Origin of the sequence: Bacillus cereus group sp. Bc031 (assembly GCF_027716265.1) — a bacterium.
In the GTDB taxonomy this organism is placed as follows: Bacteria; Bacillota; Bacilli; order Bacillales; family Bacillaceae_G; genus Bacillus_A; species Bacillus_A paranthracis.
This window is the reverse complement of the sequence record NZ_JAQFUL010000014.1, coordinates 1-88,065: the sequence shown is the minus strand read 5'-3', so window position 1 is coordinate 88,065 and position 88,065 is coordinate 1. Positions and strand designations below refer to the sequence as shown.

The following is an 88,065-nucleotide window of genomic DNA, read 5'->3' as shown; positions in this document are numbered from 1 at the left end:
ATATGCAAAGATAAATATAAGTAGTTGTTTTGAAACATGTTTTGATGAAGTTGATTTTTCATATGGAGAATTAGTTGGAACGATATTAAATCATGCTACTTTTCGACGAGCAAATTTATATAAAATAGATGCAAAACAGGCCGACTGTACGGGAACAAATTTCAGCAACGCGAATCTTACAGAAGGTAACTTTGAAAAAGCATATTTAGAAGATGCTAATTTATCAGAAGTAAACGCTAGAAACGCAGATTTTACTGACGCAGATTTAACGGGAGCGACCCTTTTAAATGGTGATTTTACTGACGCGAATTTTACCGGTGCTAAACTTGACAATGTAGTTTGGACAGGAGCAAAGGTAGAAGGAGCCAAATTTGACGAAAATGTGAAGGAACAAATCTTAAAAATGATTTAAATATGATGGGGATTATATACATTTGAGCACTCGAAAACCTATGATTGGTAGCGAGTGCTTTTTTCTTAGAGATATTAGAGATTGATAAATAAGTGAAAATCAATATAGATTATTTTTAAGGATTGTTAGATAGATTAAGTTGGGAATATTATATAATTGAAAATACATTAGCAAAAGGTGTGGACTCCGTAACCCCATTCGTTAAAGGTGTAGAAATACTGCCAGATGGAAGTGTCGCTAGATCTGGAACGAACTATAGCGGGAAGTTCCAAGAAGCCCATGATGCCTCTAAGGCGAGTATTCAGAGTAGGATCTCGAATTTGGAGAGTAGTGGGGTTAAGGGTACGGGTAAAGCTCTATTGACTAATGAAGGAAAAGTTGGAACCTATAAACAACTTGTGAAACAAGGAACTGCTTTTGATAATATTACTCCACATCATATGCCTTCTGCAGAGAAAATGAAACAAGCTGGTATAAAAAGGAATGATGGTGTGAGTATGAATATGGAACAACCTCATCCTGGAACCGGTGGGAGACATCGTGAAACATATACATATGGTCTATCAGGAGAAAAATCGAAGGCGTATTTAAACCTTAGCTTTCGTGATGCCTTAGCTCATGATATTTTGGATGCTCGAAGAATTTATATAAAAGATGGTTTATATACTGCTGAGATAAGAGAAGGTTTAAGAGAAGTTATTAAAAGAAACAAAGAGCTGTATCCGCATTTATTTGATAAATAAAACATGGAAAGGATGATTACCTTTGGATATTAAGAGTCATCTAAAAAGACTATACGATAATCGTTTATTAGAAAATGAAAATGAGATACGAGATTTTAATGAGTCATTAATGGAAGTAATAGAGTACAACGACGTCTCTGTTATTACAGATTTATGTTTAGTTTTGGATGATGAGACTGAGCAATTTGAGGTTATGTTTGGTTTGATTCATGGAATAGAGAGCTTATATAAAAATAATATAGAAGAAGGACTTGTATGTATTGCTAAAGCTGTTCCGAAGATGATTAACTCAGCAAAAGAATGGGTAGAAATTTTACATTATAGAATTCTTAATCACCCTCAAGTAAGATTAGCATATGGAAAAGTACTTTCGGGATTTGATCCATCAATTACGATTAGTATTAAAGAATTATTGATTGATATAAAAAATGAAGACCCTGATATGTTTAGTGAATCTGTTAATGAGGTAATTAAGAGCATCTAATGTTTAAAGTTAAAAGATATAAAAGCACATAAGGCAAGTCAACAACAAAAGAACTTATTATTGTAGTGGAAAGAAAAAGAATAGGTTGTTTAAAAGTGCATACTCCATGATGGTTGTACCATCATAGAGTATTATGTGCAATGGTAGAATAGAAAACGAAGTACGAGCTTAGGCGAGATGACATTTTACATGGCGATAAATATAAACACATGGAATGTATATTAAACTAACGAACTCGTACAAACTCGTAAGTTTTAATGTAGTAGTTGTCATGATATACAAAAGGTGTCATACTGTTACTACAAAACTTACAAATTTATGCTACTTAAAAACATATGAACTTAAAGCACTTGATTGTTATTTTGGACAACAAGTGCTTTTTTCATAGATGTATGTAAACTTAATGAATAATGCGCGGTATATATTAATAAAAGAAAATAGATTGTTAATATTGTATAATTGAAATTAGAAGAGCAAAAGGTGTGGATTAGTAGTGGTTCAAAGTATCATTTGAAAGATCATGTGTGGATTATACCAAAGAGTATTCTTTGAGAAATGATTTATTAAATCTTATTGAGGAGTATGAATATGAAAGTTAATAATTCTGACTATGGAGGTTTTATTGTTTCTAAGAATGTTGTAGCAGGAAAACCAATACGTTATACATTTAGAGAAAAATCAGAAGTTCCTCAATTAAATGGGTGGACTATTTACTCTTCAGAAGATAATGATGAATATGTAAATGATTCTAGTAACTTTCAAGTTTTAGGAGCAAACTCTATATTAGAAATAGCACCAGTTATGTTAGAAATTTTTGATGCTCCCTATGGAACAGACCTATGTTGGTTGTATAAAGAAGGTGTTCATGTAGGATTTTATGATTTGATAAGTGAAGATGAGAAAGATATTGGTCAAATTGTAAAAGGAAATTGATGCTATTTTGTGAGTTCTTTGGGCACTGCCAAAAATACATTTCCAATAAGAAAAGTCAACAGCTACGTTAGGAGAACGTAGCTGTTGACTTTTTTAAGTGTCATTTCATGACAAGAGTTATTTATCATCTTTGTTTAAGTTAATGGTTTCTTTGTTTTTACGAACTTCAAGGATAGCTTTTCTCATGTCTCGTTCGATTCGTTGCTTGTAAAGAAGTTCTGTAAATGCTCTGAAGCATTCATTACCACTTCCAACATACACTCGAATCAATCAGTTTAAATAAAAAAGCTCGTCTTTTTCATCACTGTTTTCTCAACAAAAATAGAAAGTTAAAATTAAAATGAACATAATACATAATATCAGTGCTATGTATACTGTTGATACAAAAGAACCTCCTTCGAAAGAAAAAGAAATTAAAGCGCTTCAGCATTTCTCAGTAATAGATGTACCTACAGAATATATAGAAATGATTCAGCTAGCTTCAAATGTTGAAATTAATGTTAATGACCAAATGTATATTAGGATATGGGGAGCTTCGGATTGCATAGAAATGAATGAAGCTTATAAAGTGCAGAATTACCTTCTTTATTCACTCGCAATTGGTGATGATGAAGGTGGGGGTGCATTAATTTATCTACAAGGTAAAGATGGTTTTGGTATATACTATAACAGTTTTGGAAATTTAGACATGGAGGATGCAGTTAAAATTGCACCATCTTTAACCGAGTTATTAGTAAATAATGTAGGTGTGAATATCTTATTAGACATTTGAGAACATGTAGAGAATTTGGTGTTATAGTTTCATTGTAATTTGTTTTCTAATAACTATAGGGAATACAGCAAAGAAAAAATAACAATATCTATTATTAATATTCTTGGCTTAGTTTGTTAGTAAACAACCAGATACAAAAGAATACATATAAAGTATGAATAGGGATGTAGTAAAAATGACAATGATACAATTTAATTCTTATCATCAAAAAGTAGAGATAAAGAGAAATTTAGAACTTATGAACTTAGAACATAAAAAAATTAGAGAGTATGTAAATTTTGATGTATGTTCTTTTGAGCAATTAGATGAATTTCAAGTAGGATACAGCATTGACACCGATGGAAACTCCCTTGTAACCGATGAGGAAGATACTTGGGATGCAAATTGGATTGTTATTGCATATGAAACTATGTGTGGAGATCCAATTATTATTGACTTAAGTGAAGAAGGATACCCTATATCTTCCCTCATGCACGGAATGGATAGTTGGAGTGGTGGCGATTTTCTTGCAGATTCCATGGAATCATTTATTAATTTTATGAAAGATATAGGTGATTTTCTTACTGAGAAACAAGTGTTAGAAGGTAAAAGAATGATACAAACTAAAGAATTGGAAATATTGCTAAATGAGTTTTTGAAAAGAAATAAATTTACTGATTTTGAAATATGGCACTCTTTATTAAGTCCATTATTTGATATTGCAGAAAAATATGAGCAAACAATGGAGAGAAAAGTAAAAAAGATGAAGGAAGAAGGAAAGAAAATAACGGAAATTGCCCACATGCTTAATATAAAACCTAAAGAAGTGTATGAGTATATTAAGAAAGTTTAATAATGCCTCTTTACTTTAGCGAGAACAATCAGGAACGATGATAGAGCGATACAGGCAGAAAATGCTTGGATTTTTTATAAAGTCCAAACAAAAATCTGCTGAAGAAGAATCCATTTTGATCAATCTTTTTTCAAGATGGATGTTTTTTATTTATCGTAAAACTTAGGATTGAGAGTTGTTTTTGATTAGAATTTATTTCGAAGCGAGGGCAATGGGGTTTCGAGGTAGCTCTGCATGAGTAAAGATACTTACAAAAAATCAATGAAATTCAAAAGAATATCCATAAGTGAATACAGTATGGAGAATGGGAACGAAGGACGATGGACGCGGAAGGTGGCTACAGGGATGAAGTATGGTGAAAATACTAAGTTAGTTGAGGAAAGGCCATTGTTGGAGTGGTGAAAAATAGAAATAAAATTTATGATAATTAAATAGGAGGACATAGTGAACAAGAAAAGGCAGTTAATTCAACAAGTAAAAGTCGTGATACATAAGTTGGAGAAAGACTCTGCGAAAGATATTAATAGTGGTATTTTACAATTAATATATAAAAGATATAAGAAAGCGTTAGAAATATTAGAGAATAACGAGGATACTAAGGGAATAACCATTGTGGGTGGCGTACGTGCATATATGGACAGTCACAATGATTATCCACATACATTATTAGAAGAATTATATAAAGATGAAACAATCGCCAAAGAATTAACTAACAGATAGTGATAGAGGAAAAACAAGACGTGATAAAATAAGGGAGAAGTTTTATAAAAAGCAAAATATAATTCTTGTAATGTTTGAGAGTGCAAAAGAGTGGGCAATGCTACTAAACGTAAGAATTTTAAATAATGATTTATATAGAAGTGAGTATGCTAAAGTACTTGTAGGAATGAATCATGATATACAACTAATGATAATTAATTTACTTAATGAAATTATTGCTGATAACCCTAAAAGATTTGAGAGGACTGCCAATGAGGTTCTTAGTCAATTACAAGGAGTAAATAAGAATTGTAGAACTACTGTATTATAGATAAAACTAAGAATACCCTAGCGAAGAGCTAGGGTGTTTGTGTTATATAGTTTCACCATATGCTTCCGAATTAGGAGCAGGAGTAATCAACGAACCTTTTGTAGCGTTTCCTATAATAGAATGAAAGTGTTTAACGTTTAAATATAGGAAGAAAAACAATTAAGCTTTTATTTTATTTAAAATGGATACTCTATTAGTAGTGAATAATAAATAATTTTGTTTTACTGTCTTAATTAAAATACGATCAGTTGTACCATATGCTGTTCCAATTCGGATTACGCTTTTTTCTTCAACACCAGCATATGTATTATCTTCCGTTACCTCAGTGATTTCACATAATGGAATATGAATTTTAGAGAATTGCCATGAAATAATTAGTTCATCTTTTGTTTTTTCAACATGAATACCTAACATATTAACAGAACCTTTCTATAATAAAATTTCACTCGTACTATTTTATTATACAAATTTATAAATTGAATTTCTATTTTTTTACAGAGAGTATACAATTAACAACGAGAAAAATGTTCATCATTACTTTCATTCCTATTATAACGAATTCTACAATAGAAAACAGAACGTATATTTGGTATAATCGAAATATACTATATGAAACGATGTACATGAGTTTGGGATTTATGAAAAAAGGTAACATAATAATACATACGCTATAGGATTCAGTTCATGTTATACAAATCAATCGTTAGAAAGGAAAAGAAGTATGAATCAAATTTCATTCGAAGATTTATTTGAAGAAGAAAACAAACGAGAAAAGGTGGAGGTAGCTGAGACCCCGGTGCCTTTATCGCCCTTACAAAAGGATATTTTAGAGTTAATTAATTCTGAAGAAATAAGTGCACTTGAGTTATGCGAACAATTAATACGAGCTGGTAAAATATCAGATGAGAGATTCACAACGAATAAGCCTAAAGCATATGGGCAAGTATGCTTACTATTAGAAGGTTTTGTTAAAGAAGGAAAGCTTATTTTTGTCAAAAGTGATGAGAAAAGAGATAGAGTATATAAATTGAATGAAGAAGATTCTAACGAATAAAATGTGTAAAGTATAGTAATGAAATAAGGAAGTCCTCATATTTGTGTTGAAAGATTATTTTCACATAAGCGTGGGGATTTTTTTTGAGGGAGGATGTATGAAAGCTATATTGCTAATAATTTTACGGAGTTTTTAAATAAGTTACATGATTAATAGTGGAAAGGGTTCAAACTTATCTGGCAGTGATAAATGAAATTAGTTACATAACCTCGTTTCTAATAAAAAGGGGGGATTAAAATGAAACCGAATTATTTTACAATCGCAATGTATCCGACTGTAGCATTTAACGAGGAAGAGATATTGAATCGTCTTCTAGATGTATTTGAGTCAAACGAAAAATTCGCTCCTACTCATTGGGGAAACTGTGAAACGGTGCAGGTAGAATATAATCGCCAGGAAATCATAGAAAAAGTAATTTCGGAGCGTAGAGTGTCTGAAGTTCAACTCTATCATGATAAAATGACGGGTTATATTCACTTAAGAATATAACCCTATTTATTAGAACCAGTAGTATATAAGGAGATTATCCCACGGGTTATTTGCAAATATTAGACGGGGGGATATTTGACGCTGTAAAAGAAAAAATATTGACTCTTATATCATTATTGATGTTGTCCTCAATTTTCCTCATGTAGCACTTGAAAATCAGTAACAAGTGAAACGATTTTTCCTGCTTCATCGATTCCCCAATAGGAAGGATAAAATCCATCTCCATAACCTGAACGGAATATAATGATATTACTTCCTGTTTCCTCACACACCACGCAATTTCCCCAATCTTCATCATGTTCTGTTAGTATGTCATCTATAAGATCATCATACAAACTAGTAAATTCTTCTCCTAGTTCTTGTTGTAACCTGTCTTCTATTTCTTCTAACTTACCAATTGCTTCAACATCTGCAAAGCACCCTAAGCTTGTATCAACTGGGTAACCAAAAATATAACCGTCTTCCAGTTCACTTACATTTTGTCCTGGTTTTGTTGCCATCTTCCATCCTACCGCTTTTGACTCCGACAATTTCAATTCAGCACCAGCAATGACTCCATCTTCCTTATGCCACCAAGCAACAATTGGATATGTACCTGGCTGAATTGTTTGTTCGAAGTGATTTTCATTAAAAATAAGAGGATCACAAGCGACAATTTTACCTGAAGTAACTTTCAACTGTTCTAGTGTTTCGGAACGCAGAGCCTCACTATCCGGTTTAGATAATTCACGTAATAACTTTGACATAATGTTTCTCTCCCTTTCCTTTTAAAATATTTGTTGGTGCTGCCTCCCATATATTTTTATATGAGTTACATTTGTGTTCTGTGGTATTTCTAGCGCCTTTGTATGTTCCTATAACTTCGATATTATCGCCATGAACTTCTAAAACCTCTGCGGCATATCATACCCGCGTTTTCTAATAGTTCCTCAACATATTCTTCATGCGTTTTACGTTTTCGGATATATTGCTCCGTACAAGTGTAGATGGAACAAACCTTTATTCATTGAAAAATATAACAAATGAATTTGACTTTAAAATTAGAACCAGTTTTGAGGATGTAAATAATAATCCACCCGTTGATTATATTATTTTAAGGGTAAAAATGCATTAATTAAAAATTCAATAAAAGAAGATTAGACTAGATAGTCTTTCTAGATTAATCTTCTTATTTTATATTCTCAAGGGATATCCCACTTCACTGCGACTCATTGCAATATGTCTACTTCTGTGACACATTACACAATTGTACAGAGATAATGAAGTAATATGAAAAAAAATATAAAGATTTAAATTTAATCCTATATATTTTTTATAAATTCTAAAAGTAAATCCCTTATTTTTGGTATGATTGACAGAGACTATTTAATTTCTTATGAATATTCTTGAAAAGGAAGTCATGCTGTATGAAATCAATAAATGTAAATGGGAATATATATTATATTGAATCTGTTCCTTTTGAAGATAAGAGTGAGCAGGATGAAGAAGGATACTACGAATATTTTTACAAAGGAGTCAATTTATCGTTTCACTCGGACAAAGAAATAATTAAAGCCCGAATTTATGACGACGAAGAAATAATATATTTCTTAAAAAATCCATTTCTTGCTTTTGGTAAAGATTTTGAAGCTATAAAAGTATATATAATTAAAGAATATGATGTAAATAAATTTAAAATTCCAGGTGAAAAAAAGCCTATATAGAATTATAGCTATAATTCTATATAGGCTTTACCATGACCAATTATAATAAAACAGGAAAACTCACAAAGTACTTATGCCTGTGGGCTATGAAAGGAATGTATTCGAAATTGAGTAAATCAAGTGAAATAAGTAGATTTGAAAATAGATTCTCAGAAAATGTGATTGAAATAGCAGCTGTCACAGGGGCATTAGGAATCGGTGCATCAAAAGGCGGTGACAACATTTTGTGGACTGCGTCAATTGATTTGATTGCGTGGAAAGACTTACATAACAATGAAACGATTAGAAAAGAAGACATACGACTGGCATGGTTGGTTGATGATGCAGAATGGAGAAAATCAAAAGGCATTTTGACAGCAAATACAGTTGTAGCATTACAGGTGCGCAAGTCAGAAAATTCATTGATGCTTGTTAAGGTTTTGGAAACACCATATAAAGATGATGAGTTGGAAATCATCTTACAAGATGCAATGAAACCGCTTTTTTATCATGATGAGATGTTGGGTGTGTTCGAACTCGATAAAAGAGTGAAAACTTTTGAAAAGAGAATATCTTGGGCTGGTGAAGAATGTCATTTATATTTTGATTGGAGTGAAGACAAACATATGATGAAGTCTGCACTGGAAACAGCACATGCACTTTTCAAAGAGCAAGATGAATGGAAAATGAAAATGAAAATGTACGCTGCAAAAGAACTGGTAGAGTTAGCAAATGAATGGCTACAAGATGATGATGAAGCAGAAATCGACGAAATTACAAAAGAAATGTTCATTAATTCCATCACATTAAGCAGCTTAAGCGTTTATTCAGAAGGTGATTTTGAAATATTCTTTTCGGATGGAGATATATTTTGGGGACATTCTATCATTGTAAGCGGAAATATTCATGAGGGGCTCTCTTCGGCTGAGATTGCAGGATAAAGTGAAACTTCCATCAGTGAGGATTTTTCTTCATCCTTACTGATGGATTATTTAAACCACTCAGGCACTTACTGCCCAAAAGTAGCGCGATAAATTGTTATAGTTTTTGATTATTAGGCGTTTTCTTCTCGTCTATCTCTTCTCTTATTAAGTGAGAACTCCAAACCTCTTTAATAATTAATGAAATTTAAGGTTTACATATACGATGGAACTTGCATAGATGTTTTAAATAATCCCTTAGTATCTGATATGGATACGTTATTTGATAGTTGGCTATCTACAATGAAATATTTAGAATCAGCACAAGCAATGGCTATACCAAGTTTTGAGGAGGATCGGAGAGGTGTATCCTTTTCTCCAAATGTTTCTGGGAAGGATTATCTAAAAAATTAAAAGAAACGAGGTCGTAATTAGACTGGAATTTACATAAAAGCTTAGATGATGCAATTAGTTATTTCGGATAAACATGATGTGATTTGTTAGGAGGTGAAGTTGAATGAGAAATGACTTAACATGGCCAGTACCGGATGAGCCAGTTTCAGCAGAATATATAGACAATGTGGGAAAAGGGATAGGGTATATATTTCCAAGTGACTATGTAGAATGTGCTACAAATAATAATGGTTCAGCTGTATTACCTTATAAATTTGAAATAGATACGATAACAAAGGCATTTGGAACTTTACTTTCTTATGATGTAGATAGTAGAGAATATATCGTTAAAGTATATAACCAGTATATTTCTACTCTACCAAATGAATTGGTGCCATTCGCATTTGACCCAGCAGGAAGTTTAATCTGCTTTGATTATAAAAATCATAAAGAAGATCCAATTGTCGTCTTTTGGGAACATGAGGGGGCATGGGAAAAGGAAACATTGATGGAAAGTGAAGGGATTACGGCTGAGGAAGCAGAGGAAAGAGCAAGAGAAAATGTATACCATATTGCTAATAATTTTACGGAGTTTTTAAATAAGTTACATGATTAATAATATTATTCATATGAAATGGTTCGTATAAATGTAAGCAGCAATAAAAGGAGAGAGAATGATGGACTTAGAGCATTTAAAAAAAGATATTTGGTATGGAAAAGTTTCTAATCATACAATTGAAACTCTTAAGTCTAACTTAAGGGATAGTGCAACAGAGACAGAATCCTTTATTTTAATTAACGAATTGTTAAAGTTAGGTGATTTCTCCGTAAAGGGGTTACTAATTGAACTTATGAATAGTACTCGAAATGAGCTTGTTTTGCATTTATGCACTAGACTATTTTGTTCAGTAGCTACTCATGATGATTTATTAGAAACGAATAATTTGAAATTCCTTTCAAGTGCTTCAGAGGATGGAGTTCATAATTTTGTAGTAAGTGCTAGTGAAACTCTTTCATATCATGTAGTACCATATCTTTTAGCATTACTAGAAGAGTGGGAAGATACCTTTGTTGAAAAAGCTATAAGAAATGAACTTTCATGGATGCTTGGAATTGAGGACGAGTATTATGAAGTATCGTTAGAAGAATTTAATGAAGCTTATTCTAAATTTATCGAAAATAACGATACGCAAGAATACTATTATCGTAATAGACTATCTTTTCCTGGAGATTTGGCAAAGGAGTTAGTTTCGGAAGTTATGAGTTCTTTAAGAGATAGAACTACTTATAATGTTGTTACTATACCTTCCGTTTTATCAATTTGGAGTGGAATCAAATGTCCTATTCAATACGATACGATAATAAAAAATGAAAAAAATAGAGAGTTGATGTCATATATCGATGTTTTAACAAAGAAAGAATGGAAGATGGGTAAAAAGTATTTTTATGGACATGTAGTCGTATAAGAAAACGATATATGTGATGAATATAAAACATTCTATGGCACTCTGTTAAGTGTTGATGGAAGTTAACAATAAGCAGGGACACCTTAGTAATAAGTGCGAGAGGAATGACAGATAAATGAGAGTGAACAATTCAGTTTTTGGAGAGATTGAATATAATTATGCTTGGGCTAAGTGTATGCCTATAACTTTTATAGGCAATGTAACTGAGATTGATTTAATGATAAATGGTGAAGAAGATGGAGTGTTTGATGAAGGGCAGTATGTAGCATATCAATCATTAATAAAAAATTGGGAAGAGGTACAAATAAGTTTACTACATTCTATATTAGACTATTATAAACAAAGGCGATGTGAATTAGGATATGATATTGGAGTGCGAGAAAGTTATCCATTAGTTGAAACAACTGATCAAATGCTAGAGATGGTCAGTTTAGATGGTATTGTTGTTCCGTATGCACATATTACGGAAGGACGAGAGATTGGAATTACATTTAATTGTACGTGGGATATAGAAAATGGTGTAGGAGTTCGTTTATTAAATGAAAAGGTAATGGAAGTAGGTTATCAGGATATTATTTTTTAATATAAGTTAAAAGTAAATGAGGGGATATATAACCTGAATGAAAAAGGTGTCAATCTTTATCAAATTGACACCCTAATACGAATCTTTTTTAACACCTTACATATTTACGCTTAAAACCAAGTCTTCCTCTATCAAGTTCTTTCTGAATACTTTCTGTAGCATGTAGCAAACTGCTTTTTTTATTATTACGTTTCACTTCAACTATACCAACTTCTTTTGCAGTTTCGACTGCTTTTTCATGTAGTGGTACATATGAAATTGCCACGGTGTTTAGGAAATTATTCATAGCGGATTTTGTTCGTTCTGGAGAATGATGAATTGTATCTTTCACCATTTCAAGCATATCGGAAATTTTACTTTCGGAAAATTCATTGTCTTTGCGATTTCCTAAAAGCCAACAGTAGCAACTCCACCCGGCAGACATTTTAAGCTCGTCCCCACTTGCAATCCATTTATCAGCAACGTCTTGTGCAATATTTGATTCTGATAAAGTGACTGCCACAACATAATCAGACAACATATAGAAATACGATCCGTCTATCCAGCGATCAAAATCAGACTCACTCATAGCTTTTGGATCGGCAATAATGCCTGCAAAGTACATAGCATCGTAGTTGCCTGTGGCATACAGTTCTTCAGCTAACTCTTGGTTTACTTTTATTTTTTTAGCGATTGGTTTCATAGCGCCTGTAGCTACGCCAAAAACTGGCTCGTGGGCGCCGTTAGATATGTATATTTTTTTCGTTCGTTCCTTACCTAGAGCCTCAAGTTCTTGCATAACTGTTTTAAAATCCAAAGTTGTGCACTTCCTTCCTTCATGTAAGAGCCTTTTTAAGTCTTTCATATTTCTTATTTTAATACTAATTGTATTTAAGAGGTATGTCTACTTTCTAAAGGCATCGAAACTTGGTTTGATTTTTAGATGAACTACATTACACTTTAGTGTAAATAAAGAGCTAATTAAAAGAATGGTATAATATAGAAAAAGTAAGTGATGAAAATTAAATAGGGGGAATTTAATTGGAAATAAAATTGAATCGATTATATAGAGAGATAGCGGAAACGGTTCATGCCATGATTCCAGAAGAATGGGAGAAATTTTATTTTTACGCTCAAATATCAGAAACTGGAGGGGGAACTTACTTTTACTATAATACACTTGAAGATAGAGAAGATTTTAATTATAGTGTGAAAATCCCGTTTTACTTTGCTGTTGATAAAATAGAATTTAGAAGGAATAAAAGAAAGTTATTTGAATTGAGTGATGAATTAAGAAATGTTTTCAAAGATAATCAGCAAGAGCTTTGGTACTCTTTTACAATGTCTCTGGAACATAGTGGGGAATTTAACATGCATTTCGATTATACAAATTGGTTCGATACAGAATATAGTTTTAGTGATCAGATGATTATTTGGAAACATAAATACTTAGGTGAAGTACCAATTGATGAAAATGATAAAGAGCTAATTCATAAGTATGAAAATGAATTTCCGAATAATCCTATTTGACTGAAAGGAAAGAAGAAATAGTTTTTATAAAAATCTCGACTTTTAAAGTAGTCAGTAAGTTATAAAATTGGTTCTGCAAGATAAAGAATAAAGGAGAACTACAATGGAAGTACACGGAATGGTTTCAATATGGTTCGGTAATATGCAAACGCAAGATCAGTTGGATACATATATATATGTTACGTATGATGAAGAAGGAGACGCTATACCAGCAAGATTTTTTGTTGATTTTAATATTGATATGATTGATGTAGATGAAGATTTTATTGAAAAGGAAGTGTTAGAAGAAGCGAGTGATGAAATTTCTATGTTATTAACGGGATGTTCATATGATGATAAAATACTTTCTTGAATTAAGGAAGTAGTTGAATTAAATAAATCCTATAATTCTATCGTTTTAATTTATAATTTTCAATATGACAATTCAGTAAGTAATTGTGAAGGTTTTAATTTTGTAACTGCTACAAGTTATCTATAGATACAAGAAAATTGCAGTAGAATAAAAAATACATTTGTATAGTTTTTTCAATGAATTTTTAGTATGCATGTTATTTTTTAATAAATTTACAAACGGAATTTAAAGGTAAGTATGAGGAGTTGTTTATAAATGATAAAGAAATTTACTAGAGTAGTACTAACTACGGCGATGCCAATTGGTCTTATCATGGGTTGTGGGAACGTTGAAAAAACTAAAGCAGAAGAACCGAAAACGGCGGAGAAAAAGGACTATACGGATTACTCATATGGAAGCAAAGGTATAGTAGTAAGCGGCAAAGCGAAAGAACGTCAACAATACGAGGTTGGATATATGGATGATAACAAGTTAATTGGGATTGACGAAAATATTGAGGACTGTATAGTGTTAGATAATAAAGATGAAGCAGGTCTTGTTTGGAAGCAAATAGAGCGTGGATCGATTATTGAAGTGCAATATGGTAAGGACCGCAATGATATTGTAGGCGTACAATTAGTAGGAGATCGTGAGCCATACGTAATTAGTGATAAGTTTGATCGAAATACGATAAACGAGATTGTTGGAAACGTTAAAGGGAATTTGTAATAGAAGCTAAAATAAAAAATATTTTACTATTAAGAAAGTCGATTCCTTATTAAAATAAGAAATCGACTTTTTATAATTATTTATTTTGTAAGTTGTCTTTCCAAAAATTATAGCTATTATCAATAACTTCTTTTAATTTGAAATAGTTTTCCCAAGTATCTTTCACGTGGTAGAGAGTTTCTTCGTCTATAAAAACGTCTGAGTAATCACTTATATACTTCCATTCCTCATCATTATTAAAGTAATACATCGCGAATTGGTTACCTTCGTCATTTAACATGTCATCTGCCAAAACGCCATCCCAGTTCATATAAATTTCTGTGCCGGTCATTTGTCTAAGTTTAAACTGTTTAATTTCGTTTGGAGACTCTTCTTCAAATTCTTCACTATATAAATTATGTTCAATTATCCATCCTAAAAACATACCAGTATGTACAAAAGCTTGATCAATTGATAAGTCCGCAGGAAAATCACCTTGATAATGGTACTTCGCTTTATCGTAAACAATCGTATGTAACAATTCGTTCATCCCCTTTAAATAACGTATTCTCTAATAAATTTGTACTGTTTGTTTTAATAGTTCAACTATGTTTTCAAGCCATTCTAGCGGTGTTATTTCTAGTCCTTCAAAATATATACCATCTGCTGAATATCATGTGTACCCTCGTTTTTCTTCATCATTTTTTGGTCTTCTTCATTTCAGGTATCAATATGAGAAATCTTTTCCAAATAAAACTCATTTCAATGTAAAAGGTTACATCTATATTTTCGCAAGAATGTAAAAATGTTAATATTTTCAAAGAGAAAAGTACAAGGAAACAGCATTTATTTAATAGAGACTTGATAGTTATGAAAAATTATAAACATCCTTCTTGTTGAAGCAAAACAGTAAAAGGTATCCTAATCTATTTTTTGAGAAGTAGTAGTGTGCAAAAGGGGACAAGTTCTTTTGACGGCAATAGCAATTGGTTATAAAATAATGTCTGTTAAGGGATTTTCTAGAAAATATAATTCGCCTTCTGGGGATAAAATGAAAAGGTGGAATAAACATATTTTCATACATAGTAGATTCATAGTCTTTCACGAATGAGAAAATAAAGGGAGGTTGAGATATTTACACGGATAGTGTAGGTATCGATTACAGCAATGAATATGAGAAAACGAGTAATCGCACTATCAACAAGTCTAGTAATTTTAGGGAGTGCACCTTTATCAATATCAGCAGAAGAGATAAATAAATCTCATACTGACCAGCTTAGTATTGCACAAGGGGAGCGTAGAACGAACGTATTACGTTATTCTAATTTCAATCTAGAAACTCCAGATCACATGCAAATTAATGAAGCAGAAGTATCAGAGAATGAGGAAATTCTTCTAGAAGAATATAAACATAAACATGATGAAACAGAAGAGTTACATAAAATGAAAGAAGCGAAAAAAGGTCAAGTAGCAGAAGATGAAGCTATTTCAAACATTGAAAAGGCATTTGAACATGTAGACGGACGAAATGATGGTTCTACTCGCGAAATGAAGCCGGTTGAAAAACGGAGAGCTATTCAGTATAGCGCATCGATGACTACGAAGAAATATGGAACGCTTGCAGGTACTCCATTTGTAGAGTGGATTGTTCCAGCAGGAAACCCTGATATTCGCCCCGCTAATCCGATGAAAGCACGTTATATTACAATTCACGAAACTGCAAACACTGCCCGCGGTGCAAATGCTGAAAACCATGCGAAGTATTTATATAAACAAGCAACGGAAGGTACGTTCCGAACAGCTTCATGGCATTTTACTGTAGACGATAAACAAATTTATCAGCACTTACCAACAAATGAAAACGGTTGGCATGCAGGAGATGGCGATGGTTCCGGAAATAGAGAATCAATCGGTATCGAGATTGCGGTTAACCAAGATGGAGATTACAATAAAGCGCTAGAGAATGCAAAGAGACTTGCAGGTTATTTAATGAACAAAGAAGGTATTAGTGCGGACCACATTTATAGGCATCAACAATGGAGCGGGAAAAACTGTCCTGATATTTTAATTTCTCGTGGGAATTGGACTGGCTTCGTACAAGGTATTCAATGGTATGCAAATGTTAACGCACAAATTGATTCGCCTTTACAAGAAAGAAATGAGCTATTTGATTCCAATGAATATAATCCAGCTGAACCTAATATGGAGCTTGTAGTGAATGGTGATGGTATAAACGTACGTAGTGGTTCGGGACTTGAACATCATATCGTTCGTAAAGCTTCAAACGGAGATCGTTACAAAGTGTTAGCAGTTAAAAATGGTTGGTATAAAGTAGGTAACGATGAGTGGATTTTCTATAACCCAAGTTGGATTAAGATAAACTATAATGTGCCACATAAAGAAGTACAAAAACCAAAAGATGATATTACAGGTGGATGGTTTGAAGGGAACATTCGTAAGCTGAACAGCCTAGGAATTATGAACGGTGAAGGAAATGGTGTATTTGCGCCTTATCGTAATGTTACGAGAGCTGAGTTTGCAACATTAATCTCAAATGCTCTCAAGCTACCGGAAGGAAATAAGTCATTTGTAGATATTAACAAAGCGCATCCATCACTTCATAGCGGTATTAAACGTAGTGCAAGTGCGGGAATTATTAACGGTCGTGGCGGCGGGATTTTTGATCCTAATGCATCTATTACACGTGAAGAAGCATCGATCATGATTGACAACGCATTACAGTATAACGGTGTTACAGGTGAATTAGTTGCATTACCATTTACAGATCAACATCTAATCACATACAAACAACATGTTCAACGATTATACAGTTTAAAGGTAGTTACTGGTGTTGGAAATAATGAGTTTAATCCTAAAGGGACAGCAACTCGTGGTGAAGCAGCTGCCTTTTTAGTGAAGATGTTAGATGCAAGTCAAAAATAGAAAGAATGATAAAGGAGCTATCCAAAATGAGAATTTGGAACAGCTCCTTTTTATATAAGCCCTTATTAAGCCCCTTGCAAGCCCCTTATAAGCACCTACCAAGTAATAAATCACTAAGAAAAAACAAAACAAAAACAACTACAAAAACAAAAAAGCGCGAAAAAATAAAACCGTCGTTGTAGTAGTTAAAAAAGTTTGGAATTCAACTGCAAAAACCAATCCCTCACTCCTATATGTATATTGAAGGATTGAAATCTGCCTTTTTATAAGTGCGAGGGGGAGGTAAACATATGGCGGTGTACCGTAATGTGCAAGTGAACTTTTGGCAAGATGAATTCATATTAGATTTAACGCCAGAGGAGCGTTATTTTTACATATATTTGTTAACTGGTACGAAAACGAAGCAATGTGGAATTTACGTATTACCGAAACGTTTAGCAGAACTGGAAACAGGCTACAGTATGGAGACTGTTGAGAAGCTGTTAAATAGGTTTGTTGCATATGGGAAAATTTTATACGATGCGGAAACGAAAGAGTTATACATACTAAATTGGTTACACTATAACCCTATTTTAAATACGAATGTAGAAAAATGTGTGTTACGTGAGTTAAAGACTGTAAAAAATAAAGAATTCATACATATGTTTTTACGTAAATGTCTGGAAGAAGAATGGAAGATTCCATTGTTGTTGCAACATTTTAGTATGCCAGAGGAAGAGGATACTAGTAGTTTACAAGAAGTTGTTGAAAAAATAGAAGATATGGAAGTGGAAGAGGATACTCAACATAGTGAAGTGTACAAATTTTACGAACAAAATATAAGTAGTCTATCTCCATATATTGTGAAGGAATTGAAGGGGTGGATACGAAAAGTTTCAGGAAATACCGTACTAGAGGCACTTAAAATTGCGTTTGAACAGAATAAGCGAACGTTTGCTTATGTGAAGGGGATTTTGAGGAATTGGTGTAAGAAAGGACAGGGGAATTTAATTGAAGGAAAGGAAGGAGAAGTTTGTTTACATGATCCATAACATGGGAAAAGAAGGATTTTTCCTTTTCAAAAAGGTTCTTTCAAAATAGAAGCGAATAGTTTGAGAAAGGAGGGGTTATATGGAAGTTGTTATAAAGAAGAAACGAACTAGGGGTAAGAAAATTTTCATTTGGTCTAGTAGTACCGTTCTTTTATTAGTTATTTGTACAGCGATTTTTTTAAACATATATACGCTGAAATCTGTGCCAAAGATAGATGGAACGATAAAACTAGAGGATTTACAACGTGCTGTTACGGTAAAGCGAGATAGTAAAGGAGTACCACATATTAAAGCGGAAAATGCACATGATTTATATTTTTCGCAAGGGTATGTACAAGCGCAAGATCGATTATTTCAAATGGATTTAAGTAGAAGGCAGGCTTCTGGGATGTTAAGTGAAGTTGTGGGGGAAGCAGCTGTTGATCGAGATAAGTTGTTTCGAACGCTCGGTTTACGGCGAGCAGCCGAAGCGTCTGTTAGTCAATATGATGGGGAGGCGAAAGATGCTCTGCAGTCATTTGCTGATGGGGTGAACGCTTTTATACGCGAGGCAAAAGAGGAAAAGAAATTGCCGGTCGAGTTTACTATATTAGGCTATGAACCTGCTGAATGGTCTATTGTTGATACGTTAACAATTGGAAAGTATATGGCGTTTGATTTAGGTGGACATTGGCATGGACAGGCATTTCGATATTGGGCGCTGAAAAATTTGCCGAAAGAGCAAGCAAATCAGTTATTTCCTACATATCCGAAAGATGCGCCTAGATTGCTAGCTGAACTCGAGAATACAAATGTGAATGTTGCACAAAGTTTTGCAAAAGCAATCATTCCACCAGAGTTTAATGGTAGTAATAACTGGGTTATAAGCGGTGAGAAGAGTGCGTCTGGTAAGCCAATTTTAGCGGATGATCCTCAGTTATCACTTGCGACACCTTCTATTTGGTATCAATCGAAACTTGAGATGAAAGATTTACATGTGAGTGGCGTTATTTTCGCTGGCGTACCCGGGGTTATATTAGGACACAATGACAAAATAGCATGGGGCGTTACGAATACAGGTCCTGATGTGCAAGATTTATATATTGAGAAGAGAAATCCTAATAATGAAAATGAATTTCTGTATAACGATAAGTGGGAAAAAGCTACCGTTGTGGATGAATCTATTAAAGTAAAAGGCGGAAAGACAATACCGTATAACGTTACCGTTACGAGGCATGGTCCAGTCATTTCAGAGTTTGCGGATAAGGGGAAGAAGAAAACGAAAACCGTATTCGCTTTGAAATGGACTGCTTTGGAGCCTTCCGCTGAATTAAAGGCTGTATTAAATATGAATAAGGCGAAAGACTGGAATGAGTTTGAAACGGCTCTTCAAGATTTCCATACCCCAACTCAAAACTTTGTATTTGCATCAAACGACGGCACAATTGCTTATAAAGCAAATGGAAATATACCAGTGCGTAAAAAAGGTGATGGTAGTTTACCTGTTCCAGGATGGACAGATGAATATGAATGGGAAGGGTATATTCCGTATGACCAGCTTCCAAAAGTAATCAATCCAAAACAAGGGTTTATTTCAACTGCGAATAATAAAATTGTAGATGATAATTATCCGTATCATATTAGTAATACGTGGGCGCAGCCATATAGGCAAATGCGTATTCAAGAGTTTTTACAAGAGAAGGAAAAATATACAGCGAAAGATTTAGAAGAGTTACAGATGGATCAAAAAAATTTATACGGGAAAGAGTTTGCTCCTATATTTTTAAAAGAGTTAAATAAAGCATCTTTAAATGAAGTAGAGAAAGAGGGCGTAAAACAATTAACGAAGTGGAATTTTTACGATAGTAAAGATGAATCGGCACCGTTAATATTCCATCTATTAATGAAAGAGATTTCAAATACGTTATTTTCAAAAGAAATTCCGAAAGATGTGATGGAGTTATTTGAAGGGAAGTCACAAGTTGTGGATGAATTGATTCGAAAAGAAGTAGCAGGAGAAAATAGCGCTTGGTTTAAGAAATACGGGGGCTTCACAAAAGTTGTGCATACATCGTACGAGAATGTAATGAAGAAATTACAGAAGGAATATGGACCCGATGTTACAGAGTGGAAGTGGGGCGATTACCATCAACTTGCTTTTACACATCCAATTTCAAAATCATCTAGTATGTTAGCGTTACTAGCATTTAATCGTGAGAAACCAGTTCCAATTGGCGGAAGTCAAGTTACCGTTCAAGCGGCGAGTTACGGAGATAACGGTATTGTCAATCACGGAGCTTCTTGGCGATTCGTTATTGATACGAAAGATATGTCAAACGGTTATCATATTGTAGGACCAGGACAATCAGGACATTTTAGAAGTGATTGGTATCATGATCAAATAGATGATTGGGTAAATGGCACGTATCATACGACCACATTGAATACGGAGGGGATAGAAGGGAAGGTGTTAAATTTGGAGCCGAAGTGATAGAGTGTTTTTGTTTGTGGAGAGGACTAGTAATAATCTTTTTGATAATGAAATCTTATCATTTAGAACATAACCCAGTTCTTAAATCATTTTAACAGCCAGCCTACTATCATTTAATTGGATAGTAGGCTGTTTCCATCTTCGAAATACGCTGTAGCAACCTCTTCAGGATTACGATTATTTCTACATGCTGCAAGTACTGTAACTAATAAAGCCATTACAACTATTAACATGATCATTCCAGTTTTAAGGGGAATTAGTTAACAAAGACCAGATATTATTTGCAACAGAACTGTTCCTCTGTACCCCTTGTTTCATCATTTTTCTAGGCCATCCAACTTGACAAATGTTTTTTTATCAAACTACAATGAAAATCATTATCAATAATATAGGGAGGATATTTTTGTCAATAAATGAAAAACAATATATTTATAGGTTAATAACTAGATGTTGTTAAGTCGTATGTACTATTTTTAGTTTAGCGTTGCCCAGAATGTACACCAATTAATCTCACGAATTACAAGAAAACTATAATTGAAATGAGGCTTGCATTGTGAAGTTGGACGTGAATGAGTTAGCAGAGTATCTTGCCAATACTCCTTTCCGAGTAGAAGGAGTATATCGTTATGCTAAAAATCCAGGTGTGCCTTGTGCTGAGTCTACAGATTCTTTCCCAGGATTTGTATTTCCACTTACAGGGAAGACGCAATTTCAATTTAATGGTACGCCGTATATCCTTTCCCCAGGAAAAGTTATACATGGGGGTGCAAAAATGACATTAGCCCATAAAATGCTTGGTGAAATAAACTGGGAATATATTCTTGTTTTATATCGGATAAGCAATTCAGAACGAGAAGACTCTGGCTTTACTCATCAGCATTTTGAATTGTTAACAGGACAATCTCCTCGTCTTGTCGAATTACTTATGCGTCTTTGGGATGTGTATAATCAGCGAGGAGGCATTTCGATGTTTCAGACTGAAATGCTGTTTCGCGAAGCGTTGAATGAAGCTTTATTAAGTGTTGTCAATAGAGAAAACAACTATGAATCGCATACTTTATTCGAACGAATATCTAGTTACGTTCGTAAATACTATTATAAAGATATTACAATAAATACGCTTACAGAACAAAATAATGTTAATCGAAATCGTCTTTCTTACGTGTTTAGAAAGCATGCAGGTATGGGGCCAGCAGAATATTTATTGAACTATCGTATAAAGATGGCTCAAAAAATGTTATGTACAAGTGGTGTGCCTGTACAACAAATTGCGCAGGCTGTTGGAATCGCAGACCCTTTTTATTTTAGTAGAGTTTTCAAGAAGCGAGTTGGCATTTCGCCTACTAAATATCGCGAGAAGTTCATCAATAATCCATACTAATGTCAACAGAGGTCCATTCTTATTTGAAAATCATTGTTCTATACTTATGGAGAGTTAAAGGAAACATTAGATTGAAAGTACTTTCATTGAAATCACTCCTTTGTACTATCTGAATGAAAAGTTCTGGCCTGAGCATTTTCTTTTTAAGCGTAATAACGACTTTTTTACTTAGATTACTGTAATATAGTGGAAGTTGAAAATGAGGAGGGATCATTATCCATTACCAACCTATTAAACTAAATGACGAGTTATCTAAAATTAACGATTATTGGTATCCACAAGTGATTAGTGAAATGAATGACGATCAAATTCAGCTTTTTAAAGCTAATGGAGATTTTATATGGCATGAGCATCCTAATACAGATAAGCTATTTATTGTGCTTGAAGGGGAGATGTTCATCGATTTTCGTGATGGACAGGTGAAAATTTCTAAAGGAGAGATGTTTATTGTCCCGAGGGGCGTTGAGCATAAACCGTTCACTGAAAAGGAATCCCACATTATGTTGGTAGAGCCTAAAAGGGAAATGGATTGATAATCGTAAAAAGATAAAAAAGGAGCGGAAATCCGTTCCTTTTTTATTTATCTTACTATTTTTGGAAACTCAGTGTGAATAAAATGTGAATAAGGGATGAATAGCATTTTTATCAATAAAAATTTATTGGTTTTTTTGTGGAATATATATGAAACGTTGTATAAAATAATCAAGAAAGCCAAAAATTACAGGGGGAAAGTTGTGAAGAAAAATAAGAGTTTAATAAGTTTTTTAGGAGTGTTTATTATGCTGTTTTCTTTTTGTTTTCAAGGAAATGTACAGGCAGATGTAAATACTGTTCAATCTGGAAAAATTAAATCAGGAAATGTAACGGTATGGGAAGTTGGAAATGTAGCGAAAGTGTTAGCTGATGTAGAGCGCTTAAATTTAAATACAGTAAATGTACCAATTCAGGTAGATATTCCGAATGTGACTTCTACGAACATGGTAATTAATCAAGCGCAAAAGCAACAGGCTATTATTTTAATTCAAGAATTATTAAAGCGTAATATTCAAGTTATAGTAGAACCGTTCCCATATATTCAGCAAGGAAATGTTGGAGAAACGGAATGGAATCCAAGTAATATTAATGATTTCTTCTGGAATTGGAAAACGGTTATTTTGCAAGACATCTTTAACTCGATTACAAGTAAATACAATGTGTACGGGCTCAAGATTGCTTCTAATTTCGTGAATATGGAATATGCAGAAGGATATTGGAGCGATACGATTGATTTTGTTCGCCAGCAGTATAAAGGAAATGTTTTGTATCAAATGAATTGGTGGTTAACAGCAAGCTGGGATCCTTCATATGAAGCGAAGTTTGTTGAGAAAATAAATCGTCCGTATTTAAAGAAGGTAGACATTGTTAGTATCGATAGTTGGTTTGAAGTTTCGGAAAAAAGAAATCCATCATACGAAGAAGTGAAGCAAAGTTTATTTGCGACGACAGTGTATAACCGTGGACAAAATGTTGTTCAACAACTAGAACAATTACATAAAGCAACAGGAAAACCGGTTTATTTTGGCGGATTTAACGTTCCAGCGCGTGAACTAGGCTTGCAAAATCCGTGGAATCCAGATGTTTCTAATGTGTTTTCAAAAAACGTACAATTAAACGGATGGCGCGCTTACCGTGACGTATTAGAACCAAAGCCATATTTTAAAGGTTTTTCAATTTGGTTTATTGGTTCTAATGATAGTACGCATGCGTATCAAATACATAGTCAAGAAACGGCGGCAGTTATTAACGGCTGGTACCGAAAATAATTTTTATAAAATAGGTAAGTTTTAAAGTTTGGCACATATATTTCTAGTGAAAGGCCTTTCACCATCTTATCACCTAGGGGGCAATCATAATGAAATTTTTGTCTTACCTTACAGTAATTTTGGTGATTCTTGGCGGTTTGAATTGGTTATTTGTAGCGTTAGATTACAATGTAGTTGAGAAATGGTTTGGTTCTATGCCGGCGCTTGTGGACACTATTTATTGGCTCATTGGTCTTTCTGCAATTTATCAAATTTTTGATCGGTTCTTTACGGACAATTAGCAATTATACTTTATTACTAGAGTGTTAAGTACGATTATGTACTTAACACTTTTTTATGTGTTTATAAAAACATTGGCACTTGCAAGCGATTCCATTGCGTCTTACGCCGTAATAATAGAAAACAAATTGACCGTGTCTTGTATTGTGGGTTATAATTCAGAAAGTTTAAAAAATACCAAAATGAGAAATAGGGAGGTCATCCGGGTGATGGAAAGAGTGTATAATTTTTCAGCAGGACCATCAATACTCCCTTTGCCAGTTTTAGAGAAAGTGCAAAAGGAGCTAGTAAATTATAACGGGACAGGCATGTCTATTATGGAAATGAGTCATCGATCTTCTTATTTTCAAAGTATTATAGAGGAAGCGAGTAGCTTACTTCGTGAATTAATGAACATTCCTGATGAGTATGAAGTATTGTTTTTACAAGGCGGTGCGTCATTACAATTTTCTATGATACCGCTGAATGTAATGAATACGTATAAAAAAGCAGGATATATATTGACTGGCTCATGGTCTAAAAAGGCGATGCAAGAAGCTGAAAAAGTAGGAGAAGTGCAAGTGATTGCTTCTTCTGAAAATGAGAAGTTTACTACAATTCCTAAACTGGATGGTTTACTAGGCGATGAAAAACTAGATTATGTACATATTACAACGAACAATACAATTGAGGGAACGAAGTATGTGGACATTCCACATGTAGATAAAGTACCGCTCGTTGCGGATATGTCCTCAAATATTTTATCAGAACGATATGATGTTTCGAAGTTTGGTCTTATATATGCGGGAGCGCAAAAGAATTTAGGGCCAGCAGGCTTAACGATTGCAATTATAAAAAGAGATTTAATTGGGGGAGCAGATCGCTCTTGTCCTACGATGTTAAACTATGAAACTTACAGTAAAAATAACTCCTTATATAATACACCGCCGTCCTTTAGTATTTACGTAACGAAACTTGTACTAGAGTGGTTGAAAGAGCAAGGTGGAGTATCTGCGATTGAAGAACAAAATAAAATAAAATCTTCACTTCTTTACAATTTCTTAGATGAATCAAAATTGTTTACTTCACCAGTTGATCCTACGTATCGATCACTTATGAACATTCCGTTTACAACACCGTCAGAAGAGCTGAACAGTGAGTTTTTACAAAAAGCGAAAGAACGAGGACTTGTTACACTAAAAGGACATCGTTCAGTCGGTGGTATGCGCGCAAGTATTTACAATGCGATGCCAGCACACGGCGTACAGCAATTAGTAAATTATATGAAGGAATTTGAGCTTGAGAATAGATAGGGAGATGGGGATATGTTTCGTGTTCAAACGTTAAATCAAATTGCAGAAAAAGGTTTGCAAGTGCTTAGCGGAGAGCGCTATGAAGTAGGGGAGAGAATGGACCACCCAGACGGTATTTTACTTCGCAGCTATTCTTTACATCAAGAAGAGTTTTCAAAAGATTTAAAGGCGATTGCCAGAGCTGGTGCTGGTGTAAATAATATTCCTGTCGAGCGATGTACAGAAAAAGGGATTGTAGTCTTTAATACGCCAGGGGCAAATGCTAATGCAGTAAAGGAACTCATTATCGCCAGTCTTATTATGTCTTCACGCAACATTATTAACGGAGTAAGCTGGACGAAAAATTTAGAAGGTGAAGAAGTACCGCAGCTTGTTGAATCAGGAAAAAAACAATTTGTTGGATCTGAAATTGCGGGAAAACGTCTAGGAGTTATCGGGCTTGGTGCAATAGGTGCTATAGTTGCGAACGATGCGTTAGCTTTAGGGATGGACGTTGTCGGATATGACCCTTACATTTCAGTTGAAACAGCTTGGCGCCTTTCTACACATGTGCAAAGAGCATTTAGTTTAGATGAAATTTTTGCAACGTGTGATTATATTACACTGCATATTCCTCTTACGAATCAAACGAAGGGGATTATTGGTGAACACGCTGTAGAGAAGATGAAAAAAGGGATGCGTCTATTCAATTTTTCTAGAGGTGAACTTGTAGATGAAAAGGTTCTTCAAAAAGCGTTAGAAGAAGATGTTATTGCACATTACGTAACGGACTTCCCAAATGAAAATGTGATAAAGATGAAAAATGTAACTGCGACGCCTCACCTTGGTGCATCTACGTCTGAATCAGAAGAAAATTGTGCAGTCATGGCAGCGCGTCAATTACGTGAATATTTAGAGACAGGAAATATTCGTAACTCAGTCAACTATCCAAACGTAGAATTGCCGTATATCGGAAAGAAACGTATTACAATCATGCATCAAAACGTTCCGAACATGGTAGGACAAATTACAGGATGTTTAGCAGAACATCATATAAATATTGCGGATATGATTAATCGTAGTAAACATTCTTGGGCGTACACGATGATTGATATTGATAACGGAATTGATGATATAATAAAAGAGAACATTGTGGAAAATATAAGCAAAATGACAGGTGTTGTAGCCGTTCGAATGATTGTGTAAAGGAGAGAGGAACTTGGCAAAAATCCGACCGTTTCGGGCCATTCGTCCAGTAGAAGAAAAAGCAGCGGAAGTGGCAGCTTTACCGTATGACGTTTTAAATAGTGAAGAGGCAAGAGAGGTTGTAAAAGGGAATCCGTATTCTTTCTTACACGTTGATAAAGCAGAAATTGATTTAGACCCAGCGCTTTCACCGTACGATGATCGCGTATATGAAAAAGCGGGTGAAAATTTAAATCGATTGATACGAGAAGAAGTGTTCATTCAAGACGAAGAGCCAGCACTATATATTTATGAACTGACGATGCAAGGTAGAAAGCAGTCCGGTCTTGTCGTTTGTACGTCTATTGATGAGTATGAAGACGATACAATTAAAAAACATGAAAGAACGCGTCATGAAAAAGAACTAGATCGTATTCGTCACGTAGATGTATGTGACGCAAATACAGGTCCTATCTTTTTAACGTATCGTACAAAAGAAGAAGTGAAACGTTTCATCGCAAGCTGGAAAGAAGAACATGCGCCAATCTATACATTTACAGCAGAAGACGGCGTTAGGCATGTTGCTTGGAAAATAACAGATGAAGAAGTAATTGCAGGCCTAGTGAACGTATTTGAAGACATTCCTAATCTTTACATTGCAGATGGACATCACCGCTCCGCATCAGCTGCAAAAGTAGGGCTTATGCGAAGAGAACAATATCCGAATTACACAGGAGAAGAAGAGTTTAATTTCTTCCTATCAGTTTTATTCCCTCATGATGAATTATCAATTTGGGACTATAACCGAGTTGTGAAAGATTTAAATGGCTTGTCAGAGGAGCAGTTTTTAAATCAAATTACGCAGTACTTTTATGTAGAAGAAGCATCTGTTTCTCCGTATAAACCAAATGAGCCAAAAACATTTGGTATGTATGTAAATGAGAAGTGGTATAAGCTCACAGTGAAAGAGGAAACGTTTGATGCGAATGATCTTGTGAAAGGTTTAGATGTATCTATTTTGCAAGATCACTTATTAAGCCAAGTACTTGAAATACATGATCCGCGATCTGATTCACGTATCGACTTTGTCGGAGGAATCCGCGGATTAGAAGAACTAGAACGCCTTGTAAATAGCGGCGAGTATAAAGCGGCGTTCTCACTATATCCGACATCAATGGAATCTTTATTAGCAATCGCAGACGCTGGAGAAGTTATGCCGCCAAAATCAACGTGGTTTGAACCGAAACTGCGTAGTGGGTTATTTGTACATTCTTTAAAATAATGATAGACTTCATTAGTTTGAAAAACCGAAATGATTTTAGTTTCGGTTTTTCTTATTTTAAAAGAGTTAAGGACATTCCTAGTATTACAAGAAATGTCCTTTCCACTAATTTATAGGATGTTTTGCTAAAATTTAAACTCTAAAATTAGTTTACTAGTTTGACCTGTAAACTGATAATTATAGAATCCTCGTAGGTTTTCTAAGTTACCGGTAGCTTTAATAATTGTTCCTGGGGAATCTAAATTTCCTTTATCAAATATACCTTGCTCTATAGCTGTAAATGTTCCTTGTTGCCCTTTATAAATTCCTTCAAAGTGTAAAAAACCAGAAATTTTAGCAGTAGCCAAGTGACCATCATTTATATTTGAGTCTAAATAATATAATAAGTATTCAACAAAAGCTTTTCCTTTTAATTCCCCATCAATATCATATTCAACATGGGCAATATTAATAGGGAAATCTTTTTTTGTATCATCAATTGGTTTTTCATCCCATATACTTACTGTAAATGTTACTTCCATACACGTAATCTCCCTCCAATTATATACTTTTAAAAAGTATCCGTTCACATTCATATCTCATAGGAGTGATTTTATTCATTCCACGCCACTTTCTAAAATAGAGAACGATCCATTTCCACAATCAATTTCTGCCATTGCGCCGTAAGGTAAAATAAACTTCGGTTCAGTATGGCCAAAATTTAAATTATAAAGAATCGGCAAATCTTCTAAGTTATATTCTCTCATAACTTTCAGTATTTCATCTTTATATTCTTCATAGTATTGTTCATCTTTCGGTTTACCGAAAATGATACCTTTTGCTTTTTGCAGAATGCCTTGCGCTGCATAATTTCGTAACCAATACTTTATATAACTTGGTTCTGGATGATCTTCAGAAGTTTCAAAGAAGAGAATGCTATCCTCCCAATGTTTTTTCTCAGGCCAAAGTTCCGTTCCTTTTGCAAATTCTAGTACTTCAATGCAACCACCAATTAAACGCCCTTGTACAGTAGTAGAGCCTTGAAGTACCTCATATCCGTTGTTTTGCTGCATCGTCCGTCTTGTATCCTTATTTATTTCGATCCATTCTAAACGCTCACTCGTCCATTCAGGAGCTGGTTGAATTTCGCCAATCACTTCATTGGAAAAGAGAGTTCGATTTACCATTTCAACCGTATATGGATCCATCTCTACATTTTCAGCAAAGTCGGTCAAAATTGCCGGACCGTATAAAGAGGAAAGACCTGCTTTATGACAAAATAAATGTGAAATAGTAACGTCAGAGTATCCCATAAAAATTTTCGGATTTTCACGTATTACATTAAAATCTATATGAGGAAGTAAGCGAATGCTATCTTGACCGCCAATATTCGCAATAATTGCTTTCACGCGCGTATCTTTAAATGCTGTCATTAAATCTTCCGCACGAGCTTGTGGGTTGTTATAAATGAATTCGCTACCTTTTAAACTATTTGGCATGGGAACAACCGTAAGACCGAAAACTTCTTCTAACCTCTTTACCCCTTGCTCATATCGCCATCTTATTTCAGGATCACCTGCTCCTCCCCATGAAGGACTTACTGTTGCCACAACATCTCCTGCCTGTAATCTCTTTGGTTTTATTAACATGTTAACTCCGCTCCTACATAATGTAATGGACTACGATTATCAAACTGTAGTATTGAAAAATATGATGCATGACATTAGTTTCTTCATCATCAATTCGTTTACCTGCTGGTGTACAAGAATTTAGCAGTAGTATTGAATATAGGGAAAAACGCTTTATATTTAAAAAGTACAGTATGCATCATTGCATGAGAAAGAGGGTTGCTATTTTCTGCAATCTGTAACTGTAATGATTATAAGTTGATCGTATTCAATCCGAAAAATAAAATCATCATGAATGGAGAGGTTACAGCTTTTCCTGAACAAGAAAGCTAGCACCTTTAGGCATGGGAGAGGTAAGGGAAGTTGGATACGGAGTGTCACTAAAAATCGCAACGTTCGTGGTACTTTAAGTGTCTGAAGTATAGGGAGTTTCTTCGTTTTTTTTGTTGGGGTTTTTAGGGGAGTATTCTTTAATTATTAGATAGAGAGATAAAATAAAATAAAATACACCTAGTTAATAGGTGTATTTTTTAGAATTGAAAACCACATAACATCGAATGGTTTTCTTGTAAACATATAGGAACAGTAGTATAGATTGTTTTTAATTTTGTTAACTTACCAACCTGTACCATGTTCAGAATTAGCAGGAGCACCGCCAGTATTGCCATGAGCTTCAAATTTTGGAGCAGGGAAATGTGTATGTCCTTCTTGTTTAGGAGCCCCACCAGTGTCACCAATGTTTAATGCAGGAGCCCAAGTATCCGCATGTGTCTCTTGTTTAGGAGCAGGGAAATGTTCGTGCCCCTCAAGCTTCGGAGTCGGCGTATCACCAACATTTAAAGCAGGAGCGCCAGTATTACCATGCGCTTCTAACGTAGGAGCAAAGAAGTCAGCGTGACTCTCTTGTTTAGGAGCCATTCCTTCTCCATGAGTATTTGTATAAGAAGGAGCCCAAGTATCCCCTATATTGTATGATGAAATAGGAGGTCTGCCATGATCATAAGCAGGAGCGCCACAGCCATCTCCAATGCTTACTGATTTCGGAGCAGGAGTATCCCCAACATTGAAAGCAGGAGCGCCACCGTAGTCACCATGATTTTCTAATTTCGGAGCAAAAGTTTCACCGTGCTCAGCTTTTACAACGCCGCCATCCCCAATATTTACACCAAAAAGACCAAGGCTAAACACTGATAACCCTACAACAGCTGTACTAATTTTTCTTTTCAATCTCTCTCTCTCCTTTTTATTGTTTTATTTCATTTTGTCTAAACGTGGTAGATAAAATGAAACGAATCGTAAAAAATTCCAAATATATTACGATATACGAATAATTCTGTGTAATATTTTGTAAAACCTCCTTGGAATTTGAATTTTGTGAAAATAAAATTCGACATGGTTCATTATTCAACTAGTTGAATAAATTTTGATTGAGTTTTTATAAAGGTATTCGCTAACCTTAGGACTGAAAGTAGTTCTTAATTTCTTTATACCGTGGTCATAAGATTATTTTAGCTTTGAATTAAATTAAAGCCCTCTTACTGTATATTTAAAAATCACAGTATGCAACATTGCATAAGAAAGAGGGTTGCTATTTTCTATAACCTGTAACTATAATAGTTACAGGTTGGTCGTATCCAATCAAATATAAAATCATCATGAATGGAGATGTTTCATAATGGGTATGAAAAAATTAATTTTAGCAGGTGCTTTAGGAATCGCAGCATTATCAGGAACAAATTTACCAGGACTAGAAGTAACAACAGCGAGTGCAGCTTCTATTGAATCGAATTTCTCGACGTTAGAAGGACGAGTAGTAGAAGTAGATAACGGTGTAATTGTCGTAAAATCTAAGCAATACGAAGAACCTGTTAGTGTATACATGGATACTTTCTCAAATGTGAAAGTAGGAGATGAGGTTAAAGCTACTGGATCTATGATGCGTAATTTTACAGAATATATGGTTGCAACTGCAATTGAAAATACAACAAACAAGTTAGGCATGCACATGAAAGAAGATGGCTCACCTGATTATGTAATTGGTGAAGTATCAAAAGTAGGAACAGACGGTGCTACTAAATATGTCGTAGTGGGGTATCCATCGTTAAACGGGAAGAAAGATATTATTGATGTTTTCTTAACAAAGGGACAAGTATTTCATGTGGGTGAGAAAGTGAAAATTGATATGAATTATGTGGGCTGGGGTGGAAGTTCTATTAATTGGAACACAGTTGATCATATCGAAAAAGTGCATGAAGTAAAAAACAACGTTGAAAATAATGACGATGTTTGGATTTGGTCTTAATTAGATTTCTGTAAATAATAAATGGATTATTCAGTACCTAGCAAATGATCATACACATGACCATTTGCTAGGTACTTTTTTGTTTTGTATTTTTTGAGAATAAGGTATTCCTGACTAGAATATGATGTTTAAATCGGAGTAAATTTTAAAAATACAATAATGAAAGAGGTGTTTATATATGGAGCGAGATGAGAATTATTTACGAGCTAAAAAAAGAGTGGAGAATTTAAAAGCGTTTTATATTCATTTAGCATTATATATATTAGTTAACTTAATGCTTTTTTTTATAAATATAAGCTCTGATTCAAGTAAATTATGGTTTTTATATCCACTTGCAGGCTGGGGGATTGGTATCGTTATACATGGTTTGACAACTTTTCCATTCGGGATATTCGGAAAAGAGTGGGAAGAACGAAAGATTAAAGAATATATGGAGAAAGATAAGTAAATTTATTTTGGAATGTATGAATATAAATCTCTACAATCAAATGCTTAATGCGAAGCCTATTCTATAGCTTCGCCTATTTGTTTTGTACTCGAAGTTCATGCGAGTACGTGTTCCTATTCGGTTTTTAGCATGAATAACATGTGAAATCAAAACTTTACTTGTAGTACATAATAAATACAGTTGTTACCCTTTTAAAATTACATGTGGATATAGAATAAAGTTGATTTATCATCCTATATGAAAATAAAAATAAACCACTGTTCGATTTGAATATTCCACGATATAATGGTGAGAGTTTATGACAGAATAAATATTTACATAAGAAGTGAGGTACTGTATGAAAAAAAGAACGACAGACATTATTTTTATTATTATCGGTGCATTTCTTTTTGCGTTAGGTGTCAATTTGTTTGTTATCCCGAACGAGTTTGGTGAGGGCGGGGTAACAGGTATTACGATTATTACGTACTACTTATTTGAGTGGTCACCAGGTTTAGTCAACTTAATTTTAAATGCGATCTTATTAATAGTCGGCTATAAATTTTTGAATAAAATCACAACGATTTATACGATTATCGCTGTAGTTACGAACTCGCTATTTCTTCATTTAACAGAAGGATGGACGATTGCTTCGGATGAAATGCTCGTAAATGCCATTTTCGGTGGAATATTTATCGGGTGCGGGATTGGTCTCATCATTCGCGTTGGTGGAACGACAGCAGGTACTACCATTTTAGCGAGGATGACACATAAGTACTTGGGCTGGAGCATTAGTTACGGTCTACTGTTCTTTGATTTAATCGTTGCGTTTTCATCTTATTTCATCATTGGTGCAGAAAAGCTGATGCTGACAATTATTATGTTATATGTAGGAACGAAAGTAATGGAATTTGTAATTGAAGGGTTAAATCCGAAAAAGGCCATTACGATTATTTCCGATAAGCCGGATGAAATTGCCAGGAAGGTGACAACCTTAATGGGCAGAGGGGTTACCGTGTATTCAGGTCATGGCTATTACACGAAAACGCCGAAGGACATTCTATATGTTGTTATTAATAAGCAAGAAGTAGTGAAGCTAAAGCGGATTGTTCAAACTACAGATCCGGCTGCGTTCATCGCTATACATGATGTTCGTGACGTATTCGGAGAAGGATTTGTTGATATTTCGAAAGCTTAGAAATTATTTTTGCTTAAAATAATCTTAATACTAAAACGTGAGAATCTATTTTGAATAATCTTTTTTCAAAATAGATTCTTTTTTAATTAAACGCCATTCACTTTTAGTTCAACCTTTTGCGTTCTAATGGAAACAGCCGATAAAGCGCTCCAGTCTGTTTTTTAATTTTGAAATGTGAGAGTTGAATTACAATGGATTATATGTGATTGTTTAATCTACTCCCCATGAGTTCCGCCATTTGTTTTGCATCTGGATTTTCTTCATCGTACAATTTTTCAATAATATTAATATAATCCGTCTCATTTCGATTTTGACTTAATTTATATGCAGCCTGAATGTCTCCTACTTTAATTTTAAACCCAACTATGCCCTTCAGTTCATTTTCTAAGAGAGTGGGGGAAAGTTTATCCCATAATACTGGATTTTCACGATGCTCTTCATATTTTTTCAGCATTGTTGTTAATTCATCTATTAATTCCTCTTTATGTAAAATACTTGCTTTACCATATATATGGACGGCTTGATAATTCCATGTTGGAACTTCTTCATTTTCATACCAAGAAGAAGAGATATAAGAGTGCGGTCCCTGAAACATTACAAGAACATTCTCACAGGTTTCAAATGTTCTCCACTGGGGGTTCCCATAAGCCATATGTCCGGTAATAAAATAGTCATCACCTTTTTTAGTTAATCCAAAGGGCAAATGAGTTGCGATTGGTTTCTCTTTTTTTGTTGTGACGATTGTTCCAAAAGAGTTTTTTTGAACAAAATCCCAAATTTCATCAACATTTGTGACTTTAAAATACTTTGGAATATACATAATAGCCCACCTCTCAAAAAATTTATATGAGTGTTTTAATCATGATAAGGTCAACTTGTTCATCATCTCCCATATAAAAGGAGTGAGAGCCAGCTTGTACAAACCCTAATTTTTTATAAAAAGCAATAGCATTTTCATTTTTCTCCCATACGCCTAGCCAAATATTCTTTTTATTATGTTCTATTGCAATTTCAATAGCATTATTTAGTAGATATTTACCAAGACCATGTTTTTGAAAGGAGCTCTTTATATAAATTCTCTCGACTTCAAGTGATTCATCGCCCATTTCTTCAGACTGAGCATCATCAGTATTGATCTTCAGATACCCAGCAATTTTATCGTTGAAGTAGACAAAAAAGAATTGAGAAGAGTTATTGGATAATTCTTTTTCTAATTGCTTTAAGTTAAATGCCTTTTCCAAATAATGATGCATATTTTCGGGTGAGTTTTGATGTTTAAAAGTTTCATTAAATGTTTCATAACTAATTTCTTGAAGTTTGTGTATATCTTTAAGGGTGCACTTTTCTATATGTGTAGTCATATTAATAGTTCGCTCCTTTATATAATCAATAATCTCTCTTATTTCCCTTTTTTACAAATTCCCAATCTTTTTCTATATTTTTTCTTACTCTTTGAAGAAGCTTAGAAATAGTTTCCGCTTCTGTTTCCGAAAATCCCTCTAATGCAACAGTATTGGAATAATCATTTTCTCTTTTAATGAAAGGATAAACATTTTTTCCTTTTTCTGTCGGAAAAAGTTTTTTAATTTTTTTGTTAGATTCATCTTCTTTCTTTTCGATAAATCCATTGATTTCAAGCTTTTTGATAGCCCGGGCTGCAGTTGTACGATCTACTTTTATCATCTCAGATAGCTTTTCTTGAATGATTCCTGGGTTTTCACATATTCGCACAAGATACAAATACTGACCTTTTGTAAGCTCATATTCTTTAAATTCTATATTACTGATAGAATCTAACGCCCTTGCAATCATGCCAATTTCACGAAGAATTTCTTTCATAATGAACTCCTTATCTTTTATTTTTGTTGCAAATGCAACAATTCGAAGTTGCATTTAATATAAAATATTTTTATTGTAAATGCAACAAAAATAACGATGAAGAGGTTGATTAAAATGAAGTATATTTTTTATGTATTAGGAATTTTAATATTAACCCTTGGTATTTCTTTTACAATACAATCAGATCTTGGAACGTCACCTTTTGATGCACTTTTAGTAGGACTTTCTTTAAATGTGGGACTTACTGTGGGAAGCTGGGAAATAATAATAGCTTTATTATTAATATGTTGTAACTCAATTTTAAAAAGACATAGACCAGAGATAATAGGGTTGTTAACAGCATTCATCACGGGTATTGGTATTGATGTGTGGCTATTTTTATTACGCAATTTAATTACACCAGAAATATGGTACAGTAAAATGATTTATTTTGGAATTGGCTTAGTTATTACAGGATTAGGAACTGCGATATATTTACAAACAAATTTTGCTCCCATTCCAATTGACCGATTAACTTTAATCATACAAGAATTAACGAGAACGAATATCTTTATATCGCGAACATGTATTTACCTTATATTCTTAATAATGGCAACGATTTTACATGGACCAATTGGTATTGGAACTATATTAACCGTTTGTTTAGGTGGGCTATTACTGAATTTCTTTATGCCACTTACTAAAAAAGTATTAGATCACTTATTCGTACACCAGAGTACATCACCAAGTTATAAGAGTAATAAAGCAGCTGACCACAATGATAACAAGAGTATCTTCTAAGGAATCCTTTTCTTTTTCTTGCAAAAAATCCAATTGTTTCTTAATGTATTGATGTAGAAGGATGAATAAGAGAGGGTTTAATGAAGATGATACATATTTTATTAGCTGATGATGATAAGCATATTAGAGAGTTGTTACATTATCATTTACAAAAAGAGGGGTTTACAGTTTTTGAAGCAGAAGATGGAAAGGTAGCGCAAGAAGTATTAGAGAAGGAAAATATTCATCTTGCGATCGTAGACATTATGATGCCGTTCGTTGATGGCTATACGTTATGTGAAGAAATTCGGAAGTATCATGATATTCCTGTTATTTTATTAACAGCAAAGGATCAGTTAGTCGATAAAGAAAAAGGATTTATTTCTGGTACAGACGATTATATCGTAAAACCATTTGAACCAGCTGAAGTCATTTTCCGTATGAAAGCTTTATTACGCCGTTATCAAATGCTAAGTGCGGACATAATTACACTTCACGGGACGACAATTGATCGTAAAGGTGTTGAAGTAAAGTGTAACGGGCAGACGATTTTGCTTCCATTAAAGGAATTTGAATTATTATCACAATTAGCTAGTTATCCTGGGAGAACATTTTCAAGAGAAGAATTAATTGAGCTAGTATGGGGAATGGATTTTGAAGGGGATGAACGAACAGTTGATGTTCATGTGAAAAGGCTCCGAGATCGTTTCTCAAAACGAACGGATGATTTTCAAATTACGACAGTACGCGGACTCGGGTATAAGTTGGAGCTGAAATAAAATGAAATCATTATACTCTAGATTTGTTTTTATGACGGTCGGTATTATGCTACTCAGTAGTATTATCGGCTTTTTATTAACGAACGTATATTATCAAGTGAAGTTAAAACCGTATAATAGTGAAAAGATTTTAAAGTATGCGGAAGAAGTTAAATCGTTATATGAAAAGCAAAGCGAAGAAAATCAAGAGGCGTACTTACAATCTATTGCGAAGCTAGGGTATGAAATTTATATTGTCGATGATCAAAAGAATGGAAAGCGTATCGGCAATGCGTTTCGTAAGACGTCTATTAGTGATGATACCGTTCATAAAGTATTGCAAGGGGAAACGTTTAATGGTGTTTCTACATATCCGACTCGTCTATTTATTACTGGTTTTTTCGATAATGAATTAATAAATAGTGTCGGTGTACCGGTAAAGCACGGTGATAAACAGTACGCATTATTTATTCGTCCTGACATTCAAAACCAATTTGGCGAGATGCGAATTTTCTTAGCGGTATTACTTGGGTTTATCGTACTATTAAGTATTATCTTTATAGCGATTGCAGCAGGTTACATCGTTCGTCCCATTCGTAAATTTACGAATGCTACGCAAAAAATTGCGAGTGGGGAATATGAAATTGAATTAGATGTAAAACGAAAAGATGAAATAGGAACGTTATCTACAAGCTTCCAAAAGATGACGAAAAGTATTAAAGAACTCGATGAAATGAGACAAGAATTCGTTTCGAACGTTTCACATGAATTCCAGTCACCGCTTTCTTCCATACAAGGATTTTCGAAGACATTACAAACAGAAAAGATGAGCGTGGAAGAAAGAAACCATTACTTACAAATTATTGAGGGCGAAAGTAAGCGAATGTCTAGTTTATGTAAACAGTTACTTACGCTAGCGTCATTAGATAAAGAAGAGAAAGTTTTACAAATAAAAGAATTCAATTTGCAGAAGCAAATTAAAGACGTCATTTTTATGCTCGAATGGAAATGGCGTGAGAAAGATATCGCCGTTGAATTTGATGTGCCAGATATCACTATAAAAGGTGATGAAAACTTACTTCATCAAGTATGGAGTAATATCTTTACGAATAGCATTAAATTTTCAAACGACGGTGGGACCATTGAGTTTTTTGTCGAAGAGTTAGAGTCTAGCGTTATAATCTCGATATCCGATAACGGAATCGGCATGGAAAAAGAAGAAATGGATCGTATTTTTGATCGTTTTTATAAGGTGGATACAGCAAGGGCAAGAAACGTAGAAGGTAGCGGTTTAGGATTATCGATTGTGCAGAAGATTGTTGAACTGCATAACGGAACTGTTTCAGTTTATAGCACGAAAGGGGAAGGGACGACTGTTCGGGTGGAGCTTCCAAAATAGAGGGAAGAGGCTGTTTGGGAACGGCCTCTTCTTTTTGTCGTTAAGTCGATATAATCGAAAAATCGCTGATATAATCTGAGTTGCGCCGATATATTGTGAAAATCGCCGATATAATTCGAGTTGCGCTGATATATTTGAAAAATCGCCGATATAAATTTCACGTACTCTCATTCCTGCTATAAAGCCGCACCTTTCCCGCGCTCTTCCTTAAACCGAACACCAAAAGTATACGCTGTAATTTCATCAGCTTTCGGCAATGCTCGTAATTTCGGATGGAGTAGCCATACGAGAGAAATAAATAAAATCCCGATGCTAGCGAATGCAAAAATGAGTTGGCTACTAAATACATTTGCAACATATCCGCCAATTAAAGAACCGAATGGCATAGCAATTGTGCCCATACTTCGCATAACTGAGTTGATGCGTCCAATATATCGATTTGGAATTAAAATTTGACTAATTGTCGCAAATAATATGTTGGTTGCACCAATCGGTACCCAAGCTAGGCCGAATAAGAAAATAGATAACCATTGAAACGGTACAACCGTAGAGAGAAACCAAAAGATAGCACCAGTCGCAAAGCTAATAATAGATGCGGGGCCAACGTTACGTTTGCCAACCCATGAACTGAATAAAGCACCAATCAGACTACCTGCTGATATAGCAGCTAAGAAGAAGCCATATGATTTCACGCCTCCTAAAGAATCAGCGAAAGAAGGGAGTATTGCCATCGTCATACCAATTGAAAAATTAGCAACAACTGAACCGATTAAGAAGACGCTCATTAAGGAACGAAAGACGATTGAAAAGCCTTCTTTTAAATCAGAGAAATATTGTTTAGTTGAAAGTGATGTGTTTGCTGCAGTTTGCTGTGGCATTTTCAATGAAAAGAACAAAAGGGCAGTAATCGCGAATGTGAAAGAGTCAATTACATATAAAGAGATTGCGCCAAGTAGTGCTACTAATATTCCAGAAAGAGTCGTACAAATTAAATCGATGCCTTGATACGCAAATGAGAAGAGTGAGTTTCCTTTTAATAATTGTGTTTTATGCAGTAGAAGTGGTAAAGCTTTTGACTGTGCAGGATAGGCGAATTGTTCGATAAAGGCTACGATGGGCATGATGATGAGTAGTAGTTGGACTGTTAATAGGTCGAAGTAGTGTGTAATAGGAATGATTAATATAAGAATGCATTGCAAAACTTGTGTGATGACGAGGGTGTTTTTAATTGGCCATCTATCAACGAATGGGCCGGTAAGAAATTGTAATGCAGAAGGTAGTAACGTAAGGAAACCAGCCAATCCAGAATAAAAAGGATTACCACTTAGCTTATATACGAGCCACATTGCTGCTACGTAATATAAGCTATCTCCTATGTTGGTGAAAATTCTCCCTAAAAATAATAAGAGGAAATTCCGGTTTTTTAATATGTCCACTTTATCTACTCCTTTATAATAAATTTATTCGGTAAAATAAATTTGACCGTTTATCCCGCATTAACGGGCAGTAAGACCTCCATCTCAAAATTCAGCGAAAGCAAAGAAATTAGGTGGGGGTCGGGCTGCCCGTAAAAGCCCGATTGGTTCAACTAATAATCAGTGGGGGATGAACAAAACCCCACTGATTAAAGTTTCACTTTATGTAAAAAAAATCGTATTACGATTTTTCTTCTTTAATAAATTGCTGCATTGTTCTCTCTGCGATTTGAAGTGCAGTAGTAGAAATATAATAAGGTTTACTATTCGGATCTTTATCTGCACCTTTTGTGATTTCGTTTAATTCAGACATTAATTCATAAAACTTTTTTACCCACACTTGAAATTGTTCTGGCGTAGCATCAAACTCCCAGCAAGATGAAACGTAATTCCACTTAGCTGGGTCTTCACTTGCATTTCGTAATGTAAAAGCTTCCTCTGGTGCAGCGAGAATTTGGCTTTTCGTTCTTTCTATCATTTGTAAAAAGATTTGGCGACCTGATTCGCTTACTATTTCTAAATGAGGTAATAGATTTGTGGCAGGGGTGAAGCCTTTAGCGACAGATTGATAAAACTTTTGAATGATGCCATTCTTTTCTTCTGTATAAACAATCTCTATAAGACTATTCTTTTCTAATTCTTTTAAATGATAATGAATTTTCGCCCTTGAAATGCCGAATTTCTCAGATAGTAATTGTCCAGTATAAGGACGTTCGCATAGACGTATCATCATTTCGGCACGTAGTGGATCGCTTAATGCTTTTAATTGGCTATAAGTAGTGAGTGTTAATACGGGCTTCAATATGATCAACTCCTTGAATTAAATTACTCGGTCAATATTATTTGACTGAATTGTATCAAGGATTCTATTTATTTTCAATACTTTCTGAAAATTTAATCTTTCCTCTGTAATCTTCTGTTCATATTCCGTTCATATTTCTTTTTTATGATAAGTGCATAGAAAGAAAGAGGAAGGAGCGAGCGAAATGTTTTTAGCTCTGCGTGAATTGAAACAATCAAAATTAAGATATGGATTAATCGGACTTATCATGGTTTTATTATCATTTTTAGTCCTTGTGATTTCAGGATTAGCAAATGGATTATCATATGATAATGCTTCATCGATTCAAAATATGGAGGCAAATAAGTTCGTTTTAGCGGATGATGCGGAAAATAAATTACTTCGTTCACAAATTAAGAAAGACGATGTAGATAACGTAGTAAGTCAAGTAGGCGAGAAAGAGGCCGTTCCGTTTCGCGTGAAAGTTTCAACATATGAAAAGAAAGATAGTTCAAAAAAGGTTGATATCGCTATTTTCTCAAGTGAACGCGATACATTTTTGGAACCGAACATTGTAAAAGGTGAGAAATTAGGTACAGCAAACAATGAAATGGTTGCTGATGAATCAATTAAAGAAAAAGGAATCGATATTGGGGATACAATTATCGATCCTGTTTCAAAGAAAGAATTTAAAATCGTCGGATTTACGAAAGATCAAATGTTTAGCCATACACCAGTCGTTTATGTAAATGAAGACGTATGGGGGTCTATTTCACAACCGAACCAAAAAGATTATAGTGCAATTGCGCTGAATACAGATAAAGAAATTAAAAATACTCACGTTATTGATAAAAAAGAAGTACTACAAAGTATTCCAGGGTTTAAAGAAGAGCAAGGAACGTTAACGATGATCATTGCATTCTTACTTGTAATCGCTGCGTTATTAATCGGTGTATTCTTCTACGTCATTACACTGCAAAAAACACAGCAATTAGGTGTATTAAAGGCAATTGGTACGAAGAACTCATATTTAGCAAATAGCTTAGTCGTGCAGGCGTTATTCTTATCAGTCGTTGCGATGGTAATCAGTATCGTTCTTGTACAAGGATTAGAACAAATTTTACCAGCAGGTATGCCGTTCTTATTAACAACACCGATGATTGCACAATATGCAGCAATCTTTATCGTCATTAGTATTTTAGGAACACTTATTTCGTTATACCAAGTATTAAAAGTTGATGCGCTAGAAGCAATTGGAGGCGGGATGTAATGACTTCATTATTAAAACTAGACAAAGTAAGTAAAGTGTATGGAGAAGGGAATACGGAAGTAACAGCCCTTCATCCGATATCGCTTGATGTAAAAGCTGGAGAATTTATCGGAATCGTCGGTCCTTCTGGATCAGGGAAAAGTACGTTATTATCAATCGCGGGTGCACTATTATCACCGTCAAAAGGGGATATTTACATTCGTGAGCAAAATATTACGAAGTTATCAGAAAAGGAAATGACAGACATTCGTTTGAAAAAAATCGGCTTCATTTTCCAGTTTGCAAATCTTGTTCCATATTTAAATGTGAAGGAACAGTTACTTTACATTGCTAAGCTGAAAAAAGAAAGTAAACAAGAATCCGAAAAGCGTGCAGATCATTTATTAGCGGCATTTGGATTAGGAGAAAGAAAGAATCATTATCCAAATCAACTATCTGGTGGGGAAAAACAAAGGGTAGCAATTGCTCGTGCGTTCATGAATAACCCAGATTTAATATTAGCGGATGAGCCAACGGCAAGCTTAGACTCAAAACGCGCACGTGAAGTTGTGGAAATGATGAAACGTGAAGTGAAGGAGAGCCAAAAAGCAGCAATTATGATTACACATGATGAAAGAATGCTTGATGTATGTGATCGTATATTGACGCTAAGAGATGGACAATTAATATAAAGAAAAAGGGCCAACCGTACATGCGGTTGGCCTTTGTATAATTATTTCTAATAAGTATAATGGCTTTATTTTGAGAATAACGTTTTAATTTTATTGCGCGCAATTAATAAAACGCCGCCTAATACAGATAACATACCTAAAGCCATATTATTTGATTGCTCACTACCAGCATTAGGAAGTTCTCTAGCATTATTGTTTGCATTTGTAGTACCAGTCTTTGTTTCTGTTTGTTTCGATTGAGATACTTCGTTGATCTTGTTATCTACATTTTGCTTAGTTGTGTGTAACTCAGCTAATTTGTCATCAATTTTTTTCTCAGTATGTTTAAAGTCGTTGATTTTAATATCTAAGTCTTGTTTTTTCTTTGATAAATCGTCTGAAACAGTTTGTTTCGATTGCTTAATCTCGTTAATTTTATTGATTAAATCTTGTCTAGCTTCTTGTAATGCGGCTAGTTTGTTTTTCACATCTTGTTTAGCTAGTTCTAAGTTAGCGGAAAGGCTATCTAAATTACCTTTAATTTTCTTAAGTTCCTCTAACGTGTTACCAGTATTCGGTTTGTTTTCTTTTAGCTCAGCAAGTTTGTCCTCAGCAGTTTGTTTCGCTTTCTTTAACTCAGCTAACTTTTCATCGACTTGTTTTTTAACTTCCTTAAGTTCATTAACCTTTTGATCGATGTTCTCTTTATGCTGCTTAATTTCATTCACTTTTTCATCGACAGTTTGTTTATGTTCTTTAATCTCATTAACCTTATTATCGATATTTTGCTTATGTTCTTTCACTTCAGCAACTTTATCTTCTACTTGTTTTTTATGCTCTTTTATTTCAGCGATTTTATCTTCGGCGATTTGTTTATCTTGCTGAAGTTTTGCATCGAACTCTTCTTTACGTTGCTTAATTTCGTTAATTTTTTCATCGGCAACTTGTTTACGCTCGTGTAGTTCATTCACCTTCGTATCAACATTTTCCTTAACTTTGTTAAGTTCATTCAATGTTTGATCCACGTTTTCTTTGTGTTGCTGCAATTTCACATCTAACTCTTGTTTATGTTGTTTAATTTCAGCTAATCGATCTCCCGTACTTTGCTGAGGAGTAGCATCAGTTACTTCCGCATGAGCAGAGTTTGCGCCAGCCATCATCGCTAAAGCTAGTGTAGACGCAGCGATTGTTTGTTTTGTTTTCATATTTTTGTACCTCTTTTCTTTCATATGCATGAACTGTTTTGTGTAAAATTGAGCATATATAAGTAGATTATTTTATTATTATATACCATGTGCGGCGCCCAGAGGAAGTATTTGCATAATAATCTATCATTATGTAATTTTTAAATTCTTTTATTTTGGGGTAGGGGAGAATACTTTAGCTAGATGAACAATTTCTTCTATAGTAGAGTTTACATCTTTGCTATTACGAATTACAAACAAATAATCAGCCTCGTTTTCTACAGGATCCACGACATCCTCGTGAAATGATTCAGCTTGTTGCCGATCGAGTACTTCTTTGAAACTAGAGTAGCTACCTCTAAAAATATTCGTACTTCGCGTGCTTCGAGCCACTCTTTCGTAAAGTACATCATCTGGAATGTCAAAATGAACGAGTATGCGTACATATTCATTTGGCGGAAATAATTCATTTAGTAAATATAGTCGTCCGTTTTTACTGCGATTGGAATTACAAATAATAAGGTGTAAACTCGTATGTTCTTTCGCATAATCAACAATGAATTTTGAAAGGCCGTGCTTAAATGTATTAGCGCCTTCAGCTGGTTGTAATTTTTCATAATGCGCGTTAATAAATTCTGCTTGGTTATCTTGATCCATAACGAAAGAGTGGGGTAACTCTTTTTCTAAAGCTTTTGCAAATGTAGTTTTTCCGCTGTGTGTTTTTCCTACTGTAATAATGACGAATCGTTTCATATTGGCCTCCATGTGTATTGTTATAGTCTGGAATATTCTGTGTGAATCGACAATTTTCCTGCTAGAGAATATACAAAGTGTCGGAGTGATAGTAGGCTAAAAACTTTACAAAAAAACTTATTTATGATATAATTTACCAATATAAAAATAAAGTGTATAATAGGGTTCTCCTGGCCAGGGGAACCCTATTTTTGTTGTGAAAATGAAGGAGTGTATGTACGTGAAAAAAGGTGAAGCAAGTATAACGTCGTTAGTATCAGCTTTCGGAAGGGCATATCATAGTGAATTTGATAATCCGAAAATCTTTGATGATTATGTAGCTAAAGAGTTCATTTCTCAAAAAGAACATAACGACATTGAAATGAATATGGTTCAAGGAATACATTTTTTCAATACAGACATTGCACAGCAGTTTCAAGATAATCCACAAGAAATATTAAAATGGATTACACAAGTGCAATTATCACCAACACCTTTAGCGCGTGCGGCATATTGTGAAAGAGTATTACTACACGAGATTACGCTGGGAACGAAACAATACGTTATACTCGGTGCGGGATTAGATACATTTAGTTTTAGACACCGAGAATTAGAGAGTAATATAGAAATATTTGAAGTGGATCATCCTTCTACACAAGGGTTTAAGAAGGAGAGAATAAAAGAAGCAGAACTTGAAGTTCCAAATAATCTTCATTTTATTTCGATGGATTTCACGAAAGGATTTTCCTATGAACAGTTACGGAATGAAGGATTTGAAAATAAAAAGACGTTCTTTAGTCTATTAGGTGTAACGTATTATTTAACGAAAGAGGAACTTTCTAGTTTAATAGAATGTCTATTTGCGATGGTTCCAGAAGGGAGCTCTATCGTTTTCGATTATCCAGATGAAAACTTATTTACAGAAAAGGGACTGTCCAATCGAGTTGAAAATATGGTGAAAATGGCTACAATAGGCGGAGAACCGATGAAATCATGTTTTTCTTATACCGAAATGGAAGCACTATTAGAGAAGGCGGGCTTACTCATTTATGAGCACTTATCACCAGAGGACATAAATACATTATATTTTGAAGGACGAAATGATTATTTAGAAGCTTTTGAGACGGTGCATTATGTGCATGCGGTGAAGAAGTAAGGAATTAGTAGGCATGGGGAGGAATCTCTGTGTCTTTTTTTTTTGGAAAACAAGAGGATGGGATTTATTGAAAAAGATAATGATAGGTATATTGCTACATGAGTTACTACATCTAAATGAATATCAGGAAGAATGTGGGGTGTCTTTGTATAAAGAAACAGAATATTCAACAAAAATCAACAATTATGTTATATAATGATTTTAATAAACCATATTTTAGAAATTAACCCCGATTGTGTAGAAATTATATTTTGTTTGGATAAGCTAAAATGTTTAGCTAAAAGAACTTGTAGTGGGGCTTGCTACAAGTTCTTTTATTTGTAAAATTTCTATTGGATAAAATATGGAAAAAGGGAGGATGTAAGTTTGATAAGAAATTTAAAGAAAGCAGCACTTAATTCGTTAGATGGGAAATGGGGAGTAAGTATAGGGGGATCGGCGTTATACTATTTTGTATCAACTTTAAGTGCATCAGCAATCGCTAGTTTTATATATTTAATACTTGGCCTGTTTATTGGGGTAATTGGTTTGGATGTTTTCTTTATTTATTCAATTGGTGGGCAGCCGCAAGTAGATCCAACAGCACTAGTTTTACTTATTCTAAGTTATTTTTTTATAGGACTGATTTGTTTTTTTATTTACAGTGTCATACAAGATATCTTTAATTATGGGTATTCTGTTTTCACCTTACGCTTAGGTAAAAATGAAGATGCTAAGGTGGACGATGTATTTGTAGGGTTTAGGAAGAACAATTTGTTTAGAGCAATGAAATTAGGAGTATTGCAGGCTATTTTTCTATTTTTATGGAGTCTGTTATTAATTGTTCCAGGTATTATTAAATATTTTTCTTATTCAATGGCATATTACATTTTAATAGAGAATCCGGATTATACAGCAAGTGAAGCATTAAGGGAGAGTAAAAGAATAATGAAAGGACATAAGTTCAAGTTATTTGTTCTTTGGTTATCTTTTATTGGTTGGTTTTTATTAACTGCATTTATAGGCATGTTTACATTTAATCTATCATTCATATTCATTTCCCCTTATTACAACACAACTGTCTCGCATTTTTACTTAGATTTAATTAAGAAACAGGATGCTAGAGAAGCGAAGGTAAGTATATAAAGAATATAAGTAGTAAGAAAATATGTATAATGTATCATTTCTCGATTGTGGACATGCAATTAAGCATATCCCTTTTTAATGTGATATTGAAAGAAATAAAGAAGCTGCAATTGGATATGTTTTACTTATAATAATTTGGATAAGGATGTTATAACATTGGAGGAATTTAAAATGGGAAAGAGTGAAATGTTTCAAGATTTTAATTTTAAATTAGTAGTAATTGAAGCTTTATTAGATAAAGAGCCACTATTTTTAAAAGAATTAAAAGACTTAATAGATAAGTATACGAATCATTTTGAATGGTATGCAGGAGCTGGCCCGATTGTTGAAATTAGAGCTTTTTTAGAAGAGTTAATTTTGGAAACAAGTGATTTGGAAAAGATTGAATCCCTTTGCTTTGATGGAGGAAATGAAATTTATCATATTTTAAAGCCAGATTGGGATGGTGAAGACGGTTTATTTGATGTAATATCTGTTGAAGGGTTTCAAAATTTAAAAAATCTAAAAACAGTGGAATATATTTCAATGTGTTACCCAAAAGTATTAGAACCATTTAAACAAGCTGGAATTGAAATTGAGGATTAATGAGAGACAAGTTATATAATAATGGAAGTGATTCTTATTAAGAAAGAGTCACTTTTTCTTATGCAACGAACAAAGCAGAATGGAGGATACTAGGATACTAATCGATAATGATGGTGAAGGATACTGGAGTAAAACTGTTGATTTAGGCATTTTAGGTAAATTCAATAGCATTTTTATAGATTTAGATGGATGCGATATAACAGGGGCGACGGATAATATGACTCAAGAAGAAAGGGTAGAAAAAGCTACAAAATATTATGGTAATAGATTCAAAGAGTTAGAAACAAATGTTGGATTTATAAATGAGCAATTTCTAATGTGGATTATAACGCATTTATGTGATATAGAATATCCATTTTGGGAATTTGGTGATGAAGAAGAAAGTAGTGAAGGTTATCCAGATTATATAGTAAAAGAAGAAATAAAAAAATTCGAAGATGAAAATGGACAATTGCAACATGATCCGTATAGTCCAAGTCCGATTTATAGAGAAATTCAGAAATATAATGCATTTAATAATGAAGATAATTTATTAAGCTATGAAATCATAACGAAATATTTACCGGTTCTTGATTTCAAAAAATTTGTAGATACAATTAGACCTAATAGTATAGATACATTTGAAGATAACATAAACTTTCAAGTGAGTAGTGAGGTTTGTGGTGGAATGTTACTTTGTGCTACTTACGGAACAATTTATGCTAATAATGAGCTAGAAGTTACGCATAACTGTTAATACAAAGATTACTGATAGGTATATCGCTACACATCTATTAACTGAAAAATATTAATTACAATCGAGCGTAAAAAAACGCGATTCTTAGTAAAAAATAGTGTTTTTTTACTATTCAAATATGATTACATCTGAATTTAATGAAGATTTCTTCTGCAAAAGTAGTAGTTTTTTTTATTTGAATTTACTACCTCAGTTGGATGTATCATATTTCAATCTCGATAGAATAGTAAAATGGAGTTTATATAGTATATTTTTAATAATTTATTTTATATGTATCGTTTGGATGAAAGAGAGAAGTGCTTGAAGAGTAGTTCTCTTTTTTATCCCGCTTTAATGGGCAGTAAGACCCCCACCTCAAAATTCAGCGAAAGCAAAGAAGTTAGGTGGGGGCGGGCTGCCCATAAAAGTCCGATTGGTGAGGGCTGATAATCAGTGGGGGATGAAGAAAACCCCCACTGATTAAAGTCTCACTTTATTAAGTTTTTGAAACAGCGCATTATGTACATACAGTAAAGAAGTAGAAGATTAGTAGGCATGGGGAGAAATCTTTATGTCTTTTTTTATGAGGATTTTTAATTTTAAAAATATATTGTAAGAAATAATTTACAATTTGTAAAAAATAATTTACAATTATCTAAAGAGGTGTTGCTATTGTTGCATAATAAAATTGTAGTTTGTCGAGCAGAAAAAGGTTGGACCCAAGAAGAACTGGCAACAAGAGTGGGAGTTAGTCGTCAAACTATCGCTACTCTTGAAAAGAATAAATATAACCCTTCTCTAATTCTTGCCTTTAAAATCGCAAATGTATTTGAAAAGTCGTTAACCGACGTATTTGATTATCTAGAGGAGTGATACATATGTTGTTGTTAAAAATTTTGTTATTTGGTTTAATAGTGATAAGTAAGATGTATGTAATAAAATTTCAATCAAGTGATGAAGCAAATGACGAAAGAGGAAGAGCAATTCTATATAAAACAAATAATGCTTTGTACAATATTCTATATTTAGGTATCCTTGCCATTATTGTTTTACAATTAATTGATATTATTCCTTTGAAATTTCTACCTGATTTGTTGTTATATTTTGCACTTTCATTAAGTGTGTTAGGCAGTATTTTTATATTTATCAACAGAAACAGTAAAAATTACTAATACGAGTTAAGTGTTTAATCTTGTTCTGTTAGTTAATTGAACAAAATTTTTTTAGTAAGCTACAAAAAATAATCAATCTTCTTCATGAAAATTTAAGGAAGCCAAAAGAACCCACACATTTTAATCAAAATGTGTGGGTTCTTCTTTTTATAAAATGAATATTTGTAGTGTGGAATATATCCAATTGATTAACCGAACTAGTATTTTAGGGGGATTAACTGAAATCATAAATATAACTTCATGTCTATCTTGTTGATGAATTTCATTGTCCTCGGATAAAAAATCAGTAAACCCTTAAGTATGTATTACTTTGGTTTTTATTACAATTTTGTAAGGTTAAGTAATAAAAATCGATAGAACGGGATATTGGAATGGGATACTCTGATCGATGAGTAGAATATTCTGAAAAAAGGGGTAGGACAAATGAAGAATAGACAAAAAGTATCGATAATATGCAAAAGCATTTTATGTTTAATCATTTGTATATTGATTACGAATGAAGCATGGTTTACAAATGTGGTGAGGGCAGAATCGGGTACGTTGACTGATAGGAGTATAGAGGATTTCAAAAAAAGCTAGATGAACAGGTACCAAAATGGCAGGGGAATTATAATGTATCAGGGATTGCAATAGGAATTGTACATGAGGGGCGTATTGCTTATACACTTAACTATGGTTATGTAGATAAAAAGACAAAAAAAGCGGTGAGTGATGATACTTTGTTTCAGGCTGGTTCCATATCTAAAGTCTTACAGCGTGGGGAATCTTACATCTTGTAGATGAAGGTCGTTTATCACTAGATGATCCCGTTGGAAAATATCTGACCAAATGGAAATTACCTAATTCAGAGTTTAATAATAATGAAGTCACGATCAGAAGATTATTAAGTCATACAGCAGGGCTGTCTGCACATAAAGGATACCTTGGGGTTGCACCAGGGAAACATCTTGATTCTATCCAGGAGTCTCTGTTTGGAAAAGGATGGCTTAATGAACCAGTGGAGGTTACCAATAAACCAGGTTCAGAAACAATTTACTCTGGTGGCGGATATACAATTTTACAACTTGTAATTGAAGAGGTTACCGGAATACCATTTAATCGCTATATGGAAGAACAAATTATGAAACCTTTAGGAATGAAATCTAGCTCATTCTTACAACGTCCTGAAAATCTTAATCTTTCGAAAGTCTATGGATATTTTGGAGAGGAGGTCCCTAGTTACCAATTTACCGAACAGGCTGCTGCAGGTCTCAAGACAAATGTTACGGATATGATGACATTGATACTTGCAAGCATGGATGCAAATAATAAAGGGAATGGTGTCATCAAAAGTGAACGTGTTGAGGAAATGCAAAAGCCAGTATTAGGGGAGAATGGTTTAGGTATATTTGAAAAAAAACTATCTAATCAATGGAAATTACTTTATCATTCTGGTGACAATCGAGGCTGGCATTCTTTTTATGGTTTCATTCCTAATACAAAGGATGGATTGGTAATCCTTACAAATAGTGAAGGTGGTATAGACTTACGTCAGGATATTTACCACGCATGGATTGAATATGAAACGGGAAAATTACCTGAAAGTTACTTCGCTCTAGCTGAGCAGAGAAAAAATAACTCCATTACATCAATTGTTATTGGAGCCGCACTTGGTATGTACTTGCTACTGTTTGTGATTAGATTGTACAAAGGTAGAAGAACGTTCATTTTTAAGCAAGAGAAGAAATCTTACATCGAATTAGTAGTTAGGACATTTTTACTTATTATTACTGCTGTTCTCGTTTTTTGTGCTGCCGATTTGTGGAGAGTTTTCAGCTTGAATTCCGGTAATACAATAAATTTTATTCTAATAATGGTATGGATTATAACGCTATTAATTAGTGGATTTTTCCCGAAAATTAAAAGTAATAAAAACAACGTATGAAACGAAAAGATTTAACATCAAAATTTACATGTATGTAATGTTAAAGGCTAGAAAGCTAGATTGGCGTGAATCGCTAATTGTGGAGTGCAAAAAACGACAAAATCTCTTAAAAAACACTTAACTTTTTACTCCATCTATCTTTACAATCCCTCCTTATAATGTGAATTGGACAAGCACCTAAGAGAAGGCAGAACATGTCAGTTTGTACATTCTATTATTAGGGGGAGAATTTGTATGAAAAAGACAGTTGCTTCGTTAGTGGTTATGACGGCATTATTACCGACATTTTCAGCACATGCGGAAGGGAAAGAGCAAGTTCGAAAATCAGCTACAACTTTTAATGTTATTAGTGATATTCAAGGAGATTTAGGAGACTTTGATCACGTATTAAAAGATATGAATAAAGTAACGCCACTTTCTAGAGCGCTTATTATGAATGGGGATATAACGCCAACTGGACAACAGTCCCAATATGATGATGTGAAGCGTGTATTAAACAAAAATAAGCATCCCGAGAATGTATGGTCAACTGTTGGGAATCATGAGTTTTATGCTGGTAAATGGACAGCTGATGGGAAGTTATCTCAAAGTACATGGCCAAATGGTGTAACTGAGGAAACTTTATTTAACCGCTATCTGAAATTTAGCGGACAAGAAAAGGTATATCATAAAAAAGAATTAGACGGTTATCCGCTTCTATTTTTAGGAACTGAAAAATATATGAAATACCACGATTCAAAAATGTGGGATGAAGTATATATGAGTGATGAACAATTAGGTTGGTTAAAACAAAATTTAGAAGAGTACAGCCAAAAAGATAAAAACAAGCCGATTTTCATTTTTTCTCATCACGTTTTACCTGATACGGTGTCTGGATCAAGACAATCACCGTACTTACAAGATTATTTAAATGTCGATAAGTTGTATGATATATTAAAAGACTATCCACAAGTTGTTTTCTTTACGAGTCACACGCACTGGGATTTAAACTTACCGGACTGGGCTGGTAAAAAGAAAATTGCAGGCGGAGATAAAAAAGGATTTACTGTTGTAAATACGGGCGGGATTGAAACGGGCTGGATGTCAGCTGGACCAAATGGAGGAGAGAAGACTGCTCCTGATGGTTATTCATTTAAACAAGGGTTGCAAGTGAAAGCATATGGTAGCGATGTAATGGTGACAGCTTATGATTACAAACGTGATAAGGAAATAAAGAAATTATTAATTAGTGATTCGAAAATTGCACAAATGGCACCAAATGTAACGGCAGATGATAGTAAAAACGTAATCGTCGGTGCAACAGAATATATGGAGTACTCTATAGAAGGAACGGACGAGTGGCATACTTATAATCAAGGAAACCCACCAAAATTTGACGGGGGCAAAATCGTATACGTACGCCATAAAGGCGAAATGAATTTAGAACCAGGATTAACACAGCTACTTCGTTTTTCTGCAAATAAGTGATTGGAAGAGGGCCTGCTTTTTAAAGAGTGGGCCTTTTTGTATTGTCGATTTTTGTCGGTAAGTCGATATCTCATGTCGAATCGTCGATATATTGCAAAAATCGTTGATATAATTTGAAAATCGCCGATATAAGTTAAGAATCGCTGATATAAATTTCATGTACCGTATTGAAGTTATAATTTCATTCACCAAAGCCGAATTCCAACACATTTTTCCCCCAGAAAGATGACTTCATCATTTTTACATGCAATAATAGTAACGTTACATACATTGTGAAAGAAGTACAAAGGAGCGTTATTCATGAATTTAGCTAAATTCCCGAGAAAAAAATATACAGAGTCATATACACCGATTGAAAAATTAAACAATTTTTCAGAAGCATTTGGTGGGCCGACTATTTATTTTAAACGAGATGATTTACTTGGTTTAACAGCTGGTGGTAATAAGACGAGAAAGTTAGAGTTTTTAGTTGCGGATGCACAGGCGAAGGGTGCAGATACGTTAATTACAGCTGGTGGTATTCAGTCCAATCATTGCCGCCTAACACTGGCAGCTGCGGTGAAAGAGAAAATGAAATGTATTCTTGTATTAGAAGAAGGGCTTGAGCCAGAAGAGAAGCCAGACTTTAATGGAAACTATTTCTTATATCATTTACTAGGTGCTGAAAATGTCATTGTTGTACGAAACGGAGCAGATCTTATGGAAGAGATGCATAAGGTTGCGAAAGAAGTAAGTGAAAAAGGGAATACACCATATGTCATTCCAGTTGGTGGATCAAATCCTACTGGCGCAATGGGATACGTTGCTTGTGCGCAAGAAATTATGGCGCAATCATTTGATCAAGGAATTGATTTCAGTCATTTGCGTAAGCGGTAGCGGCGGCATGCACGCTGGTTTAATTACAGGTTTTGCTGGAACACAAAGTAACATCCCAGTAATCGGAATTAACGTAAGTAGAGGAAAAGCAGAGCAAGAAGAGAAAGTAGCAAAACTTGTAGATGAAACTTCAGCTCACGTTGGTATTCCAAACTTTATCCCGCGCGAAGCTGTTACATGCTTTGATGAATATGTAGGGCCAGGTTACGCGTTACCAACGCCAGAAATGGTGGAAGCAGTGCAGCTGTTAGCAAAAACTGAAGGTATTTTACTTGATCCAGTATACACAGGTAAAGCAGTAGCGGGATTAATCGACTTAATTAGAAAAGGTACATTTAATAAAGAGGACAATATTTTATTCGTACATTCAGGTGGTTCACCAGCTTTATATGCGAATACATCTTTATTCGAGTAAGTATGAAAAAGCATTGGGTATCCAATGCTTTTTGTTATATACTGGAATTATTAGGAGGCCAGAAGGGGGAGTATATAAGTTCAAACTTAAAATGGATGATATACACGATACTCGGTATTTTTTATTTTATTAATTTTATTTGTAGCTTATGGAGTTTATTTATATTTCACTTAAGTGAAATGGTAACCGAACCAAAGGAAGAATAAAATAATTGCTGTATTAAATAGAGTAAAACATAACCCGATGATGGCTAAAATTTTCTTCTCAGCTCGGCTACAAAAAGAGATGACCGCTAATAGGATCGCTATGACATATGAAGGATAGAAATGTGTCTTTAGTTTTTATTATTATCTGTATATTAATAGTAACTGGCTGTTCAAATATACTAGGAAATGAAGAGCAAAGAATTGAAGTGCAAAAAGATATTGGTGATAATGAATATGAAGATTTTAAGGTAGTGACAGATAATAATGAAGTGATGCAAGTAAAGAAAATATTAAAGGATACTATTTTTGAAAATAAAAAAGTGGAAATGTCTCGTCCAGCTGATTATCATTTTATTTTTCAATTTAAAAATCCGAAAATAGAGGCGAAAGCTGTGTTGTATCAAATTTGGATAAGCCCTAATAAGGATACAGTGGAAATCATCTCGGGTGGTAATCGGTACGCTCAATTAGAAGAAAAAAATGCAGCTATTTTGTTTCGGATTGTTACAGGGGAAAAGTTAGCTGAGTAAACTATATTGGATTATAGGGATTTAGTTCATATTTTTCATTTTGAGAGATAATTAGTTTTCAACAATAATAGCTATCTTTTTATGTTGGAATAAACATTGAGAATCGGATAAAATGGAAATTAGACATTGGATTCATGCTCCTTAAGGTGTGCTTTAATCTGCCAACGGATAATAAAACTAGGAAATATATTGTTTTTATAAAGATTCGATGTTATGTTTAGTTTTCTTAATATAATATTTCCCTTATATAGGAGTGGCTATTTGAAGAAATTAATAGTATTAGTTTTATTGGCTACATGCTGTCTCACTATTGCAGGATGTTCTAATAATAGGGTTACAACAAAGGATGAGTCTAAAAATTCAACACCTGTAAAGATTAAACGTATCAATAAAGCGTGGTATAAACATATATAATAGTTTTCAAGAAACTTGAAATTGTTGATGATAAAGATATCATAAGGTGAAATTAGTTAGGCAGATTAGAGGTTGTGAAACCTGGTGACAATCAGGAAGCATGGTTCGCATTTAAATTAATAAAATATGCGGCATTAAAATATTCACAAAAAAGAGTCTACATGTAGGTCATTTTTTGTGGATATTTTTCATAAATAAGAGATATTCTATGCTGCCTGTCTCTAACTTGGACCTTCTAAAAATTACTTTACTAGGTTAAAATGTTTATAGAGTATCATCCTTCAAAATGCGATGGGTCCCATAATAACTCGATTGATGTGGTCCTTTTTCGCGTTATTTAATATCTTTATATATCTTTCTATTAAAAAATCTAACTTTAATAGATTAAATGAGATAAAACCTAGTTAAAAACAATGAAATTTCAGGAAAAATAAGGTACACTATTCAATGGTTTTGGTTTAAAATCAATTGACGTTAATGTATACGGGGGAAAGATTGATGAACAACAATACAGTAAATGAATCTGTTGAAGAAGTTGAGAAAAAACGGGTAAGATCCAAAAAACGTTTTACAAATTGGAAGCTTATCGCAGCAGGTGGCGGTGTACTTGCACTTCTCCTTGGGGGAATGAGTTATTATCAGGCAACTCACTTCAATTCTAATGTTACGATTAATGATACAAAAGTCGGTGGTATGAGCGCTGATGAGGCAATACAGAAATTAAAAACATCTGGACTAGCAAACAAAGTTTATATTGATCAACAACAAATTTTAGATGAAAAAGAGACAAAAACGGAACTGACGGAAAAAGATTTGCCGCAAGTTAAGAAACTATTAAAAAGCCAGTGGACATTTTTCCCTTCTTCAAAGGAAAAAGATTATTCATTGCTACCAAAAAAGGCAGAGCAGTATCGTAGTGAAACGATGAAAAAACTTGTAGAAGAAAAGCTCGTGTCTATGAATGAAAAATTAAAGGCACCTCAAGATGCTATGGCGAAGCTTGAACAAGGAAAAGTTGTAATTTCGAAGAGTGTTGATGGAAAACAATATGACGTTGCGAGTTTACTAAAAGATTACGATAAACAGAAGCATAAAAGCGAAATTCATCTAAAGTCTGCATACATACAACCTATTAAAGAAGACGATCCAATTATTAAAAAAGAAGAGAAAGCATTACAAAATCTTCTTACGCAGTCTGTTGATTATAAAGTGCAGGATGAAGTGTATTCGTTAAAAGCGAAAGATTTAATTCAAAATGCCTCTATGTCAAAGGATATGAAAGTGACAATCGATGCGAGCGATATTAAGAATAAGGTTGCTGAAATTAATAAGGCTAAATCTACATTACATAAAGACTTCGCTTTTAAAACACATTCTGGTTCGGTTATATCAGTAAAAGGACAAGGATACGGCTGGGCACTAGATGTGGAAAAAGAGACAAAACAAGTTGGGCAAGCCTTTGAAAAAGGCGAAAAATCACTTTCTGCTTCTAACATTCACGGGAATGGTTGGGAGAAAGAAGGGATCGGTTATAAAACAACATCGAATAATGGCATAGGAGACACATATGCAGAAGTATCCATTGCAGACCAACAAATTTGGATTTATAAAGATGGCAAACTAGTCGTTACAACAAATGTAGTAACGGGTAAACATAGCACGGGTGAAGATACATCACCAGGTGTGTGGTACGTTCTATACAAACGTACACCATATACGCTAAGAGGCAGCGCAGTAGGGAAAGCTGATTATGCAGTTAAAGTAGATTACTGGGTTCCATTCACAAATAGCGGTCAAGGATTCCACGATGCCGGCTGGCGAAAAGACTGGGGAAGTAATGCTTATTTAACAGGAGGATCAGGCGGTTGTGTAAACCTTCTTCCTAACGTTGCAAAAACTGTGTATGATAGTTTGAATACGTATGATCCAGTTATCGTGTACTAGAAAATAGCTACGTATTAAGAACTTAAACGAATAAATAAAGCACCTGATGGTACATGAAAAAACACCTCTTGCATTCGCATACAAAGTGTGCAAATGCAATGGAGGTGTTTTTGTTTGAATACAAGAGTTTATTGCTTATAAGAAGTAAAGTGGAGAGAGATTAAGATGAAGAAACAGGTTTTCAAATAGTCAATAAAATTGACACTGAATATCATTTTCATTTATGATGGAATCGTCGTATGTAATTGGACATGAATTTTATGAAAAAGTCTATTTCTTATATTCATATAATAGATTTCTATTAAGGTATCACATTCAAAAACTATCACTAATTTTTTTAATAATTTAAATGTAGGAAAGGGTAATATAAAATGAACTGGAAAAAAGGCGGATTATGGGTTATTATTTTTTTCGTTGTAAAAGGCACAATTTCTACACTTTTAATCGTTACAGGTGCTAAATATTTTGATTTGTCATTTATGCAACTTTTCGTACTAATATTGATCTTATTACTGATTTCTCTCATAAGTCGAAAATTACTGTATAGACATAAACAAAACAAAAAGCAAAAAGAGCTAAATATATAAGGAAGCCTCAGAGACCTTTGGATTTCTGGGGTTTTATTTATTCAATAGTAAGTTTTGGCTCCGTGATACGAATGGTACACCCCATCAGTTTTATCGGTTGTAAATCAAAAGAAAGATATATTTACAAGGACTCTTAACAAGTCTTACGAATCCAAAAGTCTCTTTATTCTTTATTGCGTTTCTGCCGCAGTTTATAGATACAAAGGCTTCAGGTCCTATACCTTTTATCATTTTAGGAATTACTTTTACAGTAACTGGACTATTGTGGTGTTTATTTGTTGCTTATTCCTCTTCCTATGTCACCAAAAAATTAAGAGGAAATCAAAAGGTAGGAATGATTCTAAATAAAGTAACAGGACTGATTTTTATTGGGATGGGGTTAAAGTTGCTTCAAACAAAGGCTCCTCAATAAACATGAATAAAAAAAATGCCCCCTTCAAGAGTTGTTATCTTTGCTTTAAGCTAATTTCTATATATTAAAAACCTCTTCAAATTTGAAGGGGTTTTTTGCATGTTATTTTGGTTTATCTAAAAATTTATTTTATAGTGAATGATCTATTTTAATCAATTGTCATGTGAATATGTCCTCCAATGACAAGGTTAAATCCATTCATTTCGTCATCGTAGCTTCGTTATCTTGCTATTACATTCCAAAATGCGTACAATAGCGTGCCTTCAAGGTTATACTGATGCTGGAGGTGATTCAAAGTGACATACGATTGGAAAATGAATTCGAAACAAACTAATTCACAATCAGATTCTTACAAGTGAATTACATCAGTATACCATTTGGTTTATAAACGAATGTGGAAGTATCTTTCGGAAGATGAGCTTTTCATTAGCTAGAAGATTTTTAAACATCTAGTCATCATTTGAAACTAAAATCGTTTTTATATTAGGTTTCGAATTTTTATGTGGTACAGACATTAGTTGAAAGGTAGGTTTCGCCTGCTTTGACTTATATCGCAAACTTGATAATTTATAAAGCTGGATTTGACGGGGGGATATTATGAAAGGTAGCAATCATTTTGATTTTCACAAGCTTTGGTTAGGACAGTCTATAAGTTTATTAGGTACTCAGTTTACAATAGTAGCTTTGCCGCTTTTTGCATTAGAGGTGTTACAAACAAGTGAAGCAAATGCTGCTATACTTCGTGGGGTTATATTCGTCCCTTATCTAATTTTTGGGTTAGTAGCCGGTGCTTTAATAGACATTTTTCATAGGAAAAATATTTTGCTAATTTGTAGTATATGTCAAGGAGTATTGTTTTTATCAGTATTCATACTGACTGTAACAAATATTATAACGTTCCCCTTATTGGTAGTTGTCATGTTTTTAAATGGAATATTCACCACATTTTACAACATCGCTATTCCTTCTTTCTTACCAGAAATAGTAACAGATAAAGACAACTTAAAAAAAGGAAATGCTCAACTAGCACTTTCAGAGTCTCTTTCTATAGTAATTGGTCCTATGCTAGCTGGAATCGTCATTACTCTAGTTGGATTAACAGGTTCATTCACTGTTGACGCAGTAACGTATTTTGTTTGTTTTATGTTTGTATTATTTATTTCAAAGTTTAAACCGCATACAGAGGGTTCTTTAAAAGACGTAAATATAAAATCCATATACCAAAACATATATGAAGGTCTGATATATTTCAAAAAACACCCTGTATTAGAGCCAATTGTGACATGTGGTGCTGTTTACGGTTTTTTTAAATACATACTAAATAGTATTTTAGTAATATTCCTTTATAAGGTAATGGGTCTATCTGAAATTGAAATAGGGTTTGTTGTAGGTTCAGCAGCGGTCGGATTTTTAATAGGTAATACGGTTCTCATGAAAAAAAGTCAACAAATTAATAATACAAAAATGCTTATTTATAGCGCTACTGTATCAGTTACCGGTTTGGCTTTTATACCGATAATGGGATATATGGGAACAATTTACGGTATAGTAGCCGCAAGTATTATACATGGTATGGGAGAAGGTGTATTTGGCCCTTACGCCGCAACTATACGACAACTTGCCTCACCAAATCACATGCTGGGCCGAGTAAATGCTGTACAGCGCACGCTTAATTGGGGAGCTTGGGCATTGGGAAGTTTTGCTAGTGCACTTTTAATTTCTATATTCGGGCTTCAAATTACATTATTTATAGGGGGATTTGGAACAACATTGTGTTTAGTGGCGTTGTTAAGACGAGGCATATTAAAAGGAACTGACATTGAATATACGAGTTCATTTTAGGGGAGCTGATATTGATGCATAAGGTATTAAAAGGAACTGACATAGAAAATAAACCACATATTTTATTTATAGGGGGATGGACAAAGCCTATACAAGATGCATTAGACAGTGGGTACACTGTTTCCTATATAGGATCTTACGCTAGACACATATATTTTGATGGATTTATCTTAGAAAAATGTTTCTATAAAAAAGAAATAGATACAACAAACATACCCTTATCTATATACTATGCTGAAGAATTATTTAAAGAGAAACCTTTTGATGTGGTTGTATCTTTCAACGAAACAGCATTAGATACGGCTTGTATAATTGCAAAGATTTTTAATGTTAAAGGACCTTCTTACAATGCTAATATGATAACTCGTAATAAAGACATGATGCGTGAAATTCTAGCAGGTAAAGACTTTTCGATAGATTCGACAGTTTGTAATAATACTGAAGACATTAATGAATTTTTGGATAAAAAAGATAGTGTTATAATAAAGCCGCCGATTGGGGCAGGGGGTAAAGGAGTATGTAAGCTAGACTCGGGAGATGACGTAGGGGTATTTATTGAAGAAAATGGTATTCAACTACCTGTTTTAGTGGAAGAGTATATTGCAGGTGATATAGTTTATACGGTTGAAACCGTTTCTTATAACAAAAAACATTCTATACTTGCTATATCAGCTGAAGTATGTAAAGAAGATACATTTCTAATAAACTATACGATTATGCCGGCACCTATAGATGAATCTCAAAAACAATTAATTATGGAGAAAGTAATGATGTTTTTGAACGACATGCAAATGGAAAATGGCATTACTCATACAGAAATAAAGTTAGACAAACAAAATAAGCCAATAATTATAGAGTCTCAAGTTAGAATAGGTGGGGGCAACATCTGGAAGATGGTGGAACTAACAACTGGCATATCTCAATTTGGATACTATTATGATGCGCTAAATACTGAGACTATAGATGAATTTAGATGTGTACCTTCAAAATGTCATGCTATGTCTTTAAGCTTGATTCCAAAACCAGGTTGCTTAAAAGAAATCAAGTATAAAGGGCTAACTAACATATCCGAGGTCGTATTAATTGATCTAGTAGTAAAAGAGGGCGATACCATACCAACTATTATAGATAGCACGCAACGCAAAGGGGCTATATTATTTATGGCTAATGATATAAAACATATGTATGAAGTTGCAGAGGAAATATGTAACAACATAACGTTTGTTTATGAGGATTTCTCAGAATGGAAACCTTCTTTTAAAAAAATATATGTAAAAAGAAATGTGGCAAATGACTGGTCTATATAACAAAGGATAATTTAAATCACATGTCTCTATTAACCAAAAATCGAATAAAAATGTATTAGCTAGAGCCATGTTTTTTGATGAAAATGACGAGTTTATATAACGAGTCCTTCAAAATCAATTACAATGAGCCGGTTTATCCTTAGTAGGACAAAAATTGGCTTTTTTGTATGAAAATGTGCTTAGTGTGGTTTTTGTTCGAAATACTGGAGAAATCCCATTGCTATCATGTAAAGAAATACATTCTTCCCTAAAATGAAATTTTAGTTTGATAGCGACGAGCTACTGATTGTGGAAAATCTCCAGGCTTCTATTAGCTGCTTAGTTGAAGAATTTGTTCCATAGCTCTTAAGGTATTGTAATATAAATAATAAAATTATCTTTCTGCCATTCATTTAAGTGGCTCAATCTCTACATCTTATGAATTCCCTGAAAGTACTAAAACTATGCAAAATAATTAACCATCCTATGCAATAAAGTTACTCCATTAAAGGACCATATTGTGGTACTGTTAAGGAAAAGCGAGTAATTGCGTTGTACAAGGGGGGTGTTGGGGTGAATGTAATTGCGTGGTTGATCGTTGCTTGTGAAATAGGGTTTTGGGTTGTTATAACTTTAGGTCTGCTCACACGATATATCCTTAAGAAAAATAAATTAGGATTGTTTTTCCTAGCTTTAACACCTGTTATTGATTTAATTTTATTAGTTGTTACGGGTGTGGACTTGTATCGTGGTGCGACCGCTACCCAAGTGCATGCAATAGCTGCTGTTTATATTGGAATCTCAATCGCATTCGGTAGGAGTATGATTGAGTGGGCTGATATACGCTTTCAATATTATGTGATGAAACAAGGAGCGAAACCAGTTAAAAGATTTGGCATGGATTATGCAAAACACTACTTTAAAAGCTGGGGACAACATGTGCTTGCTTTTCTAATAGGTGCCGGAATTTTATTTGTCTTAATCTATTTAATTAACGATTCTTCGCGAACAGAAGTGTTGGCTGGCTTTCTAAAAGTATGGACACTTGTGTTGGGTATCGATCTTTTGATTGCCATAAGCAATTTTATTTGGCCGAAAAGGAAAAAAAGGTAGCAATTTAATAATATCGCAATTGGGCGCGATTGTTGAGCAAACACAGGTAGAAAAATGATTAAACTTTTTTATGAAAAATGATTCACTAGCAACAAAAAAACAAGCATTTTGATCGAGTTTTCTTTCGAAATATTTGGTTTTTTTTATATTGAAAAATCAATTTTTGTAGCATGCTTTTGATCAAACTTTATTACAAACCAACAGCATTTATGGCAAGCTTATGGGTTAATAATTAATCCACGGCGAAGGTATGTTGATTTACGTTAATATTGAAGACGTTGATGATCCACTAAGCTTCGCAAGGAAAGTTAGAAGAGCGTTATGCAATTAACTTATTTATTAAGTTAGATGAGCAATAGGAAAGGATCTTTCGATGGAAGATCCTTTCCTATTATTCGTAAGTAATAGATTATGCTAATTAAAATATCTCGGATTATTAATGCTTTTTCAATGGTTTCACTAAATACTTGAGACAGCCTCTTTCCATTTTTTGCTTCAAGTTCTTTCATACATAAGAAGAAGATTTTTATGAATTAGGTTTACTTGACTAGCAGACGAACGTATTTTTTGCAAGAATCGACATAATAATCTCCATTTTTATTGTAGTATCAGTGCTTAGTAGAAAATAAATATATACGACAAATTTTGACAAAGAAAGGATTGTATTTTTGTTATGCTATGAAAGTTATTGATTTGTAATGTGTATATAGAAGGATTTTTAAATGTCAAAGAAATTGTTATTATTTGCACTTATGAGTTTATGTGTAATTGCTTTAAGTGCTTGTAAAGGTAATGAAGAAAAGTTAAAGGGCGCGCCAAATGAGCAAAAAGTGGATGAAGACAAAAAAGTAGAAGAAGAAAAACGTAAACAAGAAGAGCAACAAAAAGTAGAAGAAGAAAAACGTAAACAAGAAGAGCAACAAAAAGCAGAAGAAGAAAAACGTAAACAAGAAGAGCAACAAAAAGCAGAAGAAGAGAAACGTAAACAAGAAGAGCAGCAAAGAGTAGAAGAAGAAAAACGTAAGCAAGAAGAGCAACAAAGAGTCGCTGAAGAAAAATGCAAGCAAGAAGAGAAGAAGGCTCAGCAACAGCAATCTACACAACAGGAGAGAACACAAAAACAAGAAAAACCGACACAAGCAACAGGTGGGAAACCAACAAGATCACAAATTTCAGTTGGTTCACATGTAGTTATTCAATTGGATAATGACTATAGTAAAACTGTAAGTGGCGTTGTGAAAGATATTTTGACACATAGTGAAACACATACATACGGCATTAAAGTTCGCTTACAAGATGGACAAATTGGCCGTGTTCAAAGTGTTAAATAATGAAAAAAAGATTTGACTACTTTTCAAATAAATTAAAAAACCCGGTTCTTTCGTAAAGGAACCGGGTTTTGCATTTTGTTGGTGCTACTACACCTCTATTGATTTATCAGATACAAAATAGATGTTTTTATAATTTGAAAGACGAGGAAACGAACTTGGAGGGAGTATTAGAAGCATGTTTAAGAAGATGAAATCAATGGAGAAAAGGAACTGGTTTTTAAATCTGGGCTATGGACCTATCCTCTCGTTCTAATCCACTAAAAAAAGAACTTCCCCATACCCATTAGACTACTAAGCATTCCAATTCCATTCATAGTGCCTTTTCCTACTGTAAGTAAGTTTCCAAGCATTCCTGGCTGACCGTAACCTCCGTTATTCCCCCATCCCATGGGACTTATCTGTCCGCCCCATCCTGGAGAGTTTCCGAAAATACCCCAGTTATTGTTACTGAATTTAAAAGCTTTAGCTGGCGGTGAGAGTAAGGCGGCAAGATGACCTTGTGCGAACATCCCTGTATGGTTGAATGGTTGAGCCCAGGGGATGGGAGGTTTTTGATAATTAAAACCTGCATGGCTTGGTAATGGGGTCCAATTAGCAGGATGTCCTTGTGGCATCATCCCTGCATAATGGATTGGCTGACCAAAAGAGAAGGGAGGAGGATCGGGAGTGAAAGTCATATAATTGGCTGGTGAATCCGAACCAATTGGATAGAAGCGACAACTCCAATCCTCACAAATCTTCAAACCACTCATTTCGTCAGCTTTATTTATTTGGGGCTGTGAATATAATGATGACATTGAATTTTGGTTATTATATTGTTCCTCGTTTTCCTTTGAATTCACATACCAATATTGGTGCATAAGCTTATTCCCCTTACTTTAAAAATGTAATGTTAGACTTAGCCTATGTAATATTTCTTTTTATGGATGGTTACATAACTAGATTTCCAAGCCTGTATTTAAAGGAATGGGTGTGTGGGCTTGTTGGTTTATCCCGCTGTTTGTTGTGGGCTGTCAGTAAAAAAACATGGATTAAAGGTTCACTTTATTTTAGAAGGGTATTTTCATTAGCTCTTTTTGTTTATTTTAGCCTAATGTAATTTCGGTTAACAAACGTGTTTACATATTCATTCAAAATTTTAAGCTGGGTAAGTAGAATTGCTAAAAAGAGAATATCCATTCGAAGAGTTTGGCAAAATACTGCAAGGGTAATAAATTCTCGTGCAAATATGCAAACGAGTTAAATTAATCAATGGAATTGATAATGAAGGGGTAAATCAATCTATGAGTGAAACGTTACATAAAAGAAAACCACCATATGTAATGCTTGTAATCCTTTTTATTGGGGCATTTGTTTCATTTCTAAATAACTCGCTTTTAAATGTGGCCTTGCCATCAATAATGAAGGATTTAGAAATTCAAGATTATTCAACGATCCAGTGGCTTTCTACAGGATATATGCTTGTAAGTGGTATATTAATTCCGGCATCAGCATTTTTAATAACCCGATTCTCCAATAGGAGTTTATTTATTACATCCATGTTGATTTTTATCCTTGGTACGGCTTTAGCGGCTGTAGCACCGAACTTCGGTTTATTACTTACTGGTCGGATGGTTCAAGCAGCAGGTTCTTCAGTGATGGGACCTTTGTTAATGAATATTATGCTAGTAAGCTTTCCGAGAGAAAAAAGGGGAACAGCAATGGGGATTTTTGGGTTAGTTATGATTACAGCTCCAGCAATTGGACCGACACTATCAGGTTATATTGTAGAGTATTATGACTGGCGTTTGCTTTTTGAAATGATTTTACCGCTAGCAATCATTAGCTTACTGTTAGGGATTTGGAAATCGGAAAATGTCATGAGACAAAACAAAAATGCAAAACTTGATTATCTCTCATTACTATTATCTTCTGTCGGCTTTGGCGGTCTGTTATATGGGTTTAGTTCTGCAAGCTCAGATGGGTGGACGAATAAAGTTGTCTTAACAACCTTAATCATAGGCGCTATTGCCCTAATTGCTTTCATTATCCGTCAATTAAAAATGAATGAACCGTTGTTGGATTTACGTGTTTACAAGTACCCAATGTTTGCACTTGCGTCTGTAATTGCAATTGTTAATGCGGTGGCTATGTTTTCGGGGATGATTTTAACACCAGCTTATGTACAAAATGTCCGTGGTATTTCGCCGCTGAGCTCTGGGCTGATGATGCTTCCAGGTGCGGTAATAATGGGAGTTATGTCACCCATTACAGGTAAACTATTTGATAAGTATGGCCCTCGGCTTCTTGGTATAGTAGGACTTTCCATTACAGCTGTTTCAACTTATATGTTGGCAAATCTGCAAATCGATTCTAGTCACACACATATTATCCTTATTTACACATTGCGGATGTTTGGGATGGCGATGGTGATGATGCCACTTATGACAAATGGCCTTAATCAATTGCCAACTCGCTTAAATCCGCACGGTACAGCTGTTAATAATACAGCTCAACAAGTGTCCGGTTCGATTGGTACTGCTATTCTTGTTACGATTATGAATTCTGTAACAAAAACAAAAGCTGGAAGTTTAATGGCTCATGTAGATCCAACAACCTTCACAGAAGCTACGAAGGCAATGGTAACGCAGAAGGCTTTGTTATCCGGAATTCAGCATTCATTCTATGTAGCGCTGGGCATGAATGTTGTTGCGCTACTATTAGTTTTTTTCGTTAAACGTGTAGATACAAGCGCGGAAGCTGTCGAGAGGTTAAATCGATAGAGCAAAATAAAAATCGAGATGATGATTTCTACTAAAAGGGGAAAAGAGATGAAAGAAAAAGTGAAATAATTACACAGAATGAAAAAGGATTTGATATGAATATCAAATCCTTTTTCATTAGCAACAGAGTATACTTGCTTATCGTATTTGTTTGAATTGACATGAGAAACTACTGGTTTTCCTAATACTACAACCTTTAGCTCTCAATTTCTAATAAACATTATAATAATATGCCTCATTGTAATATATTATTTTTTCTGCAAGGTATAAATCTAATGTCGATAGACGGTTTAGATTACCAACCTTATAAGTAATATCATAATCGTGAATAGTTAGGGAAAAGATAAAATAAGGTAATCAATTACATATCTTTATCCCAGGCGATTCATTACTATGTTCTTTTTATTGACTGGGATATTTTATCTCGCTATTTGCCGGGCAGTAAGACCCCCACCTCAAAATTCAGCGGAAGCAAAGAAGTTAGGTGGGGGAGCAACTGCTCGCCCGATTGGTGAGGGCTGATTAAAGTTTCACTTTATTTCATGCTTTTTGAAAGGGTGTTTGTAATGGATAAAAAAGTATCTGCCATTCCTCAGCCGAAAACATATGGACCGCTGGGGAATCTCCCATTAATCGATAAAGATAAACCGACTCTATCGTTTATTAAGCTGGCAGAAGAGTATGGTCCTATTTTTCAAATTCAAACTTTAAGTGATACGATCATTGTCGTTTCTGGACATGAACTGGTAGCGGAAGTTTGTGATGAAACAAGATTTGATAAAAGTATAGAGGGTGCTTTAGCAAAGGTTCGTGCCTTTGCTGGAGACGGACTATTTACAAGCGAGACTGACGAGCCTAACTGGAAAAAAGCTCATAATATTTTGATGCCTACATTCAGTCAACGGGCAATGAAAGATTACCATGCTATGATGGTCGATATTGCTGTACAACTCGTTCAAAAATGGGCACGACTGAATCCGAATGAAAACGTAGATGTTCCAGGGGATATGACTCGCCTTACATTAGATACAATTGGTCTATGTGGTTTTAATTACCGATTCAATAGCTTTTATCGTGAGACCTCTCATCCTTTTATCACTAGCATGACCCGTGCTCTAGATGAGGCGATGCACCAATTGCAGCGGCTGGATATAGAAGATAAACTCATGTGGAGAACGAAACGTCAATTTCAGCATGATATTCAATCTATGTTTTCTTTAGTAGATAATATTATTGCTGAACGTAAAAGTAGTGGAAATCAGGAAGAAAATGATTTACTTTCCCGTATGTTACATGTGCAGGATCCGGAAACGGGTGAAAAATTAGATGATGAAAATATTCGTTTTCAAATTATCACTTTTTTAATAGCTGGGCATGAAACAACAAGTGGATTGTTATCTTTTGCAATCTATTTTTTATTAAAGAATCCGGATAAATTGAAAAAAGCCTATGAAGAAGTAGACCGTGTTTTGACAGATCCCACTCCAACATACCAACAAGTTATGAAGCTTAAGTATATACGGATGATTTTAAATGAATCACTACGTCTATGGCCGACTGCTCCAGCATTCAGTCTCTATGCAAAAGAAGATACAGTAATTGGTGGAAAATACCCAATTAAGAAAGGCGAAGATCGTATTTCTGTCCTTATTCCGCAGCTACATAGGGATAAAGATGCGTGGGGAGACAATGTGGAAGAATTCCAACCTGAACGGTTTGAAGAGCTGGATAAGGTTCCTCATCATGCTTATAAACCATTTGGAAATGGTCAGCGAGCATGTATCGGTATGCAGTTTGCACTTCATGAAGCCACACTCGTAATGGGAATGCTTCTTCAACATTTTGAATTCATCGATTATGAAGACTATCAGCTGGACGTAAAACAAACATTAACGCTAAAGCCTGGTGATTTTAAAATTAGGATTGTACCTCGAAATGAAACTATTAGCCATACTACTGTTCTTGCGCCTACAGAGGAGAAACTGAAAAACCATGAAACCAAGCAGCAAGTTCAGAAGACTCCTTCCATTATTGGAGCCGATAATCTTTCACTTCTTGTTCTGTATGGCTCGGATACAGGGGTAGCAGAGGGCATTGCAAGAGAACTAGCGGATACAGCTAGTTTAGAAGGTGTTCAAACGGAAGTGGCAGCTCTTAACGATCGAATTGGAAGTTTGCCAAAAGAAGGAGCGGTTCTTATTGTAACTTCTTCTTATAATGGAAAGCCGCCAAGTAATGCAGGACAGTTTGTGCAATGGCTGGAGGAATTAAAACCAGATGAGCTAAAAGGTGTTCAATACGCAGTTTTTGGTTGTGGAGATCATAATTGGGCTAGTACTTATCAGCGAATTCCAAGATACATTGATGAGCAAATGGCTCAAAAAGGAGCAACAAGATTTTCTAAACGCGGAGAAGCAGATGCAAGTGGTGATTTCGAGGAACAGCTCGAGCAATGGAAACAAAGTATGTGGTCTGATGCGATGAAGGCATTTGGATTGGAACTTAACAAAAACATGGAGAAAGAACGCAGTACTTTGAGCCTACAATTTGTCAGCCGTCTTGGAGGATCTCCTCTTGCGCGAACATATGAAGCAGTTTATGCATCTATACTAGAAAATCGTGAACTTCAATCATCTAGCAGTGAAAGAAGCACGCGACATATTGAAATATCCTTGCCAGAAGGCGCTACATATAAAGAAGGAGACCACCTTGGGGTACTACCAATTAATAGTGAGAAAAATGTCAACCGAATTTTAAAACGCTTTGGATTAAACGGGAAGGATCAAGTCATATTAAGCGCAAGTGGGCGCAGTGTAAATCACATACCTTTAGACAGTCCTGTTCGTTTATATGACCTTCTTAGTTATAGTGTCGAAGTGCAAGAAGCAGCCACTCGAGCACAAATACGAGAAATGGTGACATTCACAGCATGCCCTCCTCATAAAAAGGAATTGGAATCATTATTGGAAGAGGGAGTTTATCAAGAACAAATATTAAAGAAACGTATTTCAATGTTAGATCTTCTTGAAAAGTATGAGGCTTGTGAAATCCGATTTGAACGCTTTTTAGAACTTCTTCCGGCGCTCAAACCGCGTTACTATTCAATTTCAAGCTCTCCACTCGTTGAACAGGATCGTCTGAGCATTACGGTCGGTGTTGTAAATGCGCCTGCATGGAGCGGGGAAGGGACATATGAAGGAGTCGCTTCTAATTATTTAGCTCAGCGTCATAATAAAGATGAGATTATCTGTTTCATTCGAACGCCACAATCAAACTTTCAATTACCTGAAAATCCAGAAACACCAATTATCATGGTTGGACCAGGTACTGGAATTGCACCATTCCGTGGATTCTTACAAGCGCGTCGCGTTCAAAAGCAAAAAGGTATGAAGGTAGGAGAAGCACATCTATACTTTGGTTGTCGTCATCCTGAAAAGGATTATCTCTATCGTACAGAACTAGAAAATGATGAAAGAGATGGATTAATCTCTTTACACACAGCTTTCTCTCGCTTAGAAGGTCATCCTAAAACATATGTACAGCATATAATAAAAGAAGATAGAATCCATTTAATTTCGCTATTAGATAATGGAGCTCATCTTTATATATGTGGTGATGGAAGTAAAATGGCTCCAGACGTAGAAGATACCCTTTGTCAAGCCTATCAAGAAATTCATGAAGTTAGTGAACAAGAAGCAAGGAATTGGTTGGATCGTGTGCAAGATGAAGGGCGATATGGAAAAGATGTTTGGGCTGGTATATGAATGTTTCTTAATTAAATAAGTAATATGTAACGAATGAACTTCTTTCGAATAAGTGAACAACTCATTTATAACAATCCCGTGTTTTTATTCAATACGGGATTTTATTATTTTTAATAAGCTGGACGGATACTGTAGGAAAAGAAAAAATCTCATATGAAACTAAAGCTATATAATCTTAGTTTGATGAGTACGGTGTTAAACACGTCATTTAAAATATAAACCTTTGCGCACTGGTTGAACAGTTTTTAGCACATTGTTAAATCGCTGGGGAATTTATTAAATTAGGTATACTTTCTATAACGTATGAGATGAACTCAGAGTCAGATTTGAATCACGGTGGACGTCACTGAATCACCCGCTTATCTTAACGTGTATTTTGATTCTACTGCCCCTTTTAGTATATAGGGGTATCGCCACATTGCTATCAAGTTAAGGTTTTACAGTACTTCCTAAATGGAAATTTTATTTCTCTATAGTTAGTTATTTTGAGAAATGAGCTCATTTTTTATTTTTGGGGTGTGTACTTTTCTTAAGTTAATGGGCATGGAATACCGTCAGCATTCCGAAAAAATATATGCTAGGAACATGCAAGATTTTATACAGTTTTTCGGATAATCCAGTTACAAACGAGAATCATAAAACTACGTTAGATTAGGAATGTATAAAAAATGAATAGATTCATAGAATAAAAAAGGAGGTTCCCTTGTGAAAGTATCGTTCCTCCTTTTTCCTAGCTACTGATAATGAAATATTACATTAATCTTATATGAATATAATATTTAAGTATTTAAATATCTTATTTTTCATAAAAATGATGGAATGTTTTTTTATTGATTTTATTTTGTTGATTCGGTGCATCTATTAGTTATGATAAAAGTTTTTTTGGAGGTGAATCATGTTAAATAAGAAAAAATGGGAAGGTCTTATATCAGATGATTTTTTGAGTGCAGCTGCATTAGATCCAAATTTGATTGGTCCTACATTACCACCTATCCCTCCTATAACATTTCCAACGGGAACCACTGGGCCAACAGGGAGCACTGGCCCAACAGGAAGCACTGGGCCAACAGGGAGCACTGGACCAACAGGAAACACTGGTCCAACAGGAAACACTGGACCGACAGGAAGTACTGGACCAACAGGAAACACCGGCCCAACAGGAAGCACCGGCTCAACAGGAAGCACTGGCCCAACAGGAAACACTGGACCGACAGGAAGTACTGGGCCAACAGGAAACACTGGGCCAACAGGAAGTACTGGGCCAACAGGAAACACTGGGCCAACAGGAAACACTGGACCGACAGGAAGTACTGGGCCAACAGGAAACACTGGGCCAACAGGAAGCACCGGCTCAACAGGAAGCACTGGCCCAACAGGAAACACCGGATCCACGGGAGACAGCGGCCCAACAGGAAGCACTGGCCCAACAGGAAGCACCGGCCCAACGGGAAACACCGGACCAACCGCAACAATCTGTATTAGAACTGATCCGAATAACGGATGTTCTGTAGCAGAAGGGATAGCCACATTAGCAGAGGGATTTGCCTCTCATGCGGAAGGGGAGAACACAGTAGCAAGTGGAGATGACTCTCATGCGGAAGGAAACTTCACAATAGCATTTGAATTTGCCTCTCATGCGGAGGGAGTATCCTCAATAGCAGGTGGAATTGCCTCTCATGCGGAAGGAGAAAACACAAGAGCAAGTGGAAGAAGCTCTCATGCGGAGGGGACAGATGTAGTAGCAAGTGGGGATGCCTCTCATGCGGAAGGGACTCTCACAACAGCAAGTGGGGATGCCTCTCATGCGGAAGGGACTCTCACAACAGCAAGTGGGAATGCCTCTCATGCAGAAGGAGAAAACACAAGTGCAAATGGGACCGCTTCCCATGCAGAAGGAGTGTCCTCAATAGCGGATGTGGATTACTCTCATGCGGAAGGAGAAAATACCAAAGCAAATGGGATTGCTTCCCACGCTGAAGGTTCAGTCACAACAGCAGTTGGAACTGCCTCCCATGCAGAGGGATCCCTTACAACAGCACTTGGAATTGCTTCCCATGCAGAGGGAGCAGACACAACAGCGCTTGGATTTGCTTCCCATGCAGAGGGAGCAAACACAATAGCAAATGCAAATTACTCCCATGCAGAAGGGCTAAATACCGTAGTAAATCCAATTCATACAGGTTCTCATATTATGGGGCAAAATGGAGTCACCAGATTCCCATTTTCTTGGCATTTAGCAAATGGTCTTGCTGTTGGACCATCCTTAAATTCCGCTGTAATTGAAGGGCTAACAGGAAATCTTTATCTCGACGGTACTGTATTCTTTTCTGCTGCTGCGGATTATGCAGAAATGTTTGAGACGGTTGATAAAAATCCAATCGATGTCGGATACTTTGTAACTTTAGACGGGGACAAAATACGAAAAGCAAACGCAAATGATAATTATATCCTAGGAGTAGTAAGTGCGAATCCAGCAATGATTGCAGATGCAAGTGATTTACGTTGGCATAATCTTTTCGTAACAGACGAATGGGGAAGAACTCAATATCATGAAGTTGTTGTGCCAGAAATAAAAGATGACAAAGGAAGAGTGATTCACCCTTCCTTTACAAAAAGTGAACCTATATTAAATCCTGAGTGGGACTCTTCACAAGAGTATATCCCACGTCTACAAAGACCTGAATGGGTTCCAGTTGGTCTTGTTGGTAAACTTCTGGTTCGAGATGATGGTACCTGTCAAGTAGATGGTTATTGTAAGTCCAATGATGAGGGAATTGCTACAACATCAACTAAAGGATATCGTGTTATGAAACGTACAGGACCAAATCAAATTATGATTCTAGTTCGCTAAAAGACAAACCACCATTAAACTCTTGGCTATGAGAAAGCCTCTAGTATACATTTTACTATTGAAACAAGAGATTTTAATAACGTTAGGATTGTTTCATACAAAACAATGTAATTTGTGTTAAATTGTCAGAAAAATAATCAAAATTTAAAGTGTAAAAAAGAAGCAACAAAGCAAATAACTGAAGTGAACCCGAATAGTGGTGTATGAAAAAAAACTTGATTGAATTCGCATGCTAAGTATGCAAAGTTAATCAAGTTTTTTCATTTGAAAATAAGAGTTCATTATTTAGAAGAAGTAAGGTGGAAGATGATTGAAATGCAAAAGGATGGTTATTCAAATCATACCATTAAACTCCATTAATATAATTGAGTTAACAGGTTTCATTAGATTGTTATTTTCTTCTTGTAACTGAAAAGATTTATTGCTGTTTCAAATGTATGTATTCATTCATAACCTTACAGTAAAAGGGGGATGATTGAAGGTATGGTGTTTAATGAGGAACCAATCTCTCAACAGCTTGCCAGAATTATCAGTGGCCAAGAAGGATTCGTTGGTGGAAAATGCGTGGCAACAATAAATCAGCATAAAATAAAGGCAACTATCTTAGGAAAACGTTTTAGAATAACAAATTCCTCCTCATTCAAATCAAGAGATAATAACACTGGAAGGGCATTATGTCTAGGACGGGTAGCGCTCTTACAAAAAAAGTCAATGGATTTATTGCTACAATTCTTAAACGAGGAATAATTGTTTCGTCTATACACCATGAGTGGTTATGTGATCATTTGAATTTAATTTACGTTAATATCAAAGACATTGATGATTCACTAATTTTTGCAGGAAACGTTAGAAGGGCGTTATGCACGTAATCAAATTCTTTAGATAAATGAGTGATTATGTTAAATAGAAGATTTAAGCGTGTTGAATAGTATATTTTGAAAATAGATTTAAGTGAATGATTTTATAAAAAAGAAGGCGTTCCATATTTGGAATGTCTTTTCTTGATGTTTTAGTTGCTAATGTAGGTGATTAATTAATTATATGTTTCTTATCTTGTGGCAATAAGAACTGGGTAAGATATCCTTAGAGGTGTTTAGGTTGTCTGTAAATTTCATATTTTATCAAATGTTATTAGAGCATTACAAAACGACAAGGGAGAAATCGTCAGAGGAATATATCAAATTATTCATTTCTTCTATAATATATAGAGGTGGTTTTGACATAAAAAAATAATAGGTAATTCATTTGACAATTAAAATGACCTACTATAATATATATGCCATAGCATATAATTAATAAAATGAATACATTCACTGTGGATAATTGACTGGTATGCTATACTCTTTTATATATTAATTTATAGAGGTGATATATGAACTTACATGATTTAATAGGCTATCTTGTTCATCGTACTGATGTGAAAATGACGAATTATTTTACAAAGAAATTAAAGCCTTTTGGAGTTACGCCAGAGCAGTGGGGGATTATTTGTGTTCTTTGTAGCCAAAGGGCCACTACTCAAAAAGAGTTAGCAGAAGCAATTGATAAAGATCAAACTACTGTCGTAAGAATGATACAGTCAATGGAGAGAAAAGGGATTGTAAAGAAGGATTTGAATGAGCAAGATCGACGTTCACACAACCTGTTTTTAACTGAAAAAGGTGACGAGTTAAAGAAAACAATCTTGCCTGTAGTGACAGACGCTCACCATTTCGTTACGAGTAATTTGAGCGAGGAAGAAATTAAAGTATTACAATCATTATTAAACAAATTATATGATACACGCTATTAATACTTGTTCCTTATTGATGCTATTCATAAGGAACAAGCTTTATTTTATGTATTATATATGCTATAGCATATAATTTGTTTTAAGGAATAGTGGAGATATCTTTATTTTGTATGAGATTCGATTCAGGATCACGTTTTTTCCTAGTACCAGTCAAAATTTCGTATTGTATATGCTATAGCATGTAAATGTATCAAATAAATAAGAAAGATGTGATTGCTATTTTAATATTAATCAATGTAGTAAAAGTTGTATTACTTCTGTTCTTTTTAATGACAGGTACGAAAATTATATCTGGGAAAATGGCAGATGAGTTTAAGCGATTTGGTTTACCTTCGTTTTTTAATTTCTTAACTGGAGCTTTTGAGATCGTAGGAGCGATTGGAATGTTAATAGGAATTTGGATTCCAACAGTAGCTTTATTAGCAGGATTGTTGTTAGGCGGTACGATGCTGGCAGCTGCATTAACTCTAATTGTACTAGCGAGAGATCCCTTTAAGAAAGCAATACCTGCGCTTGTTTTGTTTGTTCTTAGTTTAGGGATAAGTTTGTATCATATTTTTTAAACATAACTTAAAACTGTTTGCGTTCAAATTGCTACCGTTTTGTGGGTATTTTATAAATAGTATGATTTTCAAATTAGTAGTGGAATAATAGCAATACGAATGTAAACAGTATCATCGTTAGAATCAAAAAAATTATAATTAGTAAAAGAAATGGTAAGAATTTTATATTAAAAATAGGAGTGAGCAAAGATGGCATATTTATTACAAGTTGATTTTCCGTTTGAAGGTCCTTTTGGTGAAGAAATGGAAAAAGGATTTTGGGATTTAGCAAACAGTATTAACGAAGAAGAAGGATTCCACTGGAAAATATGGACAGAGAATCAAGAAACAAAAGAAGCTGGAGGCATTTATGTATTTGAAGAAAAACAAGATGCTGAAAAATATGCTGAAATGCACAAGAACAGACTTGAAGCAGCTGGTGTAAAAGATATTAGAGTAAGAATTTTTAACATTAATGAAAAGTTAACGGAACTGAATCGTGGGTATACGAAATAATTCCGTCAGTCGGAGCAAGCGTAAAAGGAGGGGGATAATCCCCTTCTTTTTTTTATTCTTACATTGATGGTGAGGAACTCGTACAAAAAAATCCCTATATAAATAGGGATTTGTGTATCGGTATATTGTTCCTTGGAAAAGGTTGTATGAAGTCTAATATATGAGAATTCTTACATCTGTGAAAATTGGACTGAAATAATTATTTATAAAAGAGTAAGACCCTTACTGGGAGGTAAGGGTCACAGGAAATGCAAATTTATTTGTAATTTGCTAAGTTGATTATAACACATATGCTTGTCTATACATGTTACAAAAATGTGAACATATCTGTTGATTAGTAACTAAAGATAACGAAGATTGGATGAATTAAGCTGTTTTTAAAGGGTTATAACAGAGAAAATGTGAGAAAAGACCTGATAACAGGTCCGTTTTTGTTATTGTTTTTCAGACTTCGCTTGTTCTAGAATGTATGCTTCTTCTTGTTCCGGTGTCGCTAATTCGTATGCTTTACCAGTGCTGTTATTGTCCCATTCCCATAATAAATTATGCTCCTCAACCGATTGAGAGAAATCGCCTTCATACCAACGAACCAAAATCTTGAGGTACTGTTCTTTATGTTGTAAGGTTCCACTATTACTTTCATCAATTACTCGACGTACTGTTTCGATGTTTTCTGGAGTCATTTTAATAAATCCTTGTTTTTCGTGAGATAAGACTTTTTGATGAGTCATTTTGTGCATTGCATTGATTATATGACGATCAGAATTGAGGTCAAGTATTACATCTTCCCCTTTAATTCTTTCAGTCTGCTTTTCCTTAACGTCTGAACCTGCATATGTACCGACTTTGTAACCAGTAAAAATACCAACTGCTATAGCAATAACTAAGCTTGATGTGATTTTAATCCACTTTTTCAAAATTTGTCCCCCTTTTATTGAAGTGTACCATAAAAGAAGAGCTATATACTTCCATCTGTCTGTATGATTTACATAAAGCAGCATTATCAGTAATCAATGATGCATAACGTGCGATTATATAAGCATTTATTATCCTGAAGATTTTAAAATAAAACCTATCTAATTATAGAAGTGATTTGAACGTAAGGAAATTGTAAGAAATGCATAAGAAAAAAGAAATTTTTATTGTGTAGGATACAAATATAGGGAAGCACAAAAGAGGGAGGATAAATAGGATTTATTTATACGAAAACCAAACTAGTAATAAGCGCATTCTAAATAAAAAATCATTTATGGTACTAACGTACATGTGAAAAAGAGAGGTTTTACCGTTTGTTACGACAGTATGGATAAAACCAGAATAGTAGTTTATGTGATGTTTGTAATTGAACAAATAAAAGATAAAATTGATCATTTATCTAAGGGGGCATTTTTTTATGGAAAATAAATTATCTGGGGTGTTAGCCGCTACTTTGGCTCTAACGATGAGCTTACCAACAGGAGCAATAGCGTCTTCTAGCAGTAAGACTTCGGTTGTATCTAGCCAAGAAGTTGCTAGCAAAGATTTGGAGAAGATTGCTGCAGAGAATGCTGCAGAGAATGCTGCACTGCTCACGAAGTCCTATGAGACGACTAGCGTACAGTATGCGCTGATTGATAATGGTAAACTTATTTTGTCGGGGCAGACAGGTAAGAACGACATAGAAGGGAAAGAACCACTAACTAAAGATACTCTATACGGAATTGGTTCAACCAGTAAGGTATATACGGCTGCGGCTGTTATGAAACTAGTAGACGAAGGAAAAGTTGATTTGGATGCTCCTGTTGCCCGCTATATTCCTGATTTCAAAATGAAAGATAAACGATATAAGCATATTACACCGCGTATGCTGTTGAATCACTCCTCGGGTTTGCAAGGTTCGACGTTCAATAATTCATTTTTATTTAAAGATAATGATACTTATGCCCATGATATCTTGTTGCAACAATTGTCCAACCAAAACTTGAAGGCAGATCCTGGCGCGTTCTCAGTGTATTGTAATGACGGTTTTACGCTGGCTGAGATCTTGGTAGAAAGAATCAGCGGTATGAATTTTACTGAATTTCTACATCAAAAGTTTACAGAGCCATTAAAACTGAATCATACGATAACATCGCAAGACAAATGGGAAGACGAAAAGCGGGCTGGACTGTATTCTCCGAAATACCAGGGACAGCTTCCTAGTGAAATGGTAAATGTGATTGGTACGGGAGGAATCTCTTCTACTGCAGAAGATGTGGTGCGATTCTCACAAATATTTATGGGACAGGGAAAAGAAATTCTCTCTAATAAAGCAGTCAAGGCGATGGAACAAGAAGAGTATAAAAAAGGAATGTGGCCGGGAGATAGCGAAAATGTGGTCAACTATGGTCTTGGCTGGGATAGTGTGAAACTATACCCATTTAGTGAATATGGGATAAAAGCGTTGACTAAGGGTGGGGATACGATACTGCAACATGCTACATTGGTCGTGCTTCCAGAACAAAAGATGGCAGCAGCTGTATTGTCCTCCGGCGGCAGCAGCATGACAAATCAACTGTTGGCAAACAAATTACTGCTAGCTAGGCTTAAAGAGAAAGGGACAATTAAGGATATAAAACCAGACAAATCCTTTGGCAAGCCAGTCAAGGCTAAAGTGCCCCAAGACGTGGTAAAAAAAGCAGGATTTTATGGAAATAGCTACAGCAATTTCAAAATAGAAATTACGAAGAAGGGAGAACTGTTTTTACCAACTAAACCGGAAGAAAAATATGTATATACGGCGGATGGAAGCTTTATAAATGAGAAGGGTACTTCCAAGCTTAACTTTGTCACTGAGAAGAATGGAAAAGTTTATTTGAGAGAGAGCACATATGAATTATCACCGGGATTGGGGCAAAGTGTGCTGACTCACTATTTAGCCCAGAAATTAGAAAACAATGTGTTACCGAAGAAAACAGCTGCTACATGGGCGAAGCGTGAGGGTGGCAAGTTCTACCTCGTTAACGAAAAATTTAATTCTATGAACTATCTAGGACAACTAATGCCTCTTAACACAAAAATTACGATTAAGGATGGGTATTGGGACGGCAAAAAAATTACAGGTCCGAATACGGCGACACATCAAATTCAAATTCCTGTGATGAATGGGCGGGATACAAAGGAAGCTCATTTCTATACAGAGGATGGTACTGAATATATGGAGATGGCCAGCTTTTTATACGTCAGTGAATCTAACGTAAAATCCCTTGATACAGGTCAATTATCGAAAGTTACGCTGCAAAAAAATGGGCATGCGAAATGGTTTACGATTCCGCAAGAGGCAGCAGGGAAAACGATGACTGTGGAGTTGCCATCAGGAAGTTCATTCGCGGTGTATGATGAGAATGGAGTATGCGTCAATTTTACTGTTGTTAGTGACAATAACAAAGTAAAACTACCAGAGAACGGAACCGTTGTATTTGCTGGCGCACCGAACTCAGAATTTACAGTCGCATTGAACTAGTTACAACTCGGGATAGACTTTAATAAAACAGTATTACTTGGAAAAGATATTTTATTTGTATCTTAAGTATTCCCTTAAATGATATTACATTTAAACTCTTAGCTTGATAGCAATGTGGCGCTACCCATTAAAAAAGAAATAGGAGTAGATATCCTATTTCTTTTTATTGATATAATAAAATGTAACGACTAAATCCAAAGTAATGATAATAATTAGAAGTAACAAGTGCATAAGTGCATCAGTTTTTCCGTTTAGTAAAGACTTTACAAAGAAATCCCATTCTGTTTCATAGGGAGGTTCTACCCAATTTCGTTGCAGTCCTAACATCATTCCATTTATGAAATAGACAATGCTTAATAGAATCCTTCCAACAAATAAAGCAGCTACTTTTATATTCCACTTCTTTATCAGTATTATATAAAGAAGTGGAAATAGTATAAGTACCCAAAAAACGACAATAAAAACTGTATTCATCAGTTTCTACTCCTTATGTGGATCATAAAGTTATAATCCCGTTAATTGTGGGCTGACTAAAGCTTCGTTTTATCTCTCCGTCTCAAAAAACTCAATCCATTCCCCATCAGGACCCGCGAAGAATAAGTAACGTGTTCCATCTGGTAATGTTTCGATTTCTTCTCCTAGTAAGAAGGTTACTGCATGTTTCTTTAGTCTTTCAATTTCATCCTCTAATGAATCCACTTTAAAGCAAATGTGATGTACTTTTCCTTCTGCCGGAAGGGAAGAGTTGTAGCCTTCAATTAATTCGAGTATCGTTTCTTTTGATTCTTCCACACCTAAAAAAGCGAGTTTTAAGTCTGGATTCGGGTGTCCCATTCTCTTAATGAGTTGTAAGCCAACTACTTCTTCATAAAATGCGATAGATGTTTCTAGGTTTGCAACCATAAGTCCAACGTGTTCGATTCTTCTAACTGGCATGTAGATTCCTTCTTTCTGAAAATTATATACAATATGTTATTGAAAATTAAGAAAATAAGCAAGATAAAAACCTTACAAATTTTAGCGTGTTATATGGTATAGTGAGAAAGTATGTTTGGGGAGAAGGAAGGAGATTATACGATGAATACACCTACTCAAACTCCTTCATTATCGGAAACGATGAAAGAGTGGCATTATGCATTAGCGTATGAAATTAAACATTGGAAAACGATAGGTGGTAGTAAAATTTCTATCATGAATGGTCGTTTTTTATATACAGATTATGAAAGTACAGTATACGTATTTCAGCTTATTTCGGAAGTAAGCTTACCTGAAGGTTCACCGATTCGAATTGAGTTCGATGGTGAGGAAGCGACAGGGGAAGTATTATCTGTACATGGATTAGAAATAGAACTGAAATTAAATGATTATATACAAGGTGAAATACGAGAAGCTGTTTTATACAGTGAACCGTGGCAGCTTTTAGAGCAACTGCAAGAGAGGTTGAAGGAAGCGCGTAAAGATAAGCTGAAACGTAATCGTATAAAGCGTCTTGTTGATGGGACGAGTAGTCCGAAACATATTGAGAAGATGAAAAATCCGAAAAATGAATTGGCGTATCGCTCGTTTTATAATCCGACAACGTACGTATGGGGACCACCTGGAACAGGGAAGTCTTACAATTTATCACGTATTATTTCGGCTCATTATCAAAAAGGAAAGTCGGTACTTGTGTTAGCTCATAGTAATGCAGCAGTGGACGTATTAATGAGTGAAGTAACAAAGCAAATTGAAAAGAAAAAGAAATGGACGCCTGGTGAAATTGTTCGTTACGGTTATAGTCAACACGAACATATACGAAATCATGAAACGTTACTTGCGTCGAAGTTAGTTGAAACGACGAACGGGTCTTGGGGTGAGGAGAGACTCTATTTAGAAGAGACACGACAAGAGCTTCGTGAAAAGATTTTATCGTATAAAGCAACATCTGCTGATAAGAAGCGTATACAAGAGATAGAAAGTGATCTTCGAAAGCAAAAAGCGAAAATTAAAGAAGTAGAAAAAGAATATATTGAAAATGCGAAAGTGATTGGTGCGACTTTATCGAAATGTGCTATTGATTCACTTATTTATGAGCGTACATTTGATTTAGTTGTCGTAGATGAAGTAAGTATGGCGTTTGTTCCGCAAATTGCATTAGCTGCTTCACTTGGAAAACGTATCGTCGTTTGTGGTGACTTTTTACAGTTACCTCCAATTGCGATGGCAAACCATGAACTCGTTCGCAAATGGCTTGGCGAAGATATGTTTTACCATGCCGGGATTGTGGAGTCTGTTAATAAATCAGAAGCACATCCGAACCTGTTTATGTTGCAGGAACAAAGACGTATGCATGCGGATATATCTAAGTTTACAAACTCATTTATTTATAAAAATAGAGTATACGACCATCCGTCTGTTTCAGAACGTAAAGAACTTGCGCAATTGCAGCCGTTCGCAAATGAAGCAAGTGTTTTATTTGATACGAGCCAAATGGGAGCTTTTTCGTTAAAAGACGCTGCTTCAGGATCTCGTTTTAACATTATGTCTGGTTTAGTAGCAATGCAAATGATGTTAATTGGACTGTTAGATGGTGTGCAATCCATTGGTGTTGTGACGCCTTACAGGGCGCAGTCTCGCTTTTTATCAACGTGTATTAGAGAAATGTTACAGAGAACGAAATACCAAAACATACCTGTTTTAGCAGCGACAGTTCATAAGTTCCAAGGATCTGAAAGAGATATGATGATTTTTGATACAGTAGATAGTTATCCGCAAGAACGACCTGGCGTATTATTCTTTGACCATAAAAACCATCGCCTCGTCAATGTAGCAGTGACAAGAGCGAGAGGGAAGTTTATTCAATTATCAGATTGCCATTATATGCGTAAAAATCTTTCGAGAAAACAAGCGTTGTCACAATTAACAGCTCATATAGAACGTCACGGAGATGTGTATGATCGCACGACATCAAGACAATTGTGGGAACGAAAAATATCGAAACGATTACGTTGGTTTATGGAAATGAATCTTGAGGAAACGAAAGGGCTATTAAAAGATATTTTAGCAGCAAAACGAAAAATTATTATTTCGCTTCCAAGTACAAAACAAGTGGATAAGCGAGTATGGCAAGCGTTAATGCGTACAAATGCACAGATAACAGTGTATAGTGACGGACCAGTTCCACTGAAAAATGTAAAGTTACAAAGACAAAATAAAGCTTTCCCGTTTATCGTAATTGATGATGAAATCTTCTGGGCAGGCGCACCGCTCACATCTCAAATGATATTTGAAGGGAGTACGGAATTTCCGTACGTATGTGCAAGACTGCAAGCACCTGAGACAATTGGTGTATTAAAAGGATTTTTAGATATTCGGTAAATTCGGATAGGAATTTCTTGACTTTTATTTGGAATGAACTTAGAATGAATATAATTTAATATAATTTTATGAAAATTCTTATCACGAGAGGTGGAGGGACTGGCCCTATGATACCTCGGCAGCGGATTCGTTATGAATACTGTGCCAATTCCAGCAAGGTAACTTGAAAGATAAGAAAGAAGCTCAGTTTGACTGTATATACAGAAGCCTCTTTCTATCCTTTAGAAAGAGGCTTTTTTACGTGAAAATAAAAGGAGGAAGAAAAATGGGAGCGACAGGAGTAGCGTCACAAAGAAAAACAATTGAAGAGAGTATCGAAAGAAATAAGGAAAAGTACATAGAAACAAGTCATGATATTCATGCGAATCCGGAGATCGGTAACCAAGAGTTTTATGCATCTAGAACGTTAAGTTTATTACTAGGTAGTGCAGGATTTCAGTTGCAGCACAATATAGCTGGACATGAAACGGGATTTATTGCGCGAAAAAGTTCAGGAAAACAAGGACCAGCAATCGCATTTTTAGCGGAGTATGACGCTTTACCAGGACTTGGCCATGCGTGTGGTCACAATTTAATCGGCACCATTAGCGTTGCAGCAGCAATCGCGTTATCAGAAACGCTTGAAGAAATTGGCGGGGAAGTTGTCGTTTTCGGAACACCAGCTGAAGAAGGAGGACCGAACGGTAGCGCAAAATCGAGTTATGTAAAGGCAGGCTTATTTAAAAATATTGATGCGGCGCTTATGATTCATCCGAGCGGAAAGACAGCAACAACGAGTCCTTCACTAGCAGTCGATCCACTTGATTTTCATTTTTACGGAAAAACAGCTCATGCTGCAGCTTCACCTGAAGAAGGAATTAACGCATTAGATGCGGTGATTCAGCTGTACAACAGTATTAACGCACTTCGCCAACAACTTCCGTCAGACGTGAAAATTCATGGCGTTATTACAGAAGGCGGAAAAGCACCTAACATTATTCCCGACTACGCCGCAGCAAGATTCTTCATCCGTGCAGCAACGAGAAAAAGATGTGCGGAAGTAACAGAAAAAGTAAAAAATATCGCACAAGGGGCAGCACTAGCAACAGGCACAAAAGTAAAAATCCATCAATTCCAAAATGAAATCGATGAACTACTCGTAACAAAAACATATAACGACATCGTAGCTGAAGAACTAGAGTTACTAGGTGAAGATGTAAACCGTAAAGAAAGACTTGGTATTGGTTCAACCGATGCAGGAAACGTTAGCCAAGTCGTACCGACAATCCACCCGTACATTAAAATTGGTCCGGATGATTTAATTGCACATACGAATGAATTTAGAGAAGCGGCACGTTCAGAATTAGGGGATAAAGCATTAATTACATCCGCAAAAGCATTAGCAAATACGGCGTATCGATTAATTACGGAAGAAGGGTTGTTAGAGAAGGTGAAGGAGGAGTTTAGAGAGGCGCAGAGAAATCAGGGATAGGTGATTGAAAGGAGTGGATGATCCACTCCTTTTTCTTTTTTGGAAAGCTGGTGCCTATCACTTTATTAGAACGACAATTTCTCCTCAAACTCACTCTTTAAAACAATTAAAGGAGACGATAAGCCGAATTGCATTAAAGAGTCTAAAAATGCAGCGAGAGAATCCATCGAATCGCTCATGACCTTCATCATATAATTAAATTCCCCGCTAATTCGATATAAATCAGTTACTTCAGGAGCAGCATTACAATATTGGATAAAATCAGAGCATTGGCTCGTTTTAAACATGATGAATGCTTGAATGTTTTTATTAATTTTAGAAGGCTCAAATTTTGTTCGGTAAGCCGCTATAACGCCTTGATCTTCAAGTTTATTCATACGCTCCTTTACAGCAGGTTGCGTCATGGATATAATTCGTCCTATTTCTGAAACAGAAATTCTTGCATTTTCATACAACAAGTTCATTATTTTATGGTCAATTTCATCTAGTTTTACTGCATTTTGCATTGTGTAGCCTCCTTATTTTATTTTTTAAAGTGAATCACAAACTATAACTATAATATCATAAGTGAACGAACTAAATTACCTATAAATATATATTTGAAATAATTGGTTTTTACATAAAAATATAAGTATAGGTTTTTATCAAACGTAAATTTAGGAAGGATGGAAAAAATGAAGAATCTTGATGGGAAAGTAGCGTTAGTAACAGGAGCGAGTCGAGGAATTGGTCGCGCGATTGCGATGAGATTGGCAAACGACGGTGCATTAGTTGCGATTCACTACGGACGAAATAAGTCAGCTGCAGATGAAACAATTTGTGAGATTGAATCTAATGGAGGAAAGGCGTTCTTAATTGAAGCAGATCTCAAATCAATTGATGGTGTCAAAAAGCTAGTAGAACAATTAAAGAGTGAATTACAAATAAGAGTTGGTACATCAGAGATTGATATTTTAGTAAACAATGCAGGGATAGGTACACAAGGGACGATTGAAAATACGACAGAAGAAGTTTTTGATGAAATTATGGCCGTAAATATGAAAGCACCATTCTTTTTAATTCAGCAAACATTACCGTTACTACGAGCAGAGGGGCGCATTATTAACATTTCATCAGCTGAAGTACGACTTGGTTTTACAGGGTCCATTGCATACGGCTTAAGTAAAGGTGCTTTAAATACGATGACACTGCCTCTAGCTAAACATCTTGGAGAAAGAGGTATAACAGTGAATACAATTATGCCTGGATATACGAAGACAGATATCAATGCAAAATTGCTAGATGATCCGGAAATACGAAATTTTGCTACGAATTCATCTGTGTTCGGACGAATTGGGCAAGTTGAAGATATTGCAGATGCAGTAGCATTTCTTGCTTCTTCTGATAGCCGCTGGGTAACGGGGCAGAATATAGATGTTTCTGGTGGGTTTTGTTTGTAGGGGCACTACTCCATACCTATTAAGCTAACCAAGTAAATTACTAGATATGAGACGACCCTCGTTTCATATCTGGTGATGTATAGAAAGGTAGGGATGCTAAAGAAGCCTATTCAATTGATACTTTTGTTTTATAATCAAAAGAATACCTCCAGTATTTTGAAAAACCTCCACGTTAAGATTATGAACGATTTTATACAGTTTTTTGACTGATTCAGTAACAAACAAGGAACCTAAAACTGCACTATAATAGGGATGTATAAAAATTATATAGGTAGATAGAACACAAAAGGAGCTTCCCTTGTTAGAGTAGGGTTCCTCATTTTTCCTTGCTAACAATAATGAGACATTATGTTGACTTAACATGAATACCATATACACTCAAAATCACGCGAGATATCGTTTAATTATAATGTTAAAATGAAAGAGGAGGTGTAAGATAATGAATAAGCTTTTAGGTTTCTTGTTTGTTGCGGTTGGTATGTGCTTTTTCATGTTAACTTTGACAATGAACATTCAGAATGTTACATGGGCTGTAATGTTAGGAGTGAGCATTGTATCTAATATAGCGGGTACAACCTTATTGTTCAGATACATTAATGAGTATAAGAAACAAGCAATTTAATTGTTTTTATAGTGTTGAAAAAAGCAAACTCCTCTCTGTTCGGGGAAGAGTTTGCTTTAATATTAAAAATTAGTTTCCTATAACGAATTTTACGTCAATTAACATCTTTTGCGTGGGACTATTTATTTTTTACAGTAGTAAATATTACATTTTACTTTTAGTAACTATCTTAGCGTATAAAATCCGCGTTTTGCCACCAGTCCCCTAAGTAGTTGAATAATCACTTTTTAGAGGTGTTGTATTATGATTTTTAACTGGAAACCAAGTTGGTATGAATTAGATCAAACTATAGTTGTAGGTAACACTGATTATTTTTATCTTGTTAAAGATAAAAAATCATTTGCAAATAATTTAATTAACAATGAGGACATTGAAGTGCGTGGAGAGGTATTAAAGATAACGCATTCTGAATTAGGAGAATTGTTAGGGATATATACAATTGGGTTAAGCTATAAGTTCTTTTTAAAAGATGGTAAATATATAGCAGTAGACGCTGAACAGGATATTGGTCAAATTGAGTATCCCATTGATTATAAAATAAATGATTGGAATTTTAATGTTGAAATAAATATTCTCGAAGTGACTGGTTTTTCATCACAACAGAGGCATGAGAGTTTATTAAAAAACGAAAGATTAAGGGTAGCAAAGGAAAGAATAGAAAGATATAAACGATTATTAAATATTGAATAAGATGTCTTAAAGTCGGTTTCCTAATTTAGAAATCGGCTTTTGGGGATTTTTTTATAACAAACGGTGTCATAACTTAATGTTACTAATATTTTGCTTAGCGTGGTTTTTTCAAAAATACTGGCGATACCCTATACCCATCAACTTAAGAATTTTCACTACCCTTAAGTGTAAAAAAACGTTATTCTTTCTAAAAAAGCTAGACTAGAAAGGATGACATTTTCTTATGAATCTCTCGCTTCAAGAAGAACTACAACCATTTGCGGAAGAGTTACAACGATATATTACACCTGTATTTTTAGAAGAACTTGCAATCTTGATAATCCAGTCGCATCACATATCTCTTGCCGGTTTTTTCGAAAGTGTATATTCCTAATCCACTAATATTTGTACAACGATAGCCTTTTTGTAATTGCTCATTCAGCCATTGCTCCTCTTTTTCTATATCAAAAAATATCTTAGCTTTCTTCATTCGATTCACTTCCTTCGTACAGGGATAAAATATGTAATAGCCTATTTTGCTCCATTTTCAAAATGGCACTTCCTTCCGCAGTTATCATATAAACTTTTCTCCGACCTGACTCTCTTGGACAGTATAACTGATTCATATTCATCGGTAATCTCAAATGAGATGAATAATATCATGAAAACTCTCACTTTATTCACCGTTTTTTTAACTGTTCCAACACTTGTATTTAGTTTTTTTGGAATGAATGTCTCTATACCTCAAACTTCATGGGGGGAAACAATTGTTTTATCAATAATTTTTATTATATGGATAGCGCTGGCGTTATGGAGAAGGAAAATATTCTAATTTATTACTACTTCAAAAGTATGAGCATCAGCAAGCCTTTTTACGTAAGGATTGACGATTTTTTTATAGGTAAGAAATTACGCGTGTTAAATATTTAACTTTATTAAAAATTGACTGATTAAAATAAAGAGGTAATAAAATGAATAATCTTGATAAAATTCAAGCAATGGTAATTTCCATTGGAAAGAAAATGCAAATAGAGTTATTTGAGCAAATACCAGTACCAAAACTTACAACATCACAGTTTTATATTTTAAAAATTATAAACTATTACGGTGCATTAAGAGCAAGTGAGCTGGCGAGAGAAATGAATGTAAAGCCAAGTACAATTACAGTTACAATTAATCGATTAATTGAACAAGGATTAGTCAATCGTTATCACGATAGAGAAGATCGCCGCGCCGTTATCATTGAACTAACAAAAAAAGACCTGCGGTAGTATGTCAACTGAAAAACAACAGAATTTTTAGTTATCAAAGTACTATTTATTTAAAAAAGACA

The 88,065-nt window shown here is 34.7% G+C and carries 79 protein-coding genes, 11 pseudogenes and 1 riboswitch; of the genes and pseudogenes, 69 read left to right on the top strand and 21 right to left on the bottom strand.

Going from position 1 to position 88,065, the window contains the following annotated elements:
- The 8 genes and pseudogenes from PDQ33_RS08345 to PDQ33_RS08310 all read left to right on the top strand — a co-directional run.
- On the top strand, nucleotides 1–412 hold a 412-nt coding region (locus PDQ33_RS08345), incomplete at its 5' end, for a pentapeptide repeat-containing protein (RefSeq protein WP_270755691.1).
- A gap of 122 nt (nucleotides 413–534) precedes the next feature.
- Nucleotides 535–1,155 (top strand): hypothetical protein, encoded by a 621-nt coding sequence (locus PDQ33_RS08340; RefSeq protein ID WP_142243810.1) that lies wholly within the window; start codon nucleotides 535–537, stop codon nucleotides 1,153–1,155.
- A 22-nt stretch (nucleotides 1,156–1,177) separates the two neighbouring features.
- Nucleotides 1,178–1,639, top strand: a complete 462-nt coding sequence (locus tag PDQ33_RS08335; protein ID WP_061130544.1) for an Imm30 family immunity protein — start codon at nucleotides 1,178–1,180, stop codon at nucleotides 1,637–1,639.
- A gap of 588 nt (nucleotides 1,640–2,227) precedes the next feature.
- Nucleotides 2,228–2,572, top strand: a complete 345-nt coding sequence (locus tag PDQ33_RS08330; RefSeq protein ID WP_270755692.1) for a DUF2185 domain-containing protein — start codon at nucleotides 2,228–2,230, stop codon at nucleotides 2,570–2,572.
- Between the two features lie 340 nt (nucleotides 2,573–2,912).
- Nucleotides 2,913–3,344, top strand: a complete 432-nt coding sequence (locus tag PDQ33_RS08325) for an SMI1/KNR4 family protein (RefSeq protein ID WP_061130546.1) — start codon at nucleotides 2,913–2,915, stop codon at nucleotides 3,342–3,344.
- 175 nt (nucleotides 3,345–3,519) lie between these two features.
- Nucleotides 3,520–4,176, top strand: coding sequence for an SMI1/KNR4 family protein (locus tag PDQ33_RS08320; protein ID WP_061130547.1), 657 nt, complete (start codon nucleotides 3,520–3,522; stop codon nucleotides 4,174–4,176).
- Nucleotides 4,177–4,620: 444 nt separating this feature from the next.
- The gene (locus PDQ33_RS08315; protein WP_270395138.1) at nucleotides 4,621–4,896 is read left to right on the top strand and encodes a hypothetical protein; all 276 of its coding nucleotides are present in this window, start codon (nucleotides 4,621–4,623) and stop codon (nucleotides 4,894–4,896) included.
- A gap of 70 nt (nucleotides 4,897–4,966) precedes the next feature.
- Nucleotides 4,967–5,206: pseudogene (locus tag PDQ33_RS08310) on the top strand (Imm30 family immunity protein); the annotation flags it as partial.
- A 159-nt stretch (nucleotides 5,207–5,365) separates the two neighbouring features.
- Here PDQ33_RS08310 and PDQ33_RS08305 read toward each other — a convergent pair.
- Complete coding sequence (locus tag PDQ33_RS08305; protein ID WP_000900622.1) at nucleotides 5,366–5,620, bottom strand: SunI/YnzG family protein; 255 nt, start codon at nucleotides 5,618–5,620, stop codon at nucleotides 5,366–5,368.
- Between the two features lie 307 nt (nucleotides 5,621–5,927).
- Here PDQ33_RS08305 and PDQ33_RS08300 point away from each other — a divergent pair, with 307 nt between their 5' ends.
- Nucleotides 5,928–6,260 carry a DUF3895 domain-containing protein gene (locus PDQ33_RS08300; protein ID WP_001071930.1) on the top strand — a complete coding sequence of 111 codons (333 nt, stop codon included), beginning with the start codon at nucleotides 5,928–5,930 and terminating at the stop codon, nucleotides 6,258–6,260.
- Nucleotides 6,261–6,497: 237 nt separating this feature from the next.
- Nucleotides 6,498–6,749 (top strand): hypothetical protein, encoded by a 252-nt coding sequence (locus PDQ33_RS08295; RefSeq protein WP_270755693.1) that lies wholly within the window; start codon nucleotides 6,498–6,500, stop codon nucleotides 6,747–6,749.
- A gap of 128 nt (nucleotides 6,750–6,877) precedes the next feature.
- Here PDQ33_RS08295 and PDQ33_RS08290 read toward each other — a convergent pair whose 3' ends face one another.
- Nucleotides 6,878–7,495: a DUF4241 domain-containing protein gene (locus tag PDQ33_RS08290; protein ID WP_061130277.1), complete on the bottom strand. Its 618-nt coding sequence runs from the start codon at nucleotides 7,493–7,495 to the stop codon at nucleotides 6,878–6,880.
- Between the two features lie 660 nt (nucleotides 7,496–8,155).
- Between PDQ33_RS08290 and PDQ33_RS08285 the strand changes: the two genes are divergently transcribed.
- The 5 genes from PDQ33_RS08285 to PDQ33_RS08265 all read left to right on the top strand — a co-directional run bounded on the left by PDQ33_RS08285 (nucleotide 8,156) and on the right by PDQ33_RS08265 (nucleotide 11,793).
- Nucleotides 8,156–8,452 (top strand): hypothetical protein, encoded by a 297-nt coding sequence (locus PDQ33_RS08285; RefSeq protein ID WP_002024464.1) that lies wholly within the window; start codon nucleotides 8,156–8,158, stop codon nucleotides 8,450–8,452.
- 86 nt (nucleotides 8,453–8,538) lie between these two features.
- On the top strand, nucleotides 8,539–9,372 hold the full coding sequence (locus tag PDQ33_RS08280; protein ID WP_061130594.1) for a DUF2262 domain-containing protein: 834 nt from the start codon (nucleotides 8,539–8,541) through the stop codon (nucleotides 9,370–9,372).
- 496 nt (nucleotides 9,373–9,868) lie between these two features.
- Complete coding sequence (locus PDQ33_RS08275) at nucleotides 9,869–10,360, top strand: SMI1/KNR4 family protein (RefSeq protein ID WP_016718022.1); 492 nt, start codon at nucleotides 9,869–9,871, stop codon at nucleotides 10,358–10,360.
- A gap of 61 nt (nucleotides 10,361–10,421) precedes the next feature.
- The gene (gene imm47 / locus PDQ33_RS08270; RefSeq protein WP_061130595.1) at nucleotides 10,422–11,210 is read left to right on the top strand and encodes an Imm47 family immunity protein; all 789 of its coding nucleotides are present in this window, start codon (nucleotides 10,422–10,424) and stop codon (nucleotides 11,208–11,210) included.
- A 115-nt stretch (nucleotides 11,211–11,325) separates the two neighbouring features.
- Nucleotides 11,326–11,793 (top strand): DUF6985 domain-containing protein, encoded by a 468-nt coding sequence (locus tag PDQ33_RS08265; RefSeq protein WP_061130596.1) that lies wholly within the window; start codon nucleotides 11,326–11,328, stop codon nucleotides 11,791–11,793.
- 88 nt (nucleotides 11,794–11,881) lie between these two features.
- Here the strand turns inward: PDQ33_RS08265 and PDQ33_RS08260 are convergent, their stop codons facing one another.
- Nucleotides 11,882–12,589 (bottom strand): DNA alkylation repair protein, encoded by a 708-nt coding sequence (locus PDQ33_RS08260; protein ID WP_061130597.1) that lies wholly within the window; start codon nucleotides 12,587–12,589, stop codon nucleotides 11,882–11,884.
- 224 nt (nucleotides 12,590–12,813) lie between these two features.
- Between PDQ33_RS08260 and PDQ33_RS08255 the strand changes: the two genes are divergently transcribed.
- From PDQ33_RS08255 to PDQ33_RS08245, 3 genes and pseudogenes are all read left to right on the top strand, one after another.
- Nucleotides 12,814–13,302 (top strand): antitoxin YezG family protein, encoded by a 489-nt coding sequence (locus tag PDQ33_RS08255; RefSeq protein ID WP_038356560.1) that lies wholly within the window; start codon nucleotides 12,814–12,816, stop codon nucleotides 13,300–13,302.
- Between the two features lie 103 nt (nucleotides 13,303–13,405).
- A pseudogene (locus PDQ33_RS08250) lies at nucleotides 13,406–13,780 on the top strand (immunity 22 family protein).
- A 129-nt stretch (nucleotides 13,781–13,909) separates the two neighbouring features.
- Nucleotides 13,910–14,362 carry a hypothetical protein gene (locus PDQ33_RS08245; RefSeq protein ID WP_270755695.1) on the top strand — a complete coding sequence of 151 codons (453 nt, stop codon included), beginning with the start codon at nucleotides 13,910–13,912 and terminating at the stop codon, nucleotides 14,360–14,362.
- Nucleotides 14,363–14,438: 76 nt separating this feature from the next.
- Here the strand turns inward: PDQ33_RS08245 and PDQ33_RS08240 are convergent, their stop codons facing one another.
- On the bottom strand, nucleotides 14,439–14,882 hold the full coding sequence (locus PDQ33_RS08240) for a DUF7832 domain-containing protein (protein ID WP_078419236.1): 444 nt from the start codon (nucleotides 14,880–14,882) through the stop codon (nucleotides 14,439–14,441).
- Nucleotides 14,883–15,508: 626 nt separating this feature from the next.
- Between PDQ33_RS08240 and PDQ33_RS08235 the strand changes: the two genes are divergently transcribed.
- The 10 genes from PDQ33_RS08235 to PDQ33_RS08190 all read left to right on the top strand — a co-directional run bounded on the left by PDQ33_RS08235 (nucleotide 15,509) and on the right by PDQ33_RS08190 (nucleotide 27,985).
- Complete coding sequence (locus PDQ33_RS08235; protein ID WP_061130600.1) at nucleotides 15,509–17,284, top strand: S-layer homology domain-containing protein; 1,776 nt, start codon at nucleotides 15,509–15,511, stop codon at nucleotides 17,282–17,284.
- A gap of 290 nt (nucleotides 17,285–17,574) precedes the next feature.
- Entirely contained in the window at nucleotides 17,575–18,315 is a 741-nt protein-coding gene (locus tag PDQ33_RS08230) for a DnaD domain-containing protein (RefSeq protein WP_061130601.1), read from the top strand.
- 79 nt (nucleotides 18,316–18,394) lie between these two features.
- The gene (locus PDQ33_RS08225; protein WP_270755697.1) at nucleotides 18,395–20,785 is read left to right on the top strand and encodes a penicillin acylase family protein; all 2,391 of its coding nucleotides are present in this window, start codon (nucleotides 18,395–18,397) and stop codon (nucleotides 20,783–20,785) included.
- Between the two features lie 553 nt (nucleotides 20,786–21,338).
- Nucleotides 21,339–22,166: a helix-turn-helix transcriptional regulator gene (locus PDQ33_RS08220; RefSeq protein ID WP_074543656.1), complete on the top strand. Its 828-nt coding sequence runs from the start codon at nucleotides 21,339–21,341 to the stop codon at nucleotides 22,164–22,166.
- A gap of 293 nt (nucleotides 22,167–22,459) precedes the next feature.
- Entirely contained in the window at nucleotides 22,460–22,699 is a 240-nt protein-coding gene (locus PDQ33_RS08215; protein ID WP_000997182.1) for a cupin domain-containing protein, read from the top strand.
- A gap of 201 nt (nucleotides 22,700–22,900) precedes the next feature.
- A complete protein-coding gene (locus PDQ33_RS08210; RefSeq protein ID WP_048556815.1) occupies nucleotides 22,901–23,968 on the top strand; it encodes a glycoside hydrolase family 113 in 1,068 nt (355 codons plus the stop codon).
- An 89-nt stretch (nucleotides 23,969–24,057) separates the two neighbouring features.
- On the top strand, nucleotides 24,058–24,249 hold the full coding sequence (locus tag PDQ33_RS08205) for a DUF378 domain-containing protein (RefSeq protein ID WP_000670803.1): 192 nt from the start codon (nucleotides 24,058–24,060) through the stop codon (nucleotides 24,247–24,249).
- A gap of 207 nt (nucleotides 24,250–24,456) precedes the next feature.
- A complete protein-coding gene (serC, locus tag PDQ33_RS08200) occupies nucleotides 24,457–25,539 on the top strand; it encodes a 3-phosphoserine/phosphohydroxythreonine transaminase (RefSeq protein ID WP_061130605.1) in 1,083 nt (360 codons plus the stop codon).
- A gap of 12 nt (nucleotides 25,540–25,551) precedes the next feature.
- Nucleotides 25,552–26,724, top strand: coding sequence for a 3-phosphoglycerate dehydrogenase family protein (locus PDQ33_RS08195; RefSeq protein ID WP_270755698.1), 1,173 nt, complete (start codon nucleotides 25,552–25,554; stop codon nucleotides 26,722–26,724).
- A 13-nt stretch (nucleotides 26,725–26,737) separates the two neighbouring features.
- A complete protein-coding gene (locus PDQ33_RS08190) occupies nucleotides 26,738–27,985 on the top strand; it encodes a DUF1015 domain-containing protein (RefSeq protein WP_061130606.1) in 1,248 nt (415 codons plus the stop codon).
- Between the two features lie 125 nt (nucleotides 27,986–28,110).
- On the opposite strand, the gene PDQ33_RS08185 is transcribed toward PDQ33_RS08190, so the two are convergent.
- The 3 genes from PDQ33_RS08185 to PDQ33_RS08175 all read right to left on the bottom strand — a co-directional run bounded on the left by PDQ33_RS08185 (nucleotide 28,111) and on the right by PDQ33_RS08175 (nucleotide 30,819).
- The gene (locus PDQ33_RS08185) at nucleotides 28,111–28,506 is read right to left on the bottom strand and encodes a DUF3224 domain-containing protein (protein ID WP_270755699.1); all 396 of its coding nucleotides are present in this window, start codon (nucleotides 28,504–28,506) and stop codon (nucleotides 28,111–28,113) included.
- Nucleotides 28,507–28,581: 75 nt separating this feature from the next.
- Nucleotides 28,582–29,613, bottom strand: coding sequence for a S66 family peptidase (locus PDQ33_RS08180; RefSeq protein ID WP_061130607.1), 1,032 nt, complete (start codon nucleotides 29,611–29,613; stop codon nucleotides 28,582–28,584).
- Between the two features lie 594 nt (nucleotides 29,614–30,207).
- The gene (locus PDQ33_RS08175; RefSeq protein WP_270755700.1) at nucleotides 30,208–30,819 is read right to left on the bottom strand and encodes a hypothetical protein; all 612 of its coding nucleotides are present in this window, start codon (nucleotides 30,817–30,819) and stop codon (nucleotides 30,208–30,210) included.
- Nucleotides 30,820–31,267: 448 nt separating this feature from the next.
- Here PDQ33_RS08175 and PDQ33_RS08170 point away from each other — a divergent pair, with 448 nt between their 5' ends.
- From PDQ33_RS08170 to PDQ33_RS08160, 3 genes are all read left to right on the top strand, one after another.
- Nucleotides 31,268–31,894 (top strand): F0F1 ATP synthase subunit alpha, encoded by a 627-nt coding sequence (locus PDQ33_RS08170; RefSeq protein WP_000525529.1) that lies wholly within the window; start codon nucleotides 31,268–31,270, stop codon nucleotides 31,892–31,894.
- 178 nt (nucleotides 31,895–32,072) lie between these two features.
- Entirely contained in the window at nucleotides 32,073–32,342 is a 270-nt protein-coding gene (locus PDQ33_RS08165) for a 2TM domain-containing protein (protein WP_000438991.1), read from the top strand.
- Between the two features lie 337 nt (nucleotides 32,343–32,679).
- Entirely contained in the window at nucleotides 32,680–33,519 is an 840-nt protein-coding gene (locus PDQ33_RS08160; RefSeq protein WP_270755702.1) for a YitT family protein, read from the top strand.
- A 196-nt stretch (nucleotides 33,520–33,715) separates the two neighbouring features.
- Here the strand turns inward: PDQ33_RS08160 and paiB are convergent, their stop codons facing one another.
- From paiB to PDQ33_RS08145, 3 genes are read right to left on the bottom strand one after another with little or no spacing between them, the layout of a single operon-like run.
- A complete protein-coding gene (gene paiB, locus PDQ33_RS08155; RefSeq protein ID WP_000275821.1) occupies nucleotides 33,716–34,339 on the bottom strand; it encodes a protease synthase/sporulation negative transcriptional regulator PaiB in 624 nt (207 codons plus the stop codon).
- A 22-nt stretch (nucleotides 34,340–34,361) separates the two neighbouring features.
- Nucleotides 34,362–34,880, bottom strand: a complete 519-nt coding sequence (locus PDQ33_RS08150; protein ID WP_000207066.1) for a GNAT family N-acetyltransferase — start codon at nucleotides 34,878–34,880, stop codon at nucleotides 34,362–34,364.
- Nucleotides 34,881–34,905: 25 nt separating this feature from the next.
- The gene (locus tag PDQ33_RS08145; RefSeq protein ID WP_000658981.1) at nucleotides 34,906–35,358 is read right to left on the bottom strand and encodes a MarR family winged helix-turn-helix transcriptional regulator; all 453 of its coding nucleotides are present in this window, start codon (nucleotides 35,356–35,358) and stop codon (nucleotides 34,906–34,908) included.
- 114 nt (nucleotides 35,359–35,472) lie between these two features.
- Here PDQ33_RS08145 and PDQ33_RS08140 point away from each other — a divergent pair, with 114 nt between their 5' ends.
- The 3 genes from PDQ33_RS08140 to PDQ33_RS08130 all read left to right on the top strand — a co-directional run bounded on the left by PDQ33_RS08140 (nucleotide 35,473) and on the right by PDQ33_RS08130 (nucleotide 38,274).
- Nucleotides 35,473–36,138 (top strand): YczE/YyaS/YitT family protein, encoded by a 666-nt coding sequence (locus PDQ33_RS08140; protein ID WP_000873870.1) that lies wholly within the window; start codon nucleotides 35,473–35,475, stop codon nucleotides 36,136–36,138.
- A gap of 80 nt (nucleotides 36,139–36,218) precedes the next feature.
- Nucleotides 36,219–36,896, top strand: coding sequence for a response regulator transcription factor (locus PDQ33_RS08135; RefSeq protein ID WP_000781974.1), 678 nt, complete (start codon nucleotides 36,219–36,221; stop codon nucleotides 36,894–36,896).
- Between the two features lies 1 nt (nucleotide 36,897).
- Nucleotides 36,898–38,274: a sensor histidine kinase gene (locus tag PDQ33_RS08130; RefSeq protein WP_000839500.1), complete on the top strand. Its 1,377-nt coding sequence runs from the start codon at nucleotides 36,898–36,900 to the stop codon at nucleotides 38,272–38,274.
- 176 nt (nucleotides 38,275–38,450) lie between these two features.
- On the opposite strand, the gene PDQ33_RS08125 is transcribed toward PDQ33_RS08130, so the two are convergent.
- Nucleotides 38,451–39,710 carry an MFS transporter gene (locus PDQ33_RS08125; RefSeq protein WP_270755705.1) on the bottom strand — a complete coding sequence of 420 codons (1,260 nt, stop codon included), beginning with the start codon at nucleotides 39,708–39,710 and terminating at the stop codon, nucleotides 38,451–38,453.
- Nucleotides 39,711–39,930: 220 nt separating this feature from the next.
- Complete coding sequence (locus PDQ33_RS08120) at nucleotides 39,931–40,551, bottom strand: ArsR/SmtB family transcription factor (protein ID WP_270393680.1); 621 nt, start codon at nucleotides 40,549–40,551, stop codon at nucleotides 39,931–39,933.
- 184 nt (nucleotides 40,552–40,735) lie between these two features.
- Here PDQ33_RS08120 and PDQ33_RS08115 point away from each other — a divergent pair, with 184 nt between their 5' ends.
- Together PDQ33_RS08115 and PDQ33_RS08110 are read left to right on the top strand one after the other, a co-directional pair.
- Complete coding sequence (locus PDQ33_RS08115) at nucleotides 40,736–41,800, top strand: ABC transporter permease (protein WP_061130611.1); 1,065 nt, start codon at nucleotides 40,736–40,738, stop codon at nucleotides 41,798–41,800.
- The gene (locus PDQ33_RS08110; protein ID WP_000202587.1) at nucleotides 41,800–42,471 is read left to right on the top strand and encodes an ABC transporter ATP-binding protein; all 672 of its coding nucleotides are present in this window, start codon (nucleotides 41,800–41,802) and stop codon (nucleotides 42,469–42,471) included. The genes PDQ33_RS08115 and PDQ33_RS08110 overlap by 1 nt, the downstream gene beginning before the upstream one ends.
- A 65-nt stretch (nucleotides 42,472–42,536) precedes the next feature.
- Here the strand turns inward: PDQ33_RS08110 and PDQ33_RS08105 are convergent, their stop codons facing one another.
- Nucleotides 42,537–43,655, bottom strand: coding sequence for an LPXTG cell wall anchor domain-containing protein (locus PDQ33_RS08105; protein WP_061130612.1), 1,119 nt, complete (start codon nucleotides 43,653–43,655; stop codon nucleotides 42,537–42,539).
- Between the two features lie 150 nt (nucleotides 43,656–43,805).
- Complete coding sequence (locus PDQ33_RS08100; protein WP_061130613.1) at nucleotides 43,806–44,387, bottom strand: AAA family ATPase; 582 nt, start codon at nucleotides 44,385–44,387, stop codon at nucleotides 43,806–43,808.
- 214 nt (nucleotides 44,388–44,601) lie between these two features.
- Between PDQ33_RS08100 and PDQ33_RS08095 the strand changes: the two genes are divergently transcribed.
- The 18 genes and pseudogenes from PDQ33_RS08095 (at nucleotide 44,602) to PDQ33_RS08010 (ending at nucleotide 63,466) form a co-directional block, all read left to right on the top strand.
- Nucleotides 44,602–45,522, top strand: a complete 921-nt coding sequence (locus PDQ33_RS08095; RefSeq protein ID WP_061130614.1) for a class I SAM-dependent methyltransferase — start codon at nucleotides 44,602–44,604, stop codon at nucleotides 45,520–45,522.
- Between the two features lie 366 nt (nucleotides 45,523–45,888).
- A complete protein-coding gene (locus PDQ33_RS08090; protein WP_270755709.1) occupies nucleotides 45,889–46,647 on the top strand; it encodes a DUF975 family protein in 759 nt (252 codons plus the stop codon).
- Nucleotides 46,648–46,818: 171 nt separating this feature from the next.
- Complete coding sequence (locus tag PDQ33_RS08085) at nucleotides 46,819–47,232, top strand: DUF6892 domain-containing protein (RefSeq protein ID WP_061130617.1); 414 nt, start codon at nucleotides 46,819–46,821, stop codon at nucleotides 47,230–47,232.
- 79 nt (nucleotides 47,233–47,311) lie between these two features.
- Complete coding sequence (locus tag PDQ33_RS08080) at nucleotides 47,312–47,968, top strand: hypothetical protein (protein ID WP_270755711.1); 657 nt, start codon at nucleotides 47,312–47,314, stop codon at nucleotides 47,966–47,968.
- A gap of 651 nt (nucleotides 47,969–48,619) precedes the next feature.
- Nucleotides 48,620–48,820, top strand: coding sequence for a helix-turn-helix transcriptional regulator (locus PDQ33_RS08075; RefSeq protein WP_000903050.1), 201 nt, complete (start codon nucleotides 48,620–48,622; stop codon nucleotides 48,818–48,820).
- Between the two features lie 5 nt (nucleotides 48,821–48,825).
- Nucleotides 48,826–49,119, top strand: coding sequence for a hypothetical protein (locus tag PDQ33_RS08070; protein ID WP_000925446.1), 294 nt, complete (start codon nucleotides 48,826–48,828; stop codon nucleotides 49,117–49,119).
- 423 nt (nucleotides 49,120–49,542) lie between these two features.
- Nucleotides 49,543–51,081: pseudogene (locus PDQ33_RS08065) on the top strand (serine hydrolase domain-containing protein).
- A 196-nt stretch (nucleotides 51,082–51,277) separates the two neighbouring features.
- Complete coding sequence (locus PDQ33_RS08060) at nucleotides 51,278–52,510, top strand: DUF4073 domain-containing protein (protein WP_061130618.1); 1,233 nt, start codon at nucleotides 51,278–51,280, stop codon at nucleotides 52,508–52,510.
- Nucleotides 52,511–52,810: 300 nt separating this feature from the next.
- A pseudogene (locus PDQ33_RS08055) lies at nucleotides 52,811–53,801 on the top strand (D-cysteine desulfhydrase).
- A gap of 313 nt (nucleotides 53,802–54,114) precedes the next feature.
- The gene (locus PDQ33_RS08050) at nucleotides 54,115–54,537 is read left to right on the top strand and encodes a hypothetical protein (protein ID WP_000654992.1); all 423 of its coding nucleotides are present in this window, start codon (nucleotides 54,115–54,117) and stop codon (nucleotides 54,535–54,537) included.
- Between the two features lie 912 nt (nucleotides 54,538–55,449).
- Nucleotides 55,450–56,895, top strand: a complete 1,446-nt coding sequence (locus tag PDQ33_RS08045) for a L,D-transpeptidase family protein (protein ID WP_061130619.1) — start codon at nucleotides 55,450–55,452, stop codon at nucleotides 56,893–56,895.
- 371 nt (nucleotides 56,896–57,266) lie between these two features.
- Nucleotides 57,267–57,482 carry a hypothetical protein gene (locus tag PDQ33_RS08040; protein ID WP_001104100.1) on the top strand — a complete coding sequence of 72 codons (216 nt, stop codon included), beginning with the start codon at nucleotides 57,267–57,269 and terminating at the stop codon, nucleotides 57,480–57,482.
- Between the two features lie 109 nt (nucleotides 57,483–57,591).
- Nucleotides 57,592–57,894, top strand: a pseudogene (locus PDQ33_RS08035) (LysE family translocator); the annotation flags it as partial.
- A gap of 597 nt (nucleotides 57,895–58,491) precedes the next feature.
- Nucleotides 58,492–59,736 (top strand): MFS transporter, encoded by a 1,245-nt coding sequence (locus tag PDQ33_RS08030; protein ID WP_061130620.1) that lies wholly within the window; start codon nucleotides 58,492–58,494, stop codon nucleotides 59,734–59,736.
- A gap of 14 nt (nucleotides 59,737–59,750) precedes the next feature.
- Complete coding sequence (locus PDQ33_RS08025) at nucleotides 59,751–61,043, top strand: ATP-grasp domain-containing protein (protein ID WP_061130621.1); 1,293 nt, start codon at nucleotides 59,751–59,753, stop codon at nucleotides 61,041–61,043.
- A 552-nt stretch (nucleotides 61,044–61,595) separates the two neighbouring features.
- The gene (locus PDQ33_RS08020; RefSeq protein WP_270755713.1) at nucleotides 61,596–62,135 is read left to right on the top strand and encodes a hypothetical protein; all 540 of its coding nucleotides are present in this window, start codon (nucleotides 61,596–61,598) and stop codon (nucleotides 62,133–62,135) included.
- Nucleotides 62,136–62,388: 253 nt separating this feature from the next.
- A pseudogene (locus tag PDQ33_RS08015) lies at nucleotides 62,389–62,466 on the top strand (DUF1259 domain-containing protein); the annotation flags it as partial.
- 391 nt (nucleotides 62,467–62,857) lie between these two features.
- A complete protein-coding gene (locus PDQ33_RS08010; RefSeq protein ID WP_270782907.1) occupies nucleotides 62,858–63,466 on the top strand; it encodes a YwbE family protein in 609 nt (202 codons plus the stop codon).
- Nucleotides 63,467–63,723: 257 nt separating this feature from the next.
- Here the strand turns inward: PDQ33_RS08010 and PDQ33_RS08005 are convergent, their stop codons facing one another.
- A complete protein-coding gene (locus tag PDQ33_RS08005) occupies nucleotides 63,724–64,326 on the bottom strand; it encodes a hypothetical protein (protein ID WP_000554439.1) in 603 nt (200 codons plus the stop codon).
- A 423-nt stretch (nucleotides 64,327–64,749) separates the two neighbouring features.
- Here PDQ33_RS08005 and PDQ33_RS08000 point away from each other — a divergent pair, with 423 nt between their 5' ends.
- The 7 genes and pseudogenes from PDQ33_RS08000 to PDQ33_RS07970 all read left to right on the top strand — a co-directional run bounded on the left by PDQ33_RS08000 (nucleotide 64,750) and on the right by PDQ33_RS07970 (nucleotide 75,693).
- Nucleotides 64,750–66,228, top strand: a complete 1,479-nt coding sequence (locus PDQ33_RS08000) for a DHA2 family efflux MFS transporter permease subunit (protein WP_270756629.1) — start codon at nucleotides 64,750–64,752, stop codon at nucleotides 66,226–66,228.
- Between the two features lie 566 nt (nucleotides 66,229–66,794).
- Nucleotides 66,795–69,992 carry a bifunctional P-450/NADPH--P450 reductase gene (gene cypD / locus PDQ33_RS07995; protein WP_270394354.1) on the top strand — a complete coding sequence of 1,066 codons (3,198 nt, stop codon included), beginning with the start codon at nucleotides 66,795–66,797 and terminating at the stop codon, nucleotides 69,990–69,992.
- 895 nt (nucleotides 69,993–70,887) lie between these two features.
- Nucleotides 70,888–72,843, top strand: coding sequence for a peptidase G2 autoproteolytic cleavage domain-containing protein (locus PDQ33_RS07990; protein ID WP_270756628.1), 1,956 nt, complete (start codon nucleotides 70,888–70,890; stop codon nucleotides 72,841–72,843).
- 483 nt (nucleotides 72,844–73,326) lie between these two features.
- Nucleotides 73,327–73,712: pseudogene (locus PDQ33_RS07985) on the top strand (DUF1259 domain-containing protein).
- A gap of 503 nt (nucleotides 73,713–74,215) precedes the next feature.
- Nucleotides 74,216–74,635 carry a MarR family winged helix-turn-helix transcriptional regulator gene (locus tag PDQ33_RS07980; RefSeq protein ID WP_270756627.1) on the top strand — a complete coding sequence of 140 codons (420 nt, stop codon included), beginning with the start codon at nucleotides 74,216–74,218 and terminating at the stop codon, nucleotides 74,633–74,635.
- 185 nt (nucleotides 74,636–74,820) lie between these two features.
- The gene (locus tag PDQ33_RS07975; RefSeq protein ID WP_061130808.1) at nucleotides 74,821–75,198 is read left to right on the top strand and encodes a DoxX family protein; all 378 of its coding nucleotides are present in this window, start codon (nucleotides 74,821–74,823) and stop codon (nucleotides 75,196–75,198) included.
- Between the two features lie 189 nt (nucleotides 75,199–75,387).
- Nucleotides 75,388–75,693, top strand: coding sequence for a monooxygenase (locus PDQ33_RS07970; RefSeq protein WP_000323772.1), 306 nt, complete (start codon nucleotides 75,388–75,390; stop codon nucleotides 75,691–75,693).
- Between the two features lie 434 nt (nucleotides 75,694–76,127).
- On the opposite strand, the gene PDQ33_RS07965 is transcribed toward PDQ33_RS07970, so the two are convergent.
- Entirely contained in the window at nucleotides 76,128–76,610 is a 483-nt protein-coding gene (locus PDQ33_RS07965) for a PRK06770 family protein (RefSeq protein ID WP_000758844.1), read from the bottom strand.
- 476 nt (nucleotides 76,611–77,086) lie between these two features.
- On the opposite strand from PDQ33_RS07965, the gene PDQ33_RS07960 reads away from it, so the two are divergent.
- The gene (locus tag PDQ33_RS07960; RefSeq protein ID WP_270756626.1) at nucleotides 77,087–79,174 is read left to right on the top strand and encodes a serine hydrolase domain-containing protein; all 2,088 of its coding nucleotides are present in this window, start codon (nucleotides 77,087–77,089) and stop codon (nucleotides 79,172–79,174) included.
- A gap of 153 nt (nucleotides 79,175–79,327) precedes the next feature.
- Here PDQ33_RS07960 and PDQ33_RS07955 read toward each other — a convergent pair whose 3' ends face one another.
- Nucleotides 79,328–79,648, bottom strand: coding sequence for a hypothetical protein (locus PDQ33_RS07955; protein ID WP_270756625.1), 321 nt, complete (start codon nucleotides 79,646–79,648; stop codon nucleotides 79,328–79,330).
- 69 nt (nucleotides 79,649–79,717) lie between these two features.
- Nucleotides 79,718–80,110, bottom strand: coding sequence for a VOC family protein (locus tag PDQ33_RS07950; protein WP_270394572.1), 393 nt, complete (start codon nucleotides 80,108–80,110; stop codon nucleotides 79,718–79,720).
- A gap of 111 nt (nucleotides 80,111–80,221) precedes the next feature.
- On the opposite strand from PDQ33_RS07950, the gene PDQ33_RS07945 reads away from it, so the two are divergent.
- Together PDQ33_RS07945 and PDQ33_RS07940 are read left to right on the top strand one after the other, a co-directional pair.
- Complete coding sequence (locus PDQ33_RS07945) at nucleotides 80,222–82,531, top strand: AAA domain-containing protein (RefSeq protein ID WP_001997799.1); 2,310 nt, start codon at nucleotides 80,222–80,224, stop codon at nucleotides 82,529–82,531.
- 75 nt (nucleotides 82,532–82,606) lie between these two features.
- Nucleotides 82,607–82,708, top strand: a riboswitch (SAM riboswitch).
- Between the two features lie 88 nt (nucleotides 82,709–82,796).
- Nucleotides 82,797–84,002, top strand: coding sequence for a M20 family metallopeptidase (locus PDQ33_RS07940; protein ID WP_000501353.1), 1,206 nt, complete (start codon nucleotides 82,797–82,799; stop codon nucleotides 84,000–84,002).
- Nucleotides 84,003–84,067: 65 nt separating this feature from the next.
- Here the strand turns inward: PDQ33_RS07940 and PDQ33_RS07935 are convergent, their stop codons facing one another.
- On the bottom strand, nucleotides 84,068–84,508 hold the full coding sequence (locus PDQ33_RS07935; RefSeq protein WP_001178573.1) for an Lrp/AsnC family transcriptional regulator: 441 nt from the start codon (nucleotides 84,506–84,508) through the stop codon (nucleotides 84,068–84,070).
- Nucleotides 84,509–84,676: 168 nt separating this feature from the next.
- On the opposite strand from PDQ33_RS07935, the gene PDQ33_RS07930 reads away from it, so the two are divergent.
- From PDQ33_RS07930 to PDQ33_RS07920, 3 genes are all read left to right on the top strand, one after another.
- Nucleotides 84,677–85,441: an SDR family oxidoreductase gene (locus PDQ33_RS07930; RefSeq protein ID WP_000792673.1), complete on the top strand. Its 765-nt coding sequence runs from the start codon at nucleotides 84,677–84,679 to the stop codon at nucleotides 85,439–85,441.
- Nucleotides 85,442–85,880: 439 nt separating this feature from the next.
- Nucleotides 85,881–86,063, top strand: a complete 183-nt coding sequence (locus PDQ33_RS07925; protein WP_001037653.1) for a hypothetical protein — start codon at nucleotides 85,881–85,883, stop codon at nucleotides 86,061–86,063.
- A 243-nt stretch (nucleotides 86,064–86,306) separates the two neighbouring features.
- Entirely contained in the window at nucleotides 86,307–86,753 is a 447-nt protein-coding gene (locus PDQ33_RS07920) for a hypothetical protein (protein WP_000577089.1), read from the top strand.
- 310 nt (nucleotides 86,754–87,063) lie between these two features.
- Here PDQ33_RS07920 and PDQ33_RS07915 read toward each other — a convergent pair.
- Both PDQ33_RS07915 and PDQ33_RS07910 read right to left on the bottom strand, forming a co-directional pair.
- A pseudogene (locus PDQ33_RS07915) lies at nucleotides 87,064–87,222 on the bottom strand (DUF2812 domain-containing protein); the annotation flags it as partial.
- Nucleotides 87,209–87,334 (bottom strand): annotated as a pseudogene (locus PDQ33_RS07910) (PadR family transcriptional regulator); the annotation flags it as partial. The pseudogenes PDQ33_RS07915 and PDQ33_RS07910, both read right to left, overlap by 14 nt.
- On the opposite strand from PDQ33_RS07910, the pseudogene PDQ33_RS07905 reads away from it, so the two are divergent.
- Together PDQ33_RS07905 and PDQ33_RS07900 are read left to right on the top strand one after the other, a co-directional pair.
- Nucleotides 87,334–87,564 (top strand): annotated as a pseudogene (locus PDQ33_RS07905) (CorA family divalent cation transporter); the annotation flags it as partial. The pseudogenes PDQ33_RS07910 and PDQ33_RS07905 overlap by 1 nt on opposite strands.
- A gap of 139 nt (nucleotides 87,565–87,703) precedes the next feature.
- Nucleotides 87,704–87,991, top strand: a pseudogene (locus tag PDQ33_RS07900) (MarR family transcriptional regulator); the annotation flags it as partial.
- Nucleotides 87,992–88,065 lie beyond the last annotated feature (74 nt).

Excerpts from the sequence above, each read along its gene's own strand:
- PDQ33_RS08330 (WP_270755692.1), top strand. The coding sequence starts at position 2,228 with ATGAAAGTTAATAATTCTGACTATGGAGGTTTTATTGTTTCTAAGAAT.
- PDQ33_RS08325 (WP_061130546.1), top strand. The coding sequence starts at position 2,913 with ATGAACATAATACATAATATCAGTGCTATGTATACTGTTGATACAAAA.
- PDQ33_RS08320 (WP_061130547.1), top strand. The coding sequence starts at position 3,520 with ATGACAATGATACAATTTAATTCTTATCATCAAAAAGTAGAGATAAAG.
- PDQ33_RS08305 (WP_000900622.1), bottom strand. The coding sequence starts at position 5,620 with ATGTTAGGTATTCATGTTGAAAAAACAAAAGATGAACTAATTATTTCA.
- PDQ33_RS08300 (WP_001071930.1), top strand. The coding sequence starts at position 5,928 with ATGAATCAAATTTCATTCGAAGATTTATTTGAAGAAGAAAACAAACGA.
- PDQ33_RS08295 (WP_270755693.1), top strand. The coding sequence starts at position 6,498 with ATGAAACCGAATTATTTTACAATCGCAATGTATCCGACTGTAGCATTT.
- PDQ33_RS08290 (WP_061130277.1), bottom strand. The coding sequence starts at position 7,495 with ATGTCAAAGTTATTACGTGAATTATCTAAACCGGATAGTGAGGCTCTG.
- PDQ33_RS08285 (WP_002024464.1), top strand. The coding sequence starts at position 8,156 with ATGAAATCAATAAATGTAAATGGGAATATATATTATATTGAATCTGTT.
- PDQ33_RS08280 (WP_061130594.1), top strand. The coding sequence starts at position 8,539 with ATGAAAGGAATGTATTCGAAATTGAGTAAATCAAGTGAAATAAGTAGA.
- PDQ33_RS08275 (WP_016718022.1), top strand. The coding sequence starts at position 9,869 with ATGAGAAATGACTTAACATGGCCAGTACCGGATGAGCCAGTTTCAGCA.
- imm47 (WP_061130595.1), top strand. The coding sequence starts at position 10,422 with ATGGACTTAGAGCATTTAAAAAAAGATATTTGGTATGGAAAAGTTTCT.
- PDQ33_RS08265 (WP_061130596.1), top strand. The coding sequence starts at position 11,326 with ATGAGAGTGAACAATTCAGTTTTTGGAGAGATTGAATATAATTATGCT.
- PDQ33_RS08245 (WP_270755695.1), top strand. The coding sequence starts at position 13,910 with ATGATAAAGAAATTTACTAGAGTAGTACTAACTACGGCGATGCCAATT.
- PDQ33_RS08235 (WP_061130600.1), top strand. The coding sequence starts at position 15,509 with ATGAATATGAGAAAACGAGTAATCGCACTATCAACAAGTCTAGTAATT.
- PDQ33_RS08230 (WP_061130601.1), top strand. The coding sequence starts at position 17,575 with ATGGCGGTGTACCGTAATGTGCAAGTGAACTTTTGGCAAGATGAATTC.
- PDQ33_RS08225 (WP_270755697.1), top strand. The coding sequence starts at position 18,395 with ATGGAAGTTGTTATAAAGAAGAAACGAACTAGGGGTAAGAAAATTTTC.
- PDQ33_RS08215 (WP_000997182.1), top strand. The coding sequence starts at position 22,460 with ATGAATGACGATCAAATTCAGCTTTTTAAAGCTAATGGAGATTTTATA.
- PDQ33_RS08205 (WP_000670803.1), top strand. The coding sequence starts at position 24,058 with ATGAAATTTTTGTCTTACCTTACAGTAATTTTGGTGATTCTTGGCGGT.
- serC (WP_061130605.1), top strand. The coding sequence starts at position 24,457 with ATGGAAAGAGTGTATAATTTTTCAGCAGGACCATCAATACTCCCTTTG.
- PDQ33_RS08195 (WP_270755698.1), top strand. The coding sequence starts at position 25,552 with ATGTTTCGTGTTCAAACGTTAAATCAAATTGCAGAAAAAGGTTTGCAA.
- PDQ33_RS08185 (WP_270755699.1), bottom strand. The coding sequence starts at position 28,506 with ATGGAAGTAACATTTACAGTAAGTATATGGGATGAAAAACCAATTGAT.
- PDQ33_RS08180 (WP_061130607.1), bottom strand. The coding sequence starts at position 29,613 with ATGTTAATAAAACCAAAGAGATTACAGGCAGGAGATGTTGTGGCAACA.
- PDQ33_RS08170 (WP_000525529.1), top strand. The coding sequence starts at position 31,268 with ATGGGTATGAAAAAATTAATTTTAGCAGGTGCTTTAGGAATCGCAGCA.
- PDQ33_RS08165 (WP_000438991.1), top strand. The coding sequence starts at position 32,073 with ATGGAGCGAGATGAGAATTATTTACGAGCTAAAAAAAGAGTGGAGAAT.
- PDQ33_RS08160 (WP_270755702.1), top strand. The coding sequence starts at position 32,680 with ATGAAAAAAAGAACGACAGACATTATTTTTATTATTATCGGTGCATTT.
- paiB (WP_000275821.1), bottom strand. The coding sequence starts at position 34,339 with ATGTATATTCCAAAGTATTTTAAAGTCACAAATGTTGATGAAATTTGG.
- PDQ33_RS08150 (WP_000207066.1), bottom strand. The coding sequence starts at position 34,880 with ATGACTACACATATAGAAAAGTGCACCCTTAAAGATATACACAAACTT.
- PDQ33_RS08145 (WP_000658981.1), bottom strand. The coding sequence starts at position 35,358 with ATGAAAGAAATTCTTCGTGAAATTGGCATGATTGCAAGGGCGTTAGAT.
- PDQ33_RS08140 (WP_000873870.1), top strand. The coding sequence starts at position 35,473 with ATGAAGTATATTTTTTATGTATTAGGAATTTTAATATTAACCCTTGGT.
- PDQ33_RS08135 (WP_000781974.1), top strand. The coding sequence starts at position 36,219 with ATGAAGATGATACATATTTTATTAGCTGATGATGATAAGCATATTAGA.
- PDQ33_RS08130 (WP_000839500.1), top strand. The coding sequence starts at position 36,898 with ATGAAATCATTATACTCTAGATTTGTTTTTATGACGGTCGGTATTATG.
- PDQ33_RS08115 (WP_061130611.1), top strand. The coding sequence starts at position 40,736 with ATGTTTTTAGCTCTGCGTGAATTGAAACAATCAAAATTAAGATATGGA.
- PDQ33_RS08110 (WP_000202587.1), top strand. The coding sequence starts at position 41,800 with ATGACTTCATTATTAAAACTAGACAAAGTAAGTAAAGTGTATGGAGAA.
- PDQ33_RS08105 (WP_061130612.1), bottom strand. The coding sequence starts at position 43,655 with ATGAAAACAAAACAAACAATCGCTGCGTCTACACTAGCTTTAGCGATG.
- PDQ33_RS08100 (WP_061130613.1), bottom strand. The coding sequence starts at position 44,387 with ATGAAACGATTCGTCATTATTACAGTAGGAAAAACACACAGCGGAAAA.
- PDQ33_RS08095 (WP_061130614.1), top strand. The coding sequence starts at position 44,602 with ATGTACGTGAAAAAAGGTGAAGCAAGTATAACGTCGTTAGTATCAGCT.
- PDQ33_RS08085 (WP_061130617.1), top strand. The coding sequence starts at position 46,819 with ATGGGAAAGAGTGAAATGTTTCAAGATTTTAATTTTAAATTAGTAGTA.
- PDQ33_RS08080 (WP_270755711.1), top strand. The coding sequence starts at position 47,312 with ATGGAGGATACTAGGATACTAATCGATAATGATGGTGAAGGATACTGG.
- PDQ33_RS08070 (WP_000925446.1), top strand. The coding sequence starts at position 48,826 with ATGTTGTTGTTAAAAATTTTGTTATTTGGTTTAATAGTGATAAGTAAG.
- PDQ33_RS08060 (WP_061130618.1), top strand. The coding sequence starts at position 51,278 with ATGAAAAAGACAGTTGCTTCGTTAGTGGTTATGACGGCATTATTACCG.
- PDQ33_RS08050 (WP_000654992.1), top strand. The coding sequence starts at position 54,115 with ATGAAGGATAGAAATGTGTCTTTAGTTTTTATTATTATCTGTATATTA.
- PDQ33_RS08045 (WP_061130619.1), top strand. The coding sequence starts at position 55,450 with ATGAACAACAATACAGTAAATGAATCTGTTGAAGAAGTTGAGAAAAAA.
- PDQ33_RS08040 (WP_001104100.1), top strand. The coding sequence starts at position 57,267 with ATGAACTGGAAAAAAGGCGGATTATGGGTTATTATTTTTTTCGTTGTA.
- PDQ33_RS08030 (WP_061130620.1), top strand. The coding sequence starts at position 58,492 with ATGAAAGGTAGCAATCATTTTGATTTTCACAAGCTTTGGTTAGGACAG.
- PDQ33_RS08025 (WP_061130621.1), top strand. The coding sequence starts at position 59,751 with ATGCATAAGGTATTAAAAGGAACTGACATAGAAAATAAACCACATATT.
- PDQ33_RS08010 (WP_270782907.1), top strand. The coding sequence starts at position 62,858 with ATGTCAAAGAAATTGTTATTATTTGCACTTATGAGTTTATGTGTAATT.
- PDQ33_RS08005 (WP_000554439.1), bottom strand. The coding sequence starts at position 64,326 with ATGCACCAATATTGGTATGTGAATTCAAAGGAAAACGAGGAACAATAT.
- PDQ33_RS08000 (WP_270756629.1), top strand. The coding sequence starts at position 64,750 with ATGAGTGAAACGTTACATAAAAGAAAACCACCATATGTAATGCTTGTA.
- cypD (WP_270394354.1), top strand. The coding sequence starts at position 66,795 with ATGGATAAAAAAGTATCTGCCATTCCTCAGCCGAAAACATATGGACCG.
- PDQ33_RS07990 (WP_270756628.1), top strand. The coding sequence starts at position 70,888 with ATGTTAAATAAGAAAAAATGGGAAGGTCTTATATCAGATGATTTTTTG.
- PDQ33_RS07980 (WP_270756627.1), top strand. The coding sequence starts at position 74,216 with ATGAACTTACATGATTTAATAGGCTATCTTGTTCATCGTACTGATGTG.
- PDQ33_RS07975 (WP_061130808.1), top strand. The coding sequence starts at position 74,821 with ATGTATCAAATAAATAAGAAAGATGTGATTGCTATTTTAATATTAATC.
- PDQ33_RS07970 (WP_000323772.1), top strand. The coding sequence starts at position 75,388 with ATGGCATATTTATTACAAGTTGATTTTCCGTTTGAAGGTCCTTTTGGT.
- PDQ33_RS07960 (WP_270756626.1), top strand. The coding sequence starts at position 77,087 with ATGGAAAATAAATTATCTGGGGTGTTAGCCGCTACTTTGGCTCTAACG.
- PDQ33_RS07955 (WP_270756625.1), bottom strand. The coding sequence starts at position 79,648 with ATGAATACAGTTTTTATTGTCGTTTTTTGGGTACTTATACTATTTCCA.
- PDQ33_RS07950 (WP_270394572.1), bottom strand. The coding sequence starts at position 80,110 with ATGCCAGTTAGAAGAATCGAACACGTTGGACTTATGGTTGCAAACCTA.
- PDQ33_RS07945 (WP_001997799.1), top strand. The coding sequence starts at position 80,222 with ATGTTTGGGGAGAAGGAAGGAGATTATACGATGAATACACCTACTCAA.
- PDQ33_RS07940 (WP_000501353.1), top strand. The coding sequence starts at position 82,797 with ATGGGAGCGACAGGAGTAGCGTCACAAAGAAAAACAATTGAAGAGAGT.
- PDQ33_RS07935 (WP_001178573.1), bottom strand. The coding sequence starts at position 84,508 with ATGCAAAATGCAGTAAAACTAGATGAAATTGACCATAAAATAATGAAC.
- PDQ33_RS07930 (WP_000792673.1), top strand. The coding sequence starts at position 84,677 with ATGAAGAATCTTGATGGGAAAGTAGCGTTAGTAACAGGAGCGAGTCGA.
- PDQ33_RS07925 (WP_001037653.1), top strand. The coding sequence starts at position 85,881 with ATGAATAAGCTTTTAGGTTTCTTGTTTGTTGCGGTTGGTATGTGCTTT.
- PDQ33_RS07920 (WP_000577089.1), top strand. The coding sequence starts at position 86,307 with ATGATTTTTAACTGGAAACCAAGTTGGTATGAATTAGATCAAACTATA.